Annotated in this window: 98 protein-coding genes and 7 pseudogenes (2 of these 105 only partly in view); 51 read left to right on the top strand and 54 right to left on the bottom strand. The window is 62.1% G+C overall.

Features of this window, described 5'->3' with window-relative positions; translation table 11 throughout:
- The 4 genes and pseudogenes from AC5O5I_RS15130 to AC5O5I_RS15115 all read right to left on the bottom strand — a co-directional run.
- Positions 1-1,077 carry the 5' portion of an MFS transporter gene (locus tag AC5O5I_RS15130; RefSeq protein WP_372242432.1) on the bottom strand. Its footprint begins 222 nt before the window's first position, so the window shows 1,077 of its 1,299 coding nt (coding positions 1-1,077); it begins with the start codon at positions 1,075-1,077; the stop codon falls past the left edge of the window.
- Between the two features lie 191 nt (positions 1,078-1,268).
- On the bottom strand, positions 1,269-2,855 hold the full coding sequence (locus tag AC5O5I_RS15125; RefSeq protein WP_172225912.1) for an ABC-F family ATPase: 1,587 nt from the start codon (positions 2,853-2,855) through the stop codon (positions 1,269-1,271).
- 20 nt (positions 2,856-2,875) lie between these two features.
- A pseudogene (locus tag AC5O5I_RS15120) lies at positions 2,876-3,139 on the bottom strand (site-specific integrase); the annotation flags it as partial.
- Positions 3,126-3,311, bottom strand: coding sequence for a hypothetical protein (locus tag AC5O5I_RS15115; RefSeq protein ID WP_178126837.1), 186 nt, complete (start codon positions 3,309-3,311; stop codon positions 3,126-3,128). The pseudogene AC5O5I_RS15120 and the gene AC5O5I_RS15115, both read right to left, overlap by 14 nt.
- A gap of 330 nt (positions 3,312-3,641) precedes the next feature.
- Here AC5O5I_RS15115 and AC5O5I_RS15110 point away from each other — a divergent pair, with 330 nt between their 5' ends.
- Positions 3,642-3,806, top strand: coding sequence for a hypothetical protein (locus AC5O5I_RS15110; protein ID WP_172220358.1), 165 nt, complete (start codon positions 3,642-3,644; stop codon positions 3,804-3,806).
- Between the two features lie 39 nt (positions 3,807-3,845).
- Here the strand turns inward: AC5O5I_RS15110 and AC5O5I_RS15105 are convergent, their stop codons facing one another.
- A complete protein-coding gene (locus AC5O5I_RS15105; RefSeq protein WP_172220379.1) occupies positions 3,846-4,082 on the bottom strand; it encodes a hypothetical protein in 237 nt (78 codons plus the stop codon).
- A 497-nt stretch (positions 4,083-4,579) separates the two neighbouring features.
- Here AC5O5I_RS15105 and AC5O5I_RS15100 point away from each other — a divergent pair, with 497 nt between their 5' ends.
- The gene (locus AC5O5I_RS15100) at positions 4,580-4,948 is read left to right on the top strand and encodes a hypothetical protein (RefSeq protein ID WP_494511058.1); all 369 of its coding nucleotides are present in this window, start codon (positions 4,580-4,582) and stop codon (positions 4,946-4,948) included.
- Between the two features lie 184 nt (positions 4,949-5,132).
- Positions 5,133-5,441, top strand: a complete 309-nt coding sequence (locus AC5O5I_RS15095; RefSeq protein WP_172220385.1) for a hypothetical protein — start codon at positions 5,133-5,135, stop codon at positions 5,439-5,441.
- 48 nt (positions 5,442-5,489) lie between these two features.
- Here AC5O5I_RS15095 and AC5O5I_RS15090 read toward each other — a convergent pair whose 3' ends face one another.
- The 3 genes from AC5O5I_RS15090 to AC5O5I_RS15080 all read right to left on the bottom strand — a co-directional run bounded on the left by AC5O5I_RS15090 (position 5,490) and on the right by AC5O5I_RS15080 (position 6,506).
- Positions 5,490-5,723: a hypothetical protein gene (locus tag AC5O5I_RS15090; protein WP_172220361.1), complete on the bottom strand. Its 234-nt coding sequence runs from the start codon at positions 5,721-5,723 to the stop codon at positions 5,490-5,492.
- 168 nt (positions 5,724-5,891) lie between these two features.
- Complete coding sequence (locus tag AC5O5I_RS15085; protein ID WP_172288252.1) at positions 5,892-6,092, bottom strand: hypothetical protein; 201 nt, start codon at positions 6,090-6,092, stop codon at positions 5,892-5,894.
- Positions 6,093-6,197: 105 nt separating this feature from the next.
- Positions 6,198-6,506 carry a hypothetical protein gene (locus tag AC5O5I_RS15080; protein ID WP_172220388.1) on the bottom strand — a complete coding sequence of 103 codons (309 nt, stop codon included), beginning with the start codon at positions 6,504-6,506 and terminating at the stop codon, positions 6,198-6,200.
- Between the two features lie 254 nt (positions 6,507-6,760).
- Here AC5O5I_RS15080 and AC5O5I_RS15075 point away from each other — a divergent pair, with 254 nt between their 5' ends.
- Positions 6,761-7,120: a hypothetical protein gene (locus AC5O5I_RS15075; RefSeq protein WP_172288254.1), complete on the top strand. Its 360-nt coding sequence runs from the start codon at positions 6,761-6,763 to the stop codon at positions 7,118-7,120.
- 134 nt (positions 7,121-7,254) lie between these two features.
- Here the strand turns inward: AC5O5I_RS15075 and AC5O5I_RS15070 are convergent, their stop codons facing one another.
- A complete protein-coding gene (locus AC5O5I_RS15070; RefSeq protein ID WP_172220370.1) occupies positions 7,255-7,461 on the bottom strand; it encodes a hypothetical protein in 207 nt (68 codons plus the stop codon).
- Between the two features lie 453 nt (positions 7,462-7,914).
- Between AC5O5I_RS15070 and AC5O5I_RS15065 the strand changes: the two genes are divergently transcribed.
- The 6 genes from AC5O5I_RS15065 (at position 7,915) to AC5O5I_RS15040 (ending at position 13,234) form a co-directional block, all read left to right on the top strand.
- Entirely contained in the window at positions 7,915-8,895 is a 981-nt protein-coding gene (locus AC5O5I_RS15065; protein WP_172220373.1) for a quinone oxidoreductase family protein, read from the top strand.
- Positions 8,896-8,908: 13 nt separating this feature from the next.
- Entirely contained in the window at positions 8,909-9,757 is an 849-nt protein-coding gene (locus AC5O5I_RS15060) for a TauD/TfdA dioxygenase family protein (protein WP_494511057.1), read from the top strand.
- Between the two features lie 54 nt (positions 9,758-9,811).
- Positions 9,812-10,864 carry a beta-keto acid cleavage family enzyme gene (locus AC5O5I_RS15055; RefSeq protein WP_172228098.1) on the top strand — a complete coding sequence of 351 codons (1,053 nt, stop codon included), beginning with the start codon at positions 9,812-9,814 and terminating at the stop codon, positions 10,862-10,864.
- Positions 10,865-10,984: 120 nt separating this feature from the next.
- Complete coding sequence (locus tag AC5O5I_RS15050; RefSeq protein WP_494511056.1) at positions 10,985-12,265, top strand: MFS transporter; 1,281 nt, start codon at positions 10,985-10,987, stop codon at positions 12,263-12,265.
- A 4-nt stretch (positions 12,266-12,269) separates the two neighbouring features.
- On the top strand, positions 12,270-12,923 hold the full coding sequence (locus AC5O5I_RS15045) for a DsbA family oxidoreductase (protein ID WP_494511055.1): 654 nt from the start codon (positions 12,270-12,272) through the stop codon (positions 12,921-12,923).
- Positions 12,920-13,234, top strand: a complete 315-nt coding sequence (locus AC5O5I_RS15040; RefSeq protein WP_172228092.1) for a Rieske (2Fe-2S) protein — start codon at positions 12,920-12,922, stop codon at positions 13,232-13,234. The genes AC5O5I_RS15045 and AC5O5I_RS15040 overlap by 4 nt, the downstream gene beginning before the upstream one ends.
- 48 nt (positions 13,235-13,282) lie before the next feature.
- Here AC5O5I_RS15040 and AC5O5I_RS15035 read toward each other — a convergent pair whose 3' ends face one another.
- Positions 13,283-14,311: an AraC family transcriptional regulator gene (locus AC5O5I_RS15035; protein ID WP_494511054.1), complete on the bottom strand. Its 1,029-nt coding sequence runs from the start codon at positions 14,309-14,311 to the stop codon at positions 13,283-13,285.
- A gap of 209 nt (positions 14,312-14,520) precedes the next feature.
- Between AC5O5I_RS15035 and AC5O5I_RS15030 the strand changes: the two genes are divergently transcribed.
- The 9 genes from AC5O5I_RS15030 (at position 14,521) to AC5O5I_RS14990 (ending at position 27,011) form a co-directional block, all read left to right on the top strand.
- A complete protein-coding gene (locus AC5O5I_RS15030; RefSeq protein WP_494511053.1) occupies positions 14,521-15,096 on the top strand; it encodes an RBBP9/YdeN family alpha/beta hydrolase in 576 nt (191 codons plus the stop codon).
- A gap of 77 nt (positions 15,097-15,173) precedes the next feature.
- Positions 15,174-17,129: a DUF1302 domain-containing protein gene (locus AC5O5I_RS15025; protein ID WP_494511052.1), complete on the top strand. Its 1,956-nt coding sequence runs from the start codon at positions 15,174-15,176 to the stop codon at positions 17,127-17,129.
- A 38-nt stretch (positions 17,130-17,167) separates the two neighbouring features.
- Positions 17,168-18,526, top strand: coding sequence for a DUF1329 domain-containing protein (locus tag AC5O5I_RS15020; RefSeq protein WP_172228084.1), 1,359 nt, complete (start codon positions 17,168-17,170; stop codon positions 18,524-18,526).
- Between the two features lie 21 nt (positions 18,527-18,547).
- A complete protein-coding gene (locus tag AC5O5I_RS15015; protein WP_172228082.1) occupies positions 18,548-19,543 on the top strand; it encodes a WD40/YVTN/BNR-like repeat-containing protein in 996 nt (331 codons plus the stop codon).
- A 15-nt stretch (positions 19,544-19,558) separates the two neighbouring features.
- Positions 19,559-22,054, top strand: a complete 2,496-nt coding sequence (locus AC5O5I_RS15010; RefSeq protein ID WP_494511051.1) for an efflux RND transporter permease subunit — start codon at positions 19,559-19,561, stop codon at positions 22,052-22,054.
- Entirely contained in the window at positions 22,047-23,825 is a 1,779-nt protein-coding gene (locus AC5O5I_RS15005) for an acyl-CoA dehydrogenase C-terminal domain-containing protein (RefSeq protein WP_494511050.1), read from the top strand. Before AC5O5I_RS15010 ends, AC5O5I_RS15005 begins: the two co-directional genes overlap by 8 nt.
- Positions 23,826-23,854: 29 nt before the next feature.
- Positions 23,855-25,477: a fatty acid--CoA ligase gene (locus AC5O5I_RS15000; protein WP_494512765.1), complete on the top strand. Its 1,623-nt coding sequence runs from the start codon at positions 23,855-23,857 to the stop codon at positions 25,475-25,477.
- 160 nt (positions 25,478-25,637) lie between these two features.
- Complete coding sequence (locus AC5O5I_RS14995) at positions 25,638-26,438, top strand: WaaZ-like lipopolysaccharide core biosynthesis protein (RefSeq protein WP_172225171.1); 801 nt, start codon at positions 25,638-25,640, stop codon at positions 26,436-26,438.
- Between the two features lie 72 nt (positions 26,439-26,510).
- Positions 26,511-27,011, top strand: a complete 501-nt coding sequence (locus tag AC5O5I_RS14990; protein ID WP_172225173.1) for a methylated-DNA--[protein]-cysteine S-methyltransferase — start codon at positions 26,511-26,513, stop codon at positions 27,009-27,011.
- A gap of 4 nt (positions 27,012-27,015) precedes the next feature.
- Here the strand turns inward: AC5O5I_RS14990 and AC5O5I_RS14985 are convergent, their stop codons facing one another.
- The 3 genes and pseudogenes from AC5O5I_RS14985 to AC5O5I_RS14975 form a co-directional block, all read right to left on the bottom strand.
- Entirely contained in the window at positions 27,016-27,258 is a 243-nt protein-coding gene (locus tag AC5O5I_RS14985) for a hypothetical protein (RefSeq protein WP_172285458.1), read from the bottom strand.
- Positions 27,255-27,998, bottom strand: coding sequence for a carbon-nitrogen hydrolase family protein (locus AC5O5I_RS14980; protein WP_172225178.1), 744 nt, complete (start codon positions 27,996-27,998; stop codon positions 27,255-27,257). The genes AC5O5I_RS14985 and AC5O5I_RS14980 overlap by 4 nt, the downstream gene beginning before the upstream one ends.
- A 75-nt stretch (positions 27,999-28,073) precedes the next feature.
- A pseudogene (locus AC5O5I_RS14975) lies at positions 28,074-28,344 on the bottom strand (hypothetical protein).
- 75 nt (positions 28,345-28,419) lie between these two features.
- Between AC5O5I_RS14975 and AC5O5I_RS14970 the strand changes: the two are divergent.
- Positions 28,420-29,145, top strand: coding sequence for a metallophosphoesterase (locus tag AC5O5I_RS14970; protein WP_172225181.1), 726 nt, complete (start codon positions 28,420-28,422; stop codon positions 29,143-29,145).
- On the opposite strand, the gene AC5O5I_RS14965 is transcribed toward AC5O5I_RS14970, so the two are convergent.
- Together AC5O5I_RS14965 and AC5O5I_RS14960 are read right to left on the bottom strand one after the other, a co-directional pair.
- Entirely contained in the window at positions 29,093-29,707 is a 615-nt protein-coding gene (locus tag AC5O5I_RS14965) for a LysE family translocator (protein ID WP_172225184.1), read from the bottom strand. The two genes, AC5O5I_RS14970 and AC5O5I_RS14965, sit on opposite strands and share 53 nt — an antisense overlap.
- An 83-nt stretch (positions 29,708-29,790) precedes the next feature.
- A complete protein-coding gene (locus AC5O5I_RS14960) occupies positions 29,791-30,600 on the bottom strand; it encodes a helix-turn-helix transcriptional regulator (protein ID WP_172225188.1) in 810 nt (269 codons plus the stop codon).
- A 131-nt stretch (positions 30,601-30,731) separates the two neighbouring features.
- Here AC5O5I_RS14960 and AC5O5I_RS14955 point away from each other — a divergent pair, with 131 nt between their 5' ends.
- Positions 30,732-31,355 (top strand): LysE family translocator, encoded by a 624-nt coding sequence (locus AC5O5I_RS14955; protein WP_172225193.1) that lies wholly within the window; start codon positions 30,732-30,734, stop codon positions 31,353-31,355.
- On the opposite strand, the gene AC5O5I_RS14950 is transcribed toward AC5O5I_RS14955, so the two are convergent.
- From AC5O5I_RS14950 to AC5O5I_RS14895, 12 genes are all read right to left on the bottom strand, one after another.
- A complete protein-coding gene (locus AC5O5I_RS14950) occupies positions 31,352-33,745 on the bottom strand; it encodes an autotransporter family protein (RefSeq protein ID WP_494511049.1) in 2,394 nt (797 codons plus the stop codon). The genes AC5O5I_RS14955 and AC5O5I_RS14950 overlap by 4 nt on opposite strands.
- A gap of 133 nt (positions 33,746-33,878) precedes the next feature.
- Positions 33,879-34,154 (bottom strand): peptidylprolyl isomerase, encoded by a 276-nt coding sequence (locus AC5O5I_RS14945; RefSeq protein ID WP_172225200.1) that lies wholly within the window; start codon positions 34,152-34,154, stop codon positions 33,879-33,881.
- A gap of 102 nt (positions 34,155-34,256) precedes the next feature.
- Entirely contained in the window at positions 34,257-34,736 is a 480-nt protein-coding gene (gene eco / locus AC5O5I_RS14940) for a serine protease inhibitor ecotin (RefSeq protein ID WP_494511048.1), read from the bottom strand.
- Positions 34,737-34,791: 55 nt separating this feature from the next.
- Positions 34,792-35,562, bottom strand: a complete 771-nt coding sequence (gene hbdH / locus AC5O5I_RS14935) for a 3-hydroxybutyrate dehydrogenase (RefSeq protein WP_494511047.1) — start codon at positions 35,560-35,562, stop codon at positions 34,792-34,794.
- Between the two features lie 59 nt (positions 35,563-35,621).
- Positions 35,622-36,638 (bottom strand): ABC transporter permease, encoded by a 1,017-nt coding sequence (locus tag AC5O5I_RS14930; RefSeq protein WP_494511046.1) that lies wholly within the window; start codon positions 36,636-36,638, stop codon positions 35,622-35,624.
- A complete protein-coding gene (locus tag AC5O5I_RS14925; protein WP_172225212.1) occupies positions 36,638-37,696 on the bottom strand; it encodes a microcin C ABC transporter permease YejB in 1,059 nt (352 codons plus the stop codon). Before AC5O5I_RS14925 ends, AC5O5I_RS14930 begins: the two co-directional genes overlap by 1 nt.
- The gene (locus AC5O5I_RS14920; protein WP_494511045.1) at positions 37,693-39,615 is read right to left on the bottom strand and encodes an extracellular solute-binding protein; all 1,923 of its coding nucleotides are present in this window, start codon (positions 39,613-39,615) and stop codon (positions 37,693-37,695) included. The genes AC5O5I_RS14925 and AC5O5I_RS14920 overlap by 4 nt, the downstream gene beginning before the upstream one ends.
- Before the next feature lie 17 nt (positions 39,616-39,632).
- Positions 39,633-39,914 (bottom strand): peptidylprolyl isomerase, encoded by a 282-nt coding sequence (locus AC5O5I_RS14915; protein ID WP_009686645.1) that lies wholly within the window; start codon positions 39,912-39,914, stop codon positions 39,633-39,635.
- A gap of 79 nt (positions 39,915-39,993) precedes the next feature.
- Positions 39,994-41,055 carry a 3-deoxy-7-phosphoheptulonate synthase gene (locus AC5O5I_RS14910; RefSeq protein ID WP_494511044.1) on the bottom strand — a complete coding sequence of 354 codons (1,062 nt, stop codon included), beginning with the start codon at positions 41,053-41,055 and terminating at the stop codon, positions 39,994-39,996.
- A gap of 553 nt (positions 41,056-41,608) precedes the next feature.
- Entirely contained in the window at positions 41,609-42,160 is a 552-nt protein-coding gene (locus tag AC5O5I_RS14905; protein ID WP_494511043.1) for a YbhB/YbcL family Raf kinase inhibitor-like protein, read from the bottom strand.
- Positions 42,161-42,208: 48 nt separating this feature from the next.
- Positions 42,209-42,517, bottom strand: a complete 309-nt coding sequence (locus AC5O5I_RS14900) for a hypothetical protein (RefSeq protein WP_172233302.1) — start codon at positions 42,515-42,517, stop codon at positions 42,209-42,211.
- A 111-nt stretch (positions 42,518-42,628) separates the two neighbouring features.
- Positions 42,629-43,924 (bottom strand): MFS transporter, encoded by a 1,296-nt coding sequence (locus AC5O5I_RS14895; RefSeq protein WP_494511042.1) that lies wholly within the window; start codon positions 43,922-43,924, stop codon positions 42,629-42,631.
- A gap of 523 nt (positions 43,925-44,447) precedes the next feature.
- On the opposite strand from AC5O5I_RS14895, the gene AC5O5I_RS14890 reads away from it, so the two are divergent.
- Positions 44,448-45,323 carry an AEC family transporter gene (locus AC5O5I_RS14890; protein ID WP_172228865.1) on the top strand — a complete coding sequence of 292 codons (876 nt, stop codon included), beginning with the start codon at positions 44,448-44,450 and terminating at the stop codon, positions 45,321-45,323.
- Between the two features lie 87 nt (positions 45,324-45,410).
- On the opposite strand, the gene AC5O5I_RS14885 is transcribed toward AC5O5I_RS14890, so the two are convergent.
- The 6 genes and pseudogenes from AC5O5I_RS14885 to AC5O5I_RS14860 all read right to left on the bottom strand — a co-directional run bounded on the left by AC5O5I_RS14885 (position 45,411) and on the right by AC5O5I_RS14860 (position 55,098).
- On the bottom strand, positions 45,411-46,544 hold the full coding sequence (locus tag AC5O5I_RS14885; RefSeq protein WP_172228863.1) for an HlyD family secretion protein: 1,134 nt from the start codon (positions 46,542-46,544) through the stop codon (positions 45,411-45,413).
- Positions 46,541-48,190: an MFS transporter gene (locus tag AC5O5I_RS14880; RefSeq protein WP_172285471.1), complete on the bottom strand. Its 1,650-nt coding sequence runs from the start codon at positions 48,188-48,190 to the stop codon at positions 46,541-46,543. Before AC5O5I_RS14880 ends, AC5O5I_RS14885 begins: the two co-directional genes overlap by 4 nt.
- Before the next feature lie 174 nt (positions 48,191-48,364).
- Positions 48,365-50,787: pseudogene (locus tag AC5O5I_RS14875) on the bottom strand (TonB-dependent siderophore receptor).
- A gap of 107 nt (positions 50,788-50,894) precedes the next feature.
- Positions 50,895-51,860, bottom strand: a complete 966-nt coding sequence (locus AC5O5I_RS14870; protein WP_172285473.1) for a FecR domain-containing protein — start codon at positions 51,858-51,860, stop codon at positions 50,895-50,897.
- Entirely contained in the window at positions 51,860-52,366 is a 507-nt protein-coding gene (locus AC5O5I_RS14865) for a sigma-70 family RNA polymerase sigma factor (protein WP_172285474.1), read from the bottom strand. The genes AC5O5I_RS14870 and AC5O5I_RS14865 overlap by 1 nt, the downstream gene beginning before the upstream one ends.
- Positions 52,367-52,581: 215 nt before the next feature.
- The gene (locus AC5O5I_RS14860; RefSeq protein ID WP_494511041.1) at positions 52,582-55,098 is read right to left on the bottom strand and encodes an excinuclease ABC subunit UvrA; all 2,517 of its coding nucleotides are present in this window, start codon (positions 55,096-55,098) and stop codon (positions 52,582-52,584) included.
- Between the two features lie 156 nt (positions 55,099-55,254).
- Between AC5O5I_RS14860 and AC5O5I_RS14855 the strand changes: the two genes are divergently transcribed.
- Positions 55,255-56,142: an RHS repeat-associated core domain-containing protein gene (locus AC5O5I_RS14855; protein WP_494511040.1), complete on the top strand. Its 888-nt coding sequence runs from the start codon at positions 55,255-55,257 to the stop codon at positions 56,140-56,142.
- A gap of 32 nt (positions 56,143-56,174) precedes the next feature.
- Here the strand turns inward: AC5O5I_RS14855 and tssA are convergent, their stop codons facing one another.
- The 18 genes from tssA to AC5O5I_RS14765 all read right to left on the bottom strand — a co-directional run bounded on the left by tssA (position 56,175) and on the right by AC5O5I_RS14765 (position 79,663).
- Positions 56,175-57,272 (bottom strand): type VI secretion system protein TssA, encoded by a 1,098-nt coding sequence (gene tssA, locus AC5O5I_RS14850; RefSeq protein ID WP_494511039.1) that lies wholly within the window; start codon positions 57,270-57,272, stop codon positions 56,175-56,177.
- Positions 57,273-57,370: 98 nt separating this feature from the next.
- Complete coding sequence (locus AC5O5I_RS14845) at positions 57,371-57,889, bottom strand: Hcp family type VI secretion system effector (RefSeq protein WP_016499518.1); 519 nt, start codon at positions 57,887-57,889, stop codon at positions 57,371-57,373.
- Between the two features lie 142 nt (positions 57,890-58,031).
- Positions 58,032-60,527 carry a type VI secretion system membrane subunit TssM gene (gene tssM, locus AC5O5I_RS14840; RefSeq protein WP_494511038.1) on the bottom strand — a complete coding sequence of 832 codons (2,496 nt, stop codon included), beginning with the start codon at positions 60,525-60,527 and terminating at the stop codon, positions 58,032-58,034.
- Positions 60,524-61,432, bottom strand: a complete 909-nt coding sequence (gene tagF, locus AC5O5I_RS14835) for a type VI secretion system-associated protein TagF (protein WP_494511037.1) — start codon at positions 61,430-61,432, stop codon at positions 60,524-60,526. Before tagF ends, tssM begins: the two co-directional genes overlap by 4 nt.
- A complete protein-coding gene (locus AC5O5I_RS14830) occupies positions 61,429-65,247 on the bottom strand; it encodes a type VI secretion protein IcmF/TssM N-terminal domain-containing protein (RefSeq protein ID WP_494511036.1) in 3,819 nt (1,272 codons plus the stop codon). Before AC5O5I_RS14830 ends, tagF begins: the two co-directional genes overlap by 4 nt.
- A gap of 30 nt (positions 65,248-65,277) precedes the next feature.
- Entirely contained in the window at positions 65,278-65,994 is a 717-nt protein-coding gene (icmH, locus tag AC5O5I_RS14825; protein ID WP_172288404.1) for a type IVB secretion system protein IcmH/DotU, read from the bottom strand.
- Positions 65,991-67,334, bottom strand: coding sequence for a type VI secretion system baseplate subunit TssK (tssK, locus tag AC5O5I_RS14820; RefSeq protein WP_172221667.1), 1,344 nt, complete (start codon positions 67,332-67,334; stop codon positions 65,991-65,993). Before tssK ends, icmH begins: the two co-directional genes overlap by 4 nt.
- Positions 67,331-68,053: a type VI secretion system lipoprotein TssJ gene (gene tssJ / locus AC5O5I_RS14815; RefSeq protein WP_172221670.1), complete on the bottom strand. Its 723-nt coding sequence runs from the start codon at positions 68,051-68,053 to the stop codon at positions 67,331-67,333. Before tssJ ends, tssK begins: the two co-directional genes overlap by 4 nt.
- Before the next feature lie 24 nt (positions 68,054-68,077).
- Positions 68,078-70,675 carry a type VI secretion system ATPase TssH gene (gene tssH, locus AC5O5I_RS14810; protein WP_172221673.1) on the bottom strand — a complete coding sequence of 866 codons (2,598 nt, stop codon included), beginning with the start codon at positions 70,673-70,675 and terminating at the stop codon, positions 68,078-68,080.
- The gene (gene tssG, locus AC5O5I_RS14805) at positions 70,672-71,742 is read right to left on the bottom strand and encodes a type VI secretion system baseplate subunit TssG (RefSeq protein ID WP_172221676.1); all 1,071 of its coding nucleotides are present in this window, start codon (positions 71,740-71,742) and stop codon (positions 70,672-70,674) included. Before tssG ends, tssH begins: the two co-directional genes overlap by 4 nt.
- Positions 71,706-73,526 (bottom strand): type VI secretion system baseplate subunit TssF, encoded by a 1,821-nt coding sequence (gene tssF / locus AC5O5I_RS14800; RefSeq protein WP_172221693.1) that lies wholly within the window; start codon positions 73,524-73,526, stop codon positions 71,706-71,708. Before tssF ends, tssG begins: the two co-directional genes overlap by 37 nt.
- Positions 73,526-74,008, bottom strand: coding sequence for a type VI secretion system baseplate subunit TssE (tssE, locus tag AC5O5I_RS14795; RefSeq protein ID WP_172221696.1), 483 nt, complete (start codon positions 74,006-74,008; stop codon positions 73,526-73,528). The genes tssF and tssE overlap by 1 nt, the downstream gene beginning before the upstream one ends.
- A 26-nt stretch (positions 74,009-74,034) precedes the next feature.
- Positions 74,035-75,537, bottom strand: coding sequence for a type VI secretion system contractile sheath large subunit (gene tssC, locus AC5O5I_RS14790; RefSeq protein ID WP_172221714.1), 1,503 nt, complete (start codon positions 75,535-75,537; stop codon positions 74,035-74,037).
- A 14-nt stretch (positions 75,538-75,551) separates the two neighbouring features.
- Positions 75,552-76,091, bottom strand: a complete 540-nt coding sequence (gene tssB / locus AC5O5I_RS14785; RefSeq protein WP_494511035.1) for a type VI secretion system contractile sheath small subunit — start codon at positions 76,089-76,091, stop codon at positions 75,552-75,554.
- Between the two features lie 64 nt (positions 76,092-76,155).
- On the bottom strand, positions 76,156-76,905 hold the full coding sequence (locus AC5O5I_RS14780) for a hypothetical protein (RefSeq protein ID WP_172221735.1): 750 nt from the start codon (positions 76,903-76,905) through the stop codon (positions 76,156-76,158).
- A 720-nt stretch (positions 76,906-77,625) separates the two neighbouring features.
- Positions 77,626-77,934: a hypothetical protein gene (locus tag AC5O5I_RS14775; protein ID WP_494511034.1), complete on the bottom strand. Its 309-nt coding sequence runs from the start codon at positions 77,932-77,934 to the stop codon at positions 77,626-77,628.
- A gap of 158 nt (positions 77,935-78,092) precedes the next feature.
- On the bottom strand, positions 78,093-78,644 hold the full coding sequence (locus AC5O5I_RS14770; RefSeq protein ID WP_172221741.1) for a hypothetical protein: 552 nt from the start codon (positions 78,642-78,644) through the stop codon (positions 78,093-78,095).
- 8 nt (positions 78,645-78,652) lie between these two features.
- Positions 78,653-79,663 (bottom strand): hypothetical protein, encoded by a 1,011-nt coding sequence (locus AC5O5I_RS14765; protein WP_172286850.1) that lies wholly within the window; start codon positions 79,661-79,663, stop codon positions 78,653-78,655.
- Positions 79,664-79,930: 267 nt separating this feature from the next.
- Here AC5O5I_RS14765 and AC5O5I_RS14760 point away from each other — a divergent pair, with 267 nt between their 5' ends.
- The 21 genes and pseudogenes from AC5O5I_RS14760 (at position 79,931) to AC5O5I_RS14660 (ending at position 106,392) form a co-directional block, all read left to right on the top strand.
- Positions 79,931-81,784 (top strand): type VI secretion system Vgr family protein, encoded by a 1,854-nt coding sequence (locus tag AC5O5I_RS14760; protein ID WP_172221747.1) that lies wholly within the window; start codon positions 79,931-79,933, stop codon positions 81,782-81,784.
- A 9-nt stretch (positions 81,785-81,793) separates the two neighbouring features.
- A complete protein-coding gene (locus tag AC5O5I_RS14755) occupies positions 81,794-82,378 on the top strand; it encodes a DcrB-related protein (RefSeq protein ID WP_494511033.1) in 585 nt (194 codons plus the stop codon).
- A 32-nt stretch (positions 82,379-82,410) separates the two neighbouring features.
- Positions 82,411-82,878 (top strand): DcrB-related protein, encoded by a 468-nt coding sequence (locus AC5O5I_RS14750; protein WP_172221753.1) that lies wholly within the window; start codon positions 82,411-82,413, stop codon positions 82,876-82,878.
- 5 nt (positions 82,879-82,883) lie between these two features.
- Entirely contained in the window at positions 82,884-87,101 is a 4,218-nt protein-coding gene (locus tag AC5O5I_RS14745) for an RHS repeat-associated core domain-containing protein (protein WP_494511032.1), read from the top strand.
- A complete protein-coding gene (locus AC5O5I_RS14740; protein WP_494511031.1) occupies positions 87,102-87,506 on the top strand; it encodes an immunity 22 family protein in 405 nt (134 codons plus the stop codon). It begins immediately after the preceding gene.
- 523 nt (positions 87,507-88,029) lie between these two features.
- Positions 88,030-90,201, top strand: a pseudogene (locus AC5O5I_RS14735) (RHS repeat-associated core domain-containing protein); the annotation flags it as partial.
- A 388-nt stretch (positions 90,202-90,589) separates the two neighbouring features.
- Positions 90,590-90,904, top strand: coding sequence for a DUF7716 domain-containing protein (locus tag AC5O5I_RS14730; protein WP_494511030.1), 315 nt, complete (start codon positions 90,590-90,592; stop codon positions 90,902-90,904).
- Between the two features lie 234 nt (positions 90,905-91,138).
- Positions 91,139-91,705 (top strand): hypothetical protein, encoded by a 567-nt coding sequence (locus AC5O5I_RS14725; protein WP_494511029.1) that lies wholly within the window; start codon positions 91,139-91,141, stop codon positions 91,703-91,705.
- Positions 91,706-91,870: 165 nt separating this feature from the next.
- A pseudogene (locus tag AC5O5I_RS14720) lies at positions 91,871-95,134 on the top strand (RHS repeat-associated core domain-containing protein); the annotation flags it as partial.
- Positions 95,131-95,505: an immunity protein PIM1 family protein gene (locus AC5O5I_RS14715; RefSeq protein WP_494511028.1), complete on the top strand. Its 375-nt coding sequence runs from the start codon at positions 95,131-95,133 to the stop codon at positions 95,503-95,505. The pseudogene AC5O5I_RS14720 and the gene AC5O5I_RS14715, both read left to right, overlap by 4 nt.
- Positions 95,506-95,798: 293 nt before the next feature.
- Positions 95,799-96,186: pseudogene (locus tag AC5O5I_RS14710) on the top strand (hypothetical protein); the annotation flags it as partial.
- A 158-nt stretch (positions 96,187-96,344) separates the two neighbouring features.
- The gene (locus AC5O5I_RS14705) at positions 96,345-96,818 is read left to right on the top strand and encodes an Imm26 family immunity protein (protein ID WP_494511027.1); all 474 of its coding nucleotides are present in this window, start codon (positions 96,345-96,347) and stop codon (positions 96,816-96,818) included.
- 369 nt (positions 96,819-97,187) lie between these two features.
- Positions 97,188-97,988: a hypothetical protein gene (locus AC5O5I_RS14700; RefSeq protein ID WP_494511026.1), complete on the top strand. Its 801-nt coding sequence runs from the start codon at positions 97,188-97,190 to the stop codon at positions 97,986-97,988.
- 633 nt (positions 97,989-98,621) lie between these two features.
- Positions 98,622-99,164 (top strand): hypothetical protein, encoded by a 543-nt coding sequence (locus AC5O5I_RS14695; protein WP_494511025.1) that lies wholly within the window; start codon positions 98,622-98,624, stop codon positions 99,162-99,164.
- Positions 99,165-99,586: 422 nt separating this feature from the next.
- Complete coding sequence (locus AC5O5I_RS14690) at positions 99,587-100,123, top strand: DUF8309 domain-containing protein (protein ID WP_494511024.1); 537 nt, start codon at positions 99,587-99,589, stop codon at positions 100,121-100,123.
- A gap of 350 nt (positions 100,124-100,473) precedes the next feature.
- Positions 100,474-101,067 carry a hypothetical protein gene (locus AC5O5I_RS14685; RefSeq protein ID WP_172286771.1) on the top strand — a complete coding sequence of 198 codons (594 nt, stop codon included), beginning with the start codon at positions 100,474-100,476 and terminating at the stop codon, positions 101,065-101,067.
- Between the two features lie 95 nt (positions 101,068-101,162).
- A complete protein-coding gene (locus AC5O5I_RS14680; protein ID WP_494512796.1) occupies positions 101,163-101,309 on the top strand; it encodes a hypothetical protein in 147 nt (48 codons plus the stop codon).
- Positions 101,310-101,532: 223 nt separating this feature from the next.
- Positions 101,533-102,708 (top strand): M20 aminoacylase family protein, encoded by a 1,176-nt coding sequence (locus tag AC5O5I_RS14675; protein ID WP_494511023.1) that lies wholly within the window; start codon positions 101,533-101,535, stop codon positions 102,706-102,708.
- A gap of 81 nt (positions 102,709-102,789) precedes the next feature.
- Positions 102,790-104,100: a citrate-proton symporter gene (locus AC5O5I_RS14670; RefSeq protein ID WP_172229981.1), complete on the top strand. Its 1,311-nt coding sequence runs from the start codon at positions 102,790-102,792 to the stop codon at positions 104,098-104,100.
- Positions 104,097-105,551, top strand: a complete 1,455-nt coding sequence (locus AC5O5I_RS14665) for an amidase (protein ID WP_494511022.1) — start codon at positions 104,097-104,099, stop codon at positions 105,549-105,551. The genes AC5O5I_RS14670 and AC5O5I_RS14665 overlap by 4 nt, the downstream gene beginning before the upstream one ends.
- Before the next feature lie 67 nt (positions 105,552-105,618).
- Complete coding sequence (locus AC5O5I_RS14660) at positions 105,619-106,392, top strand: IclR family transcriptional regulator (protein ID WP_172229987.1); 774 nt, start codon at positions 105,619-105,621, stop codon at positions 106,390-106,392.
- Between the two features lie 50 nt (positions 106,393-106,442).
- On the opposite strand, the gene AC5O5I_RS14655 is transcribed toward AC5O5I_RS14660, so the two are convergent.
- Complete coding sequence (locus AC5O5I_RS14655; protein ID WP_494511021.1) at positions 106,443-107,315, bottom strand: helix-turn-helix domain-containing protein; 873 nt, start codon at positions 107,313-107,315, stop codon at positions 106,443-106,445.
- 176 nt (positions 107,316-107,491) lie between these two features.
- Here AC5O5I_RS14655 and AC5O5I_RS14650 point away from each other — a divergent pair, with 176 nt between their 5' ends.
- The 4 genes and pseudogenes from AC5O5I_RS14650 to AC5O5I_RS14635 form a co-directional block, all read left to right on the top strand.
- Positions 107,492-108,319 carry an SDR family NAD(P)-dependent oxidoreductase gene (locus AC5O5I_RS14650; RefSeq protein ID WP_494511020.1) on the top strand — a complete coding sequence of 276 codons (828 nt, stop codon included), beginning with the start codon at positions 107,492-107,494 and terminating at the stop codon, positions 108,317-108,319.
- Positions 108,316-110,034 carry an FAD-dependent oxidoreductase gene (locus tag AC5O5I_RS14645; RefSeq protein ID WP_494511019.1) on the top strand — a complete coding sequence of 573 codons (1,719 nt, stop codon included), beginning with the start codon at positions 108,316-108,318 and terminating at the stop codon, positions 110,032-110,034. The genes AC5O5I_RS14650 and AC5O5I_RS14645 overlap by 4 nt, the downstream gene beginning before the upstream one ends.
- A complete protein-coding gene (locus AC5O5I_RS14640) occupies positions 110,034-110,363 on the top strand; it encodes an NIPSNAP family protein (RefSeq protein WP_172232130.1) in 330 nt (109 codons plus the stop codon). The genes AC5O5I_RS14645 and AC5O5I_RS14640 overlap by 1 nt, the downstream gene beginning before the upstream one ends.
- A gap of 75 nt (positions 110,364-110,438) precedes the next feature.
- A pseudogene (locus AC5O5I_RS14635) lies at positions 110,439-111,821 on the top strand (MFS transporter); the annotation flags it as partial.
- Here the strand turns inward: AC5O5I_RS14635 and AC5O5I_RS14630 are convergent.
- Complete coding sequence (locus AC5O5I_RS14630) at positions 111,757-112,668, bottom strand: LysR family transcriptional regulator (RefSeq protein WP_172286776.1); 912 nt, start codon at positions 112,666-112,668, stop codon at positions 111,757-111,759. The pseudogene AC5O5I_RS14635 and the gene AC5O5I_RS14630 overlap by 65 nt on opposite strands.
- Before the next feature lie 103 nt (positions 112,669-112,771).
- Entirely contained in the window at positions 112,772-113,428 is a 657-nt protein-coding gene (locus tag AC5O5I_RS14625) for an HAD family hydrolase (protein ID WP_172230565.1), read from the bottom strand.
- A 101-nt stretch (positions 113,429-113,529) separates the two neighbouring features.
- Here AC5O5I_RS14625 and lexA point away from each other — a divergent pair, with 101 nt between their 5' ends.
- The 3 genes in view from lexA to AC5O5I_RS14610 are tightly spaced (at most 6 nt apart) and all read left to right on the top strand, a layout consistent with a single transcriptional unit that may run on beyond the window.
- A complete protein-coding gene (gene lexA, locus AC5O5I_RS14620) occupies positions 113,530-114,138 on the top strand; it encodes a transcriptional repressor LexA (protein WP_494511018.1) in 609 nt (202 codons plus the stop codon).
- Positions 114,138-114,758 carry a translesion DNA synthesis-associated protein ImuA gene (imuA, locus tag AC5O5I_RS14615; RefSeq protein ID WP_172230559.1) on the top strand — a complete coding sequence of 207 codons (621 nt, stop codon included), beginning with the start codon at positions 114,138-114,140 and terminating at the stop codon, positions 114,756-114,758. The genes lexA and imuA overlap by 1 nt, the downstream gene beginning before the upstream one ends.
- 6 nt (positions 114,759-114,764) lie before the next feature.
- On the top strand, positions 114,765-115,010 hold the beginning of the coding sequence (locus tag AC5O5I_RS14610) for a Y-family DNA polymerase (RefSeq protein WP_494511017.1). The gene runs 1,173 nt beyond the window's last position; 246 of the gene's 1,419 nt are visible here — the first part of the coding sequence; the start codon lies at positions 114,765-114,767; its stop codon lies off the right edge, out of view.

Genomic DNA, 115,010 nt, shown 5'->3' with positions numbered 1-115,010 from the left:
CGCCGGGTACACCAACGACAGCCCGAAGCCGGTCAGCCCTGCGCCAACCAACGCCCAGGGCGGTGAAGGTGCCAGCCACAGCAGGCCCAGGCCGAGCACTTCGGTGGCCATGCAGGCTACTGCCACGTTATAGCCACCGAAACGGTTGACCGCGTTGACGAACAACAGCCGCGAAATGATGAAACACACGCCAAAGGCACTCAGGCACCAGGCAGCGCCTGCCCAGCCGCGCTCCAGGTAATACAGGGTGACGAAGGTGGTAAGGGTGCCGTAGCCGATCGAGGCCAGGGTCAGGCCAAGGCCGCACGGTGCAACCCGGCTGAACGCCGACCAGAAGGGCAGGCGTTCGCCGCGCACCACCACCACGTCGGGCCGTTTGCGCAACACCAGCAAGGCAACGGTCGCCAGTACCAGCAAAGCCGGCCCCAGGACGCTGAAATCCAGCCCCTCCACGGCCACCACACCCAGTGGCGCACCGATGGCGATGGCGCCATAGGAAGCGATCCCGTTCCATGAAATTACCCGCGCGGTGTGCTCGGGACCTACCTGGCTGATACCCCAGCTCAGGGTGGCGACACCGATCAGCCCCTGGGCGATGCCTAGCAGCAAACGCCCACCCAGCAGCAGTCCCAGGCTCAGCAACGGCACGCTCAGGGTCCAGGCTGACAGCAGCGTCAGCACTCCGCAGCCGGCGATCCCCAGCAGGCCGAAACGGATCGCCCGTTTTCCGCCCAGGGTATCGGCCACCTTGCCGGCAAACGGGCGGCTAAGCAGAGTTGCCAGGTATTGCAGGCCGATGGTCACCCCGGCGATTACCGCGCCAAAGCCCAACTGGTCGTGCACATAGCTGGGCAGCACTGCAATCGGCAGGCCGATGCAGAGGAAGGCAATGAAGGTATAGAAAACGATCGACAGGATCTGCAGGGTGATGGGCTGCGTGTTGCTGGCGGAGGCGGGTTGTTGCGCGGTCATGGGCTCTTTCGCGGGCGGGCGGTTGGGCGTTCCCATCATGGCCGCTGCGCAAAGGAAATGAAAGCAGGCTAACGAATTATTCGTCGGATAGTGCGATACCCTGATGCTAGTCAGTTAAAGCTGATGCGGCTGCTGCGCAGCCCATCGCCGGCAAGCCAGCTCCCACCCCGACCGCATCGAATTCGAACCATGCGCCGTACTTGTGAGAGCCTGGCTTGTCGTGGCGACGAACCGCGGCGATGGGCCGCAAAGCGGCCCCAATGCTTAACTGACTGGCATTCGGCTTTGCCCGTCAATCAGACCAGCACACCCTGGCTACGCAGGTAGTCGTCGTAGGTACCGCTGAAGTCCACCACGCCATCGGCCGACAGCTCGATGATGCGCGTGGCCAGCGACGACACGAACTCACGGTCGTGGCTGACGAACAGCAGGGTGCCCGGGTAGTTTTCCAGGGCCAGGTTCAGCGCCTCGATCGATTCCATGTCCAGGTGGTTGGTCGGCTCATCCATCACCAGCACGTTCGGCTTCTGCAGGATCAGCTTGCCGAACAGCATACGGCCTTGCTCACCACCGGAAATCACCTTCACCGACTTGAGGATCTCGTCGTTGGAGAACAGCATGCGCCCCAAGGTGCCGCGGATCACCTGCTCGCCGGAGGTCCACTGGCCCATCCAGTCGAACAGGGTCATGTCGTCTTCGAAGTCGTGAGCGTGATCTTGGGCGTAGTAGCCCAATTCGGCGCTGTCGGTCCACTTCACCGAGCCTGCATCCGGGGTCATTTCGCCGACCAGGGTGCGCAGCAGGGTGGTCTTGCCGATGCCGTTGGGGCCGATGATCGCGACGCGCTCGCCCGCTTCGACGGTAATGTCGAAGTTCTTGAACAGCACTTTTTCATCGAAGGCCTTGGCCATCTTCTCGACGACTACTGCCTGGCGGTGCAGCTTCTTGTTCTGCTCGAAGCGAATGAACGGGCTGACGCGGCTGGATGGCTTCACTTCGGCCAGCTGGATCTTGTCGATCTGCTTGGCACGCGAAGTCGCCTGCTTGGCCTTCGAGGCGTTGGCCGAGAAGCGGCTGACGAAGGTCTGCAGCTCGGCGATCTGGGCTTTCTTCTTGGCGTTGTCCGACAGCAGCTGCTCGCGCGACTGGGTCGCTGCGGTCATGTACTCGTCGTAGTTGCCCGGGAACAGGCGCAGCTCGCCGTAGTCCAGGTCGGCCATGTGGGTGCAGACGCTGTTGAGGAAGTGGCGGTCGTGGGAAATGATGATCATGGTGCTGTTACGCGCCGTGAGGATCGTTTCCAGCCAGCGGATGGTGTTGATGTCCAGGTGGTTGGTCGGTTCGTCGAGCAACAGCACGTCCGGGTCCGAGAACAGCGCCTGGGCCAACAGCACACGCAGCTTCCAGCCGGGCGCCACTTCGCTCATCGGGCCGAAGTGCTGCTCCAGCGGAATACCCAGGCCCAGCAGCAGTTCGCCAGCGCGGGATTCGGCGGTGTAGCCGTCCATTTCGGCGAATTCGGTTTCCAGCTCGGCGACGGCCATGCCGTCTTCTTCGGTCATTTCCGGCAGCGAGTAGATACGGTCACGCTCGGCCTTGACCTTCCACAGCTGGCCATGGCCCATGATCACCGTGTCGATGACGGTGAATTGCTCGTAGGCGAACTGGTCCTGGCGCAGCTTGCCCAGGCGGGTGTTCGGCTCGAGCATGACCTGGCCACCAGACGGCTCCAGGTCACCGCCGAGGATCTTCATGAAGGTCGACTTGCCGCAACCGTTGGCGCCGATCAGGCCGTAGCGGTTGCCGTTGTTGAATTTGACGGAAACGTTTTCAAACAGCGGCTTGGAGCCGAACTGCATGGTGATGTTAGCGGTGGAGATCAAGGAGCTTACCTATCAATAACTTACGTGGCTTCTTCGCAGCTTGGGACCATTTTCGGACCAATTTGGAGCTTTTCCAGCTCCTGCCAGTCGTTGGACGAGTTAATCCAGCGCGCATGAGTCGATAAGAGCATCTGCACGCTATGCCCGAGCTGTTGGGCGATAAATGCGGGGTTGAGACCAGACATTGAGCATATTGTCGCATAGGTGTGACGGCAGTTGTATGGGGAGCGACGCGTGATCCCCAATTCATTCAGCACTGGCACCCACTGTTTATGCAGATCGGCAGGCAATCAGCTCGACGGGGTTCTTTGCTAGCAGGCCTTCCCGGGTGGCTGCAGTCAGGATGGTGGACAGCCTGGTGATCGCGTTGCGCTTTACGCTGGATGATGTCCATTCGGTTTTGGCGAAGACGCGGCGCAGCAGATTGGTCTTGGAATATCGCCAGCCGTCAGGCATGCGCTGTACCTGTGGGAGCCGCGCTTGCCGGCGATGGGCAGCAACGCGGCCCCGGTTACAGATGTCCGCTATGGGGTCGATAGCGGACATTTGGCGATACAAGAAGCGCTACCAGTTTTTTGATACGACTGATGGGGAATAGAGTGGGAGCGGAGGAGTGTTGAACCCAGTGAAATCACCCTACAACGCCTTGCATCAACATTGCGTGATGTCGTAAATTTCCAGGTCCTGTCAGCCCTGCCTATGTCCAGGGCTGACGCTGAAGCCCAACAATGTGTTGGGTTTTTTCGTTTTTAGCGACAGGAACATTTCTCCAAGGCGTGCCAACTGTTGCGATTCATCAAGAAGAAGTTCTCCCGAGCGCTGCGAAAGTGGCTCGTCTACCTCACGGTTGCAGGCCTGGCGGGCAATTCCAGTCGGTTGTTCGATCACCTTTCGCTGTGGAAGCCATGGCGCTTGGCCAAGGGCGTGGCCGCCTACCTCATGGCGCCTTGATGCGTTGTTTCGCCGTGCGCCCAGGGGCTGATCGCTCGGTCAGTCTGTTCGCAGCATGGGGAACAGTTCTTCTGGATCGCGTGAACCGGCGTTCATCGTCTCGCACGCTCCAGCGGCCTGCGACCGGTTGACGAAGCCACGCTTGAGCCTTTGCTTCTGCTGGTTGTCATAGATGTCAAAACCGCCCGAGGTGGTGGCGGCGAAGAAGCGGTTGCCGATTTGAAAGGTTTCACCCTCTATCGGTACAGCTGGGACGATCACAAATCTCGGTTGCATGTTCATTGGCCTCCCCAGGCAGACGTCTAAGTATTGGCCCGCAACAGGAAGACCACAATATGACTCATCGAGACGATTCAGTGGCGTGTTGTGTCACGGCTGTGTTGCATGAGCGGCCTGTCATATGAGCGCAGCCGGCGCGGATGTTGGAATGGGAATTGCTTTTCTCCTGGGACACTGAACCCGCGGAGAACGCAAAAATGACTCAGGATGACCGCTATTACATGATTTTCGTGGTGGCAGCTGTGCTGATCCTGGATTTGGGGGCCACGTTGGTGTTCCTCAAGGCTATCGCCTGAACCCGATAGTGGGCTTGGGGGTACGCGAAACTGGGGCCATTCACCGTTAATGGCCCTGGGCATCCCGGCGGAGATATAGCAAACAAACCTATTGCCCGGCTGACTTGGGCAGTAACATGGGCGGACGAAAACAAAAAAAGGGCAAGCTGCTTGGCAACACTTTCCTACGTTCGCGATGGGGCAGCAGGAGTGTGTCGGGTGAAGAGTTCAAGATCGCTGGCAGGCGCCGTTCTGGTGTCCGGGTTTGCGTCATTGCTGTTGGCAGGTTGTGCACAAAATCGTGATGTGCGTGACGGCCATGACTATACTTCGGGCACTACCGCGCAAAGCCCACCTGCCTATCTGGGGTGCGTCAAAGGCGAACTTCAAGGCAATGTGAAAACCTATGAAGTTCAGGGTGAAAACTCGGTCAAGCTGTTCATCGAAAGTACAGACCCCAGCCAGGCAGAGGGGCTTGTCGAGCTGCGAGGTGCGGGAAGCCAGCACCAGTTCACGGCCTATCAGCGCGATGCCTGGTACGACCATGGCAGATTGCTGGATGCGGCGCTGATGTGTTCGAAAGCATGATCAACTGACCCTCCGAGGAAAAAGCCCGCCTTTTGAGAGCGGGCTTTTTTGCGTGCCTGCCGGGGTGCCGTTGGGGGCGATGGTGTGGGTGCAGGGCTTCTTTTGCATTTACCGGCCATGCCCGCAATAATCCACGCATTTGGACGGAGCACTCCGGGTGGAAGCAAGAAGCGTTGTTGCCGAAATGTTCATTGGGATCCCGACGCATTTCTGGGTATTGCCGGTTGCTGGCCTGGTCGCCTTTTACGGGCTGAAGTGGGCTGGCACGTCCAGTGATCGCGCTACCTTGCTGCGCGCTGGGACTTACATGTTGCTGGTAGCACTGGCGGTGTTGCCAAATGGGTTCTATGCAATGTTCCCCCCAGCGCCTGATCCTGACGTGCTGTTGAATCATGCGCCGCTACCCAATTATGCCGGCCGTTTCTATCTGGATGCGTTCTACGTATTTAGCGGTTGGGCGCTGAGCAAGGTGGTAAAGCTCAAGTACAGCTAAAAAGTCGGAGGCGGGTCGCCGCCAGAATTGCCCTGGCTCGAAATGGACTCAACTACTGTAATCAGTTGGGGCGCCTTCGATGTCGTCGATCCTTGCGGCGACAGCACGCAACTCTCCCGCAACGGCATCGATGGAAGTGATGTGCGCTGTGACCTCGGGGTCTGCTTGCGAGGTGCCTCTCGCCTGCATGAACTTGACGTGTCCGCTCATGCTTTGACTGAGTTGATCGAGGTGGTCGGCTGTTCTGACCAGGTCAGACTTGATGCTGTGAAGCGTTTCCATGGCGTGAACGGCTTTCCTTGATAGTTGCTTCCGGGCCTGTGAGGATCGCCGCAGGTCAGGGTCGTGTGCAACTACTTTGTAAAAGCCGTGACCCGGGTCAAGCAACAGCCGGCAGGTGGCGCCTTGCGGCTCGGAAGACGCAGGGCACGATGTCTGGGTTGGACAGGTTCATTTGTTATCGGTTACATGAAGAACGGAGCCCTGCTGATCCGTCCCTAATAACCCGCTGGATGGCGAGTTCCCCCCTTGACGTTCGCCAAGCGCCACAGCAGGTGTACGGAAGATAGCACGGTCATTTTCCCCCGTAATAATGCTGATGAGCTTTCCATTCTGATAAAAAAACCGCGTACGCTGGGCATCCTTTTGCATGCCTGTGTCTCCTGCCGAAGTCATGGGTATCGCCACTTTCTCAGCCTTCACCCGGCGCCGCCACTGGCAGAAATATCAGGTGCTGCACTACAGGCGAGGCAAAGGCTAGCCCGGCAGTTGTTCGGGGTCGAAAAACAACGAAGCGACCAGCACGGCCGTGATCACGCCCAGTGCATCGGCAAGAAACAGCAGCAAGCCGCTGGTATCACCAGGCCCAAAGTGTTTACCCAGCGCAAAGTCGATGCCATAGGGGAACGCTGCGATCAACAGCAGCATCATGGCCAGCAGGCCAGAGCAGAGCTGCCTGTAGACCCTGCCGAATGCCAGGCCGTAAGCCCAGAACAGAAAAATGCAGCAGACGGCAAGTCCGGTCGAAGCCGCATATTGGGCGAGTATTTCCAACCACCACAGCATGGGATTCTCCTGGGCGAGAAGGGCGCTGATCGTTCCCCATGAACAACCCGCCCGGCACTGTCGCTGCCTGTTGCTCATCAGAAGCAGCGCAGAGTGGATTCGTTCCTTGAGTTCAATTAAATATTTATCGGCAGGGTGCAGTTGACAGGGATGGTTGTGGTCTTGGTGTCGTCGACTTGTTGTCGTTCTGTCAACCGGGCGGGCGGGTCTGCAAGACTTTGGTTCATTGGTATATGGGCGCACGTCTGGCTAGAATGCAGCGTATCCATAACGGCCAATTGCAAATGCCTATGTTTCGTACCTTTCTCGCTTTTGCGTTAGTTGCCGGGCTCACCGGTTGCGCAACGCCTGGTAAACCCACCGCCAGCAAGCTGACGCACAAATCGCCGCAACAATACGCCGCCTGTGTACTGCCCAAGTGGCAGGCGCTGGCGCCCCAGGCCACGCAAAAGTCGATTGCCCACGGCTACCGGCTGACAGCGCCCAGTGCCGTGGCAAGCGATGATGTGCTGGACGTCATCGACTCCCACGACGGCAGCCGTGCGACGTTCTACAAAGGCAGTTTCCTGTCGGGCGACAAGCTGCGCCAGGCTGCAAGGGAATGCCTGGACTGACTCAGTAACCCGAGCCGCTCGATCCGCCCATGCTGGGCAGGCGGGCCGTGTGCTGGGTATAGCTCCACTCGGCGCAGCTCATGAACGCGGTGGTGTCCACCTTGCTCAGGGAACCGAGTGCTACCGGGCCTGCATCACCCGATATCACCCCGCTTGTTCATCTGCTCACAGCGCAACTGCGCGTCCGTCTTGCTCGAGTAGCTGGGTTTGAGCCTTTCCTTGGCGTGGTTGTCGTAAATGTCGAATCCCCCGCAGACGGTAGCGGCGTAATACCGGCCCGCCACGCGAAACGACTCCTTCTCGATGGGCACAGCCGGAACGATAACGAATCTTGGTTGCATGTTTCGTGCCTCCCCAGGCAGAGACCTAAGTATTAGTCGTGCCATGGATAAGCATCAAGCAGGCTCATCAATAATTGACGGTTCAGCGCGTTCCGTGTCGACGTACGATGTTGCACACCCAACGGTGGTCGCAACGATAGGGCGCGCGGATGAAGGCGAGGTCGGCGATACGCCTTGCACCCTGGGCCCTCAGCGCCTGGGTCAGTTGAGCGAGAGTCTCTGCTTCGATGGTCATGGTTCACCTCGTCAGATTGGCTGCGTTCAAGCATCTGGACCCGTACAAACACTGCAGGGCTCAGTTCTGTTCCGGCTAATCACAAGGTCATAACGGCCGCTGTCATCAAATGCTAATCCGCTGTCGTCCGATGCGAAGCACCCCGCTTGCCAAGGGCATAAAGTCCAGTCACCCAGCACTGACGCCTGGCGTCCAGATCGATGATTGGAGAGACAAGCATGTCCAAAGTCGTACGTTTCCATCAGACCGGTGGCCCCGAGGTACTGCGCTACGAGGACGCCGAGGTCGGCGACCCGGGTCCGGGGCAAGTGCGCTTGCGCCAGGTAGCGGTGGGCCTGAACTACGCCGATACCTACTTCCGCAACGGCACCTACCCGATTCCGCTGCCCAATGGCATTGGCGTGGAAGCCTCGGGCGTGGTCGAGGCGCTGGGTGCGGGCGTGACGCAAGTCGAGGTGGGTGACCGGGTGACCTACACCGGGTTCCTGAATACCCTGGGTGCCTACTGCACCGAGCGCCTGGTGCCCGCCGCTGCGCTGATCAAGCTGCCGGAAACCATCGCCTTCGAGACGGCCGCCGCCATGACCATGCGCGGCCTTACGGCAGCCTACCTGCTGCGCCGGCTGTATGACTTCAAACCCGGTGACAGCGTACTGCTGCATGCTGCCGCTGGCGGCGTAGGCCTGATCGTCGCGCAGTGGGCGCGGTTGCTGGGGCTGAACGTGATCGGCACCGTCTCTACCGAGGCCAAGGCCGAGGTGGCGCGCGCCCATGGTTGCAACCACGTCATCGACTACAGCTTCGAAGACGTGGCCAGTCGCGTGCGCGAACTGACCGATGGGGCAGGGGTCAACGTGGTGTTCGACAGTGTCGGCAGGAACACCTTCAGCGGCTCGCTGGATTCGCTCAAGCGCCGCGGCCTTATGGTCTGCGTTGGCACCGCGTCGGGCAGCATCGCGCCGTTCGACCCGCAGTTGCTGGCGATCAAGGGCTCGCTGCAGCTGACCCGGCCGGCCCTGGCCGATTTCATCGCCGACCCGGCAGAAAAGGCCGACCTGGCGGGCGAGTTGTTCGACCATGTCAGCAGCGGCCGCATTCGTATCGAAATCAACCAGCACTACGCCTTGCAGGATGCGGTTCAGGCGCACCGCGACCTTGAAGCCCGCAGGACCACCGGCTCGTCGATCTTCGTCATCTGAAGAGGGCAACTGCATGCACATCGAACAACTGACCTGCGCGATCGGGGCCGAGGTGAGGGGTGTCAACCTGGCCGACGCGATCCATGACGACGACCTGTTCGCCCAGCTACGCCAGCAGTTGCTCCAGCACCGTGTGCTGTTCCTGCGCGACCAGCACTTCAGTCGCGCCGAGCATGTGGCCTTCGCCCGTCGCTTCGGCGAACTGGAGGATCACCCGGTTGCCGGCAGCGACCCTGAACACCCGGGCCTGGTGCGGATCTACAAGCGCCCGGATCAGCCCAACGACCGCTATGAAAATGCCTGGCATACCGACGCCACCTGGCGCGATTCACCGCCCATGGGCTGCGTTCTTCGCTGTATCGAATGCCCACCGGTGGGTGGCGACACCTTGTGGGCGAACATGGTCCTGGCCTTTGCCAACCTGCCCGCCGATGTGAAAGCCAGGATCGAAGGCCTGCGGGCCCGCCACAGCATCGAAGCCAGCTTCGGCGCCGCCATGCCGATGGAAAAGCGCCTGGCGCTCAGGGCGCAGTTTCCGGATGCCGAGCACCCGGTAGTACGCACCCACCCGGATACCGGTGAGCAGGTGCTGTTCGTCAACGCCTTCACCACCCATTTCAGCAACTACCACACCCCGCAGCGGGTGCGCTTTGGCCAGGATGCCAACCCCGGCGCCAGCGACCTGCTGCGCTACCTGCTCAGCCAGGCTTACCTGCCCGAGTACCAGGTGCGCTGGCGCTGGAAGCCCAACAGCGTAGCCATCTGGGACAACCGCAGTACCCAGCACTACGCGGTCATGGACTACCCGCCGTGCCACCGCAAGATGGAGCGCGCCGGCATCCAGGGCAGCCCCACGTTTTAAGCCTGCTGCCGCCATTGGCGGCAACCGCACAATAACAATAGCGAGGACTACAGCATGCAATTCTTCGACGATTCGTTGCACCCGGAAAACATGGAAAAGGTGGTAATCACCGTGGCCCCCTATGGCCCGGAGTGGATGCCCGAAGATTTCCCTGAAGACATTCCGCTGACCATGGACGAGCAGGTGCAGAAGGCCGTCGACTGCTTCGAGGCAGGCGCTACCGTGCTGCACCTGCACGTGCGTGAGCTGGATGGCAAAGGCTCCAAACGGCTGTCCAAATTCAATGAGCTGATCGCCGGGGTGCGCGAAGCGGTGCCGGACATGATCATCCAGGTCGGCGGCTCGATTTCCTTCGCCCCGGAAGGCGAAGGCGAGGCCGCCAAATGGCTGTCGGACGACACCCGGCACATGCTCGCCGAACTGACGCCGCGGCCCGATCAGGTGACCGTGGCCATCAACACCACGCAGATGAACATCATGGAGTTGCTGTACCCGCAGTACCTCGAAGGCACCTCGCTGGCCAGCCCGGCGATCCACGCCGCCTACAGCGAGATGACCGTACCGGCCGGCCCGGCCTGGGTCCGCGAGCATTTGCGCCGCCTGCAGGCCAGCAACATCCAGCCGCACTTTCAGCTGACCGGCATGCATGCCCTGGAAACGCTTGAGCGCATCGTCCGTCGCGGCGACTACATGGGCCCGCTGAACCTGACCTGGATCGGTATTGGTGGCGGCTTCGATGGCCCCAACCCGTTCAACTTCTTCAACTTCATCCACCGTGCGCCAGACGGCTGCACCCTGACTGCCGAATCGCTGCTGAAGAACGTCCTGCCGTTCAACACCATGGCCTTGGCCATGGGCTTGCACCCGCGCTGCGGCAACGAAGACACCATCATCGACCAACACGGCAAGCGCTTCACCTCGGTGCAGCAGATCCAGCAGACCGTGCGCGTGGCCCACGAACTGGGCCGTGAGATTGCCAACGGCAAAGAGGCCCGCGCCATTTACCGTATCGGGCAGCAGTACCACAGCGTCGAGCAGACCCTCGAACGCAACGGCATGGCACCCAACCGCCAGCCCGGTGAGAAAGGCGTGCCGCAGCGTACCTGACGAAGCACGCCCTGGCGCTTCGCGGGCACGCCCGCGAAGAAGCCCCAAGCGCAACATCAGTTCTGGCTGTTACCTATAACAACAAAAGCGACATTCAAGTCCCACTCCCAAGGAGGCAACATGGCCACCTACCTCGCCAGTGCCGAAGATTGCGCTACCGAAACCGCCCACAGCGTGCCCCGACGTTATGCCTGGGTGGTTTTCGCGCTGACCTTCGGCCTGTTGATCTCCGACTACATGTCGCGTCAGGTACTCAACGCGGTGTTCCCGCTGCTCAAAGCCGAATGGGCGCTGACCGACGGCCAGCTCGGCCTGCTCAGCGGCATTGTTGCGCTGATGGTCGGCCTCTTGACCTTCCCGCTGTCGCTGCTCGCCGACCGGTTCGGCCGGGTGCGCAGCCTGGTGCTGATGGCCGTGCTGTGGAGCCTGGCGACCCTCGGGTGCGCCCTGGCAGAAAACTACCCGCAGATGTTCATCGCACGCTTCCTGGTCGGCGTCGGCGAGGCAGCCTACGGCAGTGTCGGCATTGCCGTGGTAGTAGCGGTGTTTCCTCGCGACATGCGCTCGACGTTGGCCGGTGCCTTTATGGCCGGCGGGATGTTCGGCTCGGTGCTGGGCATGGCCTTGGGCGGCGCATTGGCGCAGCATCTGGGCTGGCGTTGGGCGTTCGCCGGCATGGCCCTGTTCGGGCTGGTGCTGGCCATGCTGTATCCACTGATCGTCAAGGAAGCACGCATTGCGCCTGGCTGTGCGCAACGCCAGCAAGGCAAGCCCAGCCACCCGCTGCGAAGCTTGTACGGCAGCCGCTCGGTCATTGCCGCCTACGTCGGCAGCGGCCTGCAGCTGTTCGTCGGTGGGACACTGATCGTCTGGATGCCCAGTTACCTGAACCGCTATTACGCCATGGGCACCGACCGGGCGGGGGCTATCGCCGCAGTCATCGTGCTGTGCAGTGGCATCGGCATGATTCTCTGCGCCATGCTTTGCGACCGCCTCGGGCGCCAGCGCCCGGACCGCAAGATCAGCCTGGCGATTGCCTACTGCCTGGGCAGCTGCGTGCTGCTGAGCATCGCCTTCGCGCTGCCAGTCGGCACTGCGCAACTGCTGTTGATCTGCCTGGGCATGATGATCGCCGCCGGCACCAACGGCCCTTCCAGCGCCATGGTCGCCAACCTGACCCATGCCGCAGTGCATGGCACGGCATTCGCCACCCTGACCCTGGCCAACAACCTGCTGGGCCTGGCCACCGGGCCATTGATCACTGGCCGGCTGTCGGACCACATCGGCCTGCAGGCTGCGCTCCAGCTGGTGCCGCTGGCAAGCATCGCTGCGGCGGCGGTGTTCTTTGCCGCCAAACGTCACTACCACCGCGACATGGAACGTCTGCAACTCAGGAGTTGAACACGTGAAACAGCTGTTGTCTGTCGAGGTATTTTTCGATTTCGTCTGCCCCTGGTGCCTGATTGGCCAACGACACCTGCAAGCGGCCTTGCTGCTGCTGCAGCGCAGCTACCCCGGGCAACAGGTGCAGTTGCACTGGCGGGGCGTGCAGTTGCTGCCGGGGCTGCCCGCCAAGGGGCTGCCTTTCACTACCTTCTACCGGCAGCGCCTGGGCAGCGAGCAAGCGGTACGCGAGCGCCAGGCCCAGGTGCGTGAAGCGGCCCGAGTGGTCGGTGAGGATATCGATTTTTCGCGTATCAAGCGCATGCCCAACACCGGCAATGCCCACCGCCTGGTGCAACGGGCCGCCAGCGTGCTCAGCCCAAGGCAGCTGGAAGACTTGCTGGCACGCCTGTTCATTGCCTACTTCCACCAGGGTCGCGACCTGGGCGACAGCGCCACCTTGCTGGCTATCGCCCAAGGCTGCGGGCTGGAAGCCGCGCAGATCATCGACTGTGTGCGTGACGATGGCAGCCCGTTTCTCGCCGGGGCAGGGCGTGCCGGCAGCGCGGTGCCATGCTACCGCTTCAACCAGAGGCCATTGATTGCCGGGCTGCAGCCGGCCGAGGCGCTGTTTGCAGGCATGTCCGCAGCGTTGCATGAGGCGCAGCAGGCATGAGCCGACGCATCCGACTGCTCCCCACGCAGGTACCGGCGCGCGGTGCGCGCGTGTTACTCGCCTGCGAGGGCCGCAGCATCGCCTTGTTCAATGTGGCCGACTCACTCTACGCCATCGCCGACAGTTGTCCGCACCAGGGCGCGTCCTTGTGCGGCGGGCGCCTGGAAGGCCGGGTGATCCAGTGTTGCGCGCATGGGCTGCGGTTTGACCTGGCCAGTGGGTACCTGGTCAATTCCACGGCGCTCAGGGTTGTCAGTTACCCCGTGGAGCGCGAGGGTGACGAGGTGTTCATCTGCGTCGACAGCGAATAGTCCGCAAAGCCGATGGCGCCAGATTCCCCTGGCGCCAGCAAGCCCGCTTCAAACGCCCGGTGGCCTTGACGCAAGTGGGTCACTGTTCTGCATGCGCCAACTGGCTGGCGGCATGCCGAACTGGGCGATGAACCAGCGGGTGAACGAACTGGGCATCGAATAGCCGAGCATGTCGGCGATGCGCCCCAGCGAATAGTTGGGGTTTTCCAGGTAGCGCATCACCAGGTCGCGGCGCACGCTGTTGATCAGGTCCTTGAAGGTCAACCCGCTTTCTTCAAGCCGCCGCTGCAGGGTGCGCACGTTCATGCCCTGGGTCTGCGCCACTTGCTCGAGCGTGGCCCGCCCCATGGGCAGCAACAGGTAGATGGTCTTGCGCAGTTCCAGCTCCAGCGACGCTGGGCTGCCGGCCGGCAGGGTGTCCAGGTAGCGCCGTGCCAGGCGCGCCATGGCTTCGTTGGCCTGCGGGCTGGTGCTGTCAAGGTCGGCGGCGGGGCAGACGATACCGTTGAATTCGCTGCCAAACACCAGTGTGCAGCCAAAGATGCGTCGGTGAATGGCCAGGTCGGCAGGGGCGGCATGGGTGAAATTGGCGCTGATCGGGTGCCACTGGCCGCCCAGCAGGGCCGCGCACAGACGCATCATCACGCCAATCGCCAGCTCGGTTGCCTGGCGGCTACAAGGCGCTCGCTCGTTGATCACCTCTTCGCGGATGACCACGGTCTTGCCGGCTTCCTCGATGTGAATGGCCAGGGCGTCATTGAGCAGGTGGCGGTACTGCACGATGACCTGCAGGGCGTCGCGCAGATTACGTTGGTGACTGAGCAGCAGGCTGATTTCACCGAAGTCCGACAGCTGGCGCAACTCGGCCATGCGCAAGCCGAAACTTTCACACTGGCTGGCTTTGGCAGAGGCCTCCAGCAAGCTGATGACGCTAGCGACCGGAATGCGCCGGTCGGGGTCGTCAAGCAACGCTGCACCAAGGCCAACCTGTGCCAGCAGCGCATTCGGGTTGAGCCCCAGGTGGCGGGATACCTCCAGGTAGTTGGTCAAGCTGGCAGCACGGACTAAAGCGGGCATTTTTATTGTTTTCCATGCGGTTTTTTTTGTAGTTGGCTGGGCCGACATGCAGTTCGCTTTTTTATAGCGTGCGTGTCATGAATTGAAAAGCAAAGTGCTGTCGGGGCCTTGTCATCAAATGAAAAGTGCCTGACGCCCAATGTGAAGCACTCGGGGGAGGGGCTGTTTACTGTGAACCTCAAGCGACATACCCGCACACGAGGTTCACCGTGGAAAAACTGCAAACCACTGCCACCGTGCTGATCGTTCCAGGCTTGCGTGACCATGTCGCCGAGCATTGGCAAACCCTGCTCGCCAGCCGCCTGGCCAAGGTGCGTAGCGTGCCGCCGCTGCAGGTTGACGGGCTTTGCTGCAACGCCCGGGTCGAAGCGATCCAGCGCGAGCTGGAACAGATTGATGGCCCGGTGCTGCTGGTGGCCCACAGTGCCGGCGTGTTGATGGTCGCGCATTGGGCGGCGCGCTACCGACGCCCCATCAAGGGCGCCTTGCTGGCAGCGCCACCAGACCTCGACGCTGATTGGCCAGCGCATTACCCCAGCCCGTCCAGCCTGGCAGAAAAGGGCTGGTCACCGTTGCCGCCAATGCCGCTGCCGTTCCCCAGCATCGTTGCGGCCAGCAGCAATGACCCCCTGGCCTCCTACGCCGCCGCCGCCGTACTGGCCGGTCGGTGGGGTAGTGAGCTGGTCAACCTGGGCGCCGTGGGCCACCTCAACCCGGCCTCCGGTTTCGGCCCTTGGCCGTTGGCCGAAGCGCTGATCCGCCGAATGGACAGTGCCCACCTGTAATAGTGCATGGACGCCCCAACCACGCCCGCGCAAGACGGGCTGGTTAAAAAACAATAACAATACGTGGAGCCATCGTAATGCCTGAACACCGCATTCACCGCGCCGTGAAGCCACAGCGCTGCCTGTTCGCCTGCGCCATCGGCTTGCTTGCGCTACCCGCCGCGCAGGCTTTCGAAGTCGATACTGGCAATGAAAGCTGGGCAGTGCGCTTCGACAATACCGTCAAATACAACTACGGCGTGCGTACCGAAAGTGCCGATAAGCGCATGCTGGGCACGCCCAACAGCAACGACGGCGACTACAACTTTCGCAAGGCCGGCAGCACTATCAGCAACCGGGTCGATCTGCTGACCGAACTGGACGTGGTGTACCACGGCAATACCGGGCTGCGCGTCAGCACCGCCAGCTGGTACGACAAGGCCTATGACAACGCCGGTTCCAACAGCAACCCGTTCGTCAATGGCAACGGCGACCAGTCGGGCATCAACCCCAGTCTCAACGGCCTGCCGGGTACCGGCGTGCCACTTGGCAGCCCGCACCTGAGCAATTATGCCCAACGCTACTACAGTGGCCCGTCGGGCGAAGTGCTGGATGCCTTCGTATTCATCAGCCGTGACGTGGGTGAGGCTTCGCAGGTCAGCGCCAAACTCGGCCAGCACAATCTGTTCTGGGGGGAAACGCTGCTCAACCCGGTGCACTCGCTGAGCTATGGTCAGTCCGGTCTGGACCTGGCCAAGCTGGCCGCCTCGCCGGGCACCGAGGCCAAGGAACTGTTCGTACCGCGTAACCAGCTGTCGACCTCCTTTCTGGTCAACGCTGAACTGAGCGTGGCTGCGCAGTACTTCTTCGACTGGGACGCCGCTCGCCTGCCTGAGGCTGGTACCTACTATGGTGGCGCGGATGTGGTAGGCGAGGGTGCGCAGAGCTTCCTGCTGGGGCACACCGGGACACCGGGGCTTATTCCGGTGCGCGGGGCGTTGACCACCCTTCGCCGTGGCCACGACCTGACGCCGGGCAAGCGCGGCGATTGGGGCGTCATGGCCAAATGGGCACCGGACTGGCTGGGTGGCACCCTTGGTTTCTACTACCGCAAGACCTCGGAAATCCTGCCCCAGGCCTGGCTCGACGCGCGCGGCATGAGCGTTGCCAACGGCCCGTTCGGCAACCCGCCGGGCAGCCGCCAAGGCGCGGTAGGCAACCTGTACAACTCGCTGCAGAGCCCGACCTACCAGTTCGCCTATGCCGACAACATCGATATCTATGGCCTGAGCCTTTCCAGGGATGTCGGCGGTATCAGCGTCGGCAGTGACCTGAACATCCGCCACAACATGCCGTTGGCGAGTATCCCGGCAATCGTCAGCGCGCCTGGCCAGGGCGGCCTGGGCGGCGGTTTCGGCCTGCTGCCCGCGCGCTTGCCCAGCAGCGGTGTGGTCTACGACGTGCCCAGGGATGGCGACAGCCTGAGTGCTACCGGCGACACGCTGCACTTCACCGTCAACGGCCTGATGACCATTGGCGACACACCGCTGTTCGACGCGGCAACCCTGCTGGGCGAGCTGTTCTACAGCAACCTGCTCAAGCTCGATAGCCACAATCAGGCTTTGTACAAGGGCAAGAGCAGCTATCGCGGCCTGGACAAGGCTACACGGGACAACTGGGGTATCGCCGTCAACTTCACCCCCACCTGGTATCAGGTGCTGCCGGGCATGGACCTGAGCCTGCCGCTGTCGATCAACGTGGGCATCGACGGTGTGTCGCCGGTGCAAGGCGGTGGCGCCGAGAACACTGGCAACTATGCGCTGGGCCTGAGCGCGGCCATCTACAACCAGTACTTCGTCGACCTCAAGTACGTCGACAGCTTCGGTCAGGCCAAGGCTTGCAAGGACGGCCAGACCGACGGCAGCACCCCCAACGCCCTGGATAGCGAACAGGATTACACCTGCTACGGCGGCGGCTACGCCTCCTTCTCCGGCGGTGGTGCCACCACCGAGGACCGCGGGGCCCTGTACCTGACCGTCAAGACGACCTTCTGAGTCATGTTTCCTAACGCCCATACAGGAAGACAACCATCATGAACTTCGTACCAACCCTGCTGGCCTCGTGCCTGTCACTGGCCGCCCTGAGCACTGCCCAGGCCGCTGTGTCCCCCGACCAGGCCGCACGCCTGGGCACCAGCCTGACCGCCATCGGCGCGGAAAAAGCCGGTAACGCCGATGGCTCGATCCCGGCCTACCAGGGCGGCCTGCTGACCCCGCCCGCCGGCTACCAGAGCGGCGCCAGCATGCGTCCCGACCCGTTTGCCAGCGACAAGCCGCTGCTGGTCATCGATGGCAACAACGCCGCGCAGTACAAGGACCAGCTCACCGCCACCACCCTGGAGCTGCTCAAGCGCTACCCCAGCTACCGTGTGGATGTGTTCCCGACCCACCGTAGCGTGGCGTTGCCCCAGGCGGTGCTCGACAACACCCGTAAAAACGCCACCGGTGCCCACAGCCAGGAAGGCGGTAGTGCAGTCGACAATGTGCTACCCGGCATCCCGTTCCCTATCCCGCAGAACGGTGCCGAAGCGATGTGGAACTTCCTGCTGCGCTACCAAGGCGTAAGCATGACTGCCAAATACGACTCATGGAACGTCGATGCTGCCGGCAAGCCCACGTTGTCGACCACCGGCCAGGCCAACATCAGTTACCCGATATACGAAGACATGAACAAGCCGATTGGCGCCAAGGACACCTACTACCAGATGAAACTGGTGTACACCGGGCCCGCGCGCCGTGCCGGCGAAGCCATGATGTTGCGTGATGCCGCCAACCCGCTGGTGCAGCCGCGCAGTGCCTGGCAGTACCTGCCGGGCCAGCGCCGGGTCAAGCTGGCACCCAACCTGGCATACGACACGCCCAACCCGGGCACTTCGGGCTCGGGTACCTACGATGACGTGTTCGTCTTCAACGGGGCGCTGGACCGCTACGACTGGACCCTGGTCGGCAAGCAGGAAATGTATGTGCCGTACAACACCTACCAGCTCACCTACAACACCGACGTCAGGCAACTGACCACGCCCAACCATCTGGCGCCGCAGTTCGTACGCTGGGAGAAGCACCGCGTGTGGGTTGTGGAGGGCAAGCTGAAGGACGGCGCACGGCACATCTACCACAAGCGCCGCTTCTACCTCGACGAAGACAGCTGGATCGCTTTGGCTTCGGACCAGTACGACGCCCGTGGCCAGCTGTACCGCGGGTCGTTCGCCTTCCTCACGCAGAGCTACGACAAGCAGACCCCGGATGCCACCCCGTTCATGATCCATGACCTGATCGGTGGCACCTATAACCTCAATGGCGTGGTCGGCGCCTATGGCGGCATCCGCTACATCGACCCGCTGTCGAAGACCCAATGGTCGCCCGAGTCGCTGGCCGGCAATGGCATTCGCTGAACCATGGAGCAGAGGTGGCCAATGTCTGTCTTCAAACGCTGCAGCGCACTGATGCTGGCCATGGCTGCGCTGCACGGCGCAGCCATGGCGGCGCCCTTTGCCGACGTGCTGGATGTGCCCGCCATGCCCAGCGCGCTGGTCGCCAGCAGCGCCTTGCGCGATGTGACCCTGGCCGGGCAGCGCCTGGTCGCGGTGGGCCCGCGCGGGCACATCCTGTACTCCGATGACCACGGCGCTCACTGGCAACAGGCCGAGGTGCCGGTCAGCGCTGACCTCAACGCCGTGAGTTTCGCTACGCCCGAACTGGGGTGGGCGGTCGGCCACGAGGGTGTGGTGCTGCACAGCCGCGATGGTGGTGGGCACTGGCAGCGGCAGCTGGACGGCCGCGCGCTGGCCGAACAGCTGCCGGCTGCGAGTGCCGACAATGCCTTGCTCGACGTGTGGTTCAGCGATGCCCGCAATGGTTACGCGGTGGGCGTGTTCAACCTGCTATTGCGCACCACTGACGGTGGCGCGCACTGGCAGCCGTGGCTGGACCACAGCGACAACCCGCAAGGTCTGCACCTGACCAGCCTGGCGGCGGTGGGTGACGACCTGTACATCACTGGCGAACAGGGCTTGCTGCTGAAATGGGACGGCAAGCGCTTCAGCCGCATTGCCACACCCTACGCCGGCACGCTGTTCGGCGCTGTCGGCAAGCGCGGCGTATTGCTGGTCTATGGCCTGCGTGGTCACGCCTATCGCAGCACGGATGGCGGCCGGCAATGGCAGCCGGTCTCCACCGGCGTGAACAGCAGCCTTACCGCTGCCGGCATCGACCGTGACGGGCAGCTGTGGCTGGCCAGCCAGGCCGGCGAGCTATTGCTTAGCCAGGATGACGGCGCCAGTTTCAGCCCGGTGCCGCAAAGCGCCCGCAGCCCGGTGACCGCGCTCACCACCGATGCAGGCAACGGCCTGGTGCTGGTGGGCGAGCGGGGCGTACGCAACCAGGCCGGTAATCCCCCGTCGCACCCATAACAAGAGAAGACCCTGATGGCCGCTACCCGCCAAGATACCCTGCCGGTAATTCGCAACCTCGCTGACTTCGACCCGCGTTCGGGCAACGGCCTGGAGCGCCTGGTGTTCAATCACCGCCTGGCGTTCCTGCTGTGCATGCTGCTGGCTACCCTGGTGCTGGGCTTCATGGCCCTGACCCGTCTGGAGCTGCGGCCCGGTTTCGACAAGATGCTGCCGCAGAGCCACCCGTATATCCACAACTACCTGGAAAACCGCGCCTCGTTGCGCGGCCTGGGCAACGCGGTGCGGGTGGTGGTGGAGAACACCCAAGGCGATATTTTCGATCCGGGCTACCTACAGACCCTGCGCCACATCAACGACGAGCTGTTTCTCAGCCAGGGCGTGGACCGCGCCTGGGTCAAGTCGCTGTGGAGCCCCGCCGTGCGCTGGACCGAAGTCACCGAAGAAGGCTTCCAGGGTGGCCCGGTCATGCCCGACAGTTACCAGGGTGCGAGGGCAGACATCGAGCAACTGCGCCAGAACATCGAACGCGCCAACATTGTCGGCAGCCTGGTCGCGCGTGACTTCAGGTCGAGCATGCTGATCGTGCCGCTGCTCGACCAGGACTCGGCCACTGGCAAGGGGCTGGACTACCACGCCTTCGCGCAGAAGCTCGAGCAGTTGCGCGCCCGTTACGAGGCCAGCGGCCAGTATCGTATCCATGTCATCGGCTTTGCCAAGCTGATGGGCGACCTGATCGACGGCTTGATCGAGGTGATGGCGTTCTTCGCCCTGGCGGTGCTCACCAGCCTGCTGATCATCTACTGCTATACCCGCTGCCTGCGCAGCACCTTGCTGGTGGTGCTGTGCTCGCTGACTGCGGTGGTGTGGCAGCTGGGCATCGTCGCCTGGCTGGGCTATGCCATCGACCCGTATTCGATCCTGGTGCCGTTCCTGATCTTTGCCATCGGTGTGTCCCATGCGGCGCAGAAGATGAATGGCATTCTTCAGGACATCGGCCGCGGCACCCACCGCCAGGTCGCAGCGCGCTACACCTTTCGCCGCCTGTTCCTGGCCGGGGTAACCGCGCTGCTGGCCGATGCCGTGGGCTTTGCCGTGCTGATGCTGATCGACATCCCGGTCATCCAGGACCTGGCGATTACTGCCAGTATTGGTGTGGCGGTGCTGATCTTCACGTCGTTGTTGCTGATGCCGGTGGCACTGTCCTATGTCGGTGTGGGCAGCACGGCTGCCGAGCGAGCTTTGGCTATCGATGCGCGCTGGGCCCTGCGCGGGGAAGGGCGCTTGCACAGTGGCGGCGCACCTCGGCGAGTCAATCCATGGGCGCTGCTTGAGCGCTTCACCGAGCGCAAATGGGCCAGCGCCGCTCTGCTGGTTGCCCTGGCGCTGGCGGCGCTGGGCACCTGGGGCAGCCTGCAACTGAAAATTGGCGACCTCGACAGCGGCGCCCCCGAGCTGCGGGCAAACTCACGCTACAACCTCGACAACGCCTTCATTACCGAACACTACGCGCTGTCCAGCGACACCTTCGCGGTCATGGTAAAGACCGCTGCAGAAGGCTGCCTGCAATACCGCACCCTGCTGCTCGCCGACCGCCTGGCGTGGGAGCTGCAACAGCTGCCGGGTGTACAGACCACCGTGTCGCTGGCCAATGCCGTGCGCCAGATCACCGCTGGTACCTACGAAGGCAACCCCCGCCTGAACAGCCTGCAACGCAACCAGGACGTGCTCAACTACGCGGCCCAGCAGGCCTCGGTCAACGCCCCGGAACTGTTCAACAACGACTGCTCGCTGATGCCGGTGATCGCCTACCTCAAGGATCACCGCGCCGACACCCTGGCGCAGGTGGCCGCAGCGGCCGAACGCTTTGCCGCCGCCAACAGCGGTGACGGGCAACAGTTCCTGCTGGCCGCCGGCAGTGCCGGTATCGAAGCCGCCACCAACGAGGTGGTCCGCGAGGCCAACCATCGCATGCTGTTGCTGGTGTACCTGGCGGTCACACTGTTCTGCCTGCTCACCTTCCGCAGTTGGCGCGCCACGTTGGTGGCGATATTGCCGCTCATGTTGACCTCGGTGCTGTGCGAGGCGCTGATGGTGGCCATGGGCATTGGCGTCAAGGTCGCCACCCTGCCAGTGATCGCACTGGGGGTGGGGATTGGCGTTGACTACGCGCTGTACCTGCTGAGCGTGCAACTGCACTACCAGCGCGCCGGCTTGAGCCTGGCCCAGGCCTACCAGAAGGCCTTGGCTTTCACCGGCCGGGTGGTGGGACTGGTCGGCATTACCCTGGCGGTGGGCGTGGTCGGCTGGGCCTGGTCGCCGATCAAGTTCCAGGCCGACATGGGCCTGCTGCTGACCTTCATGTTCCTGTGGAACATGCTCGGCGCGCTGGTGCTGATACCGGCGCTGTCGCACTTCCTCCTGCGCGGCCAGGGTGCCCCGGCGCCTGCCGAAGCCCAGGCCGCAACGCTTTCGCCAACCCCAAAAACCGAGTGTTCGCCTCATGTCTGATTACCTTCCGCCGCTGCGCGACATGGCTTTCCTGTTCAACGAAGTGTTCGACATCCCGGCCTGGTGGGCGCAAACGCCTGCGCTGGTCGAGCAGGTCGATGCTGACACCGCCCGGGCCGTGCTGGAACAGGCAGGCAAGCTGATTGCACAAAGGGTGGCGCCGCTCAACCGCAGCGGCGATGAGCAAGGCTGCCGCTGGGAAGCCGGCCAGGTTCATACCCCCGACGGCTTCGTCGACGCCTACCGGGCATTTGCCGATGACGGCTGGGTGGGCGTAGCCGGGGCTGCGGAGTACGGCGGCATGGGGATGCCGAAGGTTATCGCTGCGCAGCTCGAAGAAATGCTCAACGCGGCCAACTTGTCGTTCGGCCTCTATCCGATGCTCACTGCCGGCGCTTGTCTGGCGCTGCTCAATCACGCCAGCGAGCCCTTGAAGGCCCTGTATCTGCCACCTATGTACCAAGGCCGCTGGGCTGGCTCGATGTGCCTCACCGAGCCCCATGCCGGCACCGACCTTGGTCTGCTCCGCACCCGCGCCGAGCCAGGCACCGATGGCAGCTACTGCATCAGCGGTACCAAGATGTTCATCACCGGCGGCGAGCAGGACCTGACCGAGAACATCATTCACCTGGTACTGGCGCGGCTGCCGGATGCGCCGGCAGGGCCGAAGGGCATCTCGCTGTTCCTGGTGCCCAAGGTGCTGGTCGACACAGAGGGCGCTCTGGGTGAGGCCAATGCAGTGAGCTGCGGTTCGATCGAGCACAAGATGGGCATCAAGGCCTCGGCCACCTGCGTGATGAACTTCGACGGCGCCGTCGGTTACCTGGTGGGCGAGCCGAACAAGGGCCTCAATGCCATGTTCACCATGATGAACTACGAGCGCCTGGGCGTGGGTATTCAGGGCCTGGCGTTGGGCGAGCGATCTTACCAGGGCGCCCTTGCCTATGCCCGCGACCGCCTGCAGGGCCGGGCTGCGACGGGGGCCGAGGCGCCGGCGCAAAGCGCCGACCCGATCATCGTCCACGCGGATGTGCGGCGCATGTTGCTGACCATGAAAGCACTGAACGAAGGCGGGCGGGCGTTTTCCACCTACGTCGCGTTGCAGCTTGACCTGGCCAGGTACAGTGAAGACCCAGGCACTCGCGCTCGGGCCGAGGCCAAGGTCGCGTTGCTCACGCCGGTGGCCAAGGCCTTCATGACCGACATGGGGCTGGAAACCACCGTGCACGGCCAGCAGGTACTCGGTGGCCACGGCTATATCCGCGAATGGGGTCAGGAGCAATTGATTCGCGACTGCCGTATCACCCAGATCTACGAAGGCACCAATGGCATCCAGGCGCTCGACCTGGTAGGGCGCAAACTGTTCGGTGAGGGTGGCAAGGCGTATCGCAGCCTGTCTGACGAAATCGTCGCCTATGCCGAAGCGTTGCCTGCGCAATACGCCGAATTCAGCGCCCCCTTGCTCGCCGCTGTGCGCAATCTCGATGACCTTACGGCCTGGTTGCTGGACCGGGGCCAGGGCAACCCGCAGGAGCTTGGCGCGGCGGCGGTTGAATACCTGCAGGTGTTTGGCTACACCTTCTACGCGTACCTGTGGGCGCGCATGGCCGTGGTCTGCCAGGACCAGGCTGCAGCCGAGCCGTTCCACCAGAGCAAGCTGGGTACCGCTCGTTTCTACTTCGCGCGCCTGTTGCCCCGCATTCACTCGCTCAGTGCCAGTGTCAGGGCCGGCAGCGATAGCCTGTACCTGCTCGAGGGCTGGCAACTGTGAAGCCCTCAAGCACGATTACCACGCGCATCATGCCGGCGGCCGAGCATGCCTATGCCTACCCGCTGCTGATCAAGCGCCTGCTGCTGTCTGGCGTGCGTTACCAGCCCAACCAGGAAATCGTCTACGCCGACAGGTTGCGCTACACCTACACCACGCTGCTGCTACGTATCCAGCAGCTGGCCAACGTGCTGACTGCCGCCGGGGTCAGGCCAGGCGACACGGTGGCTTTGCTCGACTGGGACAGCCATCGGGCGCTGGAGTGCTTCTTTGCCGTACCCATGCTGGGTGCGGTGCTGCACACGGTGAATGTGCGGCTGTCCACCGAGCAGCTGCGCTACACCATGAACCATGCCGAGGACCGGTGGGTGCTGGTGCATGACGACTTTCTGCCGTTGATGCAGCAGCTGCACGCAGATTTGCCTGCCGTACAGGGCTTCATCCGCCTCAGTGACGGGGCTCCCGCGCCACTGGGTGTAGCGCTGCTGGGCGAGTACGAAGACCTGCTGGCGGGCGCCGAACCGGTGTTTGAATTTGCTGACTTTGACGAACACTCGCTGGCCACGCTGTTCTATACCAGCGGTACCACCGGCAACCCCAAAGGGGTGTACTTCAGCCATCGACAACTGGTGCTGCATACCTTGGTCGAACAGGGCACCCTGGCCGCATGCGGCGAGCAGCCGCTGCTGCGCAGCGGTGATGTGTACATGCCCATTACGCCGATGTTCCACGTGCATGCCTGGGGCGTGCCCTATGTGGCCACTGCACTGGGCATCAAGCAGGTTTATCCCGGGCGCTACGAACCTGACCGTCTGGTACGCCTTTACCGTGAAGAGGGGGTGACCTTTTCGCATTGCGTGCCCACCGTGCTGCAAATGATGCTCGACAGCGAGCAAGGGCGCTGCACCGACCTGACTGGCTGGAAAATGCTGCTGGGCGGCAGTGCCCTGACCCTGGGCCTGGCGCAGCGCGCCAGCGAGCGTGGCATCCGCGTGCATTGCGGTTACGGCATGTCGGAAAGCTGCCCGCTGCTGAGCATCACCCACCTGAACGCCGACCTCCTGGCATCGCCGATGGCGCAGCAGTTGCCAATGCGCATCGAAGCCGGCGTGCCAATCGCCATGGTGGACCTGCGCATCGTCGACAGCGAGGGCGCGCCGGTGCCCCACGACGGCGAAAGCCTGGGCGAGATCGTGGTGCGTGCGCCGTGGCTGACCCAAGGCTACCTGCATGAACCGGAGCAGGGTGCAGCGTTGTGGCTGGGGGGCTGGATGCACACCGGTGACCTGGCCTGCATCGACGCGGCGGGCGTGGTGCGCATTCGCGACCGTATCAAGGATGTGATCAAGACCGGCGGCGAGTGGGTCAGCTCGGTCGCGCTGGAGAACTTCATCAGCCAGCACCCGTCCGTCGCGTCGGTAGCGGTGATCGGTATTGCTGACCCAAAGTGGGGGGAACAACCCCTGGCCCTGGTGGTCTGCTATGACGGTGAGCTACTGGATCAACCAGCGCTGGCCCGCCACCTGCAGCCGTATGTCGACAGCGGGCAGTTGAACAAGTGGGCGATACCGCGACAGCTGCGTTGCGTGAGTGAAATCCCGAGGACCAGTGTCGGCAAGATCGACAAGAAGCGCATCCGCCTGGCTGAGCTGTAGGTTGCGACCCGGCGTCAGGGCTATCCGGCCCCGGCGCCTGGCAAGCGCGGGACGCGTCCGTTGACTACTGTTCTCTTGGGTAAAGTTAAGTAAAAGCGGCCACGGCGTAATACAGGGATCAGTATCGTGGTTTGAACTGTCCAGCCCAAAGAAGCCATTGATGAACACACTTCCGTCGCAGCCAAGCGCTGAACGCGGGGCGTTCTCCAGTTTCGAGGCGTGTCGCAATACCCAGCATGGCCCCGTGGTGATCCTCGCTTCGGGCGCATCCGCCAGGCATTTTCCGTTGGGCGAGTTCGCGCACCTGCCCATCATCGCCATGAACGGGTCGGTTGCCATGACCGCCGAACATGGCATCCGGCCGTTCTTCTACGTGTGTACCGACAAGAGCTTCCGCCTGCAACAGCCGGCCCTGTTCGCCATCGCGCTGCGCGACAGCCAGCGCCTGGCACTGTGGCCGGAACAGTATTCAGGTGCCGAGGTAGCGCCCGACGCCGAGCGTTATGCCTTGCACAAGGCCGATACGCCGGGCCTGCTCGATGGCCTGCGCGGCCACGGCGGCAGTTGTGTGTGCAACCGTGCCCTGTGGAGCAAGCGCACGCGCTCGATCGCCTTCAGCAAAGACCTGGCGCATGGCTTCTTCGATGCACGCACCGTGGCGTATGTGGCCCTGCAACTGGCCTACCACCTGGGCTTCGAAGAGGTCTTGCTGGTAGGCGTGGACCTGGACCAGGCGGTAGGCCGTTTCTATGAACAAGGCCAGGGCCCATGCTCACCGTGCGGGCTCGACCAGCATTGGGACAGCCGCATCCTGCCATCGCTGACGCTGATGGCCCGCGAGGTGGTCAACGAGCACTTCCACGTCTACAACCTGTCGGCGACCTCGCGGATACCGACCGAGCTGATACCCAAGGTCAACCTCAGTCAGGCAAGGCAGATTGCCGGCTGCGCGATTACCTGAGCAAGAAAGCGAGTGCGTGAAGGGCTGTGGATGCGTACAGTTCGCTGATCGCAACTTGCCAGGAGCCTGCTGATGTCCAGCGCCTTCACCTTCATGCCATCGCCCGTCGGCACGCTGACCCTGGTAGCCCGCGGCGACTGCCTGGCCGCCGTGCTGTGGGAACAGGAGCGGGAAAACCGCGTGCGCCTGGGGGCCTTGCACCGTAACGACCAGTCGCCGGTACTGCGGGAAGCCGCCCGCCAGCTGGGCGAGTATTTCGCCGGCAAGCGCCAGCGGTTCGAACTGGCGCTGGATTTTGCCGGTACCGAGTTCCAGCGCCAGGTGTGGGCCGCGCTGCTGGCGATACCCTTTGGCGAGACCCGCAGTTATGGCGACATCGCCCGGCAGATCGGCAACCCCAGCGCGGTACGCGCGGTGGGCGCCGCCAATGGCCGCAACCCCATCTCGATCATCGCACCTTGCCACCGGGTAATCGGCGCTTCGGGCAGCCTGACCGGGTTTGCCGGCGGGCTGGCGGCCAAGCAGTACCTGTTGGCGCTGGAGGGTCGGCAGACCTTGGCCCTGGACCTGTAATGCGTCAGCAGAACCAGCTGGCGACCAGGCAGGCCAATACCGTCAGCGCCGAGCCTGCCAGCAGGGTGTAATGCCGGTGGGCTCGCCTGGCATGTGGCCGGACTTCACGCAGGTATTCGCCGGGCGTCGGGGCATCGGGCCGGTGGCGCAGGCCTTCGGCCACATCGGCCAGCTGGCCGTGAATGATCAAGCCGACCACGTAGTAGGTGCAGGCGTAGCTCAGCAACACCAGAAACAGATAAATCATGCGGGGTGCGGGTCCAACGGCAACGTCACGGCGCTGGCATTGGCGGTGTCCAGCAGCACCAGTCCTTCGCTGCGCTCATCCAGGCTGGCCAGCAAGCGCCCTTGGCTGTCCCAGGCGGCAGAACCACCGGCGCCGATGAATGTGTCGGCAGGGCCCACGCAGTTGGCCATCAGCACCGGCATGCCGAGCTCGCGCGCCACCTCGGGGTAATGCGCGTAGCCTTCGCGGATGCCCTTGGCGGTTTTGGCCACGCTGACCAGATACAGGTCGGCGCCGTGTTCGTGCGCTGCCGCGGCGTGCGCCATGAACATCGATTCGTAGCAGATGGCGGGTGCCAGGCGGTGCTCGCCCACTTCCAGCAGCACGTTTTGGTCGCCGGGGGTGAACCAGGGCAGCTCGTCTTCATGCAGGCGCCGCTTGGCATAGGCTTGGCGCGGCGCCCCGGGGCGGAAGATCGGCATGCCGATGCGGATGCCGTCCGGCGTCGGCAGCGGCAGGCCAACGGCAACGCTGATGCCGAGGCGGTCGCAGGCTGCCTGCAGCGGGTCGAGCCGTGCCGAACTGATCGGCAAGGCAGTCTGGCGCGCCAGGCTTGGCTCATAGCCAGTCAGCGACAGCTCAGGGAACACCACCACTTCGGCGCCAAGGGCCGCAGCCTGTTCGATGCAGGCCAGGTGGCGCTGCAGGTTACCCGGCACATCGCCCTTGATCGAGGCCAGTTGCACGGCGCATAGCTTCATGAAAAACCCTTCCCTGGTACAGGTTGAACGCCGAGCATACTACCGGCATCAACGCCTGTACCAGTGAAGGGTTTTTCAGGAAGCCGGGGGCGCGGCGAAGCGCTGGCGGAACCAGTCGTCGTGCATGGCCTTTTCGGCGTGCAGGCGCTCGCTGCTGCTGGCGGCCCGGCCGGGGCGGCTGAGGTACATCTTGTCGCTGACCCGTTGCCGGGCTTGCTGGTCGGCTTTGCCGGCGGAATTTTTCCGGATGATCGAAACGCACCTCCACCTGCGCGGCTGGGGTGCCTTGTGCCATGCTGTTCAGTGAAAGCGCCATGAGCACGGCACATAAAAGGGCGGTACGTATGAAGCACCTGCGCAATGAGTGGCGTGTAGGTCCATTTTACCCCTGGCGTGGCGCGACCAGCAGAGGACGATTGTAATGGGACGGTTTCGGCGTCTGATGGCCAACCTGCGCGGGCGGGACTTGGCAGTCGGCGATATCCATGGTCACTTCCAGCGGCTGAAACACTGCCTGGATGCGGTAGGGTTCGATCCGGCCGTGGATCGCCTGTTCAGCGTAGGTGATCTGGTCGACCGTGGGCCGGACAGCGAGGCGGCGCTGGAATGGCTGGCGCAGCCCTGGTTCCATGCCGTGCAAGGTAACCATGAGGCCCTGGCGATTACCCGCGTGCGCGGCGGGCGACTCGACCTGGACATGTACCGCGCCGCTGGGGGCAGCTGGTTTCTTGACTTGCCGCGGGCCGAACAGTTGCCTTTCGTGCAGCGTTTCGAGCAACTGCCGATTGCGATAGAGGTTGAAAGTGCAGCAGGCCTGGTAGGCCTGTTGCATGCCGACAGCCCATTTGCCGAATGGGCAGAATTGCGGAGCTGGCTGGAACTGGATGACAACCCCGAAGTACGTGAAGTGTGCCAGTGGTCGCGGCGGCGACTGAAGTTTGGCGACACCCGGCCGGTGAACGGCCTGCGTGCCTTGCTGGTCGGCCACACACCGGTGCTGGAGGCCAAGCAGTTGGGTAATGTCTGGCATCTGGACACGGGTGGCTGGGCCAGCGGCCATTTCACCTTGATGGACATGCGCACGCTGAAACTGGTCAGCCCCAGGCCAGGTGAAACAGCAACGCCGCAGCCAGCAGCACCAGCATGAGCCCTGAGGCCCGTTCCAGCCACCCCAGGCTGCGGGCGAAACGCCGCAGTACCCGTGGGTTGCCGATGGCCAAGGCAACCAGCAGGTCCCATAGCAGCACGATGCTGAACATCCACAGCGCGTAGGCTGCTTTCCAGCCGGCGCTGGCGCTGACCACCATGCTGGCCAGGCTGGCATAGAACAGCGCGTTCTTGGGGTTGAGCAGGCCGGACAGCAAACCCATGCCCAAGCCATGCCACCAGCCTTGCACAGCCTGCTTGCCCGTTGCCGCGCTCATGCTGGTTTGCCCGGCATGGCGCAGGAACAGCACACCGATGTACAGCAGGTAGCTGGCACCGGCCAACTGCAGAACCATGAACAGAAAGGTGCCTTCCTGAAGCACCGAAAGGCCGGTAAAGGCCATGACGATGAACGCGCCGTTGGCCAGGGCAATACCCAGGCACGCGCCGCTGGCGATGCGCCAGCCGCTGTTGATCGATGAGCGCGCGACCAGGAAGAAATCCGGGCCGGGCGAGAGCAGGGCGAGGAAGTGGGCGAGGGCGATGATCAGGAATTGTTGCATGGCGGCGGCTCTTGCGGAAAAGCCGCAGTCTGCCCAGCTGCGCACAAGCCGTATTGAACAATATTGCATGCTCCTACAGGCTTTCAGTCAGCCCGATACTGCCCCGGCGTCATGCCCACATGGGCCTTGAATACCCGCTGGAAATGGCTCTGGTCGGCAAATCCCAGCTGATAGGCCACCTCCGCCAGCGCCTGCCCCTCACCGAGCATCTGCCGCCCCCGGTTGACCCGGGCATTGAGCAGGTAGGCATGCGGAGTAAACCCGGTGGCCGCCCGAAATGCTCGGATCAGCTGATAGCGCCCGAGTTCTGCCTCCCTGGCCAGCAGTTCAAGGCTCAAGTGCGCAGGGTCCATGCCTTCGACGCGTGCGAGCAACCCGTTCAACGCGCTCGCCCCCAGCCCCGGCGCCGCCAGCAGCGGTGCATGTGCGCGACAGTCCAGGTCACCCAGAAAAGCAATCAGCGCTGCATCCTTCTCAGCGTTGCTGGCACCGGAAAACAGCACCCGGTTCATCTCGCAGAATTGTCGATACACCGCTGGCTCCCGGCAGATACGTGCCGGGGCTGACGTGTCGGCGACGTCGAGCCCGGACTCACGGCGCAGCTGCGTCAGCCAGTGGGCATCCACATGCAGCATCTGGTAGCTCCAGGCATGCCCGGGCGCGGGGTTGCAGGCATGTACGCGGTGGGCAGGTACCAGCACCAGCGTACCGGGCGTCAGGCGTTCCTGGCCGTTACCGGCACCGGTGAAATGGCTATGACCGGCATCCACCGCACCGATCGAAAACGTCGGGTGGCTGTGGGCCTTGTAGCAGGCACGGCTGTGGCAGGCGCGGCGGCTTTCGACGTGCGGCAGGGCCGGGTCGCGCCACAGGGCGGCTTGGGAAGGGGGCATCAGGCTGTCCTCGATAGCGCCGGAAGATTAACAGCTGCGGCGTACCCGTACAGTTTTTATCGCTGGCTGTAGCTTGACCGCAAGGCCCTCGACACGCCGAAATAGACGGCTGTTGTCAAAGGAAAACAAGAATGGACCTTTCAAGCCTGCTGCTCTTCATCCCCGCCTGCTTTGCCCTGAACATGGCTCCGGGGCCGAACAACCTGCTGTCACTGCACAACGCCAGCCGCTACGGCCTGCGCACGGCCTGCGTGGCCGGTGGCGGACGTATTGTCGCCTTCAGCGGCATGATCGCCCTGGCGGCCATGGGCCTGGCGGTGGTACTGCATACCAGCGAATACCTGTTCCTGGCCATCAAGGTGGTGGGTGCGGCGTACCTGTTCTACATCGCCTGGCAACTGTGGCGTGCGCCGGTGGGCGAGGCCGTGGTCGCCGCTGATCACCCGCGCGGCACCTGGCGCCTGGCACGCCAGGAGTTCTGGGTCGCGGCCGGCAACCCCAAGGCCATCCTGATCTTCACCGCCTTCCTGCCGCAATTCGTCTCGGTTGGCAGCGCTACCCCGGTAAGCGAGCAGTTCCTGTGGCTGGGTGTGCTGTTCCTGCTGCTGGAGTGGGCCGCGATCGCGATCTACGGGGGGCTTGGCGCCTACATGCAACGCTGGTTCAGCCAGCCTGGCCCGCGTCGGTTGTTCAATCGGGTCAGCGCCTCCCTGCTGGGCTGCGCTGGCCTCGGCTTGCTGGCTGCACGGCGCTAGAACTGCCAGCGGACCCCCAGGTTGACGCCGCTGGCTTCCTGCTGGCGGCTGTCCAGGTTGGCGCTGTACTGCACGCCGCCATGCAGGCTCAGCGCTTCGCTGACCTGCGCCACCACGCCGCTTTCCAGTTGCACGGAGGTATAGCGGTAGTCGGTCTTGATCTTGTCGGCGCCATCGAAGGTCAGGGTGTCACGGCCACCATCACCGTGCCACAGGTTGACCTGCGCATAGGGCTGCAGCCGCCGCCCGCTGCTACCGGTAAATGCACCCTGCAGGCGCACGCCAAGGCGGCCGGTCAGCTCGACCTGAGCGTCATGGCTGATGTGCGAGACGCTGTCGCTGGCGCTGTCGAGCGAGACCTTCTGTGCGATCAGCTGGGCTTGTGGCTCCAGCGTCCAGCGTTCGGACAAGGCGATGGGGTAGCCGGATTCCAGCGAAGCGGTCCAGGCATGGCCATCGATGTTCAGCTTGTCACCGCGGTGCGAGCGCGCCCGGCCATCGAGGCGGGAGTACTGCAATACCGCATCCAGGTACGCGCCTTGCGGGTCGACCAGCGTCCAGTAGGCGCCCACGCTGTCGCCATCGAGTTTCAGGTCACCGACGCTGCGGTCGTGCATGGCCAGTGCGAAACCTTTGATGTCGGCATCCAGCCGGCTATGGCTGACGTAGAAACCCACGTGTTGGCGGTATCCGTTATCGCCAACCTTGGCATACACGTCCTGGCCGACCTTGAAACCGTACAGGTCACCATCCACGCTCGGGCTGACCGTGCCGCTCCATTGCTGGCGCAGGCTGCCACCGTAGGCCTGGCCCCAGCTGGCGGGCAGGGCGCCTTCGCCCTGCAGCAGCAGCTGATCGCCCTGGCGCTGGTGGAAAGTGCCCAACGCCTGGCGGGCGATGATTGCGGCGCCCCTTGGCGCAGCGGCATACACCGGAACTTCAGGCCGATACAGTGGCAGGCTCTCACCTTGAACCGCTGCGGGCAGCTCGATCTGGCCGGGCGCAGGCGCCGCGACAGGCGGGGTAGGAATCGGTTGCGCAGGCTGGGTCGGGTCTTCTGGTTGCGGGGCGGGAGCGGGTGCTGCGACCAAGGTCGAGCGCAGGTAGAAGCTCTCAGCATCCCTGAACAAACGATAGTCATATGCGCCGGCTGATAGCCTCTGCGTCTGCACGAATGCTGTTGGCGTGCTGGTGGCACCGTCCCGTGCTTCGACGACCAGGATCCCCTTTTGCGGAGTTGCCGCGCCTGTGCCACCAAAATTGTCGACAAGCAACTGGGTGGAGCCGTTGATGGCGCCACCGCTCACCACCAGCCGGTCAGAGGCCGCGCCATCACCGGCCAGCACGCTGTTCAAGCGCAGGGTGCCATTGTTGCCGCTGTAGTTGCCCTCGATAGTCAGGCGGCCTTGGGCATCGTTGCCACGACTGAGGTCGATGATGCCAGCGTTTTCAACCGTCGCCTTGTTGCCGCTCTGGGCGCTGGCGATACTGCCTGTGCTGCTGAACAGTCGGCTGCTCGCATCGATCTGCAAGGTGCCGGTGCCGGTGGCAGGTATTACCCGAGGTTCGCTGGCGCCCAGGTCACCCAGTTTCAAGGTGTCGTCGAGGGCCAGCTGGCTGCCCTGGCTGAGCTTGATGGTTTCCCAGTTGATGTACAGCGCGCCTTTACCGACCTGGCTGTTTACAAAGGTCAATATGTCCGTGCCAGTACCACCGTCGAGGGTGACAGACGAGGCTACCAGGTCAATGGCACTGACCGTGGCAGTGTCGTCGTCATTGCCCATGTCGACTCGCCCACCCATGTCGACCCGCCCGATGGTGCCACCCAGCCACTTGAAGACATCGTTGCCCGCGCTTGCCAATACGTTGCCTTGCACGCTGCCGCCACTGATGGTGATGGTGTCCACGCCACCGCTGGTGCTGATGTTGCCGCCGATGGTGCCGCCCAGGATGACGATGGTGTCGTTGCCAAAGCCGCTGACCACATTGCCGACCACGGTGGTACTGCCCCCGGGCGCTTCGGACATTTCCAGGAAGTTGTCTGCAAGCTTCAGGTCTATCCGACCAATGCTGCCGCCTTGGAACCTGGCAGTGTCGCCATCTTCGAAAGCGCCCCTGATGGTGCCGCCGGTCATGAGGAATGTGTCCATGTCGCCGCCCTGGTTCAACGACCCCAGGGTGCCGCCCTTCATTCTGAACGCGTCCCGACCATTGCCTTGCTGCAACGACAGAACCGTGCCGCCGCTGATGCTGGCCGCATCGTCGTCGGCGGTCTGCACGATCGCGCCCAGGCTGTCGCCCGGTACGACCGTCAAGGATTGGGACTGGGCCAGCAAAGGCAGTGTCAGTAGAGGAAGTGCTACAGGCAGCAGCAGGCGAGGGCAGCGCATAGGCAGGTCTCCGGGTCCATTAGAGGGTCCACTACCTGAAGCGACGCCATCGGGGAGGCTTCGGCCCTGCCTGACTTGTATGGAATACGCGGAGAAGGGACAACTGGCAAAAATGCTAGGTGGCCCTGGGCTATCAGTCGCGGTAGAACGTTTGCACCAGGTGATAGCCGAACTTGCTCTTGATTGGCCCGTGCACTACACGCAAGGGCTTCTTGAAGATGATCTGGTCGATGGCGCCAACCATCTGGCCAGGACGAACCTCGCCCAGGTCGCCGCCACGCTTGCCCGAAGGGCAGATGGAAAACTTTTTCGCCAGCACATCGAACGCCTCGCCGTTGGCGATGCGCTGCTTGAGCTTTTCGGCTTCGTCAGCGGTCTTGACCAGGATGTGGCGGGCTTGGGCTTTCATGGGATACCTGTGCATCGGGGTGCAAAAAAGGGGCGCATTATGCCTGATCTGATCAGCCCGAGGCCATCCATGGCGGGGGCGATCCCTGTGAACGGGTGGCGCTTACTCGACGGTGGCCTTTTGCACGTCCTGTGACGCCGACCACACGCGGTAGCGCACCTCCACATCCTTTGGCACATACACAACCACAGGCAGCTTGCTGTTGTAGCGCAGCATGAAGCCTTCACCCACCACCGGCACGAAGGCTTCGGTCTGCTTGCCGTCCGGGCAGGCCATCAGCGTGCTGAGCGGGCCGCTGACCTTGTCCAGGCGGTAGTAGTTGTAGCCCCAGCCTTCCAGGGTACGTTGCTCCAGGCTGCCGCCCAGGCGCTGCTGATTGCAGTCCACCTTCAACGTCTTGCCCGCAAGAATTTCCACTTGGTAGGCCGACTCGTCGGCCTGCGCCGGCAGGTGGATGACCTGCCGGGTGAAGCCTTTTTCTGCCTCGGGGTAGGGCGCGACGTCCTTCAGGCTGGCTGCCATCGCCGGAGCGGCGGCAGCCAGGGTCAGGGCCAGAAGCGCGGTGATCGGGGTTGGGCGCATAGGGCCTCCTTGCAGATAAACGAATGCAAGGCCGCTGCCAGGCCCAGGCCACCCATCATTGGGCCAACCAGCCACCATCGACGTTCCAGGCAGCACCGCGGACCTGGCTGCCGGCCTCGCTACAGAGGAATAGTACCAGCTCACCCAAGTGCTCGGGAGTGACGAAAGCCAGCGAAGGCTGCTTTTCTGCCAGCAGATCGTGCTGCGCTTGCAGCGGATCGCCGCCATTGGCAGCACGATCGTCGATCTGCTTCTGCACCAGCGGGGTCAGTACCCAGCCCGGGCAGATGGCGTTGCAGGTGACATGGCTGGTTGCGGTTTCCAGGCCCACCACCTTGGTCAGGCCGATTACGCCATGCTTGGCTGCCACATAAGCCGCCTTGCCGGTCGAGCCTACCAAGCCATGCACCGAGGCAATATTGATGATGCGGCCCCAGTTGCGTGTGCGCATGCCCGGCAAGGCCAGGCGTGTGCCATGGAACACCGCGGACAGGTTGAGGGCGATGATCTTGTCCCAGCTTTCCAGCGGGAACTGCTCGACCGGCGCCACATGCTGGATGCCGGCGTTGTTGACCAGGATGTCGACGCCGCCGAACTCGCGTTCGGCCAGCGCGAACAACGCCTCGATCTGGGCCACGTCCGACAAATCCGCCGGGTGATGCAGCACCTTGACCCCGTGCCGGGCGATTTCGGCCAGTGCCGGGGCCGGGTCGCCAAAGCCGTTGAGCAGGATGTTTGCGCCCGCCCGGGACAGCACCTGTGCAATCCCCAGGCCGATGCCGCTGGTGGAGCCGGTAATGAGTGCAGTCTTGCCTTGAAGTGCCATGCAAACGCTCCTTTGGTTCAAGCTTTCAGTCAGGCACCACGCGGGCCTGTGCCGCCCACTCAACCTCGTGGGTCGAATGCCTCGCGCAGTGCATCGCCAATGAACACCAGCAGCGACAGGATCACCGCCAGCGCGAAGAACGCGGTAAAGCCCAGCCACGGGGCCTCCAGATGCTCCTTGCCCTGGGTCACCAGCTCACCGAGCGAAGCACTGCCAGCCGGCATGCCGAAGCCGAGAAAGTCCAGCGCGGTGAGTGTGGTAATTGCCCCGGTCAACATGAATGGCACATAGGTCAGCGTGGCATTCATGGCATTGGGCAAAATGTGCCGCACCATCACCTGGTTGTCGCTCAAACCCAGCGCGCGGGCAGCCTTCACATACTCCAGGTTGCGCCCGCGCAGGAACTCGGCACGCACCACATCGACCAGGGTCAACCAGGAAAACAGCGCCATGATCCCCAGCAGCCACCAGAAGTCCGGCTCGACAAAACCGCTGAGGATGATCAGCAGATACAGTACCGGCAACCCCGACCACACCTCCAGCAGGCGCTGGCCCAGCAAGTCGACCCAGCCGCCGTGGTAGCCCTGCAGCGCACCGGCGGTCACGCCGATCAGCACGCTGACCGCGGTCAGGGCAAAGGCGAACAGCAACGATACCCGCGTACCATACAGCACCCGCGCCAGCACATCGCGGCCCTGGTCATCGGTGCCCAGCCAGTTGCTCGTGCTGGGCGGGCTGGGGGTGGGTACCTGCAGGTCATAGTTGGGGGTGTCGGCACTGAACGGGATGGGCGCGAACAGCATCCAGCCGCCCTGGTCTGCGATCAACTGGCGCACATAGGCGCTGCGGTAGTCGGGCTGGAACGGCAGCTGCCCGCCAAACTGCTGCTCGGTGTAGCGCTTGAACGCTGGCACGTACAGCTGGCCCTTGTAACCCATTAGCAGTGGTTTGTCGTTGGCCACCAGCTCGGCGCCCAGGCACAACAGCAGCAAGCCGGCAAACAACCACAGTGAAACCCAGCCCAGGCGGTTGCGGCGAAAGCGTTGCAGGCGACGGCGCGATACCGGCGAAAGCATCAGTGCGCCCTCGTGTCGAAGTCGATGCGCGGGTCCAGCAGGGTGTATGAGAGGTCACCGATCAGTCGGATCAGCAGGCCGGCCAGGGTGAAGATGAACAGCGTGCCGAACACCACCGGGTAATCCCGGGACACGGCGGCGTCGTAGCTCATGCGGCCCAGGCCATCGAGCGAGAAGATCACCTCGATCAGCAACGAGCCGGCAAAGAACACCGTGATCAGCGCCTGCGGCAGCCCGGCCACCACCAGCAGCATGGCGTTGCGCAGCACGTGGCCATACAGCACCCGGCGCTCGCTGAGGCCCTTGGCCCGGGCGGTAACCACGTACTGCCGGGCAATCTCGTCGAGGAAGGCGTTTTTGGTCAGCAGCGTCAGGGTGGCGAAACCGCCGATCACCAACGCCCCGACCGGCAGCACCAGGTGCCAGAAGTAATCGGCCAGCTTGCCCAGCAGGCTGAGCTGGTCGAAGTTGTCGGAAACCAGGCCGCGCACCGGGAACCAGTTCAGCGACGTGCCGCCGGCGAACAGCACGATCAGCAGCAGGGCGAACAGGAACGAGGGCAGGGCGTAGCCGACCACGATCAATGCGCTGCTCCAGGCATCGAAACGGCTGCCGTGGCGTACCGCCTTGCGGATGCCCAGCGGGATCGACACCAGATAGGTGATCAGCGTGGCCCAGAAGCCCAGGGACAGGGTTACCGGCAATTTGTCGAGGATCAGGTCGGTGACCTTGGCGCCGCGGAAGAAGCTGTTGCCGAAGTCCAGCCGGGCATACTGGCCGAGCATCAGCCACAGGCGCTCTGGCGCGGATTTGTCGAAACCGTACTGGCGCTTGATTTCTTCGAGCAGTTTCGGGTCCAGGCCACGGGTGGCCCTGGACTCGCTGTGCACCCTCTCGACCCGCGCCCCGGGTGCGCCGCCACCAAGGCCCTGCAGGCGCGCCACCGCTTGCTCCACCGGGCCACCGGGCGCCGCCTGGACGATGGCGAAGTTGACCAGCAGGATGGCCAACAGCGTCGGGATGATCAGCAACAGGCGACGCAGCAGGTACGAGGTCATGGCGAGGGCTTCCGGCGTTCGGCCATTTGCGCGTTGGTCAGCGCGGTGGGGCTGACCTCCCACCAGGTGTCCAGACCTTCGTCATAGGTGGCTTGCACCTTGGGCAGGCCGAAGCGGTTCCACCAGGCAGTGGAGCTGCCTGGGGGATAGTAGTTGGGGATCCAGTAATAATTCCATTGCAGCACCCGGTCCAGGGCACGGGCGTGGTGCAGCATGTCGGCCTGGGTATCGGCACGCACCAGGCCGTCGACCAGGCGGTCCACGGCTGGGTCCTGCAGCACCATCAGGTTGTTCGAGCCAGGGTCGTGGGCCGCCGCCGAGCCAAAGTAGTTGTACAGTTCGGCACCCGGCGACAGGGTCACCGGGTAGCCCGTGACGATCATGTCGTAGTCGCGGGCCATCAGGCGATTGACGTACTGGGCCGCGTCGACGTTGCGGATGTTCAGGGTTACGCCGATCTGTGCCAGGTTGCGCTTCCATGGCAGCAGCAGGCGCTCCAGCCCCGCCTGGCCGTTGAGGAAGGTGAACGTCAGCGGCGTGCCCTTGTTGTTCACCAGGCGGTCACCTTCCGGGTGCCAGCCGGCTTGCTCAAGCAAGTCCAGCGCCTGTAGCTGCTGTTTGCGGATGATGCCTGAACCATCGGTGACCGGTGCGCTGAACACAGTGGTAAACACCTCGTCGGGCACCTGCCCGCGTAGCGGCTCGAGCAGCTTCAGCTCGCCGGCGTCCGGCAGCTGGCGGGCCGCCAGCGGGGTGTTGGAGAACACGCTCTGCTGGCGGATATACAGGTTGCGCATCATCTGCCGGTTGCTCCACTCGTAGTCCCACAGCAGGCCCAGCGCCTGGCGCACGCGCTGGTCCTTGAACTGCGGCTGGTCGAGGTTGAACACGAAGCCCTGGGCCACCTGCGGCTTGGCCGGGCCCAGGTGGGCACGCTGCAGCCGGCCATCATCCAGCTGGGCCCCGTTGTAACCTGACGTGTAGGCAGTGGCAGAAAACTCGCGGTTGTAGTCGTAACCGCCGCCTTTCAGCACCTGGCGCGCGACTTCGGTGTCGCCGAAGTACTCGATGCGCAGCTTGTCGAAATTGTAGCGGCCGCGGCTGGTGGGCAGGTCGCGCGCCCACCAGGCCGGGTCGCGTTCGAAGGTGATGCTGCGGCCGTTGTCGATCCGCCCGATGCGGTACGGCCCGCTGCCGACGGGTTTGTCGAAGCCGGCACCGTTGGCGAAATCGCGCTGCTGCCAGTCGTGTTCGGGCAGCACCGGCAGGCTGGCGAGGTCCAGCGCCAGGGTGCGGCCGTGGTCGGGCTTGAAGTCGAAGCGCACGCTGCGCGGGCCTTCCACAGTAACGCCGGTAACGTCGGCGAACTGGGTGCGGTATTTGAGGCTGCCCTTGCTCATCAGCAAGTCGAAGGTGAAGCGCACGTCTTCGGCTCGCACCGGCTTGCCATCGGCGAAGGTGGCCCGCGGGTCGATTTCAAAACGCAGCCAGGCGTCATCCGGGCCGCGCTCCATGCGCCGGGCGATCAGGCCGTAAACGGTATAGGGTTCATCGAACGAGCGCACGGCCAGCGGGGCATAGAGCAGGCCGTCGACTTCGCTGACGCCGATACCTTTGTCGATGTACGGCAGAATGTGGTCGAACTGGCCGATTTCGATGGCCGAGCGGCGTAGGATGCCGCCTTTGGGGGCGTTGGGGTTTACGTAGTCGAAGTGCTGGAAGCTGCTGGTGTAGCGGGGGGCTTCGCCGTAGACGGTGAGGGCGTGGGTGGGTGCAGCCTGGCTATGGAACGAAAAACAAAGCAGGAACAGGTAGCACAGGACCTGTGGGAGCGGGTTCACCCGCGAAAGCGCCAGATCAGGCAACGACGTTGCGTGAACGGACGCATTCGCGGGTGAACCCGCTCCCACAGGGGACATGAGCCGCTTCTGGCTACTTAGTCCTGGCGGCTGGTCACTTCCAGCAGGTGGTAGCCGAACTGGGTCTTCACCGGGCCTTGCACGGTGTTGACCGGGGCGCTGAAGACCACGGTGTCGAACTCCTTGACCATCTGGCCTGGGCCGAACGAACCCAGGTCACCGCCCTGGCGGCTGGACGGGCAGGTGGAATTGGCTTTGGCGATTTCAGCGAAATCGGCACCCGCTTCGATCTGGGCTTTGAGTTCGTTGCACTTGTCTTCGCTGGCAACGAGGATGTGGCGGGCGGTTGCACGGGCCATGGGTACTGCTCCTTGGGGTAAAAAAGCCAAGCCTAGCGCACTTGTCCGGGGTATGTCTCGCCAGGCTTGCAACCTTCGTTTACAGTTTTTGTGCCGCCTCGCGCAGCAGGGTTTCGGTGGAGGCCCAGCCCAGGCAGCCGTCGGTGATCGACACGCCGTATTTCAGCGCGCCCTTGCCCAGCGCCTGGCAGCCATCGAACAGGTGCCCCTCGATCATCACACCGACCAGCGAACGGTCACCGGCCAGGCGCTGCGCCAGCACATCGTTGAACACGGCTGGCTGGCGCGCCGGGTCCTTGGCGCTGTTGGCATGGCTGCAATCGACCATGATCCGCGGCTGCAGGCCGGCCTTGGCCAGTGCCTGGCGGGCCATGGCGATGCTGTCGGCATCGTAGTTCGGGCCCTTGTGGCCCCCGCGCAGCACCAAATGGGTGTCCGGGTTGCCCAGGGTCTCGATGATTGCCGGATGGCCCTGCGCATCCATGCCGAAGTGGCGGTGCGGATGGGCGGCGCTGCGCATGGCATCGCTGGCGATGGCGATGCCGCCGTCGGTACCGTTCTTGAAGCCGACCGGCAGTTCCAGGCCACTGACCATTTCGCGGTGAATTTGCGATTCGGTGGTACGCGCACCAATTGCGGCCCAGGCCAGCAGGTCATCGAAGTAACCGGCGGCCATCGGTTGCAGGAGCTCGGTAGCGACCGGCAGACCGCGCTCGATCATGTTCAGCATCAGCCCGCGGGACAGGGCGATGCCGGCGTGCATGTCGTCGCTGCCATCCAGGTGCGGGTCGTAGGCCAGGCCTTTCCAGCCCACCGTGGTGCGCGGCTTTTCGACGTAGGCGCGCATCACCAACAGCAGCTTGTCGTCGACTTCACGGCTGAGGGCGGCCAGGCGATCGGCGTATTCCAGGGCCGAGCGCGGGTCGTGGATCGAGCAGGGGCCGACGATCACCAGCAGGCGCTCATCGCGGCCTTCGAGGATGTCGCGGATGGCCTGGCGATGGGCATGGACTTGCTGGGTGAGCTCGCTGGACAGCGGCATCTGCTGCTTGAGCAGATGCGGGCTGGGCAGGCGCAGGCTGACAGTGCTGTTGGCGGCTTGTGGCTGGGTCAGGGGCAGGGCGAGGCTGGAGGCTTGCATGGCGTTTTTCCCTGGGCGGACGGCGGGTTCTGGCCCGCGCTGTCGGCCCTATCGAGGTGTTCGACAAATCGTTGAATGCGGATTGACTGCTGCGTTGCCACCTGTGGAATTCCGAACGGAGGCGGCAGGCTGGCCCGAACGGGATTGGCTAAATCGCCAGGCGGAGGTGCTTGCGTAGTAATAAGTGGCGTAGTTCATGAATCTGTCCTCAATCTGAATCGGTAATGTGCAAAGGCCTGAAAAGCAAAACCCCCGGTCGGGGAGCCGACCGGGGGTTGAGTATTCTCATGTTCGGCGGCCCCTCGAAGGTGGGCGCCGTGTGGGTATCGGCGCCTAGTGGCTAAACCAATACCCAAAGTAATAGCTGGCAGGTGCCACGCAGCCGGCAACGGCCAGCACAGGGCGCAGGCTGCGACCGGTGTGGTTGGCGTGGTTGCGGGTGTGTTTCGGCATGTTGCTCTCCAGTGAATGAGCCCGAGCTTACTTCAGTTCGGCCGGGGCATTCAATGGATAAATGCTATGGTGGCGATCATTTGTTTTTGTACTGAATGGTTCAATGGCCGTAACGCCCAACCAGGCTTTGAGCCCCCAGCGCATGGCCTTGCAACAACTGCAGCAGGCCGCTGCGGTCCAGGCCTTCGGGCAGCGTGCCTATTGGTAGATCAGTAGCGATCAGGGTCAGTGCGTAATGGTGCGGGTTGTCGCCGGCGGGAGGGCAAGGACCTCGGTAGCTGAGCGTGCCGCGCGAGTTGCGGCCCACCGTGACGTGCTGCCCGGTCAGCGCGGCAGCGCCTTCCTTCAGGCCATCCTGGGCGGGGTCGATGTTGTAGGCGATCCAGTGAACCACGCCAATGCCTTTGCCGCCGTCCGGGTCGAACATGATCAGCGCCAGCGACTGGGTACCTTCGGGCAGGTTTTCCCAGCTGAGTTGCGGGGTGACTTGTTCGCCAGCGCCGCAGGCCGGGTCTGGCCCGACCTGCTGCAAGGCAATCACGCCCCCATCGGTGAACGAAGCAGAGCTGATCGACAGGGCGCCCTGGTTATTACCGGTTGCCATGGCGCTGCAAGGTATGAGGGCAGCAAGCAGCCAGTGTTTGAGGTTCATGGCGAGTCCTTGGCAGGGCGATGGGGCGCAGTGTAGTCCAGGCCAGCCTCAGCGGCTGTCCTGGTCTTCGGCAGTGCCACCGCTGTACCCGGCACCGGAGCCTGTGGCTTCACCGGTGCTGTTGGAGCCGCCACTGGCGCCGTCGGCGGCATCGGTGTTGCTGCCGGTGTCGCTGCTGTCATTGCTCTTGCCGCTGCCAGGGCTGTTAACGCTGCTGTCTTCACCGGCCGTCTTGCCGCCGGACTGGTCGGTTTGCGGGCGGCTGTCGGTGTTGGTGTCGGTGGCGGCGAAGCTGGTGCCAGTGATGGAGGCCAGGCCGAGGGCCAGGCACAGGGAGAGCGGGCGAATGCGGATCATGGCGTGTCTCCTTTGCGGATGATCTGTCATTCGTTGGGCTGGGGACGGGGGCAGGGGTGCCTTCCGGGCGACGAGTGGTAAATGCAGGGGCTGCGCTGCAGCCCCTTGGCTTCACTCGGTTTCGCTACGCGGTGCGTGCACAGGCTCGGAGGCTTCCAGCGGCGGGTGTTCCTGGGCCGCATGCATCAGGTCCTCGGTGACCCGCAACTCGGCGCCAGTCGGCGAGAAGGTAGTCGAAGCGGTGAACGGTGCAGGGTGCTCAGCCGCCGGGCGCTTGCCGCGGCGCCACATGAAGAAGCACACCATGGCCAGGTTGACCACGGCAAACGCCCAGAACAGCCCGGCCTCGCCAAATTCGGTCATCACCGGCGAAATTGCCATTGGCGCCATGGCCGAGCCCAGCGAGTTGATCAGCAGCAAGCCCTGGATCATCGGCACCAGCGCATCGGAGGGCGCGCGGTCGGCCGCATGGCTGACGGCCACCGGGTACAGGGTGAATACACCGCCACCCAGTAGGAACAGCATGGCCGGCAGCACGATCGAGTCCGACGGCAGGAATACCGTCACCAGCGACAGCACGACGCACAACCCGGCAAGGGCGAGCAGCACGTCCAGGCGGTCCTTGCGGTCCGACCAGCGCCCGACCGGGTATTGCAGCAGCATGGCGCCGAGGATCACCCAGGCCATCATGTTGCCCACTTCACCGACATCCAGGCCGATGCGCTGCAAGTACAGCGGCAGCAGGGCATAGATGCCGGCAATGGCCACACCCGAGCCAAAGCAACCGACCAGCCCCGAGGGCGCCACACCCAGCAATTGGCGGGGCTTGAGCGGTTCGACCTGGTCCAGCAGCGGCGACACCCGCGGCAGGATCACGATCGGCAGCACCGACAAGGCGGCGAGCACGCCAGCCAGCATGAACGGTGCGGTGTCACCCAGGTGGGTGATTTCGCCCAGGCCGGCCTGGGCGATCACCCCGGCGCCGTAGAAGGCGATCATGTACAGCGCCAGCAGGCGGCCGCGGATCTTCGCGTCACCGGCCAGCAACAGCCAGCTTTCGATGACCAGGAATACGCCGACCGCAGCCCAGCCGTTGATCAGGCGCAGCACCGACCACCAGGTGACGTCGTAGAACAGCCCCTGCAGCAGGATGGTCACGGCGATCAGCGAGGCAAAGCTTGTGTAGGCGCGGATATGGCCGATGCGCAGGATCAGTCGGTCGTTGAAGATAGCGCCCAGGGTCAGGCCGATGAAGTAGGTCGACGAGACGATACCGATGGTGGTGGCCGATTCACCGGCAGCGCCCAGGCGCAGGGTGGTCAGCGAAGACATGAAGCCGTTGCCCAGGGCAATGATGAACAGCCCGAGCAGGGGCGCCAGCGCCATGGCCAGCAAACGCGGAGACATACGTACCTCTAGTTGGATGAGCGGGATGAGCGCCTTTTCGGACGCGCACACCGGCTCGACCCGGCAGGGGCGAGGGGGTTGCACGGATGCGACCTGGGCAAGACTCAACCGCTGGGCCTATGGGAATTGGGCCGGGCGGGGAGGGTTGAGCCTATTTCACATGTACGGGCATGTGTTCAGGCACGGACTCTGTCATTGCTGCGGGTTGCCACCGTTCAAGGCGACGGGCGAAAAGGAAGCGCGATTCTACGGACTTGGAAGGTTTTGCCCAAGGGGCAACAGCGTGCGACGAGACGCCGCAGTCCAAGGGCGACATGAAAGTGTCTTGGGCAGACATTTTCAATGACTGCCCTGGATTTTGGTAGGAGCAGCCTTGCGCGGCGAAAGGGCCGGTAAGCTTTGAGTTTGTTTGTGGCTGAAATGGCCTCTTCGCAGCACAAGGCTGCCCCTACAAGAGACGGGGTCGCCTGGGCAAATGCGCAGACTGCTGCATAATGCTGCATCCACACCAAGGAAGGCCTCCATGTTCGCGTCGCTGTTCGCAGTCCTGGCCCCGGTTTTCATCGTCGCCGCCATTGGCTTTGCCTGGGCCCGCAAAGGCCTGGACTACCCCACCGACTTCATCGCCCGGGTGGTGATGACCATCGGCACCCCGTCGCTGGTGCTGTCCACCCTCAGCCGCACCGAGCTGAACCCGAATGCCTTTACCAGCATGGCCGTCGCCTGCTTGCTGTGCACCCTGGGCATGGCCTTGGCTGCGTTGCTGGTGTGCCGCGCTTCTGGCATGCATTGGCGGGTACTGCTGCCGGCGTTCATGTTCCCCAACACCGGCAACATGGGCCTGCCGATCAGCCTGTACGCCTTCGGTGAACACGGCTTGGCACTGGCCGTGGCGTTTTTCCTCACCCTGTCGATCGTGCAGTTCACGATCGGCATGGCCATCTCCGGCACGGCGGCTTCGCTCAAGGCGCTGCTGCGCAACCCGATCGTCATCAGCCTGGCGGGCGCCATGCCCATCATCTTTCTCGATTTCGAACTGCCGCGCTGGCTGGCCAATACCGCAGACCTGCTGGGCGGCATGACCATCCCGCTGATGCTGTTGACCCTGGGGGTATCGCTGGCCAGCATTCGCCTGCGTCACGTAGGCAGCGGCCTGTTGCTCGGCGGTTTGCGCATTGGCCTGGGGGCTGCGATGGGTTGGGCAGTGGGGGCAGCGCTGGGCATGGACAACCTTGAGCGAGCAGTGCTGGTGGTGCAGTCGGCAATGCCGGTGGCGGTGTTCAACTACCTGATGGCGGTGCGAGCCAACCGCGAGCCGGAGCAGGTGGCGAACCTGGTGATGTGCTCGACGGTGCTGTCATTTGCCTGGTTGCCGGTGGTGCTGGCCTGGTGGATGTAAGCCTGTTCCGGCCTAAGCACAGCCCCAGAAAACTCTACAGTACCGGTGGGAGCGGGTTCCCCCGTGAAGCGGCCGGTAGCCACACCATCAATCGCGGCTGCGCGTGTCGATACTGACCACCACCGACATCCCGGGTCGCAGCCGCCTGGCCTGGGCCTGGTCGGCATCCACGGTGATGCGTACCGGTATGCGCTGGGCAATCTTGACGAAATTGCCGGTGGCATTGTCCGCCTGCAACAAGGCGAACTCCGAGCCGGTGGCCGGCGAAATCTGCTGCACGTGCCCGTGCAGCTTCAGGTGGTTCAAGGCATCCACGGTAAAGGTCACCGGCTGGCCGATGCGCACCTCGGCCATCTGGGTTTCCTTCATGTTGGCGATCACCCACAGGGTGTCGGGCACCAGCGCCATCAGCTGCGCACCCGAGTTCACATAAGCCCCAAGGCGCGTGCCGATCTGCCCCAGCTGGCCGTCGCGCGGGGCGGTGACGCGGGTATTGTCGAGGTCGATGCGGGCCAGCTCGACAGCCGCCTTGGCGTTCTCGACTGCCGCCTCCAGCGCGGCCCGGTTGACGACCACGGTTTCCCGGTCTTGCCGGGCGATTTCCAGCGCCGCTCTGGCCTGGGCCAGGCTGGCGACGGCAGCGGCTGCGCTGGCCCGGGCCAGGTCCAGCTCGCGGCGGGACACCGAGCCGTCGTTGACCAGTGCCTGGTTGCGGCCCAGGTCGGCTTTGGCCTTGGCAGCCTGCGCGGTGGCGTCGTCGATGGCAGCCCGGCGCTGGGCAATGGTGGCATCGGCGCTGTTGCGCTGCTGCAGGTTGTTGGCCAGGGCCGCCTGTTGTTGCTGCAGTTGGGCAACGGCCTGGGCCAGGCGCTGCTTGTAGATGCGGTCGTCCAGCTGCACCAGCAGGTCGCCAGCCTTGACGAACTGGAAGTCGTGTACTGGTACATCGGTAATGTAGCCGCTCAGTTGTGGCCCGATGATGGTCACCTGGCCGCGCACCAGGGCGTTCTCGGTGCTTTCGATGGCGCTGCTGAACGGTGGCAGGCGCCAGGCGTACAGCACCAGCAGGATGCCGGCCAGGGCCACGCCGGCGAAACTGATCGATGACAGGATCCGCATCCGCCGCGAACGTACCGGGCTGGTTGGCTCGCTGGGCGGTGTGGCGCCTTCCGGGGTTTCGGCGATGGCGGTGGTGGTCGTGGTGCGGGTGTCGTCGGTCATCGGGTGGTCGCGCCGGGGGTCGAGTCGGTGGAGGTGGCCTTGCGTTTTGCGTACCAGAGCCAGGTGCTGCGGATGCAGATCCAGATCATGGTCAGGATTGCGATGCTGCCGATCAGCACGAATACATCGTTGTAGGCCATGATATTGGCTTCGCGGGTGGCGGCACTGGCCAGCAGGCGCATGCCGGCTTCGCTGCGCAGCGCCGGGTCGGCGATCACGCCACCGTAACCGCCGCCGCCGCTTTGCACACGCGCATTCACCAGCGGCTCCAGGTAGCTGAGGCGATCCATCAGGTGGCTGGAATGAAACTTCTCCCGCCAGGTCTGGAAGGTGCCCAGCAGCGCCGCGCCGATCAGCCCACCCAGGTTGTTGCAAATGCCGAACAGCACCGAAAAACTCACCAGGTTGCGGGGGTTGGCGCGCACATGGCTGATACCCAGGGCCATCGACGGGCCAAGGAAGAAGGTGCTGCCGAAAGCCAGCAGGAACTGGCTGAAGTACATCTGCGCCGGGCGGGTCAGGTTGCTGGAGCTGCTGTCCATGAAGGCGCCGGCAGCCATGGCCAGCAGCGAGACGAACAGCGGAATCACCAGGTGGTTGGGGTTGATGGTGAGGGCACTGCTGGCCAGCCCGGCCACCGCGCCCAGCAGCATGATCCCGTACAGCGCGCGCAGCTGCTCGCTGCCCATGTTCAATACCTGCAGGAAGCCGACCGCACCCGTGGACTGCTCCGAGGTGACCATGCGGATCAGCACCACGCACAGCGCCAGGCGGATGATGGCCCCGCTGCCCAGCCAGTGGGTCATCAGCAACGGGTTCTGGCGGTTGTGTTCGATGGCCAGGCCGCTGAAGATCAGGGCGATCGATGCCGCCAGCGCAACGCCGATCCACGGCGCCTCCAGCCACCAGTCGATGCGCCCCAGCGACAGCGCAGCGCAGAGCAGGGCAGTGCCACCGGCCATCAGGGTGAACGTCAGGAAGTCCAGCGGCTCGAAGGTTTTGAAGCGGTCGCCGGGCGGCAGCTTGAGCATCATCACGCAACCCAGCGCAGCCAGTGCCAGGCCCAGTTCGAACAGGTACAGCCCACGCCATTCGGCGATTTGCAGCAGGTCTTCGGAAAAGATCCGCGCCAGCGGCAGCGCCAGCTGCGAGGCGCCCAGGCCCAGGACCATCGCCTTGAGCCGCCATTGCGCCGGGAACGCCTGGATCATGTAGTACAGCCCCAGCGAGCTGAGCGCGGCGCCGACCATGCCGTGCGCTGCGCGAACGGCGATGGCCGAGTTCAGGTCGTTGACCAGCAGGTGGGCGAAGGTAACCAGCGCATACAGCACCAGGAACACTTCGGTGAAGGCGCGCAGGCCGAACTGCTGGCGGAACTTGACCAGCAGCAGGTTGATGGACACGTTGGTCATCACGTAGGCGGCTGGCAACCAGGCCATTTCCGCCGTGGTCGCGCCCAGGGCGCCCTGCAGGAACACCAGATTGGCGGTGACCAGCGCGTTGCCCAGGCCACCGGTGATTGCCACCAGCAGGCCGACAACGCCGTAGGCCAGGCGTTTGGCCGGCGAGTGCAGAGGCGTGGAGGGGGAGCCCGGCAGGCTGGGTTTTTCGTGGGGGAGCCACTGGCGGGGGGCGTATTTGTCCATGGGGCAGACTGTACTTTAGCGGCGGTTGGGGCTGCTAGGTGGTTGCCACAGAATTTGCATCGCCTATGAGATCGAGCGCCGCGCGGGCGGCGCTCGATCTCACAGGCGCTGCATGTCCGGAGCCATGCCCATCCCAGGCGCTGCATCTCCCAAGCCATACCCATCCCGGGCCCCTCAAAAATCCACACTGGCCGACAACCGCAAAACCCGCGGCGTACCCTGTGTCAGGTAATTGTTAGAGGTAGAAGCCGAAGCCCAGTACGCCTTGTTGGCCACGTTCTCGACATTGGCCCGCAACGTCACCAGCTTGTCATCCACCTTGAAACGATAGCGCCCACCCAGGTCCACCCGCGTCCACGCCGGAATGCTCAAACTGTTCGCCGCATTGACATACTGCCCACCCGTGCGCAGCAGGCGCGCACTCAGCGCCGCGCCCTGGATCCCAGGCACATCCCAGTCAGCCCCCAGGTTGAACTGGAAGCGCGGCACCCCGGCGGCGCGGTTGCCGTCGTTGCTGCCATAGGCAGTGTTCTTTTGCTCGGTATGCATGAACACCGCACCCGTCAGCAGGCGCAGGCCGTCCACTGGCTCACCGAACAGGTTCAGCTCCACACCCTTGTTGACCTGCTCGCCGTCCATGCTGAAGGTGTCCAGCGCGGCCCCGGCGCGCGGTAGGTGACGCTGTTGGGCTGCTCGATCCGGTACACGCCCAGGCTGGCGCCGAAGCTGTTCCAGTCCAGCTTGACCCCGGCCTCTACCTGCTTGCTGCGCTTGGGCGGGAACACTTCGTTGGCGTTGCTTACACTGGACGGTGCGGTCGGGCCCTGGGCCAGGCCTTCGATGCGGTTGGCGTAGAACGACACATGCTCCCAGGGCTTGATCACCACGCCGTACACCGGCGTGGTGATCGACTCGTCGTACGGCGTATTGCGCACGCCCGTAGCGGTCGCCCAGCTGTCGACGCTGATCGACTGCCTGCGTACACCCACGGTCAACAGCACCCGGTCATCGAAGAAGCCCAGGGTATCGGACAGCGCGACGCTCTTGTTGCGGTTCTTGCCGACGATGCGCGGGTCATGCAGGTCGCTGCCGAAATAGGTATCGGACGGGCGCGGCACCTTCACCGGGTTGTACAGGTTGCTGTCGTAGCGCTTGGCAGCCGCCAGCGCCTCGTAGGCCGAGCGCTGTTCACCCCACATCCCCGACAGCCCTAAATTGAAGCGGTGGCTGACCGGTCCGGTGGCAAAGCGGCCATTCAGGCCGGCGACCGCACTCTTGTTGTCCTCGTCGTGCGGCGAATAGAGGAAGCCGCCCCGTGCGGTGCCATTTTCGTCGCTGACGTACAGCGAAGAATATTCGCCATTCTCGCGGGTGTGCTTGGCGCCAGCGCCGGCGTACAGCATCCAGTTGTCGTTGAGATCGTACTCGGCGTTGACCATGCCGTAAGTGTCCTCCAGCTGCGACCAGGTCCAGTCCTGCGAATAGTTGTCACGCGCCGACGGGGCATGGGGCACTTTGGTGCCGGTAGGGTAGATCACCGCGCGGCCCTCGTTGATGCGCTGTTTCTGGTAGCCCAGGTCGGTGGACAGGCGCAGGCGCTCGCCGCGGTAGTCCAGGGCCACGGCGACCAGGGTGGAATGCTGGGCCTCATCGTCGACACCGCTGCCGCCGTCATGCTGGGCCAGGTTGATGCGTGCGCCGAAGCGGTTGTCTTCACCAAAGCGCTTGCCCAGGTCCAGGTGGCCGCCGACATTGTCACCGCTGGCGTAGTCGAGGGTGACATGCCGGGTTGGCGTGTCTTCGGCGCGCTTTGGCACCAGGTTGATTGCCCCGCCAATACCGCTACCTTGGGGCGCGACGCCATTGAGGAAGGCGCTGGAGCCCTTGAACAGTTCGACCCGCTCCAGCGCCTCGGTGGTCACGATCTGCCTTGGCAGCACCCCGTACAGGCCGTTGTAGCTGATGTCATCGGTGTTCAGCGGCAGGCCGCGGATGGTGAACACCTGCGAAAAGTTGCCAAACCCTGCCGACTGGCGCACCGACGCATCATTGAGCAGCACATCGCCCAGGGTGCGCGCCTGCTGGTCGGCGATGGTTTTGGCGGTGTAGCTGGTGACGCTGAACGGCACGTCGCTGATTGCCTGGTCGCCGAGCATGCCCAGCCGAGCACTGCGGGCCACCTGGCCGCCTTGCCAGGTATCGCTGTTGGCGGGCAGTTCGCTGTTGATGGTGGTCGCGCCCAGTTCCAGGGCATTGCCCAGCTCGACCGCAGGGGCCAGGGTGTAACCGCCGCTGTCGGTGCTGATCAGGCTGTAGCCGCTACCGGCCAGCAGGCGGGCGAAGCCTTCCGGGACGCTGTAGTTGCCCTCCAGGCCCTGGCTTTGCACACCGTTGAGCAGGGCCGGGTCGAAGGACAGCGGCACCCCGGCGCTGGCGGCGAAGCGCGCCAGCACGTCGGCCAGCGGGCCGGCTGCCAGGTGATAGGTGTGTGGCGTGTTGCTGGCATCGACGGCCATCGCCATCGGCGCCACGGTGGCCATGGCGATGGCAAGGCTCAGGGCCTTGAGGCGGAAGCGGTACGGCTGGCGGGGCATCATGCGTGGGTCCTGTGGGTGCAGAATAGGAATGTTCTGCACTCATCACCGGACGACGCAGGAAAAGGTATCACGCAAATTTCACGCAGTCGTATACGGACCGCGTCGGTTCAGGCGCGCGGCTCCACGGTTACCCAGTAGCGCGTCAGCCCCTGGATCGCCACCGGCAGTGTGTCGCCCAGCAGCCGCAGGCTGGCATCGGTATCGGCCAGCGGGAAGGCGCCGGATACTTTCAGCTCGGCCACGGCCGGGTGGCAGCGCAGCACGCCGGGGCGGTAGCGGCTCAGCTCCTGCAGCAGCTCGCCCAGGCGCATGCCCCGGGCCAGCAGCATGCCGTGCTCCCAGGCCAGGTCGCCGGGCTCCAGCGGGGCGGCGGGCTGCACCCGGCTGGCATTGAAGGCGCTGCGCTCGCCTGCCTTCAGCACCAGGCCGCTGCCAGCGTGCGCGGGTCGGGCATCGACTGCGCCTTCAAGCACGGCCACCTGGGTAAGCGCCCCATCCAGGCGGACACTGAAGCGCGTGCCCAGCGCAATCGCCTGGCCATGCAGGGTGCGCACCAGCAGCGGACGTGCCTGGGTGGCAGGGTCCTTGGCACTGGTGACCAGTATTTCACCCGCCAGCAGGTTGATGCGGCGTTGCTGCGCGTCGAAGCTGATGTCGATGGCCGTGTCGGTGTTCAGCAGCACCTGGCTGCCGTCGGCCAGCGTCAGTGGGCGCTGCTCGCCGACCGCTGTGCGCGCATCGGCGGTCCATTGCTGCCACGGTGTTTCGCGCCAGGCCAGCCAGGCCGCCGGGGCAGCCAGTAGCCACAGGCCCAGGCGGTGCAAGGCCTGGCGGCGGCTGACGGCACCATTGCGGCTGAGCCGGCGCAGGGTTTCGCCGGTTACCGGCGTGGGCAGGCGGCGGAAATCGCCGAGGATGGCCTCGGCACGCTGCCAGGCCAGGGCGTGCTGGGCGCTACGCTGGCACCAGGCCTGCACCGCGCGATGGTCGTCCTCGCTGGCCGTGCCTGATTGCAGCTGCACTAGCCAGTCGGCGGCCTCGCCAAGAATCAGCGGGTCGATGCGCTGCACCATCAGTCGATGCTCAGGCAGGCGAGAAAGGCCGTGCGCATGTCGCGCTTGATGGTGATCAGTGAAACCTGCAGCTGTTCGGCGATTTGCGCGTAGGTCAGCCCGTCCAGTTGCGACAGCAGAAACACCTGGCGCACCCGGGCCGGCATCTCGCGCAGCATGGCGTCGATGCGGTACAGGGTTTCCAGGATCAGCCAGCGCGTCTCCGGCGAGGGCACCTCGGGTTCGGGCAAATGGGCAATGGCCTCCAGGTAGGCCCGCTCCACATCCTGGCGGCGCCAGCGGTCAACCACCAGGCCTTTGGCGATATGGGTGAGCAAGGCTCGCGGCTCGTGGCCGAAGTAGCTGTGGCCCTGGCGGCTGAGCAGGCGCACGAAGGTGTCATGGGCCAGGTCGGCGGCATCACAGCCATTGCCCAGCTTGCGCCCCAGCCAGGCCTGCAACCAACCATGGTGCTCGGTGTACAGCGACTGGACCTGCAGGTTGAGGGTGGAGTTGGCGGGGGGCATGGGCGGGTGAGTGGTTCCGTATCAGGGTGCAACTAAGAATTGATCGCATTCTAAGCGGCACACCACTAGGCTGGCAATCCGTTAGCGGTGTGGTGCATGCACCGGCCTCTTCGCGGGTAAACCCGCTCCCACAGGGATCGCGCACCCTTTTTGAATTTTGCGCAAGGGCGGCGGTGCGGCGATCCGGTTTATCCGCCAAGAGGCCGGCACAGGCGCTATAAAGCCTTGGCCAGAAACTCCGCCGTGCGGCTTTCAGGGCACCCAGCCACCACCTGCGGCGTACCACTGACCACCACCTTGCCCCCGGCATCCCCGGCCCCTGGCCCGATATCGATCACCCAGTCACTCTGCGCCACCACCCGCATGTCATGCTCCACCACCACCACGCTGTGGCCGCCCTCGACCAGGCGGTTCAGCTGCACCAGCAGCCGGTCGATGTCTTGCGGGTGCAGGCCATTGGTAGGCTCGTCCAGCACATACAGCGTCGCCCCGCGGGCAACGCGTTGCAGTTCGGTGGCCAGCTTGATGCGCTGCGCCTCGCCACCGGACAGTTCGGTGGCCGGCTGGCCCAGGCGCAGGTAACCCAGGCCGATATCCTGCAGCACCTGCAGGCAGCGTCGCGCCGCTGGCTGCGCGGCAAACACCTTCAGCGCCTGGTCGACGTTCAGCTGCAGCACCTGCGCGATATTCATGCCTTGCCAGCTCACCGCCAAGGTCTCGGGGTTGTAGCGGGCACCGTGGCAGGTCGGGCAAGGTGCATACACGCTGGGCATGAACAGCAGCTCGACGCTGACAAAGCCTTCGCCCTCGCAGTTGGCGCAACGGCCCTTGGCAACGTTGAAGGAAAACCGCCCGGCATCGAAACCGTGCGCCTTGGCCTGCTCGGTGGCGGCGAACAGTTTGCGTACGTGATCGAACAAGCCGGTGTAGGTGGCCAGGTTGGAACGGGGCGTGCGGCCGATCGGCTTCTGGTCGACCTGAACCAGGCGTTTGATGCTGTCGATGCCCGCGCTCACCTGGCCGCTGCTGGCCTGTTCAGGTTCGTCTTCCAGGCTTTGCTCATCGGCTTCGCTACGCTGCTCGGCATGGCCCAGGTGAGCACCCACCAGCTCCAGCAGGGCCTGGCTGACCAGGCTGGACTTGCCCGAGCCGGAAATCCCGGTTACGGCCGTGAAGCAGCCCAGTGGGAATTCGGCGCTGAGGTTATCGAGGTTGTTGCGGGTGATGCCTTCCAGCTTCAGCCAGTCGCGAGCCGGCCGTGGTGCGCGGGCAGCCTGGGCGGGGGGGCTGAACAGGTAGGCGCGGGTGCACGACTGCTGCACCTGCGCCAGCCCGGCGGGCGGCCCACTGTAGAGGATGGTGCCACCATGCTCGCCGGCAGCCGGGCCGACATCCACCAGCCAGTCGGCACGGCGCATGGTGTCCAGGTCGTGCTCCACCACATAGACCGAGTTGCCAGCGTGCTTCAAGCGCTGCAGGGCCTCGAACAGGGCCTCGCTGTCAGCCGGATGCAAGCCGGCCGAGGGCTCGTCGAGCACGTAGATCACGCCGAACAATTGCGAATTCAGCTGCGTTGCCAGGCGCAACCGTTGCAGCTCACCGGAGGACAAGGTCGGGGTGCTGCGTTCCAACGCCAGGTAACCGAGGCCGAGGTCGAGCAGGGTATCGATGCGTTCGAGCAGTTCCTTGGCGATGCGCTGGGCGGCCAGGCGCTTCTCGAGGGTCAGGTCGTCCTGCTGCCGCGTCAGGTAATCCGCCGCTGCCACTTCGCGGAACACCTCGGCCAGTGCCTGTAATGACAGGTGTGACAGCTCGGCGATGTCGCGGCCGGCGAAGGTCACCGCCAGCGCCTCGCGCTTGAGGCGCTTGCCTGCGCACAGCGGGCAGGGGCTGGGGCGCATGTACTGGGCGACGCGCTTGCGCATCTGCGCGCTCTGCGAATGCATGAAGGTGTGCAGCACGTAGCGCCGGGCGCCCATGAAGGTGCCCTGGTAGCTGGGCTCCTGCTTGCGCTTGAGGGCGGTGCGGGTTTGCGCCGGGGTCAGGCCGGCATACACCGGGGCAGTGGGGGTGTCTTCGGTGAACAGGATCCAGTCACGCTGCGCCTGGGGCAGGTCGCGCCAGGGGATGTCGACGTCGTAGCCCAGGGTTACCAGGATGTCGCGCTGGTTCTGGCCCTGCCAGGCCATTGGCCACGCCGCCACCGCGCGCTCGCGGATGGTCAGCGACGGGTCGGGAACCATGGTTGCTTCCGTGACCTCGTAGACCCGGCCCATGCCATGGCATTCGGGGCAGGCGCCCTGCGGCGTGTTCGGCGAAAAATCCTCGGCATACAGCATCGCTTGCCCGGCCGGATAATGGCCGGCGCGCGAGTAGAGCATGCGGATAGAACTGGACAAGGTGGTCACGCTGCCCACCGAGGAGCGGGCACTCGGCGTACCGCGTTGCTGCTGCAGGGCCACCGCCGGCGGCAGGCCCTCGATGGCGTCCACGTCCGGCACGCCTACCTGATCGATCAGGCGCCTGGCATAGGGCGCCACCGACTCGAAGTAACGGCGCTGGGCTTCGGCATACAAGGTGGAGAAGGCCAGCGAAGACTTGCCCGAGCCAGACACGCCTGTAAACACCACCAGAGCGTCGCGGGGGATATCGACATCAACGTTCTTGAGGTTGTGCTCGCGGGCACCGTGTACGCGAACGAAGCCGTTCGGGGTGGTTTGGCGTGGGGGCATGACGCAGTCCTTGGCTGTGGCTTGTCAGTGCGCCCACGGTAACAGCATTACCGCTGTCATGCCTGCAGCGTTGTCACCTCATGGAACTGAGAGTTACCGAGTCTTTGGCGGATGATTAGTGTGGCCTTGAGAACACTATTATCCAGGGGCTGAATCATGGAAATCTCGGAACTGGTTTCGGAACTATCTTCGGAACTATCTTCGGAACTATCTTCGGAACTGCAGGCGTTAGACAAACAAGCTTCCACTGCGCCGGGCAACAACTTCGAAGCCCGAACCTATTCACCTTATGGTTTTCATTTGCCCCGGTCAGCCCCGTTACTGGCGTTCGCCGGTGAATTATGCGGGGCACTGCCGCGCCGCTACCTGCTTGGCAACGGTAAACGGGCCTACGACACAGGGCTGATGCGTTTTCACAGTCCCGATGCAGTAAGCCCTTTTGGCCGCGGAGGTCTCAATGCATATGCTTATTGTCAAGGCGATCCGGTCAACAATGTGGACTGTGATGGTCATTCACCCACACGTATAGCCGGGCAAGGCACCGGGTTGGTCTGGGGAACGGTGGGCATGCTGTCTTCGCTCAACAAAGCTTCAAGAACAATTGTCAAACGCTCGGTTGCCAAGGCCAATGGGCAGCCTGTACCCAAGGAGTTCGACGCCGCGAGCCGCACCAACAATGCAATGATTTTCACCGGTGGCCTTGTCAGTACCCTGACCAAAGCCCCAGGTGTGGCGATGGCTTTCTCTTATCCAACTGTCGGATTGGCAAGTGAAGCATTCAGCGTATTAGGGATGGGAGCAGCCTCGTTCGCCGGTGTGGGAAAAATGAGGCAGCTGGTTACCGATATCAAAGCCACCCTGATAGAAGCCAGGATAAACAGAATTCCATTGGGCAAACTGGCAATAGAATCGCTGAAGGAAGCCTCTGGATGGAATCGGCTCCTGGGCCAGGAGTCGGCCATTCTCGAGCCTTTGCCGGAAAAAGTGCTTATGGTGCGCTGGACCACGGGTCGTGCCTTGGCCGTGGGTCGAGGCTCAAGGTAGCAGGATTTGCCTCGACTGTTCGCTCGGCCGGTTCAAGACCTTGGTTCGCGGGTGCCCAGTACATCGCGAATGTTGTCGACCACGTTGCTGTCCTTGATCACATCGCTCAGCCAGCCTTCCAGCGGCATGTTGCCCCACTTGATGGCGCGCTCGATCAGGTACGGCACCGGGCTTTGCGGTTCGCTCTGCTTGAAGAACCGGGCCACGCCCGCGAGCATGTTGAACGCTTCGTCACGGGTCAGCGGGGTGGTGCGCATGGGCGCAGGGGCGGTCGGCTGGGAGGGCGAGGCCATCGGTTCCCCGGCTTCGCTGGGCGGGGCGACGTCGGGTTCGGGCGCAGTGCCCGCCACCTCTACAGGGTGCAGTTCAACGCCCCGGTCCTTGAGCAGCTTTTCCGCCAGATGGTTGGCGCGCGAGAGCATGTCGGCCAGGCTGGCAAAGCTCGGCGCGTCGTGGTCGAACAGCCGGTCGATGCACGCCTGCAGCTGGTTGCAGGCGCGCAGGCTGGCGGCGATCTGCAAGGCTTTGGCGCGCAGGTGTTCGGTATCGCTGAGGGCCACCGAGCGCTGAAAGATTTCGGCGTTGATCTTGCCTTCGTTGAGTGCGGTCTGCATCGCCTTGGGGTTCTGCAGCGCGAGGTTTTCCACGTGACGTGATTCGTCATAACGCAGCACGCCAAAATGCTCGCCCTGGGTAATGGGCAAGCCAGCGGCGATGTCGGTAAGGGTGGTTTTCAGCCAGGACAGGCGAGCCGCGCGCTCGTCCATACCGTGTTCCATGTCGGGATACAGGCTGTCCCAGAATGTTTCCATCACCTGTCGGGTCAGTTCGAGGCCAAAGGTGATGCCGTCGAAATGCTCGCGCTGGGCCAGCCCTTCGCTGAGCCAGGCGACCAGCATCAGGTCCTTGCTGTGCTGCGTCAGGCCTTGGGCGGCCAGGCTGATGACCTGTTCCCAGTCGGCGGTCTTCAAATCGGTTTGCCAGTCGCCCTGGGTGAGGTAGTCAGGGTCGGCACGGCGCGCCTCCTTGATCTGGTCGAAAAGGGCGGAGAAGCTCAAATCTTCGCCGCTGCCGCCGTCGATCGGTGCGGCCAGTGTGGCCAGCGAAAGGTCGTTGAGGATTTCAGGCATAGGACACTCTGATCAGGGGAAGAAAGCAGCGTGCCAGGCGACGCGCCGGCACGCTGCGCAACATGGGCCGCGCGCGCGGCCCATGGGCAAGCAGCTGATTAGGCGAATACTTTGTTCGCGGTACGGTCCCAGCCACCGACAATGTTGCCGCCGGCCTGGCCGTCGGTGCGGTTCTGCTGGGTGTAAGTGGTTTTGATACGGGCGAAGTTGAAGCTGATTTCTTCGATCGGCAGGTCGCTCACGGCCTTGTCTTCACCGCCCTGGTTGCCGCCGGCGACGAACTTGACCGACGACACCACGACTTCTTCCATGTCGATGGTCAGGTAGGTGACCTTGTCACCACCGGCGCGGTTCACGTTCAGTTTCAGCTTGGCAATGTGCTTGCCAGTGCAGCAGTGTTCGAACAGCTTGGCCGAAGCCTTGTCGACCGCCTTGCGGATCTTGAAGTCGCTCAGGGCAACCCGCTCGGAGGATGCACCGCCCGAGGAACTTGCGGTGGCCGAGGTGGCCTGGGTGGCGCCGTACTCGTAGCCCAGCACTTCGATCCAGTCCTTGTGCTTGTCATCCAGTACTTCGCCCGGGATGCCGTCGATTTGGATATACGCGTCAAATGCCATTGTGAAACTCTCCATTAACAACAGTGAAGGGTCGCTCATGCGTCCCTTGGTTTTGACCTCACCCGATACACCGGCAGAGGTAGCTTGCCGCCACCCGGGCCTCATCCTGTGAGGCCGGGCAGCTGGTTCTTGCTGCGCGGCCTCAGTTGAGCCCGCGCACTTCGATTTCCACCCGGCGGTTGGGCTCCAGGCACTTGATCAGTTGCGCTCGCGGTTGCTGCAGGTTGCAGTTCACCAGCGGTTTGCGGCTGCCTTCGCCTTGCGCGACCACCAGTTCGGCGGGCACGCCCTTGCCCACCAGGTAGGTGCGAATGGTTTGGGCCCGTTGCCTGGAAACCTGCAGGTTGCCTTGGCTGTCACCGAGCTGGTCGGCGTGACCGGAGATGATGATCTTGCCGATGTCCGGGGTGTTGAGCAGCTTGCTGGCGATCGCACTCAGCTGGTTCTGGCCCTCGTTCTTCAGGCTCTGGAAATCAGCGCGCCCGAAGGCGAACAGCGTGTCCGATTCCAGCGTGATGGTTTCGATCGAGCGCAGCGACTGGGCTCGCAGGCTGTCGATGTAGTTGCGTGAACTGGAAATCAGGAAGGCGTTGTCGAGAATGCGCGGCACATCCGGCTCACGGATCTGCTCGCTGTAGAAGCTGATCTGGCGGCTGGCGTACAGGTAGTCCTGGTTGCCACCGGCCTGGTCGCCGGCCGCAGCCAGGCTGTTGCCGGTCTGGCGGGCGATGGCCGGGTACCAGTAATCCGGCAGACGTGCCTTGAGCACCGCCGGGTCGGCCTTCTCGCGTTGGGCTGGCGAGAGCATCAGGTAAGTGTCCAGGGTCGCCTTGCCGAAGTCGGCGATCGACTGCGCGCGGTTGTCATGCGGCAGGGCCTCGGCCTCCACACTGTCGACGCCACTGACCGGGTGCAGCTCGCGGGTGTTGCGCTGGTACACCTTGAGCGTGGTCAGCAGGTACAAGGTGCGCGTCAGGTTGTCGGCCGTCGGCTTGAGCATGACGTTCTGCAAAGTTGCGAAATAGCGGTTGCGCAGCACCGGCTCCAGCGCATGGCCCTGGTACAGGCCCAGGCGCATGCCGAGCGGTACGCCCTGCTCATGGTGCTGCTGATAATAATGCGCGGTCCAGAAACGCAAACGGTCAAGGCTGCGCCAGGCGGTGTACTGGTCGCTGATTGCCCGGTCTTGCGCCTTGGCCTCGGCCAGTTCGCCGCTGATGCTGGCCAGGACGGCGCGGTTGTTCAGGTACGACCAGCCCCAGAGGCTGCACAGCACAAGGCCAGCCAGGCCCGCAGCGCCCACCCAGGCAGCCTTGCGCCGGCGTTCGCGGCGGTTGCTGGTGTACAGCGCCACCAGGTGCTGGTCAGGGATGATCACTTTGCGGAACAGGCTGTTGATGAACAGGGGGGCAGGCTGGCTGCCCGGGCGTGCAGCGTCGTTGCCATACTCCAGGGCAAAGCGCTCGGCTACATGCTGGCCGTGGCTGCCCCACTGGGCCTCGTCGGCCTCCAGCGCGGCGGTGAAGTAAAAGCCCCGCAGCATTTCGGCATTCTGGTAGGGGTTGGCACGCAGCAGGCTGTCGACGAACTGCTGCAGGCGTGGCTTGAGCGCTGCCAGCTCCAGCGGGAAGCGGTACGCGGCGTCGTTCTGCCGGGTAACCTGGATATCCTGCTGCACCAGTTGCTGGCTGGCCACTTGCTGCCAGTAGCCGCTCAGTTCGTCCATCGCTGCGCCGAAGCGCCGGCCCCAGTCGGCCTGCTCATAGCCTTTGTGCGAGAAGGTCTTGCCCATCACTTCGCCACGGGCGGCATCATCGAGCTGGCGGTAGAACGGGGTGAAGCCGGGGATCAGGTCGCATTTGGTGAACACCAGGTAAATCGGCAGGCGCACTTCGAGCAGCGTGCAACTTTCCTGTATGCGTTCGCGCAAGCGTTTGGCCAGTCGCTCCTGATCCTCGGCGGAGCCATGCAGGATATCGGCAATGCTGACGCTGACGATCAGGCCGTTCAGCGGCCTGCGCTGGCGATGCTGGCGCAGCAGCTGCAGAAAGCCCCGCCATTTGCCGGCCTCTTCGGGGCTGTTCATGTAGCGCCCCGCGGTGTCGAGCAATACGGCTTCGGAGCTGAAGAACCAGTCGCAGTTGCGGGTGCCGCCCAGCCCGGCGACGCGCGCGCCCTCACGCTCGGCGTAAGGGAAACTCAGGCCCGACTGCAGGATCATGGTGCTTTTGCCCGCCGCCGGCTGGCCAATCACCAGGTACCAGGGCAGGGCGTACAACGCATCCTTGGCCGCAGTGCCGCGCGGCTTGTTGCTGTGCAGGCGCTCGATACTGTGCAGCAGGCGCTCGCGCAGCAGGCTGATTTCCTCGCGGTCTGCGGGCGTTGCGTTGAGCACGGCCTGGTCGGCGTCGTCGCGCAGCAGGCCTTCGAGGTTGTGGTGCTGGCCGGCGCCGCGGTACAGCAGCAGCACATAGCCCGCCGACAGCAGCAGGAACAGACCGATGCCTGCCAGCAGGCTGGGCAGCGAGGCAAAGCCCAGGGCGCGGCCGATCGCCCAGACCAGGAAGATCGCCAGGAAGAACGCCACCCCCAGCAGGTAGGGTTGATAACGCAGGCAGTAGTACTTGATCTTGTTCATACGGGCGTCGTATCCAGCGCATCGACGAACTGGTCGATGACGTGTTCAAGAGGTCGGTCGTAGGCGTGTTGGTGCGCGGCGCCAGGCAGTGGGCCGAGCAACCCCAGGTGCTGACGCGCCTCGGCGCAGCCGCTGAGCAGGCGATAGGCGCTGCTGGCATGTCGCGCCGGGAAGCAGTACAACCGGGGGTGCATGAAGTCGTCGGCCAGCAAGCTGATCGCCGGCACGCCGGGCTGGCCGCTCATGCGTGTCAGCCAGGTCAGCCACAGGTCCGCCGTGGGGTTTTTCAAGCCGCGTTCGGCCGGCAGCGGCAATTCGATGCCGCCGTCGAAGTCACTGTGCAGCGCGGCGTGGCTGGCCTGCAGCCGCGCCAGTGCGGTAGCACTGTCAAAGCTTGGCCAGGAGCCGTGCAAGGCACGTGCGACGTCGGCAAAGCTGAAATCGTGGAGGAACTTGGCATGCACCCGGCGGAACAGGTCCAGGTCCTGCGCCTGCAGCGGGCGCAGGGCCTGGATCTGCGCGAACAGGCGGGTGCAATCGGCACCTTGCACCGCCTGGTGCAGCAATGGCTTGATCTGCGCGCTGAACAGTTCGCCAAGGGTGAACGGGTTCACCAGCGCAGTACCTTCCCCGCCCTTGAGCAGCTGGAAGATGAAGAACGGGTAGCGCCGCTGGCTGGCATCCTGCGAGCTGAGCAGGCCACCCAACAGCCAGTTGCCATTGCGGGCGCGGTAATTGAAGGCGCACATCGGCAGCCCGTCGAACAACGCCTGCCAGTCGTCGCGGTCGCGCATGGCCGCCAGCGAGGACTGCAGCCAGGCATCGAACTCGCACACTTCCTCTGCCGCGCCATGCAGGCTGACGAAGTCGGCGCTCGACGGTAGCTTGCCGAAGCAGCCGATCATTGCGCGCCCCTGCCGTTGAGGGCGCTGAGGGCCTTGACCTCACCCAGGTCGGTCAGCTTGACCCCGCCGAAGTTGCGCACCACCAGGCTGACCCGGCCATTGGCGGTGTTCCAGCTGAAGCGCTGCTGAATGCCGTCGACGTCTTCGACGCGGGCACTTTCGTTCATGCGCAGCAGGCCCCAGCGCCCTGGGAAGTCGAACACGGTGACCCGCGTGCCGCTCAGGGTTACTACATCCAGACGCGCGCCGGGGGCGTTGCTGGCGCCTGGCCAGGCAAAGCGGTTCCAGCTGCTGCGGCCGTTGCGGTAATGCTGTTCCTGGCCATCGAGGGTGAACACGATGTCGGTGAAGCTGGCCGAGGGTTCCAGCATGATCTCGAAACCGTTGTCGCGGTCCGACAGGCTGGCGATGACCTGGCCCACCGAACTGGCCTTGTCGATGCTGTTGAGCATGCCTGGGTTGACCAGCGCCGGCCCCTGGCCGTCGCCCACCCCCAGGCCTTCGCCGCCGGCCAGGTTGCCGATTTCGTTGCGCTTGAAGGCCGGCAGCAGGCCGCTTTCGGGGTCGACGAAACGCTGCAGGTCCTTCACCGACGCTTCGTTGCGGCTGCCCCCGGCGATCGGGTAGCGGTGCGCCATGACCTGTTCCCAGGGCTTGGCGATCTGCTGCGCCCAGGCTTTGGCAATCTGTTGGCCGGCAGGGTCGCGCAGGGTTGCCCAGGCGTACTGGATGGGCAGGCTGAACAGGCCCTGCAGGGAGCGTGACAAGCCGTCCTGGCTGGTGTCGACACTGCTCTCTACATAATTGCGCACGCGGGTGACTTCGCTCGGCTGGCCTTCCAGGGTTTCGCTGATCAGCTGCTTGCTGCTCTTGCCGACATCCTGCGAGCGCTGGATGTTGTTCATGCGTACCTTGAGGTTGCGCAGGGCCGCCAGATAGCGGTCCATGATGGTGCTGTCGGCGCCTTCGGCGTTGTTTTCCGCGAACACCCGTGCCACCGGCTCGAAACGCCTGGCCAGGCTGCCGTCATCAACGGCCGGCAGGCTCGGCGCGACGCTGGCCGGCAGATTGTCCTGGGCATCGAACAGCCCGCTGACCTTGCTCCAGAAGCCGTCTTCGCGGGCGGCGCCAGGCGTCGGCAGCGCATGCTTGGCCGGCAGGTCCCACTGGGTGTTGTCGTTGACGGCTGCCAGCAGGTGCTTCACCGGCGAGTTCTGCACGTCGCTCAGCAGGCCAAGTTGCTGGGTTGCCGACGCCAGGTCGGCAAAATGGCGCACGCCGACGCTGCTGATCATCTTGTACCAGGCCTGGGTATAGTCGCGTTTGTAGCGGGTCATGAACTCGCGAATGAAGTTGGCTTTCTGCACGATGGCATCGCCGCCTTCGCCGTCCAGCACCCAGTCCGATTCATTGCGCAGGTTGCCCGACAGCAGCTTGATCAGCTCTGGCTTGACGAAGGTATCCCAACCCTGGCGGCTATAGATAGCCGGCACGCCGGCAGAGCCATACAGCAGTGCCCGGCCGGGTTGCGGCACCAGGTCGTTGAGGGTCAGCGCCGGGAACTGGCGGCTCGACTCGAGTTGCAGGCGCAGGTATTCGCGGTCCACCAGCGAGCTGGAAAGCATGAACGACTTGAGGTTTGCCCGGGTTTCGCTGATCAGCTGGTCGTTGCGTGGCAGCGCTGGCGCTTGCCCCTGTTCCAGCAACTGCACGTACAGCGGCACGTTTTCTTCGATCACGCCAGCGTCAGCCGCAATGGTTTCACCTGCAGCGTCTTTACCCGCAGCGCCGGCCCAGGCCTTGGGCAGGCTGGCGGCGACGAAGGCACTGTCTGGATGCTGCTGTGGTTGGGTCAACAGCAGGTACAGCTTCAGGGTGTTGTAGGCCTCGATGATGGACGCTACCTGTTGCTCGTCCAGGCGCCCGAGCATTTCTTCGGACAGCGACAGGCCACCGGTGGTGGCGGACAGTTCGGCGGCGTCGCTGGCGGTAGCCAGGTTGACCTTGGCCGCGTAAGCCCCGGCACGGGTGTTGCCCAGCGCAGCCTGCGCCTTGGCGGCGACAGCAGGTGCCAATGGTTTGCCGTTGCGTTTTTTCCGTTGCGGCGCTGGGGTGAATTCCAGCGCCTGGTTGATACCGCTGGCGAAGGTGTTGAATGCTCGCATCTGCACTTGCAGGCTGCGCGCGACCGGCTCCAGCGCCTGGCTGCGCAACTGCGCCAGATAGGCTGTGCGGGTCACTTCATGGATTGCATCGCCATGATAAAGGCCCGCACCCAGTCGCAGCGGAACGCCTTGCAGGCGATGCGCTTCTACCATGGCCATCTGCTCGCGCAGCACTTCCAGGCCCTTGCCGGCGGCCAGCAACTGCGCCCGGTCGTCAGCCTGCTCAAGCTGCGCCAACTGCCCACGCAGGCTATCCAGCCACTGGCGGTTGTTGGCGAACGACAGCGCCTGCCAGCCGATGAACAGCACCCCGGTTGCCGCTGCCACGGCCAGCAGCAACGGGCTGAAGGCGCTCTGGCGGCCCAGCCGCGACTGATACAGGGTGAGGTCACGGTCAGGGAAGATCACCCGGCGGAAGGTGTCGGTGATGAAATAGCTGCGGTTGCCCACTGCTTTGGCGCAGTGCCCGGCGGTGTCGTCCTGGGCGGGCTGAAGGGCGAACTCCTCGGCGACCGCGTCTTCGTACACCTGCCCCAGCTGCTGTTCGGTCTGCAGCGCGCTGGTGAAGTACAGCCCGCGCAGCAGCAACGGGGTGCCGCCGCGGTGGCCGCGGGTGAAGGGTTCGAGGAACTGTTCGAGCACATCGCCCAGTGCGGCGAAGTACTGCGGGAAATTCAGCAGCGTGCTGTCGGCGTCGGCGCCGAGGGCGATCGTCTGTGCGTCGACATGCCGGCGGATGTGCCGTTGCAGGTTGTGCAAGCGGTTCTGCAATGCGCCATGCAGGCCGTTGTTGCGAATTTCCGACAGGCCAAAGGTCATGCCCAGCGGCTGCTGGCGTTCGTGCAGGTCCAGGCCCTCGAAGGCCTGGTTGAAGCCTGGCAGCTGGTCGGTCTTGCTCAGCATCAGGTAGACCGGTGGGTTGGCTTCAAGGCACTCGGCGTACTCTTCCACCCGCGCTACCAACTGGGCGGCAAGCGCATTGCGCTCATCGCTGTTGGCTGCCAGCAGTTCGGGCAGGCTGACCACCAGCACCAGGCCATTGATCGCCGCCTTGCCGCGCTGCTTGCGCAACATGCGCAGAAAGGCCGAGAACTCGCTGGCCGACTGGTCGTCGCGCAGGTAGCGGCCGGCCGTGTCGATCATCACCGCGTCCGGGCTGAAATACCAATCGCAGTGCTGGGTGCCGCTGGCGCTGTCGTTGCCCGTGGCGATGCTGGCCGAAAGGCCCGAATGGGTCAGCAACGAAGTCTTGCCGGCGGCCGACATGCCCACTACCAGGTACCACGGCAGGTCGGACAGCGCCGCCTTGCCGCCACCGCCGGCGGAGCGGTCGGTACGCAGCATGGCGATGGCGTGCTTGAGGCGCTCGCGCAGTACTTGCTGGTCGCGGAACTCACCGGTGGCATTCCACGAGCGATCGACTTCGAGCTGCAGCAGGTTCTCCAGATTGTGCTCGGCGCGGATGCGCTGGTATTGGCGCAGCACGATGACCAGCAGGAAGCAGGCGCTGATGATTGCCAGCGCCTCCGGCAGGTGGTGACGCAGCCACGGCAGCAAGGGGGCGGCAAGCCAGCAGATCAACAGGCTCGCCAGCCACAGCAGTGGCAGCAGAACCCAGAAACTTTTCAATAGGCGGAGTAATGTTTTCATGTCTTCCTGACTCGGCTACCTGAACGGGGCTCAGGCACTGAACAGCTGGCGAATTTGTTCTGAAAGGGCGGCGACGTCCTTGTCCAGCAACCAGTCCAGCGTCAGGTAGACAGCGACGCAGACCAGCGCGATCAACGCCAGGTACACCCACAGCGGCACTTCATGGCGCAGCATCTGCGACACCTGGTCGGGCAGGGCCCAGTCCGGTGACAGCGCACTGGGCGCCTTGCGGTAGCGGGCGATGTCCTGGCCGAGGCTGTTGGCCAGGTAGCGCAGCTGGTCCTTCTGACCGAGGCTGAACTTGCCTTCGAAGCCCAGGGCCAAGCACAGGTGATAGACCTCGAGCACGTCGATGTTCTGCTTGACGTCGGCGCGCAGCGCGTCGACCTTCTCGAAAAAGCCTTCACCGGCCAGGTGCACGCCGAAGTAGCGGAACTGCAGCGGCTGCAGCTCGAAGTGCCGGCGCAGTTCGTTGTCCCCGGCGCGCAACACGCTTTCGTCGAGGAAGGCGCACAGCGCGTACTGGGTATCCTTGACCTGCTCGACGCTGTAGTTGGCCGCACGGGCATCGCGTTCCAGGTTGGCGAAGAAACGCTCGACGCTGCCTTCGAAGGCCTGCACCGACGTGACCTGGCGGCCACGGCGCACGATCAGCGCCATGCTGACGAAGTCCTGGACCAGTGCCTTGAGTGTCGGTTTTTCCTGGGCGGCCACAGCGGCGCCCTGTTGCAATACGGCTTCGGTCATTTGAGCACCGCCATCAGTTCAAGCTTCAGGTTGGTAAGGGCGCCGGGCGCATAGAAGCAGATGGTCTGGGCGTTCATCATCCGCTCGTAGACATGGCCATGCGGCTCGATCGCGAAGTACTGGTTGTCCAGGCGCACCGGGATCGCGTTGGGCAGCCGCGTGGCATGGTTCAGGGTGACCCCGGGCATGGCGCTGTTGACCACCACTTCGATGTCCTCCGGGGAGCCGATCTTGACCGCCCGCGGCACCAGTTCAAGCAGGCTGGCACCGGGCATGTCGGCGTGCACCGAAACATAAAAGTCGGCTTCGGCCAGGCGCGGGTCGCGCAGCTGGCCCTGCCAGTACGACGGTTTGGTCTGGGTCAGGTTGATCACCACGCACTGGTTGGGCACGACGTTGTCGAGCATCACCCGGATCATCTCGTCCAGCCTGGCCAGCGAAGCCGCCGGGTCATGGTGGTCGTACTCGGGGATATCGCCGAGCTGGGTGTCCAGGGTGAAGGTCAGCAGGCCCCCGGCGAGGTCGGCCAGGAACAGGTACAGGCGCTCTGGGTTCAGGCGCGGGTGGGCAAGCAGATGGGCCAGCTGTGGGTGGGCGCGGTTCACCGTGTTCAGCAACCAGAACAGCGTGACATCGCTGGAGCCGAACTCGGCGATCTGGTCGGCACGCTCGCGACGCCGGCCGGACAGCGCCTTGCTCTTGGCCTGAAGGGCACCGAGCAGGCGCTTGCCGATGCCGGCCAGGGTCTCATGGTTGCCCAGGTGCAGGGTCGGATGGACAAAATGCGGGTCGAGGTTGAAGCCGCCCATGCTGTTGCGCGTCAGCTTGACCAGCGGGCAGTGGCTGTAGCCGTCCAGGCTGTCGCCGTCGACCAGCAGCACCACGTTCAGGCGCAGGCTGGTGATTTCGTTTTCCAGCTCGCCTTCGTTGAGGTCGGGCAGGGTGTCGAACTGTTTGCGAAAGCGCCGTGCCGCCTTGTGTTCCTGGCCGTCCTCGACGTAGTTGCGGCCAAACGGCTCGGCCAGCTTCAGCGCGGCATGGACTTTCAGGTCGTTGGCCTTGAGCAGGTCCTTCAGGTCGCGCGCGGCGGGCAGCGGGTCGTGCTGCGGTGCGTCGTAGAGGCTGCCGTCGGGAAACACCAGCTTCAGCCGCTTGAGCTGCAACGTACCGTTGGCCAGGGCATCCTCGTCCACCTGCAGCGCCTGCACGCCCCAGTTGAACGGCGTTGCGCGCAGCGAAGCCTCGGCCAGCTGGTGCTGGTGAAACTCATCCTGATACTGGAAATGCTGGGGCAGCAGGAACATGCCTTCCGACCACATGACCCGGCTCTGCTTACTCATTTGGTGCCATCCACGAGAGAGTTGAAGGTTGAATCCATGGCGTTGCGTGCCGACTGGCCGGCGGCATCGCTGGCCTTGTCGAGCACCGCGTCCTGCACCTTGTCGGTGAGGCCTGGCGGGGCCTGCTCGGCGTTTTGCGCGGCGACCAGCGGGTCCGCAGCAGGCGCTGTGTTCAGCACGTCGACGCCACGCATGGCGCTGATTTCGGTGTTGTCCACCAGCACCCGCAGGCCATCGGAGGAGAACCAGATACCGTCCTTGCGCAGCGAGTTGGCGTCGAACGCGACTTTCCAGCGTGCCCCCTGTTCATCGCGGAAAAACGCCGCCATGCCGACGTAGCGCGCGTTCTTCGGCAGCGGCCACTGGTCGATCTGGCCGATGCCTGGCAGCAGGGTGATTTCGCGAGCCTCGACCAAGGTGTTGCCCAAGGCTTTTTCCGGGCTGGCCCACAGGGTCTCGGCGTCGGCCGCGGCGAAGCGCTCGAGGTCGGTCAGCTGGTACACGCGCATCACCACCGACAGCGGCTGACCGTTGGCGTCGGGGTTGAGGTGGTTGCCGCCGTCGGACGTCAGGATGACCTTCTCGCTGTCGGCCAGCATGTCGGCTGCCCAGCTGTCTTCCATACGCTTGCCGATGCGGTCGGTGACCCCGCAGCCGGCCAGCGCCAGCAGCAGGGCTGCGGCGGTCAGGCGTTTGAGGGCGGTGTGCTGGTGATGCATGACGGCTTAATCTCCGAAAACGGTTCAGGCCAGGCGATAGGCGAAATCGCCATCGCTACCCAGTTCGATCACCAGGCGCTCGATTGGCGAGCCCTGGGCCATGCGCTCGAGCACGCGCTGGGCAAGCTCAGGCATCAAGGTCTGGGACAGGATGTTGTCGATGTTGCGCGCACCGCTGTCGACCTCGGTGCAGCGAGCCGCGATGGCGTTGACCAGCGCTTCGTCGTAGCTGAGTTCGGCCTGGTGGTTGCGGGCGAAACGCCTGGCAATGCGCTCGAGCTTGAGCGCGACGATGCGCGCCAGGATCTGGTCCTGCACCGGGTAGAACGGCACGATGCTCAGGCGGCCGAGGAAGGCAGGCTTGAACACCTGATTGAGCTCGTCGCGCAGGCCTTCGACGATGGCCGCGGGCGTTGGTCGCTCGGCGGCATTCAGGCAGGTCTGCATGATGCGCTCGGTGCCGGTGTTGGAGGTGAGGATGATCACGGTATTGCGGAAGTTGATCTCGCGCCCTTCGCCATCGTCCAGCACACCCTTGTCGAACACCTGGAAGAACAGTTCGAGCACATCGGGGTGGGCTTTTTCTACCTCGTCGAGCAGCACCACGCTGTACGGCTTGCGGCGCACGGCTTCGGTCAGCACACCGCCTTCGCCGTAGCCGACGTAGCCCGGTGGCGAGCCCTTCAGGCTCGATACGGTGTGCGCTTCCTGGTATTCGGACATATTGATGGTGATCAGGTTGCGCTCGCCGCCATACAGGGTATCGGCCAGGGCCAGGGCGGTTTCGGTCTTGCCGACGCCACTGGGCCCGAGCAACAGGAACACGCCGATCGGCTTGTTCGGGTCTTCCATGCGCGCGCGGGAAATCTTGATGCGTTTGCCTATTTCGTGCAGGGCGTGGTCCTGGCCCAGCACGCGCTCGCCGAGCAGGGCCGGCAGGCGCTGCACGGTGTCGATCTCGTCACGCAGCATCTTGCCCAGGGGGATGCCGGTCCAGCCGCTGATGACCTGGGCGATGGCGCCACTGTCGACCAGCGCGTGCACCAGTGGTTGGTCGCCTTGCACGCGGGCCAGCTCGGCACGCAGGGCATTGAGCTGGTGGGCGTCGGCGTCGTTTTCGGCATCCAGGGCCTTGAGCTGTTCGACCAGTTCCAGCTCCTGCTGCCATTGGCTGCTCAGCTGTTGCTCGCGCTGCTGCTCGGCCTGCAGGGCAGCCTGCAGCTCGCCCAGACGGCGGGCATGGTCGTGGCCCTTGCCGGCTTCGTGGCCAAGCACGGCGATTTCCGCCTGCAGGTTGTCGATCTGTCGGCGACAGTCTTCCAGCGCCCCAGGCTGCGATGACTGCGCCAGGGCAATGCGCGCACAGGCGGTGTCGAGCACGCTGACCGCCTTGTCGGGCAGCTGGCGGCCGGTGATGTAGCGGCTGGACAGGCGCACCGCCTGCACCAGCGCTTCGTCCATTACCGCTACCTTGTGATGCTCGCGCATTTTCCCGAGCAGGCCACGCAGCATGTGAATGGCCTTGTCTTCGTCGGGCTCTTCGACCTTGACCACCTGGAAGCGGCGGGCGAGGGCGGCGTCCTTCTCGAAGTACTTCTTGTATTCGGCCCAGGTGGTGGCGGCAATGGTGCGCAGCTCGCCACGGGCGAGGGCGGGCTTGAGCAGGTTCGCGGCATCGTTCTGCCCGGCCTGGCCGCCGGAGCCGATCAGGGTGTGCGCTTCGTCGATGAACAGGATGATCGGGTGCAGGCTGCGCTTGACCTCCTCGATCACTGCCTTGAGGCGGTTCTCGAACTCGCCCTTGACCCCGGCGCCTGCCTGCAGCAGGCCCAGGTCCAGGGTATGCACGGCCACGTCCTTGAGCACTGCCGGCACATCGCCTTGGGCGATGCGCAGGGCCAGGCCTTCGACCACTGCGGTTTTGCCGACCCCGGCTTCACCGGTGAGGATGGGGTTGTTCTGGCGGCGGCGAGTGAGAATATCGACCATCTGCCGAACTTCGAACTCGCGGCCCAGCACCGGGTCGATACGGCCTTCACGGGCGCTTTGGGTGAGGTTGATGGTGTACTGGTCCAGCGCCGGGGTCTTGCCGCCGGCCTTGGCACTGCTGGCTGCCGGTGCTGCCGGGCTGGCCAGCGGGCTGGCTTGCCGGGATTCGGTGCTGCCTTCTACCAGGCCAGTGAGGTTCAGGCGCAGGTCGTCGGCGTTGATTTTCTCCAGCTCCGGCGCCGAGGCGATCAGCACGCGCCGCAGTTCAGCGTCGTCGAGCAGGGCCAGCAACAGGTAACCGCTGCGCACCTGGCCGACACCGTATTCGATCGACGCCAACAGCCAGGCCTGCTCGATCATGCGGGTGATATGTGGCGACAGCGCCGGGGTGCGGGTATTGCCTTTCTTGAACGTGCCCAAAGCCGTGACCAGCTGCGCCTGCAGGCGTTCGGCGACCACATCGTAGTGGCGCATGATCGGCGCCAGGTCGCTGTCGCCGGCGTCGAGCAGCTGCAGCAGCAGGTGCTCCACTTCGACGTCGTAATGGTGCTCCGACAGGCACAGGGCCGCCGCGCTTTCAGTGGCCGTGCGGCTGGTTTCGTTGAGCTTGGCGAACAGAGACTTCAGGTTCACAAGGCGACCCCATCGTAAGGTATTTGGAAGACGGCGCAACGCGAAGGCTCCGCGTCACGACCGGGGCGTTTGAGCCAGCCCAGCCAGCCCAGCGCAACATTGCCGCTGCGGCCCAGCTGGGCGCGCGGCACTGCCTCACGCTGCAGGCGCGGGGCGATTTCGAAGTCCAGCTGGGCGCCGATATAGAAGCGCACCAGCTCGACCAGCTTGCGGTAGCACGCGGTGCCCGGCTGAAAGCGCCGGTAATCGGCCAGGCTCAACGGGCCCAGCTCGATACGAATGCTCGACTGGTAGTCCCAGACCCGGTTGCCGGCCACGGCGCTGTGGCCGAGCTGGGCGTTCTTGCGCCCGAGCTGGGTGCACTGTTCGGGCTGCAGGTGCAGCCAGCGCCCGGCAAACTGGCACACCGTGACCGGCAGCGCGAAATAGAAGCCGAGCATGCGCTCAAGGTTCAGCGCGTTGCGCGGCTTCTGGCTGAGCAGGCCGGCAAAATAGCTGAACAGCTCGCGGCGCAGCGCCGTCGGCTGCTGCTCGAACTTGAGCTGCTGCGCGCGCGGGCCCAGGCCGACCAGGTTGAGCAGGTAGCCATCGAACGCCGAAGCGCCATTGCGTTCGTGTTCGATATGAAATTTGTACTTCTGCCAGGCCTCGTAGAACAGCGTGGTCATGCGGTGCGAGAAAATGTCGAGAAACGCATGGGCCGCATCGTCGCGGTACTGCACATGGCGCTCGAGCAGCAGCTCGGTGTACGGCCGCGGCAGTACGCCCGATGGTCCGACCAGGCCCATGAACGTGACCTGCAGCTCGGACAGCGGCAGGCCGGCCGGCGACACTTTGCCTTCACGCTCGAAGTGCAAGTCGCTGACCTCGCTGGCGGGGAACGCCAGCGACAGCTGGGTGCGAAAGCGCAGCGGGTCTTCATGCGGCCGGGTTGCCAGGTCCATGCGCCCGGTACGGCTGTAGTGCAGGCGGAGCAGACGCACCAATTGAAAGAATTCGAATCGGTGCGGCTCGGCTCGGGCCTGATCGATCAGACCAGGGGCTGATCGCCAGTGCGGGCTGGCCATTGGGCGACTCTCTTTTCTCGTTGTTGGGTGCGCAGGGTCAGTTGGGTAAAGCTGTTCATCGAGCAGTACTGGCCGAAGAAATGGTCCAGCACCGTGCCGAACAGAAACACGCCGCTGCCGGTGAACTGGCTCTCGTCCAGGGTCAGGGTAATGCCGACACCGCGCACGAAGTTCGGCCGCGGGTGGCCGATACGGGCAACCACCGGCTCGCTGTCGATGGCCTTGATGCCATTGATCTGCTTGCGGATGGCCGACACGTTGCGGTAGTTGTAAAGCGACAGCAGTTCGAGCAGCACCTCGCGGCCCTGGCTGACCAGCGACAGGTGGTTGAGCGAAAGGTGGGCGATAAGCCGCCAGATCAGCCCTTTGCCCAGTGGCACCCGCACGGTGGCGGTAGGCTTGCGCAGGCAGCGGATGTCCTTGATCACCGAGTTGGCCGGGATGTTGAAGTCGCCGCGCTCGCCACCGAACGGCAGCATCAGCGGTACATCGCGGTTGCTGCAGGTCAGCCCGATGCTGAGGGTGTCATTGCTGGCGTCGATCAGTTCGAGGTTGCGGTCGACCACGCGGATGCTCATGGCCGTGGCATCGCCCTGGCTGCGTCGCCGGGCCGTCCAGAAACTGCTGCGCGGGTCCTGTTCGCCACGTGGCTCGAAGAACGGCTGGCAGGTGTCGACCTGATCGACGCCGCCCAGCTTGCGCACCCGCCTTACGCGGTCGATCGATACCACTTCGGCGGCATTGTGCAGCCGTGTGTCCGGGGTGACCGGGTACTCGTGGCGGGTGTGCGTCAGCTTGATCGGCTCGGCCTGCTGGCGGAACAGGTTGATGATCGGGGTGCAGTTGAGCTTGAAGTTGTTGCGCCCGATGTTCTGGGTCAGCCGGGTCAGGCGATCGCTGAGGTCGTAATCGGAGAAATAGAAATTCAGCTCCACCTGCTCGACGGCCTTGCCCTGCAGGATGCGGGCAAAGCCGCTGAGGTCGAAGAACATGAACTTGTCGGGGAAAGTGAAGTACTCGTGCAGCAGGCGGTAACCCAGGAACGAGCGTTCGGAGTAGTCCACCAGGCCTTCGTCGCGGGCATAGCCCACGGGCTTCAGGGCATCGGCCGCAAGGGCCACTTCGCGGGTGCGGCCCTGGTCCTGGAAGCTCAGGGTAACCTTGGCCAGGTTGTTGAACAGCAGCTCGTACAGCTGCAGCATCAGCGTCGCTTCGCCGTCGAGGAAAAACCTCAGGCAGTCCATTTCCATCTGCCCGAACAGGGCATCGCCGGTAGCCCCCAGGCGGATCCGCAGGTGCGCCACCAGGTCGGCGCTGTGGCCATTGAATGCCGACCGTTCCATCTCGCTGAACGAGGCTTGCTGCACGGCGATAGGCCACAGCGCTACCGGGTAGCAGGTGCGGAACTTGCAGACCACGCCTTCCACGGCATTGGCATGCATCTCGGTATGCCGTGCAACGCGGTAGGCTTCGGTGACCTTCTCGTGCTTGCCCAGGCTCAGCTCGGCGATCGACATCGACGGGGTAGGGCGCAGGTAGTGGGGGTACAGCACCTCGAGGAAAGACTCGACGATTTCCGGAAACTCGTCATCGAGCTTTTTGTGCACCCGCGCAGACAGGAACGAGAACGCCTCGATCAGGCGCTCGGTGTGCGGGTCCTCGCAGTTGTCGCCCTCTATCAGCAGCCGCGAGGCGATCTTGGGGTACTGCGCAGCAAACTCCTGGCCGAGGAAGCGCAGGTGCGACAGTTCCCTTTCGTAGTAGGGCAGCAGTTCGTCGAGCATCAGTTGAGGTTCTGCACTTTGTATTCCTGGGTGTTGACCTGCAGCACAGCGTCGAACGACACCTGGCGGCTGATGTCCTGCAGGCGCAGCACGGCGTCTACCCGGAAGGTCAACATGCGATGGCCGTTCTGCTGGGCCAGCAGCTGCACACGGACCCGGCGAAAGCGCCGGTCGCCGGTGCTGATCGCCCGTTCCAGCTGTTGCTGGATCAGGCGACGATCATGCGGGTCGAGCACGCTGCGGCTGATGAAGTCGGGCATGCCGTATTCAAGGATGGAGCCACCAAGCTGGCTGAAGCCGGCGAGCTCGGCGGCGACCAGGGACTGGCGGGTATTCACCAGCACCTCGAGGTCGCGGACGATGCTGGCCTTGTACTCGGCCAGCGAGCAGGTGCGTTGCACCGCCGGCTCGGCCGACTGAAAGGGTCGGTCGTCCAGCAGCCGGTCGAGCAGCGAGGGCAGCAGGCGGGCCTGGTTACTCATGTGTCATCCCTGTACACACCGGGCCGTCAGCCGCGCGCGCCTTGTGGCAGTTCGGCGACCAGCCGCAGCGAAGCGGTCAGTTCGTCCAGCTGGTAGTGCGGGCGCAGGTAGGTCACGGCCTTGTACACGCCTGGCTTGCCTGGCACCTCGAACACCTCGGCGCGGGCCTCGCGCAGCGGGAATTTGGCCTTGGCCTCCTGGCTGGCGGTGTCGTCGAGCAGCACGTAGCTGGCCAGCCACTGGTTGAGGAACCGTTCCACGTCCATGCGCGAGGCGAAGCTGCCGATCTTGTCGCGCATGATCGCTTTCATGTAATGGGCGATGCGCGAGGTGGCGAAAATGTACTGCAGCTGCGCAGACAGGCGGGCGTTGGCGTTGGCGATGTCGGTGTTGTACTGCTTCTGCTTTTGCGCCGACTGGGTGCCGAAGAACGCGGCGTAGTCGGTGCCCTTGCAGTGCACCAGGGGGATGAAGCCCAGGTCCGACAGCTCTTTTTCGCGGCGGTCGGTGATGGCGATCTCGGTCGGGCACTTGAGGGCGATCTCGCCATCGTCGGTCTTGAAGGTATGGGTCGGCAGGCCTTCGACCAGGCCACCGCCTTCCACACCGCGAATCGCCACGCACCAGCCGTAGCGGGCAAAGGCATCGGTGACCCGGGTGCCAAGGGCGTAGGCGGCGTTCATCCACAGGTATTTGTCGTGGTCGCGGCCGTCGACGCTTTCGACGAAGTTGAATTCCTCCACCGGCGTGGTATCGGGGCCATAGGGCAGGCGCCCGAGCACGTGTGGCAGGGTAAGGCCGACGTAGCGCGAGTCTTCCGAGGCGCGGAACGACTTCCACTTGGCGTATTCGACGGTATCGAAGATGTTTGCCAGGTCACGCGGGCCGGACATTTCGGTAAATGAATCCCAGCCGAACAGTTCGGGGGAGGCCGCCGAGATGAACGGCGCGTGGGCCGCAGCTGCCACGTGCGAGACTTCTTCGAGCAGGTACAGGTCTTCGGGGTTGCGGTTGAACTCGTAGTCGCCGATCAGCATGCCGAACGGCGCACCACCGAAGGTGCCGTACTCTTCTTCGTAGACCTTCTTGAACAGCGCGCTCTGGTCGAATTCGCTGGCGGCCTTGAGGTCGCGTACCAGGTCCTTCTTCGAGGCGTTGAGCAGGTGGATCTTCAGCGTGGTGCTGGTTTCGGTCTGGTCGACCTGGTATTTCAGGCCGCGCCAGGACGCTTCCAGCTGCTGGAACTCACGGGCGTGCATGATCTCGTTCATCTGCTCGGAGAGCATCGCGTCGATTTCGGCGATACGCGAATCGAGCACGGCGATCAGGTCTTTGCTCGGGGTCATCTCGCCCTCGAGCACCTGGTTCACCAGTTCGCCGATCAGGTCGCGGGTGCGGTTGCGCTCGGTGTCGGAGCGGGCCACGCGGCTTTGCGAAATGATGCTGTCGAGCAGCGAGGGCTGTGGCGCGAAGTTTTCCACTTCGACCAGGTCGCCGGCCTGTTGCGGTGCGGTTTGCTTGTCGGTCATGTTCGGGCTCCTGCTCAGGGGCGATCGCTGCTGGATGGGTCGTTCTCTTCGGCTTCACGGCCGAATTCCTTGCCCAGGGTCTTGAGCTTTTCGGTGTTCTGCAGCACATCCATCAGCAGCTCTTCGAGCTTGTCGTTGCCGCCCATCTTGTTGCGCAGGTCGGCCAGCTTGTTGCGCACTTCCAGCAGCTTGCGCAGCGGCTCGACTTGCTTGACCACGTTCTGCGGCTCGAAGTCTTCGAGGCTGTTGAAGTTCAGCTCCACGCCCAGCTGGGTGCCGTTACGGGCCAGGGTGTTGTCGACGCGGTAGGTGAGCCGCGGCTTGATGCCCTTGAGCACGCCGTTGAAGTTGTCGCGGTCGATGAACACGAACTTGCGGTCCTTGAGCTTGGGCAGCGGTTCCAGCGGGTTGCCGGAAAAGTCGCCCAGTACGCCGACGACGAAGGGCAGTTCCTTTTTCTCGATGGCATCGCCGATGTCCACGTCGTAGGTGATATGAACCCGAGGCGCGCGAACGCGGTCGAGTTTGTGCTGGGTGCTTTCCTTCTTCGCCATCGTGTTCTCCATTGCGAGCAGTTCGCTGCGAATCATTGCGCGGGCCGTTGCCAGGCCCTTCGCGTTACAGGCCTTCGATCGTCAGCAGCAGGCGCTGACGGATTTCGTCGTTCATTTCCAGAATGTTGTCGCGGCCGACCAGCTCTTCGAAGCTGGTGTTGCCGGCAATTTGCGTGCTGCTGCGGATAACCGAATCGTCGGGTAGTGCCGATCGCACCGGCGAGCTGATAACGCAGAACGGCAGGTCGCCCAGGCCCTTGAGGCGCTCGAAGCTGAGGCTGAAACGCAGCCCTTCGAACAGCCGGCCAAGGCCTGGCGACTTGCTCAGGCAGTAGAACAGCACCAGGTAATGCACCACGAAGCGGTACAGCTCGGCGCTGCTGCGGTTGGGGTCATTGATGACCGCGCGAAAACGCGCCAGCTCGAAGCCCTGGAAGCCCACCACCCAACGCACCGGGCTGGTGATCCGGATGACCTGCCCACTGGGGGCCAGGACCTTGTCGTATTCCAGCGGGAACAGTTCGGGTGTGGTGCTGATGAGGTTGAGCGGCACTTCCAGCTCACTGACCAGCTGGAACGGTGCGGCCGAGCCGATGCGTTCGTAGAGTTCGATCAGCGACTGGAAGTGGCCCTGGGTTTCACGCCCGCTGCTGCGCTGGGCGCCTTGCAGGTATTCGCCAAACAGGTTTTGCGGACGAATCAGCGGCGCCGCGGTGGCGAGGTAATCAGCCGCCTGCGCTTTCAGCGCATCGGCGATCGCCCGCGTCTGGCTACGCAGCTTGATCAGTGCTTCGACATCGAATGTCTGGGTCATCGGTGCATCGTCCATGTGCCTGCTTGATCGTCCTGAAACGCCAGTGGCGAGGACCTGAAAATCGCGCCTTTCGGCTGCGGAAAATTGGGTGCTGGCACATGAATATCGTGTTGCCAGCAATGCCGAGTAGGGCACCCCGCTGCGGAAGAAGTTCCGGCAAGGGAGGCGATTTTTTCCCCGTTTTGTGCAGAGACGCAATAATGGCGCCGTGACATTGGCTGTGTGTTGGGGGCGCAGAAAACGGGGCCTCGCCCCTAAAACGTGGGCGTGCAGGGCTAAAAAAAATGCTGAAAATCGCGGGTAAAAATTTTTTATAAAAAGTGAAGCAGGTCTCACTTTTGGGCTTGGGCGCAATCGTATGGGCACTGGCAAGGTTGCCGTATGATGATGGCAGTACGGGCAGGGGCTGGGCATCGAGAGCGTGCATCACGCATGATGATTGCCAGCTACGGCAGTAACGGCTAGCGCTCACCGCTCTCCAGGCAGGTATAAATCACTGCCAGTCAGTCAAGGCGAATGGGGCTGCTGCGCAGCCCATCGCCGGCAAGCCAGCTCCCACCCAGACTGCATCGAATTCATGTGGGAGCCTGGCTGCCGGCGATGGGCCGCAAAGCGGCCCCAATTGCCTTTTCGCTGCGCGGCCAGATCGGTCGCCTTTCGCACATAACCGAAAGAAATCGTGGGTATTCTGGCGTACCTGATGTGATCAGTTTGACGTAATCAGGGCTTGCTCATTTTAGCTTGGAGCATCTGAAAGGCTTTCGAGCTTCGGCCGTCGATGAGTTCGATGTAAAACGAGGCATAGAGCGCTTCAAGGTCGCGGCATGCGCCCAGCCGGGTCTCGGTGAAGTAGCGATGGCCAGGGATATCGCGCGCCTCCATGGGGGTGGTAATTTCTTTATTCGCAGCACGCGTGAGCAAGCCATCCAGATCCTGAAGCAACAGGGCTGCAGCGCGCTCTTGCTGTTGATAGTGCTCAAGCGAGTCGCGCAATGCCATGGCTGCGAGTTTCAGTGCATCTGGATTCATCGTTGGATTCCTGGTTGTCTATCGAACCGAGAAGCCTTGAGTGTTGATCATTCGCCCCGGTTAGGGGCCAAGTGCCGAAGCGCTTCGCCTGCTCGCTATAGGCTATCTGGGCGCGGTTTTCAGTTTATGCGGCATCAGTCGTAGGCCGGAGGTCTTTTTTAGCGGCCATCGACCTGAACGCAAATATCCTTGCCATCGATCACCTTGCATGGCCAGTTATCGTTGATGTAATGATCCGGCTTGAAACATACCCGCTCATCGTTGACCCAGAATAAATGCCAGGCTGAGCCTGAGATCAGCAATTTTGAACAGGGCGTGTAACCTCTGGCCAGTAATGCGCCGGAGGTCAGGATCATTACGGCAGGTACGATATAGAAAAGTGTTTTCAGCGACAGTGCGAACATCAATGTCTGGAAGCGGTGCAGGCGCGAGCCGAGGGGTGGGTCAAACTTCTTGCCTGTCAGTGCGCACGTAGCTGTTCCCACTAGCAGAATGGCAAGCGCTGGCGGCGCCATAAGCAGGCCAAAAGCCAAGTAGGGGGTTTCTACTACGGGCGCTGCCCGGTAAAGCCTGCCGTACAGGGGCAGCAGGTAGTGCGCATAGGCGTACACCGAGAAACCACCGACCAGCAGTAGCATGATGATGAATACGATAGCCAGCAGTCTGAATTTGACCGGTGTGAGTTCCAGTGATGGCAGAGTCGGGTGCATGTTCGTCATTAAAATTTAGGTAGATTGAATGTGGGCAGAGACGGAATTGAAGGCAATCTGGGCGCACTCGGCCAAGCGGGTAGATCGATCCCGTCCGGGCGTAGCTTGCGGATAACCCATGACTTGGCCTCATCATAAAGCTGGTCTGCAATGTTGCCAGCAATGTTGGCGGTGGTTTCTTTCAGGTAGTTTTGCAGGTCCGCCGCCTTGATTTCGGTAAGTGTCTGGTGGAGTGATTCCAGATGGTCAGTTGCATAGCGCAACCCGGCTTTTACCGAATTTTTTATACCGAAGTGGCTATCAAGAGCGTTCAAGCCAAGGCCTACCGCAAAGACGAAGAGTGCGCCTGCAATCACCGGCGCAGCGGCGGCGGTAAAGAATGTTCCCGCCAGCACAGCCGCTGCGTAGCCGACTGCTGTAGCAATGCCGGCCTTGATCAGTTCAACGCCGACGCCACCAAATAGATCGCTCATGATGTGTTCATCAGCAAACACCCATTCCGCGACTTCGATAGCGACTGCCACATAGCAGGACAACTTGAATCCTTTGATGGAGGAACCACGAACACCATATTTACCGATACCCATGCTGATCAGCTTGGCGTTCTGGATGCCGTAGCGAGGCGCATCCAGCGTTTTGCGCAGGCCAGGGTAACCGGAGAGGACCACGTATTGCTTGCCGTTGCGCACGATGTAGCGCACTTTCGTGCCCAAGCCATTCATGTCGCGAATGAAACCAATGATATTTTTCGCATCCCACGCTGCCATTGCGCCGGGCACGCCCCAGGTGGTATTGACGAAAGTGTGGGGCAGGCCGTTGTAAGTAGACCTTATGCCTTGCCAGGTGCCAGTCAACCTATCGGCCTGTGTTCGGGTACACACCTGAAGTGGTTGCGTAGCACCCTGTGCTTTCTGGGCGAACTGGCCCTGAAAGTCTTCCACCGACATGATCACCATTTCCCGGTGATTCTGGTCCATGTCTCGGTCCAGTTGGCTGAGTTGGGCTTCACTCACGCTCATGGCAACGCTCCCTGATATTCGCTGTGTACGGCCTGGTAGCCAGGCGCAAGGAGCCTACACCCCAGACGTCAGCCAGATCAAACGGGGGGACATATTCCGATGTAATTAATCCAGGAAGCGTCTAATGGGAAATCGCCATCAGTTACCATTGGCGGAAGTGGCCTCTGCTCTTGATTCAGGGCTCTCTGGCTTATCGCCATCATTTGACAGCCCACGCCAAGCACGTTTTCATTGTTGGATTTCCAGCTTGATGCAGGATGCATTGATATGATTACGGATGCCCTTGAGTCGATGCTCACACAGCATCAACGCCTGTTCACCTTTGACTCACCTCTGCCCCCTGAGCAAGAGCTGCAACTCCTTAGCTTCAGTGGTCGCGAGGCCATTTCCGAGCTGTTCAGTTTCCAGGTAAACCTGATTTCCCAGGACGCCCGCATCGAGCTCAAGAAGCTGATCGGCAAGAAAGTCACGGTGGGCATCGCGCTCGCCGATGGCAGTACGCGCTACCTCAGCGCGCATGTTTCCGACTTCGTGCACACCGGTGCCGACGGTGGCATTGCCAACTACACCGCCGAGCTGGTGCCATGGATCTGGATTCTTAGCCGCCGCCGCGATTCACGTATCTTCCAGGACAAGACCACCGAGCAGATCGTCAAGGAAGTCTTCGCTTACTACCTGACGTTGGCCGAGCATGAGTTCCGTCTTAGCCAGCCCCTCAAGCCCATCAGCTACTGCACGCAGTATCAGGAATCGGACTTGAATTTCGTGCTGCGCCTGCTTGAACAGGAGGGGCTGTTCTTCACGTTCGAGCATTCTCAGGAAGGCCATCGCATGATCATCAGCGATGACAGCAGCATGCTGCCGCAGCTGGAGCGTCAGCCGCTGATCAGATACCACAGCGCCTCGGTAACCGAGACCGCTGACTCGATCACGGCGTGGTCCTCGGCGCGACGCATGCAGCCAACGCGCCTGGCCCTCAAGACGTTCGACTACAAGCAGCCTGGTAACCCGCATCTGGTGCAGCTGAACTCTGTCAACCAGCAGGGTGAGGTCGGCCAGTACGAGGTCTTCGAATACGAGGGTCTTTACGGCTACGCAGACTCCGATGAAGGTGTGCGCAAGGCACAGCGCAGGCTCGAGGCGATGGAAGTGGACGGCAAGACGTTCCATGGCCAGAGCAACTGCCGCGCGATGGAGGCCGGCCAGTACTTCGAGCTGAGCCAGCATTACGATCACGACAACGACGCCCCCGACGATCGCCAGTTTCTGCTGCTTTCCGTTACCCATTGGGGCCAGAACAACTACGCCAGCGACGGTGAAGCGGGCTATCGCAACAGCTTCAGCTGTATTCGTCGTAAAATCCCGTTCCGCCCCGCAGCGCATACACCGAAGGCTGGCATCAGCGGACCGCAGACAGCCATTGTGGTCGGCCCGCCCGGCGAAGAGATCTACACCGATGACCTGGGCAGGGTGAAGTTGCAGTTCCACTGGGACCGCAATGGGGAGTACAACGACCAGAGTTCCTGCTGGGTCCGCGTGGCCCAGTCAGGTGCCAGCGGCGGCTTCGGCAGTATCCAGATCCCGCGCGTCGGTGACGAAGTGGTGGTGGTGTTCCTCGACGGCAACCCCGATCGCCCGTTGATCATGGGCAGCCTCTACAACAGCAGCAACACGCCACCGTGGGCGCTGCCGGCCAACAAGACCCAAAGCGGTTTCCTGACGCGCTCGATGAAGGGCGACGGCGGTACAGCCAACTTCTTCCGCTTCGAAGACAAGGCCGGCGCCGAGCAGATCATCATGCACGCCGAGCGCAACATGGACACCGAGATCGAGCTGGATGAAACCCATGATGTGGGTAACAACCGCACGATTACGGTGGGTGGCACGCACACCGAAACCGTGAAGAAGGACACGGTAGTGCAAGTGACCGATGGCTCTTACACCTTGCAGGTCGACAACCAGTTCATCCAGATTGCCGCGAAGCAGCACATCATCCTGCAGGTGGGGGAAAGCAGCATCACCTTGACCCCGGAAGGCATCGAGATCAAGGGCAAGGCCATCGTCACCACCAGTACCGACACTACCCAGATCACCGGCGCCGCAGTGCGAATCAACGACTGAGGCGGGTTCATGCAAAAGACCTCGATCTACGACCGCCTCTCGGCCAAGCGCGAAGCGCAAGAGGAAGCTGCGCGGCTGGCAAGGCTCGCTGAACCCGCCAACATGCCCGAGCCTGCGCCCGAACCGCAACCACTGGCCACCGCGTTGCTGGACGTGGCCAGTGGCTTTACCTTCGCCGGTTTCCACCTGCAGTTTCCGGCCGGCTTTCGCTTCCGCGATATCCAGACCACCCTCGAGCATGAAGGCGAAGCGGTCAGCCTTCGCATCCGCCGTCGTGACGTCCGCCCCAGGCAGACGCTGGAGGCGTTGTTCGACGAGGCAATCAAGGCCCTGCGCGAATTGACCCCGCAGCTGCGCCTGATACGTCAGCGTGATTCCCACCTGGCTGGCCACCCGGCCAAGGTGCTGGACTTTCACTTCACTGCTGGCCATGAGCCTCGGCACGGTCGCCTGGTCGGCGCGTTGGTACCCGTAGCCGGCAGCGATTTGCAGCAATGGCTGGACATTTCCAGCGTGATAGACCCGAGCAAGCCAGGCCTGAGCCAATGGCTGGCAGATTTCGACCGCATGCTCGATGGCTTCGCGCCGAGCTGAACCCGTTCTTCTTTATCAGGAATTTCCATCGCATGGATTACGAGTTGCAGGAAGGCAGCATTGCGCTGCCGGCAGGTTTCGAGGACCGTACGGTCAACATGTTCGTCCTGGGTGCCAGTGTGCCCGCGCCCTTGAGCATTACCGTCTCGCGCGACACCTTGCTGCCGGACGAAGCGTTGCCGGCCTACGTTGATCGCCAGGTCAAAATGCTCACCTCCAAGCTGCGCGGCTACACCCGCATGGGCAACAAGGCTGTCGCGCTTGCGGCCAGCGCGCCTATCGCTGGCATCCAGATCGACGCCTACTACATGAACCAGGGCCGTCCGCTCTATCAGCGCCAGGCCGCCTTTATCATCAGCCCCGGGCGGGCGCTGATCTTCTCCACCACTGCACAGGCCGACTTCAGTGCCCAGCAGAACCAGGACTGGGACAACCTGCTGGCCAGCTTCACCCCGCGCCACCCGGTCGTGACCAGCCCCGAGCCCGGCGAACAGGAGTAACCCTCATGTTCGAAGCGGCCAGGTTCGGCGACGAGATATCGCACACCAGCGCCCTGGGGGGCTTCCTGATCGGAGCTGCCTTGGGCATCGCGCTGGTGGCCACGGTGGCCATCGCCACCTTCACTTGCGGGTTCGGCGTGGCCTTGCTGGCCGGCCTCGCAGCCGGTATCGGGGGCAGCTTGCTGACCGCTGCCGGAGAGGCGATAGGCAGTATGTTCTCGTCCCCCTCAGGGACCATAACCACTGCCTCACCCAACGTGTTCATCAACAGCCGCAAGGCTGCCCGCGTCGAAAAAAGCATCGGTGCCTGCGACAAGCACCCCGGGCCGGTGCAGATTGCCGAAGGCTCGACCAACGTCTTCATCAACAGCGTGGCCGCTGCGCGCAAGGGCGACAAGCTGACCTGCGGTGCGACCATCTCCGCAGGCTCTGACAACGTCATCATTGGCGGTGGTACCTACCGCTACCTGCCGGTGGACGATGAGATCCCGGAATGGCTGCGCACCACCGTGGATGTGCTGATGGCCATCGCCGGCGCTGCGGGCGGTATCGCCCAGCTGATCAAGGCCGGTACCCAGGCCGGCATGAAAGCTGTCATGCCCTGCGCCCTGAAGTTCACCGCAGGATTCGTCGCCGGTGAAGTCGCCAGCCGCTACGTGGTCGAACCGGTGGCGCGCAAGGCCATCGGTGGGCTGGTCGGCAATCCGGTCGACCTCACCACTGGCCGCAAACTGATCCCCGATGAAATCGACTTCAGCCTGCCGGGCCTGATGCCTATCGAGTGGTCGCGCTTCTATGCCAGCGACCTTACCGTCGACAGCGTACTCGGCCGCGGCTGGGTGCTGCCGTGGGAACAGAGCGTGCGCCGCCAGGGCTCGTTCATCTACCTTACCGATAACCAGGGCCGCGAAATCCCGTTCGTGGCCCTGCAACCGGGCGAACGCATCTACAACCCCCACGAGCAGGTGTACCTGGTGTGCACCGAGGGTGGCCACTACCTCCTGCAAACCCTCGACAACCTGTTCTTCTACTTCGGCGAAGTGCCGGACACCAACACCGAAGTGCCGCTGCAACGCATCGAGAACGCCCTCGGCCACTTCCTGCATTTCACCCGCACCCCCGACGGCACCCTGACCGACATCAGCGCCACCGGCGGCACCCGCGTGCACCTTCACTACGACAACCCGCTGGGCCGCCTGACCGATATCAAGCGCGTGGTCAACAACCAGGCGGTCGAAACGCTCACCCAGTACCGCTACGACGAACACGGCCAGCTGACTGCGGTAATCAACCGCAACGGCGACACCGTGCGCAGTTTCAGCTACGCCGAAGGCCTGATGGTGACCCACAGCAACGCCCTGGGGCTGGGCTGTCACTACCGCTGGGAAACGCTGGGCGATAAACCACGGGTGGTCGAGCACTGGACCAGCGACGGCGAACACTTCCATTTCCGCTACGACCTGGACGCCCGCACCAGCTGGGCCACCGACGTGCTCGGCCGCGAGCTGGAAGTGCAGTACAACGCCGACCACCGCGTGGTCGCCAGCCGTGACTACGGCGGCGAGCGGTACGCCATCGCGCTGGACGAGCAGGGCAACATGGTCGGCCTGAGCTTGCCAGACGGCAACCGCCTGGCCTTCAAGTACGACGAGTACGCCCGCCTGCTGGAAGAAACCGACCCGCTGGGCCGCAAGATCCAGTACGAATACCACCACCTGACCACGCTGGTGACCCAGGTCACCTACCCGGATGGCAGCACCTGGCAAGCGCGTTACGACGACAAGGGCAACCTGCTCGCCGAAATCGATGCCCTCGGCCAGATGACCGAATACCTCAACAGCGATGACGGCCTGCCGCACACCATCATCGATGCCACCTACAAGTCCAAGTACCTGTGGTGGAACACCCGGGCGCAGGTCGAGCGCTACCAGGATTGCTCGGGCAAGAGCACGTGGTACCGCTACGACGAGCGTCAGCACCTGGTAGCGGTGACCGATGCGCTGAACCAGACCACGACCCTGGAGCGCAAGCCCGACGGTGAAGTGCTGCGCATCAACCACCCGGACGGCACGGCGGAAACCTTCACCTACAACGTCTACGGCCAGGTACTCAGCCACACCGACGGCAAGGGCCAGACCACCCGCCTGCTGCGCACCGCCCGCGGCCTGCCCGGCAGCCGCCAGGATGCCAAGGGCCAGCGGGTGCGCTACGAATACGACAAGGCCATCCGCCTGACCGCACTGGTCAACGAGAACAACGCCACCTACAGCTTTGCCTACGACGTGTCGGACCGGCTGACGGAAGAGGTGCGGGTGGACAACCTGACCCGGCGCTTCAGCTACAACGTTGGCGGGCATCTGACGCGGCTGGAGGAGATTGGTTACGGCGAAAATGCCGAGCGGCCGCAGCGGCATACGCTGTTCGAGCGTGATGCCATTGGCCGGCTGCTCAGCAAGCTGAACAGCGATGCACAGCAGCTGTTCAGCTATGACGACGGTGACCGTTTGCTGAGCATCCAGCGACAGCCTAGCGGGATCGGCAAGCAGCTCGGGGTTACCGAAGAAAAGCTGGAATACACCTACGACCTGCTGGGCCGGCTGACGCAGGAAATCACACCCGATGGGGCGTTGGGCTACGAGTACGACCCGCTGAGCAACCTGACCACGCTGACGCTACCGGATGGGCGCAAGGTCAACCACCTGTATTACGGCAGCGGCCACCTGCACCAGCTGAACCTGGATGGCCAGGTGATCAGCGACATGGAGCGCGATGACCTGCACCGCGAGGTGTACCGGACCCAGGGCAAGCTCACCAGTTGCTTTGGTTATGACGCCATGGGTCGCAAGGCCTGGCAGTTTGCCTCGACCTTGCCCGCCGACAAGCTGTCGCAAGTGCACAACACCGGGGTGAATACCGCGCTGCTGGTGGAACATGCCTATAACCCGATTCATCGGCGGTATCAGTACGACCCGGCGGGTGAACTGGTGCGCACGCTCGACAAGCTGCGTGGCGAGATCAAGTACGAATACGAAGCCAACGGCCAGTTGCGTAGCCGAGATACCGGCTCGCTGGTGGGTAGCGAAGAGTTTCGTTATGACGCAGCGGCGAACCGGCTGGACTTCAATGCGCGGCAGTTCGACAAGGTCAAGGACAACCGGATCAAGCGGTGGCGGGACCAGGAGTATCGCTATGACCCTTGGGGCAACCTGATCGAAAAGCGCTCGGGGACCGGCAAGCTGCAGCACTTCAGCTATGACTGCGAAAACCGGCTGGTGCGGGCGGAGACGCTGGTCAATGGCAAGCTGGAAAGTCGGGGTGAGTATCGCTATGACAGCTTAGGGCGGCGGGTAGCCAAGCAGGCTGAGATCAATGGCCAGGTCGAGCAGAAGCGCTTTCTGTGGCAAGGGCTGAGGATGCTGCGCGAGGAGACGCCGGGGCAGAGCATTCTCTACCTGTATGAGCCAGGTACCTATGCGCCATTAGCTAGGGTTGATCAGGTCGAAGGGGAAGGTCAGAAGCTCTACTACTTCCATACGGATCAGATTGGTACGCCGTTGGAGATGACGGATAGCGATGGCAAGATCGTTTGGCAGGCGACGTATCGTTCTTGGGGTGCAGTAGAGAGCCTCCCTGTGAATGAGATCGAACAGGAACTGCGCTTCCAAGGCCAATACGCAGATTCTGAAACTGGCTTGCACTACAATACATTCCGGTACTACGACGCCGAAATTGGCCGATTTATAACGCAGGATCCAATTGGCATTAGGGGTGGGGCTAACCTATATTTCTATGTGCTGGCGCCGACTTCATGGGTCGATCCTTTGGGTTGGGTGCCTTGGGAAAAAAATGGATTTGATGGATGGTTCAACAACGCATCGGTTCAAGATGTTGTTGACAACAAGAAAGCCGTAGAGGCAGCCCTTCGCTATCCGGGAGGAAAGCATGAAATGTTCCCGGTTTCTATAGCTTCGAAGGCAAAAGAACTCGGATTTACCGCTCAAGAACTTAAGGAAATGACAGTGCCGACCAAAGATATTACTTTTGTTGGCGTTACTGACAAACACGGTAATCCTGTGCCGGACGGTCCTCATCATGGGAGTAGGGCTGGTAGGTTGTTCCACAATGATCTAATTAAGGATTTGAATTCCGCGCAAAGCAAATCGCAAGCGCTGAGCGTGATTGATTCGCATCACAGTAAACATATGAAATTGGGAGCTTGTTAGATGGATGATATTGATCGTTACGAGAAGGTGCATGTGTGGATAGGTACAAACTTTTCCTCGGATGAAGATTACCTTAAATATTTCGAGTTGGAATATACGGAAGATTTGGATGATCCGGCCTACAAGGTATGTGGCTTTTGCCAGGACATTGGTGCAAGATGGTATGACGAGGATTTTATAGGGATCATTCCTAGAAAGTCATGTGAGGTGAGTTTGGATGAAATACTCAAAGATGCTGCGGTCGATCGGGCCTGTCTTGCAGATGTTAAGGCAGAGTGCCTCAGGCTTGGAGTCACCAAGGCAAATGCAATCTTTTGGTATTCTGACGGAGCGACGCCTATCTCAACCCCGTTGAAATCAAATTATAATGGTTTAAAGTATGTGGGTTTGTATGAGGGGGAGTGAGCGTTTGGATGCTGTAATGAGCTCGAGCGCATCGTTCTAGTCTTCGCTAAAACTGCTAGGCGCTTTGCAAACCCGTTTGGGGTCGAGATGCGATTTCTAGCATGGTCAGTATAATTGGCTTTGTTTCTGAAGGGCAAAGCCATTATTTTACCCGCGCTGCTTTGTGGGTGGAACGGGATTGGCACGTTCTTTATGCTACACTATAGAAGTGGATGGTTGGTACTTAGTAATTAGGGTGAGTGATAAGTTTTGAGTGGGAAGTGTTTGATTTCATGGAGGTGTTCACCCCAAAAAGCGATGTTATTGTCATGGATTTATCGGAAGTGAGATAGGTTGGGTCTAAAGTTAAAGCTGCAGATTTGATGTCTGTTTGTGTTGCGCCATAACTGCTGGTCTTGGGTTTTGTTCTTTAATAATGTAGATGCGGCGGTGGCTGCCAACGTTGTATTAATAACTTCCGATGTGCCGTTTATTAAGTGGGATGGCTGTTCTGATTTCGAAATACCACTGCATTCGGTAATGCCTGCTCGAAGAAACCGACCCGCTGGGCCGCAAGATCCAGTACGAATACCACCACCTGACCACGCTGGTGACCCAGATCACCTACCCGGATGGCAGCACCTGGTAAGCGCGTTACGACGACAAGGGCAACCTGCTCGCCGAAATCGATGCCCTCGGCCAGATGACCGAATACCTCAACAGCGATGACGGCCTGCCGCACACCATCATCGATGCCACCTACAAGGCCAAGTACCTGTGGTGGAACACCCGGGCGCAGGTCGAGCGCTACCAGGATTGCTCGGGCAAGAGCACGTGGTACCGCTACGACGAGCGTCAGCACCTGGTAGCGGTGACCGATGCGCTGAACCAGACCACGACCCTGGAGCGCAAGCCCGACGGTGAAGTGCTGCGCATCCACCACCCGGACGGCACGGCGGAAACCTTCACCTACAACGTCTACGGCCAGGTACTCAGCCACACCGACGGCAAGGGCCAGACCACCCGCCTGCTGCGCACCGCCCGCGGCCTGCCCGGCAGCCGCCAGGATGCCAAGGGCCAGCGGGTGCGCTACGAATACGACAAGGCCATCCGCCTGACCGCACTGGTCAACGAGAACAACGCCACCTACAGCTTTGCCTACGACGTGTCGGACCGGCTGACGGAAGAGGTGCGGGTGGACAACCTGACCCGGCGCTTCAGCTACAACGTTGGCGGGCATCTGACGCGGCTGGAGGAGATTGGTTACGGCGAAAATGCCGAGCGGCCTCAGCGGCATACGCTGTTCGAGCGTGATGCTATTGGCCGCTTGCTCAGCAAGCTGAACAGCGACGCACAGCAGCTGTTCAGCTATGACGACGGTGACCGGTTGCTGAGCATCCAGCGACAGCCTAGCGGGATCGGCAAGCAGCTCGGGGTTACCGAAGAAAAGCTGGAATACACCTACGACCTGCTGGGCCGGCTGACGCAGGAAATCACACCCGATGGGGCGTTGGGCTACGAGTACGACCCGCTCAGCAACCTGACCACGCTGACGCTACCGGATGGGCGCAAGGTCAACCACCTGTATTACGGCAGCGGCCACCTGCACCAGCTGAACCTGGATGGCCAGGTGATCAGCGACATGGAGCGCGATGACCTGCACCGCGAGGTGTACCGGACCCAGGGCAAGCTCACCAGTTGCTTTGGCTATGACGCCATGGGGCGCAAGGCCTGGCAGTTTGCCTCGACCTTGCCCGCCGACAAGCTGTCGCAAGTGCACAACACCGGGGTGAATACCGCGCTGCTGGTGGAGCATGCCTTTAACCCGATTCATCGGCGGTATCAGTACGACCCGGCGGGTGAACTGGTGCGCACGCTCGACAAGCTGCGTGGCGAGATCCAGTACGAATACGAAGCCAACGGCCAGTTGCGTAGCCGTGATACCGGTTCGCTGGTGGGTAGCGAAGAGTTTCGTTATGACGCAGCGGCGAACCGGCTGGACTTCAATGCGCGGCAGTTCGACAAGGTCAAGGACAACCGGATCAAGCGGTGGCGGGACCAGGAGTATCGCTATGACCCTTGGGGCAACCTGATCGAAAAGCGCTCGGGGACCGGCAAGCTGCAGCACTTCAGCTATGACTGCGAGAACCGGCTGGTGCGGGCGGAGACGGTGGTCAATGGCACGCTGGAGAGCACCGGGCAGTATCGGTATGACAGCCTCGGGCGGCGGGTGGCCAAGCAGGCTGAGATCAATGGTCAAGTCGAGCAGAAGCGCTTCCTGTGGCAAGGGCTGAGGATGCTGCGCGAGGAGACGCCGGGGCAGAGCATTCTCTACCTCTATGAGCCGGGTAGCTATGCGCCGTTGGCCCGGGTTGATCAGGTCGAAGGGGAAGGGCAGAAGCTTTACTACTTCCATACGGATCAGATTGGTACGCCGTTGGAGATGACGGATAGCGATGGCAAGATCGTTTGGCAGGCGACCTATCGCTCGTGGGGGGCGCTAGAGCGGCTAGACACTAGTAACGTCGAACAAAGTCTGCGCTTCCAGGGTCAGTACTTCGATGATGAAACAGGTCTACACTACAATACATTTAGATATTACGACCCTGAAGCGGGCCGTTTTCTCACTCAAGATCCAATTGGATTGACAGGTGGGCTAAATTTATATTTCTATGCGCTTAATCCAGTGAATTGGATAGATCCACTGGGCTGGTCTGGTTTCGATGGTAGTGGTCGCCCGTTATCTAGCTCACAGTATAGCGTCTGGACGAGCGTGGAGATGCCGCAAGAAATTCATGGTTCGAGCAGAGGGGTCCATTTTAAATATGCTAATGAAGAGCTATACAAAAGGACTGTACAATACCCTGAGCTAAAAGCTGCTTTGCCTTCTGAAGTGGTAGAGCATATTCAGCCTGGTCCGAGAGGAGGATTCAGCGATAGGAGTCCGCCGAATCATTCTTGGCATCACAATGCTCAGTCCCCTAAAGATATTGAGCTTATCCCAAGGGCTCAGCATCAGGCGAAAGGGCCAGTGCAGACCAGTTTGCACCCGAATCAAAAGGGTGGATTTACGAAATTACAAAGTACGTCGTGTTGAGGTAATTATGAGAACTTATAGCATACGAGAAGTCTTAGAAAATCTGGATAAGATGCCAGACTCTTGGTTTTACCTTCCAAACTCAGGATGGACTTTAGATACAAAGGGAGCATTTTCGCTAGATAGTCGTGACTTCCCTGCGGATTCCACTGATTATCTTCCTCCTCAGGTGGCGAGTGAAGGGTGGATCGAAACGCTGGATACCCCTATGATACAAGATGTAATTGAATATACAGATCGACAATTGCCCTCAGCTACAGTTGAAGATTATTTTGAAGCCTTTAAGTATTATTTTGAAAACGATGCTTTTATGGAGTTTTAATTTAGGGGTGTTTTTAGTTGGTGTTGTGTGGGTATTGAGGTGCGGCTCTGGCGCACCTCTTATTAGGTTTTTGGCGATATGAAAGGTTCAGTATTGCAACATATGTGCATAACTGCTTATAGGTACTCGCTTTTTTCAGTGCCATCTGGGTGCGCGATTATAGGACTTTTCCATGTGTGCTGATAGGATAGACTAAGATCGAGTAATTGGCATGTTGCTGGGTAGAAGGTCTTGTTGGAGCAGCTTTTGATTAGAAATTTTATATTGTCTATTTCAGAAGGTTATCCCGAGAGCTATTGGCTTAAGGTAAAAATTTTGACGGGTGAGGATTCTGGTATTTTTAAAGAAGGTTTGATAGTGGGTAGGAGCGTAAAAGTTTGCTTTGAAGGCTCAAAAAGAGTTAGTGCTTCGAAGTTATTGAGCTATGATTTTTTCTTTAGTGATGGACCTAATTTAATCTCGCCGCGTCTCCATGAGTTAATGAGTCGGGAAGGGGTTTCTGGCGTTCAGTTTGTGGATGCCGATTTAGTCCTGGGTGGAGTTTCTCATGCCGGCTACAAGGTTTTTAACATTATAGGTAAGTCGCCTGCTCTTAATTTAAAGGAATCCATTAGCGAGCCTTTGCTTAGCTATATGCCAGATGGCCCAAGGTGGTTTAGTAAGATCGTTTTAGATGGCGAGGCTGAGCTTTCTAGTGACATTGTAAGGGCCGAGGAGGAAACTACTACGATTGTAGTGACTGCTCGCGTGAAATCTATTTTCGAAAGTAACTCAATTCGTGGTCTTCAATTTACGGATTAGAGATCTCTGAGACGAACTCATTTGAGGTCTTTTTGGGTAGGGCTTTGTGAGGTAAGGCTTATCCTGTGAGGCTTGGATGGATATGATCTTTAATAACTAACTGTTGAGTTGGCTCACTAAAGATGCTAGTAGAGCCAATAGTTTTCTCCAGCACATAATCGGGGGCGTATCTACAAGCCCCACGAGCAGGTGTACCTGGTATGCACCGAGGGTGGCCACTACCTCCTGCAAACCCTCGACAACCTGTTCTTCTACTTCGGCGAAGTGCCGGACACCAACACCGAAGTGCCGCTGCAACGCATCGAGAACGCCCTCGGCCACTTCCTGCATTTCACCCGCACCCCCGACGGCACCCTGACCGACATCAGCGCCACCGGCGGCACCCGCGTGCACCTTCACTACGACAACCCGCTGGGCCGCCTGACTGATATCAAGCGCGTGGTCAACAACCAGGCGGTCGAAACGCTCACCCAGTACCGCTACGACGAACACGGCCAGCTGACCGCGGTAATCAACCGCAACGGCGACACCGTGCGCAGTTTCAGCTACGCCGAAGGCCTGATGGTGACCCACAGCAACGCCCTGGGGCTGGGCTGTCACTACCGCTGGGAAACGCTGGGCGATAAACCACGGGTGGTCGAGCACTGGACCAGCGACGGCGAACACTTCCACTTCCGCTACGACCTGGACGCCCGCACCAGCTGGGCCACCGACGTGCTCGGCCGCGAGCTGGAAGTGCAGTACAACGCCGACCACCGCGTGGTCGCCAGCCGTGACTACGGCGGCGAGCGGTACGCCATCGCGCTGGACGAGCAGGGCAACATGGTCGGCCTGAGCTTGCCAGACGGCAACCGCCTGGCCTTCAAGTACGACGAGTACGCCCGCCTGCTGGAAGAAACCGACCCGCTGGGCCGCAAGATCCAGTACGAATACCACCACCTGACCACGCTGGTGACCCAGGTCACCTACCCGGATGGCAGCACTTGGCAAGCGCGTTACGACGACAAGGGCAACCTGCTCGCCGAAATCGATGCCCTCGGCCAGATGACCGAATACCTCAACAGCGATGACGGCCTGCCGCACACCATCATCGATGCCACCTACAAGTCCAAGTACCTGTGGTGGAACACCCGGGCGCAGGTCGAGCGCTACCAGGATTGCTCGGGCAAGAGCACGTGGTACCGCTACGACGAGCGTCAGCACCTGGTGGCGGTGACCGACGCGCTGAACCAGACCACGACCCTGGAGCGCAAGCCCGACGGTGAAGTGCTGCGCATCCACCACCCGGACGGCACGGCGGAAACCTTCACCTACAACGTCTACGGCCAGGTACTCAGCCACACCGACGGTAAGGGCCAGACCACCCGCCTGCTGCGCACCGCCAGCGGCCTGCCCGGCAGCCGCCAGGATGCCAAGGGCCAGCGGGTGCGCTACGAATACGACAAGGCCATCCGCCTGACCGCGCTGGTCAACGAGAACAACGCCACCTACAGCTTTGCCTACGACGTGTCGGACCGGCTGACGGAAGAGGTGCGGGTGGACAACCTGACCCGGCGCTTCAGCTACAACGTCGGCGGGCATCTGACGCGGCTGGAGGAGATTGGTTACGGCGAAAATGCCGAGAGGCCGCAGCGGCATACGCTGTTCGAGCGTGATGCCATTGGCCGGCTGCTCAGCAAGCTGAACAGCGATGCACAGCAGCTGTTCAGCTATGACGACGCTGACCGGTTGCTGAGCATCCAGCGACAGCCCAGTGGCATCGGCAAGCAACTTGGAGTGACCGAAGAAAAGCTGGAGTACGCCTACGACCTGCTGGGCCGGCTGACCCAGGAAATCACTCCAGATGGGACGCTCAGCTACGAATACGACCCGCTCAGCAACCTGACCACGCTGACCCTGCCGGATGGGCGCAAGGTCAACCACCTGTATTACGGCAGCGGTCACCTGCACCAGCTGAACCTGGATGGCCAGGTGATCAGCGACATGGAGCGCGATGACCTGCACCGCGAGGTGTACCGGACCCAGGGCAAGCTCACCAGTTGCTTTGGCTATGACGCCATGGGTCGCAAGGCCTGGCAGTTTGCCTCGACCTTGCCCGCCGACAAGCTGTCGCAAGTGCACAACACCGGGGTGAATACCGCGCTGCTGGTGGAACATGCCTATAACCCGATTCATCGGCGGTATCAGTACGACCCGGCGGGTGAACTGGTGCGCACGCTCGACAAGCTGCGTGGCGAGATCAAGTACGAATACGAAGCCAACGGCCAGTTGCGTAGCCGAGATACCGGCTCGCTGGTGGGTAGCGAAGAGTTTCGTTATGACGCAGCGGCGAACCGGCTGGACTTCAATGCGCGGCAGTTCGACAAGGTCAAGGACAACCGGATCAAGCGGTGGCGGGACCAGGAGTATCGCTATGACCCTTGGGGCAACCTGATCGAAAAGCGCTCGGGGACCGGCAAGCTGCAGCACTTCAGCTATGACTGCGAGAACCGGCTGGTGCGGGCGGAGACGGTGGTCAATGGCACGCTGGAGAGCACCGGGCAGTATCGGTATGACAGCCTCGGGCGGCGGGTGGCCAAGCAGGCTGAGATCAATGGTCAAGTCGAGCAGAAGCGCTTCCTGTGGCAAGGGCTGAGGATGCTGCGCGAGGAGACGCCGGGGCAGAGCATTCTCTACCTCTATGAGCCGGGTAGCTATGCGCCGTTGGCCCGGGTTGATCAGGTCGAAGGGGAAGGGCAGAAGCTTTACTACTTCCATACGGATCAGATTGGTACGCCGTTGGAGTTGACGGATAGCGATGGTCAGATCGTTTGGCAGGCGACCTATCGCTCGTGGGGGACTGTAGAGCAGCTAGCCGTTAGTGAGGTCGAACAAAACCTAAGATTCCAAGGCCAATACTTTGATGCTGAAACAGGGCTGCACTACAATACCTTCCGTTATTACGATCCTGAACTTGGACGCTTTTTTACTCAGGACCCAATAGGTCTGGATGGAGGATTCAATCTTTATCGTTATGTGTCCAGCCCCTTCACAGCAATTGACCCTTGGGGTTGGTGCGAGAAGAAAGGGATGGGGGTGAGTAAATCTGGTCATCATGTGCCGTCGGTGCGAAAGTCAAAAGGTAGACCCTTCGCGGTGTCTAGATCTGATAAAACGCGGCCAACGCTGTTTCCAAAAGGTGACAACCCAGAGCACGAGCATTGGCTTCTGCATGAGGCAGAGAGAGGACCAATTGGACCGCGGCAAGGTGACTTTAAAGGTACGGATGATCAACTTTTTGCGGCGTATCGTGAGGCTTACAAGGATCTGGATCATATCAAGGTTGATGTGGTCTCCCCCAATGGAACTCATGTTCTGGGTGAGAGTGTAACGCCACGCGCAGCTGTGGATTTGATAGAGAATTGGCTAAAAGAGAGTGGGTTAAGATGAAAATTGATTCTTTGAGTGGTTTAAATAGTAGAATTCAACAGGATGGCTTTTTTGAGTCTGTCGTAGGCGGTGTAAATGATTGGGATGAAGCGTTAGATAAGCGCGACGAGGAAAGCTTCGACTCCGCATGGTCCGAAGCGTTTGAGAAGTTAAAAGTTATTGCATACCCGTCGGCGGACGACGAAAAGGTTGTGCGTGACATTCGTGAGTCAGTGTTTAAAAAAATATATGCATTAACTCACAGCTCAGATGTTGCGGGATATATTTCGGATGATATGGGATTGGTGGCTGATTCCATATCTAAATCATACCATATTGAGTGGGTTGAAAAATTGTTTTGGCTTTATTGCGCGGGAAAATTCCCTAATTGATATGCTAATTGAGAAAATAATTGCTGTTTGTTCATAAAGATGAGGTGAGGTATTGTTGGCGTAGTTTGCTTTAGTGCGTTTCGCCTCGCAATTCATTGCCTCTCTTTGTATTGGGGTAGAAGCGGTTTTAAATAGAGCTGAACTCAAGTGTTCAGTGTTTTGTATGCTGCTGTCTGGCTGTTGCTCCGTTTTGTTATGTGTTCTATAATAATTTCAATTTTTCAAATCATGTCGATTTCGCTGCGGGAGTTAATCGGGCGAAGTTACGGATCCCGACAGGCTAAATGAGCTTGGTTATCAATCCGCAGAGTATAGAAATTACGACCTATGACCGACATAAGACGGGCGATACCATCTCCCTTTACCGCTATGCAGAACTCGGTCGGCTGACCGCGGTGGCCCACAGCAACGGCTCGGGTCTGGCTGCCTTTATCGCTTGAAACCTAAGACGATAAACCACGGGTGGTCGAGCACTGGACCAGCGACGGCGAACACTTCCACTTCCGCTACGACCTGGACGCCCGCACCAGCTGGGCCACCGACGTGCTCGGCCGCGAGCTGGAAGTGCAGTACAACGCCGATCACCGCGTGTTCGCCAGCGGTGACTACGGCGGCGAGCTTTCCGCCATCGCGCTGGACGAAAACGGCAACATGGTCGGCCTGAGCTTGCGAGACGGCAATACGAACAAAAACTGACGTTGTAGGTGAGGAGATTTCACGCAGGAATTGTGGTAATAAAACAATTCGTATAATGCGCAAACACTACAAGATCACCTGCGCGCCAAGCGAATTTTGAAAGCAATTTCAATAAAAACAATTGCATTTAAAAGGGTTTGTGAATGCTTTCTATCAAGATTCATGACTGGGGCAAAAATGTTAGAACAGCCTTAAAAAAAATCAGGGTCGGAGATATTTTTTGCTTTGCATTGGGCGAGAAAAAATATGGTATTGGGCGCATCATGACACAGAATAGTCTTGGTCATGTAGCAGAAATATTTGATCAAATACTTAGTTCGCCCGTAGTAAATTCAATTTCTTTTGCTCGACTGGGTGATCCTGTTATTCTCGATTCATATTCGCTTTTTGATCGTAAGGCAGAAGGTGATTGGAGGGTGGTTGCTCACCAAGAAGATTATCAATCTCCAGTTGATGATTCTGTAAGGTTTGTATACGGCGTCGCGGACAATGTAAGGCTTGTTGATATTTTTGATAACGAGACCCCTTGCTCGGGGAAGGGACATGTTTATCCTCTGTATTCGCCTATGGGGGATGAGGAAGTGAGGGAGCACTTCAAGCTGTTAGCGGGATTGTAGACCAAAATAGTAAGTGACGCTCTTTAATAACATGTAGGTTCTACGACAATCGGCTGGGCCGCTTGACCGATATCAAGCGCGTGATCAACAGCCAAGCGGTGCCCTATAACATGGATTGACCTCGTCGGTCGCGCCGCATGCCCTATGCGGGAAGTGAACGGGGCGGAGATATCTGGCAAAGGGCAAAGGATGGGGCGCGAGGTTATGATCAACTCTCTGAGGCCATGGTTGACGGAGCGGAACCAAACTACGATGGGCAATCAGCGGAGTTCCGTTGGGAAAATATTATTGTGTTGAAGCATCCGCATAGTGCCTCTAAATTAAACAGCGCTTTAGATAACTTATTTGACAACATATAGGTAAGTTGATATGGGTTCGGCCAATGCGATGGCGGTTTACGGTGTTGAAAAAATCACTCCGGCACGCGCGTATGAAATAGGAATGCTTTTTTTTCAAACCATAGAATTTCCTGTTACGGCCTCAGGGTACTATAGGTATCGAAGCGACAAGTCGGAAGAAGATGTTGAGTTTGTTGAGGCTTCTTTGGTTGATCTAAAAGCCAGGATTGAGTCAAAAAACGCAACATCTTTCAGGCTTTACTGCGAAAGCAGGAATGGCATTCTTTGGGATGCATCTTTTGGATACTCGACTAACGAATTTGGAGGATTTTATCACATTGATGCGCAGTGCCTGCCTCCGAATTTTGGTGAGCAGCAGTTCGTGGACTTTATTGAAAGCATTTATCCGTCGGACTCGTTAGACTATGCAATATTCTACACTGTGGGTGATGTTGCTGAGGGGCTTTATTACGCAGAAGGTGAAAATCTGGTCAATATTTACAGTTATGAAAATCCTGTTTTATTTAACAGGGAGACCGGTGGTAGGTACAAAGGGGCAGAGCGATATAAGAAGCATGCTCTGAGAATGGTCTATCCTATCAACGTCATCAATCATGGGCACCTAGAATTACCAGTGGCGTCAATCAGTTTGCGAGAGTGGATCCTAAGTGATAGTCGGTACGGCGTTCTGAAGCCGATATCAGATAGTAGATGGATCTGGAAGGTTGAGTCTAAGGATCTGGAAGAAGTTAATAACACGCTTGGTGTAGAAGGTGTTTTGATTTCATGGAAACATGCACGATCTTCAAAAAAAGCTAAGTTATTACCATGAATTATAAGTGCTGAGATGAGTCGGGTTTAAAGAAAGGTGTGGAGAGTTAATGCATGCTTATATTGTCGACTAATTACTGCGTTTGATGACTTGGCTCTTTAAAATTTTAGCTGCAGAAGTGGCGGCCAACGTTGTCTCAGTCATTTCCGACTTGCTCTTCATTAAGTGCAATGGCTGCTCTTATCTTGCAATACCATTACATCCGGTCATGTCAGCCAAAAGCCGCCTCGGCCGCGAGACCCAGTAGAGTATTTTAGCCTACGACGTGTCTGATCGACTGAGCGAAGAGATGCGGATGCAGAACCTGACCCGGCTCTTCAGCTACAATGTCGGCGTCCACCTCCTTCGACACGCGCTCGCAGGTACACAACACCGGCATCAATACTTCGCTGCTGTAGGTTAACTCCCTGCGCGCATTTCTTTGGCGCATCATGCTGGCGTACACACGAGTGCTTATAAGCAGAAATTATATGATCGCCAGCATCATAAATAGAATGGTTGTTTATGAGGTAAATAAAATCTAATCGGAGCTTTCACATGGGGTTTTCTTGAAAAGTGGAGGAGTGAAATTTGTATAGCCTAAAGGATCTCGAGAAAAAATTTTCCGAAATCGATTCAAAAAGAGACTATTACATGGGTGCGTACTTGTCGGAGGCCCAATCTAGGTCGCGCGACACGATAATTAGCAAAGGTCCGCTTTACAATTCTCGGCCGTATGAATCGGAGCGGGCTGGCTTTAAGCGAGGTAAGCGGCTAAAAAAAATCCCTGCCAGTATAAAAAATACTCATGTTTATCATCTTGATGAATGTGCCAGAATTTTATTTGTCGAAATCTATGGTCAGTCTGAAAATATAATAAACAAGGAGTTTTACAGGTACAGCGACGAATGCGTTGAGCGCACTTACTTCATTAGCACTGGAAAGCTGAGAAACGTATCCGTTTCGTTGCTTGAGGGCGATACAGTTCTGAGAGACCTGAATTGGGGGGATTATGGGTGCAGTGATTCTAGCTACATTTATGATGGCCATTTGCTAGATAAAGTTATTGTGCAGCAAAAAGAACATTTAGCGTCTTGTTTTAATAATTTTGAGACGCGCTTTGAGTACGGTGATGAAGGGTTATTGCGTATTATAAATGTTTTCTCAAATGGGTACGAAGAGAAGCGCTTTCCTTAATTTGTATTGACTCTCCATATTTGATATTGCAGGGTGCATGTTTTGTTTGTGAAGGTTGGATGTAGAGGCTGTTGTGCTTATGTTATGAAAGGTGATTAAGGTAATGCTCAAAATTAAATTTTTCCTTTTTGGTCGCTCGTTATATTCCTTTCTCTCGTCACTTCAAACAGTCCGCAGGAGATCCTTTCGGAAGGCGTTGAGTATTGGCTAGCCGAGCAAACGGGGTTAGGGAATTTCGCTCAAGATGAGTTGTATTACCGCTATTCATGCACGGCGCATTTTGATGTGGCGCCTGAACCATTTAAACAAAATATTGTGGGTTCGAATAACCCACATAAAGTTCGCTATCTCGCGGCAGCCGATGAGTATAGAGCTCCGAGTGGTAATGCTAAAGCTAGCGGGACAGTTAAAGGAATCACAACATGCTGAAATCTTTAAGGTGGCAAGAAGGCCTGGTTTTAAGTATCAATGTAGAAGCGGGTGTGCATACTATCGCTCAGATGAGAAATAATCACCTTTTGGAGGTTTTTAATGTCTTCAGGGAAGATGACAACTGGAAAGATATCGATTTGAATAGCGTTGATTTGTTGTTCACTATTTTTGTATCAATAAAAAACATGAAACAAATTTTCTCATGTGTAGTCTCAAGTGATTCTGTGGTGCCGAATGCGCGTCCTGCGGAGAAGCTCATGCTTTCAGCAATATTTGGCAGCCCTGGAGATACCGGTGCGAAACTTATAGAGTTATCGGAGAATTATTCGAATATCGGTGCGCGTATGATTAAGGATTTTCTATCTCCAGATGTCGACTTGGCGTTAATTCATCGCTATGAGCTTTGTGGGATGGTGGGTGATTCCGGAAAAATTATTTTGCGAATCAAAAACTATCGAGAAACTGGTGTTAACTGGGATCCATCAAAAGAGTTTTTGTTTCCCGGTATACGGCGGCCAACAAGTTAGAGTTCTGAAATGAACCGGGTCTACGATGACGTTAAAATATTTTGGAATCAGCTGAAGGCTGGCTTACAGGCCACGCTCCATAAACCAATACCGGAAGATGCTTATTTGAGCGGTTATCATGTCAATAAAGTTATCAAAGTCTGAGTCGGCGGTTGATGTAAATGGTGTTGCAGTACCTCAAGGGCAGATATCCACTGGTTTAACCGATGCATTCAAACAGTTTTTCTATGACACATAATTGTGGCGTGCCTGAAGATCAATTAAATGCGTATCGTTGGCTTATTGAGGCATTTGATGCTTTTGTGTCTGGTCTAAAACATGAATCCGACATTTTCTCTTAGGAGGTAGTTGTGGTTCCTGATAAATTTAAATTTTTGCTCGAAAGCTTACAGTCTAAACTTGAAATGAATCCTCCTGAAGTTGTGGGTGCGCAGCGGGGCCAAGGTGAGGATGTGAAGTGGTCGAAGGGTCCTGGTTTTTCAATAGTGCCTTTTGGATTAGAGTTGGCAGGGGTCACTCCGTATCCTATTCTGGACAATGAGCCGAAAAGCAAAAGGAATTGCTTTAAGTTTTATTGTTCTGGGGTAGGAGGCTTTTATAGGTCAGATATATACGGTGTGAGCTCGACAATAATAGAGGCTGAAATATATCAGAACGAAGGTCAATTTAGGTCGTCAGTTCGATTTGATGATAGTGGAGATGCAGTTCGCGCTTCTGGTGTGATCTTTGAAAGCGGCGTCCCTTATATCTCGTGTCGCTTGGAAGATGATGGTGAATTCTGGTGTTATGAGTATAGGTATGAAGGTCGGCGGGTGTCTTCAATGATTGCATATGCCCCTAATAGCATGGCTGGTACGGAGATATTCGTCGAGCGAGTTGGTGACCATTTGGTTGGCCTGTATTTTTTTAATGATCATTCGAAATTTTATATTTACAGGGTTTAGCTGATGGGGCGTGAAGTTCGCGGCATCGTGGTGGCATGTATTGCATATGCGTCAGACTTCAGCCCTGCCTAGCCTCTATGCGAGGTTTTTTGTGATTGGTCTTTACCCCCGACGGCACACTGACCCACATCAAGTGCGTGGTCGACAGCCAGGTCGTCGAAACGCTCACCCAGTACCGCTACGATGAACATGGCCAGCTGCCCGCGGTAATCAACCGCAACGGCGACACCTTCGCAGCATAGAGAACGTCCTCGGCCACTTCCTGCATTTCACCCGCACGCCTGACTGCACTACCAACCGCCTTGCCCGCCGGTCGCCCTCTTTCGGTTCCACCGTGTGAAACCAGTTTCGGTTGTACTCCAACACGCCTCGCGCTTATCTGTCTCCCAGCACGACCTGCCTCACCCGTCGTGACCTCAAGCGAACAACAAGAACGGGAAACCACCCGCGCAAGGAGACTCCAACATGTCCCGACATCAGCACATCCTGGCCTGGCTGAACGACGTGGCCAGCGACCTTCACGCTATCCGCCACGATATCCACGCTCACCCGGAACTGGGCTTTGAAGAAAACCGCACCTCGGCGCTGGTCGCCCAATTGCTCGAGGCGTGGGGCTACGAGGTGCACACCGGCATCGGCAAGACCGGCGTGGTCGGCGTGCTGCGCAATGGCAGCAGCCCACGCCGCCTGGGCCTGCGCGCCGACATGGACGCGCTGCCTATTCACGAAGCCACCGGCGCGGCCTACAGCAGCCAGCACCAGGGGTGCATGCACGCCTGCGGCCACGATGGGCACACCACCATGCTGCTGGGGGCGGCGCGCTACCTGGCGGCGACCCGGCAGTTCGATGGCACCCTGACGCTGATCTTCCAGCCGGCAGAAGAGGGGCAGGGCGGTGCCGAGGCGATGCTCGCCGATGGCCTGCTGCAGCGCTTCCCCTGCGATGCGCTGTTCGGCATGCACAACATGCCAGGCTTGCCAGCCGGGCACCTGGGCTTTCGCGAGGGGCCGATGATGGCTTCGCAGGACTTGCTAACGGTCACCCTCGAAGGGGTCGGCGGGCACGGCTCGATGCCGCACCTGACCGTGGACCCGCTGGTGGCCGCCGCCAGTGTGGTGATGGCGCTGCAAACGGTGGTGGCGCGCAATATCGATGCGCAGGAAGCGGCGGTGGTCACCGTCGGCGCCTTGCAGGCTGGCGAAGCGGCCAACGTGATCCCGCAACAGGCGGTGCTGCGCCTGAGCCTGCGTGCGCTCGATGCCCAGGTACGGGCGCTGACCCTGGAGCGGGTGCGGGCGATCATCGTCAGCCAGGCCGAAAGCTTTGGCTGCCGCGCCACCCTTGAACACCGCCCGGCCTACCCGGTGCTGGTCAACCATGCCGCAGAAAACGCCTTCGCCACCCAGGTAGGGGTGGAGTTGCTGGGCGCCGACGCAGTGGACGGCAACACCCGCAAGCTGATGGGCAGCGAGGACTTTGCCTGGATGCTGCAACGCTGCCCCGGCGCCTACCTGTTCATTGGCAACGGCGTGGCGCGGCCGATGGTGCACAACCCCGCCTACGACTTCAACGACGACATTCTGCTGACCGGCGCCGCCTACTGGGGCGCGCTGGCAGAGCGCTGGCTCGCGCCCGCCTGACCTGCCTTTTTCACGACTGCCGCTGGAACCCGGGCGCGACCGCGTCTGGGCGATCACCCAATCATCCTGTGGAGTGTTCCTATGCAGACTTCGAGCACCGGCGTGTCGCGTACCCGGCAAGTGGTAGCAGCCGTTATCGGCAACGCCCTGGAGTGGTATGACTTTATCGTGTATGGCTTTCTGGCCAGCATCATCGCCCGGCAGTTTTTCCCGTCCGACGACGAGTACGCCTCGCTGCTGATGGCCCTGGCCACCTTCGGCGTCGGTTTCTTCATGCGCCCGGTCGGCGGCGTGCTGCTGGGCATGTATTCTGACCGCAAGGGCCGCAAGGCGGCGATGCAGCTGATCATCCGGCTGATGACGGTGTCGATCGCCATGATTGCCTTTGCCCCCGACTACCTGGCCATCGGCATGGCCGCGCCGCTGCTGATCGTGGTGGCGCGCATGCTGCAGGGCTTTGCCACCGGTGGCGAGTACGCCAGCGCCACGGCCTTCCTGGTGGAAAGCGCGCCGGCCCACCGCAAGGGCTTGTATGGCTCGTGGCAGCTGGTGGGGCAATGCCTGGCGGTGTTTGCCGGGGCGTCGATGGTGGCGCTGGTCACGCACCTGTGCTCACCTGCTGCGCTGGACAGCTGGGGCTGGCGGATCCCGTTCGTGCTGGGCCTGCTGATCGGCCCGGTGGGGCTGTGGATTCGCAAGCACATGGAGGAACCCGAGGAATTCATCCAGGCGCGCCGCCAGGCCAAGGGCCAGTCGCCCGGCTTGTTGCAGGTGCTGCGTGAGCACCGGCGCAGCCTGCTGGTGTCGATGGGCCTGGCTTGTGGTGCGACTGTGTCGTTCTATGTGGTGCTGGTGAACATGCCGACCTTTGCCCACCAGAGCCTGGGGTTGCCGCTGGACCAGGTGCTGCTGGTGCAGATGCTGGCAGTAGCGCTGATGACCGTAGTCATTCCCCTGGCCGGGGCGTTGTCGGACCGGCTGGGGCGGCGCCCGGTGCTGATGGCCTTTACCCTGGCGTTCTTCGTCATGGTCTACCCGCTGTACGTCTGGGTGGCCGCTGCGCCGTCCATCGAACGCCTGCTGGTGATGCAACTGATGCTGTGTACCGCCATCGGCGGTTTCTTCGGCCCGGCACCCACCGCCCTGGCCGAGCAGTTCCCGGTCGAGGTGCGCTCCACCGGCGTGTCGGTCGCCTATAACGTTGCGGTGATGGTGTTTGGTGGCTTTGCGCCGTTGATCGTCACGTGGCTGACCAAGGTGCTTGGCACCCCGGTGGCGCCTTCGTTCTACGTGCTGTTCGCCTGCCTGCTGACGCTGCTGGGCACCTACTGCCTGAAAGAAGCACCACGGGCGAGCAAGCCTGCCGCCCTCAACTTTGGAGTAAAACCGTGAAGCCGCTAGCCATCGACCCCATTGTTGTCCTCGATGCCGAGGCGTTGTCGCAGGCCATCCATGCCCGTCAGGTGTCGTGCCGCGAGGTGATGCAGGCCTACCTGGGGCACATCGAACGTTTCAACCCGCAGGTCAACGCCCTGGTGTCGCTGCGCCCGGCCGAAGGGCTGCTGGTGGAAGCCGATGAGCGGGACCGCGAACTGGCCCGTGGCCACTCGCGCGGCTGGATGCATGGCATGCCGCAGGCAATCAAGGACCTGGCCGCCACCGCTGGGCTGCGCACCACCCTGGGTTCGCCGCTGTTTGCCGAGCACGTGCCCGAGCAGGATGCAATCAGTGTGGCGCGGGTGCGGGCCAGCGGGGCAGTGATCGTTGGCAAGAGCAATGTGCCTGAGTTCGGCCTTGGCTCGCAGACCTATAACAGGCTGTTCGGCACCACCACCAATGCCTATGACCACGTCCGGGTGGCCGGTGGCAGCAGCGGTGGGGCAGCCGCGGCGCTGGCCATGCGCTTGCTGCCGGTGGCCGACGGCAGCGACATGATGGGCTCGCTGCGCAACCCGGCGGCGTTCAACAACGTGTTCGGCCTGCGCCCTTCGCAGGGCCGCGTGCCCCATGGCCCGGCGCCCGAGCTGTTCGTTCAGCAACTGGCCACCGAGGGGCCGATGGGCCGCAGCGTGGTTGATGTGGCGCGATTGCTGTCGATTCAGGCCGGCAGTGATGCGCGGGTGCCGCTGTCGCTGAGTGACGGCCGGCGCGATTTTGCTGCGCAGTTGCAGCGCGATTTCCGTGGCGTGCGGATCGGTTGGCTGGGCGACTACAACGGCTACCTGCCGATGGACGACGGGGTGATGGCCCTGTGCGAGGCGGCCCTCGCCGACTTCGCTGAACTGGGCTGCCGGGTCGAGGCCTGCCAGCCGGCCTTCGACCTGACCCGTTTGTGGCAATGCTGGCTGACCCACCGCCACTTCCTGGTGCACGGCAACCTGGCGGCGGCCTATGTCGACCCGGCCAGCCGTGCCTTGCTCAAGCCCGAGGCCCAGTGGGAAGTGGAGGGCGGCCTGCAGCTGACGGCGGCGGCGGTTTACCAGGCCTCGCTGCACCGCAGCGACTGGTACCGCGCGCTGGCCAGCCTGTTCGAGCGTTACGATTTCCTGCTGTTGCCATCGGCGCAAGTGTTCCCTTTCGATGCACGGCAGCCGTGGCCGACGGTGGTCGGGGGGCGGCCGATGGACACTTACCACCGCTGGATGGAGGTGGTGATCGGGCCGACCCTGGCCGGCTTGCCGAGCATCAGCGTACCGGTCGGTTTCAACCCTGCCGGGTTGCCCATGGGCCTGCAGATCATAGGCCCGGCCCAGGCCGACCATGCAGTGCTGCAGCTGGCGTACGCCCACGAGCAGCTCACCCGTTGGGTACAGCGCTGCCCGCCCCGGTGCCTGCAAGCCTGAGCAAAGCGCTGGGCAGGCGCGGATCTTGCTGGCTATGCTGACCATCCAGTACAGGGAGGTCATTCACATGGGTATTAGCGCAGACAGTGGCGGCGTGCGTTCGGTGGAGCGGGCGCTGGCCATCGTCGACCTGCTGGGGGAACACCAGGCCCTGGGCCTGGAAGAACTGCACTACCTGACCACGCTGCCCAAGGCCACGGTGTCGCGCATGCTCGCCACCTTGCAGGAGCAGGGTTGGGTGTACCGCGGCCTGAGTGACCGGCGTTACCGCCTGAGTGCGCGACGGCTGTTCGGTGACCGCCAGCTGCGCTTCAAGCGGCGCCTGGTGGAAAGCGCTGCGCCCATGCTGCTGGAGCTCAGCGAACGCACCGGGCTGGTGGCCGACCTTTCATGTTTCGACGGCGAGCGGCTGGAAGTCATGGAAAGTGCCATTCCACAGGTATTGCGCAAGCGCTATCCCCACACCTGCCAGATCGTCGGCCACCATGCCAGCCTGTTCCATTCAGCGATGGGGCGGGCGTGCCTGGGGGAGCTGGCGGTCGATGAGGTGCAGCGCCTGGCGGCCCATGAGCGGCTGCGCGACGACACGGTGCTGCGCGATCTGCAGGAGGATGCGCACAAGGGCTTTGGCCAGCGCACCGAAGGCCACTGGGAGTACCCGGTGCGCTTGCCGTTCCTGATCCGCGCCATTGCCCTGCCGGTGCACGCCGAAGGGCGGCTGGCCGGGAGCATCGCCTTGCACTGGCCGCTCGACCAGGCACCGGTGGAACGGGTGTTGAACCTGCACCTGAACAGCCTGGCAAGCACGGTGGGTGAGGTGCAGCGGGCCTTGGTGGTCTAGCGGCCCTTGCGCGGGTGAACCCGCTTCCACAGGGCCGGTACCGGGCAAGACTATTGACCTTCGCGAAACCCGCTAGGGCTGACTCCCGCCTGCTTGCGGAAAAACCGGCTGAAATACCCCACATCGGCAAACCCCAGTTCGTGGGCGATCTCCTTCACGCTCAGGCTCGAATGCCCGAGCATGCGCTTGGCCTCCAGCACCAGGCGGGCATTGATCACATTCATCGGCGTCATGCCCAGATGCTCCTGGCACAGCCGCCCCAGGGTCGCCAGGGTCATGCCCAGTGCCGCGGCATAGCCCCCCAGTGGCCAATGGGCGCGGTAGTGCATGTCGACCAGCTCGCGAAAGCTGGTCAGCTGCTGGCTGCGCCTTGACGCCGGGCGGTGCTCGCCCTGGGGCACTTGGGGTTCATGGCGCAGCACCTGGATCAACAGCGTCAACAACAATGCCATGCTGCTGGCCACATGCTCGCGGGCGCGGTTGTGGTATTCCTCGCGCAGGGCACGGCACAGTGGCAGCAACGGGTCTTCGTCGTCGGCCCACAGCGGCAGGGGCACCACCTGCGGTTTGCGCACTTGCGCCAGCAGGTGCGGGGCCAGCACCTGGGTGATGCTTTCCAGCGGGTGCTGCGCGGCAGTGATCACCTGGCCCTCGACCTGGCCGGCCCAATGAAAGCCATGCACCACCTGCGCCGGTATGTACACCACGCAGGGCGCCTGCACCTGCAGCCGTTGGCTGTCGAACAGCACCTCCCCGCCACCGCTCTGCAGGTACAGCAACTGCAGCAAGCCTTCGTGACGGTGCGCAGCGATTTCCCAGTTGTGCGCGCCGGAGCGCTGGGAGATCCGCTCCACATGCAGGGCTTCGTGCCACACCGGCTGTGCGGTTTCACCGTACAGGGCGTAGTTGGGGATCTTGTTCATGACGTTGTAATTGTTCTGATCGGTACCTGGCTACTGTGCCACAGCTGCACGCAGGCATCAGCGGGCAAGGGAAAATTGACCGGAATGTGGGGCGGGTTGCAGGTTTTGTCCATTCTGCCGGTGTGCCTGCCGGCCCTAGGCTGTGGCCCAGATCAAGCGACATTCTGGAGAGCAGCATGCACAACAACAATATTCCTTCTCGCTGGTTGGGCCTGGACTCAGCCGTTTGCGTGGTCACCGGTGCTGCCGGTGGCATTGGCGCGGCGCTGGCCGGCGCGCTGGTAGAGCAGCAGGCCCATGTGGTGTTGCTGGACCGCGACCTGGACAAATGCCGCGAACTGGCGGCCACCCTCGGCGAGCGCAGTGTCGGTGAGGTCAGCGCGCTGGGCTGCGACATCGCCGACCCGGCCAGTGTGGAGCGGGCTGCGGCCCAGGTGCAGGCCTTGCACGGGCGCTGCGATGTACTGATCAACAATGCCAGCGTACTGCGCCCCGGCGCGCTGGACGAGCTGACCCTGGAGCAATGGAACCAGGTGCTGGCGGTCAACCTCAGTGGCTACCTGCTGTGTGCCCAGGCGTTCGGCCGTTCGATGCTGGCGCGCGGCGAGGGGCGCATCGTGCACGTGGCCTCGATTGCCGCCCACTACCCGCAACCCGACAGCGGCGCCTACAGCGTGGCCAAGGCCGGGGTCAGCATGCTGTCGCGTCAGCTTGCGGTGGAGTGGGGGCCACGGGGCGTGCGCAGCAACGCGGTGTGCCCGGGGTTGATCCGCACGCCGTTGTCGGCGGCGTTCTATGCCGACCCGCAGGTCGAGCGCCAGCGCTGCGCGATGACCGCCAACCGGCGCATCGGCGAGCCGCAGGACATCGCCGACGCCGTGCTGTTCCTGGCCAGCCGGCGTGCCGACTACATCAACGGTGCCGAGCTGACCGTGGATGGCGGCCTGGAGAGCATGCCCATGGCACTGATCCCGCGCCCAGGCTTCGAGGGGGCAGGCCGATGAATACGCGCAGCTGTGATGTACTGGTGGTCGGCGCGGGCGCGGGCGGCCTGGCGACGGCGATCACCGCGAAAAAGCTCGGCCTGGATGTGATCGTGATCGAAAAGGACGACTGCTTTGGCGGCACCACGGCGTTTTCCGGCGGCGTGCTGTGGGTGCCCGGTACCGCGCACGGGACCAACGACAGCCACGCAGCGGCCATGACCTACCTGCGCAACGAAACCGGTGGCTGTTACGACGCAGCCGGGGTCGAGGCATTTTTGCGCTACGCGCCGCAGATGGTGGAATTTTTCGAGCGCGAGACAGCGGTGAAGTTCGTGCCCACGCTGTACCCCGACTATCACCCGCACATCGAAGGTGGCGTCGACGTTGGCCGCTCGATCCTGGCCGCACCTTACGATATTCGCGGCCTGGGGCCAGACATGGCACGCCTGCGCCCGCCGCTGAAAACCATCACCTTCATCGGTATGATGTTCAATTCGTCGAATGCCGACCTCAAGCATTTCTTCAATGTGACCCGTTCGCTGACCTCCTTCGTGTATGTGGCCAAGCGCCTGATGACCCACCTGAAGGAGCTGGCCCTGTACCGTCGCGGTACCCAGGTCACCAGCGGCAATGCCCTGGCGGCCCGGCTGGTACGTTCGGCACTGGACCTGGGCATTCCGATCCTGACCGGTACCCCGGCGCGCCGGTTGCTGCGCGAAGGCGGTCGGGTGGTGGGCGCAGAAGTCGGCCAAGGCGACAGCGAGCTGACCATCCAGGCCCGGCGCGGTGTGGTGCTGGCGTGTGGCGGCTTCTCCCATGACCTGCAGCGGCTACGCCAGGCCTACCCGCATGTGCGCCGCGGCGGCGAGCATTTTTCCCCGGTGCCGGCGGGCAACACCGGTGATGGTGCGCGCATGGCGGAAGCCTTGGGTGCCAAGGTCGATATCCGCCTGCAAGCGGCAGCGGCGTGGATGCCGGTGTCCAAGGTGCCGATGGGGGGCGGGCGGCATATCGCCTTCCCGCATTTGCTCGACCGCTACAAGCCGGGTGTGATTGGCGTGTTGCGTTCGGGGCGGCGCTTTACCAACGAGTCGAACTCCTACCATGACGTTGGTGCGGCCATGATCGAGGCCTGTGCCGGGCAGGCTGAAACGGCCATGTGGCTGGTGTGCGACCGTCGCACCCTGGGCAAATACGGCCTGGGCTTTGCCAAGCCCGCTCCCATGCCGCTGGGGCCGTTGCTGCGCAACGGTTACCTGCTCAAGGGCAACACCCTGGCCGAGCTGGCAGGCAAGGCCGGTATCGATGCGCAAGGGCTGGCGCAGACCGTGCGCGAGTACAACCTTGGCGCGGTGCAGGGCGAAGACCGCCAGTTCGGCCGCGGCAGCACCAGCTTCAACCGCTACCTGGCTGACCCGCAACAGCGGCCCAACCCCTGTGTGGCCCCGGTGGGCGAGGGGCCGTACTTTGCCGTGAAAGTGATCATGGGCGACCTGGGCACCTTCGACGGGCTACGTACCAGCGTGGTCGGCGAGGTGTTGGCGGCAGACGGGCAGGCCATCGACGGCCTGTATGCGGTCGGCAACGACCGCGCCAGCATCATGGGCGGCAACTACCCCGGTGCGGGCATCACCCTGGGCCCGATCATGACCTTCGGCTACATCACCGGGCGGCACCTGGCGGGTGTCGAGCAGGGGCTTGCGGCAGTGGGCACTGCGCAGGAGGTGGCGTGATGGACAAGGCCGTCGTCGATCACCGCATCTACACCATCCGCCCGCGCTGCATGGCGGCTTTTCTCGACGCCTTCGACCAGCTGGCGATGCCGATCCTGCTGCGCCACCTGGGGGCGCCGCTGGCCTTCTACACCAGCAGCATCGGGCCGCTGAACCAGGTGGTGCACTTGTGGGGTTATGCCAGCCTCGATGACTTCGAGAAGCGCAGTGCCGCGCGTGACGCCGACCCGGACTTCGCGGCCTATCTGCATGCCACCCGTGACCTGGTGGTGGCGCAGGAGACGCGGATCCTACGGCCGGTTCGGTTACCCAGCCTCGCCCGGCAGTAATCCTGCCTGTGCCGGCAATCGGGCCGCAACGCGGCCCCGATACACCTCCATAAAAACAACAACAGGTGCTACCAGATGAACAACACGCTAGACGTGCGCCAACTGATCGACCAGCAACCCATTGGCAGCTACCAGAAATGGGTGGTGTTCCTGGGCTTTCTGATCATTGCCCTGGATGGGCTGGACGTCGCCATCATCGGCTTTATTGCCCCACAGCTGAAAAGCGACTGGGGCCTGGGCGCGCAGAGCCTGGGCCCGGTATTGAGTGCTGCGCTGATCGGCCTGGCCCTCGGCGCCCTGATTGCCGGCCCCCTGGCCGACCGCTACGGGCGCAAGGCGGTATTGCTGTGCAGCGTGCTGCTGTTCGGCGTCTGGACCCTGGCCTCGGCCTTTTCACCCGACCTTGAAACATTGGTTGCGCTGCGCTTTCTGACCGGGCTGGGCCTGGGCGCCGCCATGCCCAATGCCAGCACCCTGGTCAGCGAGTACGCCCCGGCAAGCAGCCGCTCGCTACTGATCACTCTGGCCTTCTGCGGGTTCTCCCTTGGCGCTGCGGCCGGTGGTTTCGTCAGCGCCTGGATGATCCCCAACCTGGGCTGGCGCAGCGTGCTGGTGCTGGCGGGGGTGTTGCCGCTGCTGACCTTGCCATTGCTGTGCTGGCGCTTGCCGGAATCGGTCACCTTTCTGGTCAGCAAAGGTGCGGATCGTCAGCGGATCCTGGCCATTGTCCGCCGGCTGTCACCCGCGCACGCCAACGCCGACTGCACCTTCGTCATGCCGGTCACCCCAAGGGCCAGGGGTGGGGCGATCGGCACCATCCTCTCGCCACGCTACCGCTTTGGCACCTGCATGCTCTGGGCCGGTTACATACTGGCGTTGTTCCTGGTCTACCTGTTCAGCGGCTGGTTGCCGACGCTGGTCAAGGAGGGCGGGGGTTTTTCGGTATCCGAAGCGGCCATTGTCACTGCCTGTTTCCAGATAGGCGGGCCGTTGGGTGCGATTTCGGTGGGGTGGGCCATGGACCGCTGCAACCCGCAGCGGGTGCTGATGCTGACCTTCCTGTTCAGTGGCGCGGTCATCTTTGCCATCGGCCAAGTGGCCGGAGACTTTGCCTGGTTGTGCGCGATTGCCAGCGCCGTGGGCTTTGGCCTGAATGGCGCGAGCGTTGGCATGAATGCACTGGCGGCAGCGTTCTACCCCACCGAAGCGCGGGCCACAGGGGCCAGCTGGATGAGTGGGATCGGCCGCATTGGCGCGGTGCTCAGCGCCTTTGCCGGGGCCCAGATGCTGGCGCTGGGCTGGAGCTTTGCGCAGGTTTTCGCAGCGTTGTTGATCCCTGCCGGGCTGGCGGCAGTGGCGGTGTGGCTGCAAGGGCGATGTGCCGCCCAGCGGCTCAGCGCTCCCGGCTGTACATCCGGCATTCCGCCAGCAGAGCCAGCAGGTTCGGCTCACGCTCCCGCGCCTTCAGAAACACCACACCGATATGCTGCTGCAGGCGATACTGCGGCTGCAAGGCAATCAACCTGACGCGGTTTTCGTAAACCGCGGCGATGCGCCCGGGCAGCAAGGCGAAGCCCACGCCCGAGCTGACCATGCTGAGCAAGGTGAAGATGTCGTTCACCTGCATGGCCACCTTCGGTTCGAAGCCGGCTTGCTGGAACACTCGCGCGCCATCGCGGTGGGTGGCGAAGCCTTGGGTGAGGGTGATGAAGGTGGAGTCGGCCAGGTCGGCCAGGTCCACCTCGGGCTGCCCGGCGAAGGGCGAGTCGGTGGGGACGGCGAGGAAGATGTCGTCGGAGAACAGCGGCAGCTGCTCGCAGGCCGGGTCGCTGACGCTCTCGTCGAGCGAGACCAGGATGGCTTCCAGCTCGTGGTTTTTCAGGCGCTGGAGCAAGTCGGTGTTCGAGCCCAGGGTCAGGTCGATATTCAGTTCGCTGCGGCGCAGTTTCAGGCCCATGACCAGCTTGGGCACGGTTTTCACCGTCAGCGAATAGAGCGCGCCCAGGCGGAAGCGTTCGGCGTAGAAACCGGCGGCCTCACGGGTCTGGCGCACCATCTGTTCGGCGTCCTGGATCAGCTGGCGGGCTTTCTTCTCCAGCACGTAGGCACTTTCCAGCGGGATCAGCTGGCGGCCCTCGTGCTTGAACAGCGGGCAGCGCAGCGCGTTTTCCAGCGAGTGGATGGCGCGGTGCACGCTGACCGCGCTGGTAGACAGCTCGGCGGCGGCGCGGCCGAGGTTGCCGGTGCGCATGAAGGCGAGGAAGGTTTCCAGCTTTTTGAGGGTGAGTTCTTCGTCGATCAGCATGGGGTGGCCTGGCAGCGCGGTGGTTGGGGTGGGTAGGGCTTCAGGGTTGTGTGTGGGCGCTCGATCTCACAGGCGCTGAAAACCCGCAGTCATACACCTCGAATCACCCCCGCCCTTCGATCAACGCCCACAAGGCCGGGTCCTCAAAATCGTCAATCACCAACCCAGCCCCCGCCGCCAGCAACCGCTCCGGGCTCTGCGTCGTCGCCACCCCAACCGTAAAGATCCCCGCAGCACTGGCCGCCGTAACCCCCGGCAACGAATCTTCGAACGCCAGCGCCTGACCAGCCTCAGCACCCAGCCGCTGCAGCCCGGTAAGGTAGGGCAGCGGGTCCGGCTTGGGCCGTGCCAGTTCCTCGGCCACCAGCACATGCTCGAATCGCTGCCCCAGCCCCATGGCGCTCAGCATGTGTTCGGCGTTCAGCCGCGGCGCGTTGGTCACCACGCACATGCCCAGGCCATGATCCTGGGCATAGCCCAGCAGACGCAACAGGCCCGGCATCGGCTCGAGCGCAGGCGACATGTCGCGGAACAGCGCCTCCTTGCGGTCGGCCAGTACCTGGCACTGTTCGGCACTGGCACCGCTGAACAGCTCGGCGAACAGCTCGCCGTTGGCCCGGCCGCTGACCTGCGCGTCGAACTGCGCCTGGCTCAGCTCGCGGCCGTCGTGTTCGTGCAGCAGTTGGCGAAAGGCCTGCAGGTGCAAGGTGTCAGTGTCGGTAAGGGTTCCGTCGAGGTCGAACAGCAGGGCGGTCAGCATGGGATATCCAGATCAAGAAAACACAAGCCAGGGGATCATAACCAATGCTGACGACGAAGGGGGCTGTTCAGTGAGCCACGAAAAGAGTACAAATGTGCTCCATGGACAATCTTACCCCCAAACGCCGCGCCATTTTCAACTTCATTCGCGAGCGTATCGCCGACCACGGCCAGCCACCGAGCCTGGCCGATATCGCCGAGCGCTTCGGTTTTGCCTCGCGCAGCGTCGCGCGCAAGCACATCACCGCGCTGTGCCAGGCCGGTTATATCGATGTCACGCCCAATCAGGCGCGGGGCATTCGCTTGGCCGAACCCTTGCGCAAGCCAGAAATCCTCGAATTACCGGTGCTCGGCCAGGTGGCCGCAGGCGCCCCGATCGGCCCGGACCTGGATATTCACGAGCAGTTGCTGCTCGACCCCAGCCTGTTCCGCCGTACCCCCGACTACCTGTTGAAAGTCCGCGGCGATTCGATGGTGGACGACGGCATCTTCGACGGTGACCTGGTCGGCATTCGCCAGCAGGGCGATGCCCGTGATGGCCAGATCGTGGTTGCGCGCCTGGACGGCGAAGTGACCATCAAGCGCCTGCAACGCCTGGGCAATGCCTACCGGCTGCTGCCGCGCAACCCCGCCTATGCACCGATCGATGTGCAGCCGGAACAGGACTTCTTCATCGAAGGCGTGTTCTGCGGCCTGCTGAGGCGTGACTGATGGGCGCGGTGGTCGACCTCGACAGGCTGCTCGATCAGCGCCGGGTATGGCGTGGCCGGCAGGCCCAGGTTCGGCCACTGGGGTTGCAGCCAACCGGCCATGCGGCCCTTGATGAACGCCTGCCGGAAGGTGGCTGGCCGGCGGCTGCGCTTAGCGAATTGCTGCTGGCCAGCCCGGGCTGCGGTGAGTTGCAACTGCTGTGGCCGACCCTGGCCCGGCTGAGTACTGAAGCCAGCCGGGTGGTGCTGGTGGCCCCGCCTTTCATTCCTTACGCCCCGGCCTGGCAGGCGGCGGGGGTGGACCTGCGCTGGCTGGTGCAGGTAAATGCCGAGCCGGCCGATGCCTTGTGGGCCGCCGAACAGTGCCTGCGTTCGGGCAGTTGCGCGGCGGTGCTGTGCTGGCCCGAACGTGCCGATGACCGTGCCTTGCGGCGCCTGCAGGTGGCTGCTGAAACCGGCCAGGCGCTGGCGTTCGCCTGCAGGCCGCAACAGGCGGCGCACAACCCTTCGCCCGCAGCACTGCGCATTGCCGTCGACACCCGGCCGGCGCAATGGCGTGTATTGAAAAGCCGTGGTGGCATGCCACCAGCGCTGCCCATCGCCTGCCCGGGCCGGGGCTGATGCAACATGCTCTGGGCCTGCATCCTGCTTCCGCAGCTGGCGCTCGACACCGTCCTGCGTGAGCGTGACGACCCTGATACGCCGCTGGTGCTGGTTGGCGGGCCCACCCAGCGACGCGTGTTGCAGGCGGTCAACCTGGCGGCTGCTGCGCTCGGCCTGCGTGCCGGGCAAACCCTGACAGCGGCGCGCGCCCTGGCCGATGGCTTTACCTGTGTCGAAGCCGACCCCAGACGCATCGATCAGGTACAGCAG

This window comes from Pseudomonas sp. 9_2_1, from assembly GCF_059295275.1.
The sequence above is the reverse complement of the archived record's forward strand: the minus strand, read 5'-3'. Positions and strand labels throughout refer to the sequence as shown.

Coding starts and splice junctions, on each gene's coding strand:
- AC5O5I_RS15115 (WP_178126837.1), bottom strand. CDS start 3,311: ATGCCTGACGGCTGGCGATATTCCAAGACCAATCTGCTGCGCCGCGTC.
- AC5O5I_RS14915 (WP_009686645.1), bottom strand. CDS start 39,914: ATGGCCCGTGCAACCGCCCGCCACATCCTCGTTGCCAGCGAAGACAAG.
- AC5O5I_RS14960 (WP_172225188.1), bottom strand. CDS start 30,600: ATGCCCCCTTCCCAAGCCGCCCTGTGGCGCGACCCGGCCCTGCCGCAC.
- AC5O5I_RS15060 (WP_494511057.1), top strand. CDS start 8,909: ATGCACATCGAACAACTGACCTGCGCGATCGGGGCCGAGGTGAGGGGT.
- AC5O5I_RS15095 (WP_172220385.1), top strand. CDS start 5,133: ATGTTCATTGGGATCCCGACGCATTTCTGGGTATTGCCGGTTGCTGGC.
- tssJ (WP_172221670.1), bottom strand. CDS start 68,053: ATGCATCACCAGCACACCGCCCTCAAACGCCTGACCGCCGCAGCCCTG.
- AC5O5I_RS15015 (WP_172228082.1), top strand. CDS start 18,548: ATGTCTGTCTTCAAACGCTGCAGCGCACTGATGCTGGCCATGGCTGCG.
- AC5O5I_RS15020 (WP_172228084.1), top strand. CDS start 17,168: ATGAACTTCGTACCAACCCTGCTGGCCTCGTGCCTGTCACTGGCCGCC.
- AC5O5I_RS14880 (WP_172285471.1), bottom strand. CDS start 48,190: ATGGACAAATACGCCCCCCGCCAGTGGCTCCCCCACGAAAAACCCAGC.
- AC5O5I_RS14925 (WP_172225212.1), bottom strand. CDS start 37,696: ATGACCTCGTACCTGCTGCGTCGCCTGTTGCTGATCATCCCGACGCTG.
- AC5O5I_RS14905 (WP_494511043.1), bottom strand. CDS start 42,160: ATGAACCTCAAACACTGGCTGCTTGCTGCCCTCATACCTTGCAGCGCC.
- AC5O5I_RS14895 (WP_494511042.1), bottom strand. CDS start 43,924: ATGTCTCCGCGTTTGCTGGCCATGGCGCTGGCGCCCCTGCTCGGGCTG.
- AC5O5I_RS14830 (WP_494511036.1), bottom strand. CDS start 65,247: ATGAAAACATTACTCCGCCTATTGAAAAGTTTCTGGGTTCTGCTGCCA.
- AC5O5I_RS14675 (WP_494511023.1), top strand. CDS start 101,533: ATGTCCCGACATCAGCACATCCTGGCCTGGCTGAACGACGTGGCCAGC.
- tssB (WP_494511035.1), bottom strand. CDS start 76,091: ATGGCGAAGAAGGAAAGCACCCAGCACAAACTCGACCGCGTTCGCGCG.
- AC5O5I_RS14740 (WP_494511031.1), top strand. CDS start 87,102: ATGGATGATATTGATCGTTACGAGAAGGTGCATGTGTGGATAGGTACA.
- AC5O5I_RS14705 (WP_494511027.1), top strand. CDS start 96,345: ATGCTTTCTATCAAGATTCATGACTGGGGCAAAAATGTTAGAACAGCC.
- AC5O5I_RS14750 (WP_172221753.1), top strand. CDS start 82,411: ATGGATTACGAGTTGCAGGAAGGCAGCATTGCGCTGCCGGCAGGTTTC.
- AC5O5I_RS14645 (WP_494511019.1), top strand. CDS start 108,316: ATGAATACGCGCAGCTGTGATGTACTGGTGGTCGGCGCGGGCGCGGGC.
- AC5O5I_RS14760 (WP_172221747.1), top strand. CDS start 79,931: ATGATTACGGATGCCCTTGAGTCGATGCTCACACAGCATCAACGCCTG.
- AC5O5I_RS15035 (WP_494511054.1), bottom strand. CDS start 14,311: ATGCCCGCTTTAGTCCGTGCTGCCAGCTTGACCAACTACCTGGAGGTA.
- AC5O5I_RS15070 (WP_172220370.1), bottom strand. CDS start 7,461: ATGCAACCAAGATTCGTTATCGTTCCGGCTGTGCCCATCGAGAAGGAG.
- AC5O5I_RS15105 (WP_172220379.1), bottom strand. CDS start 4,082: ATGCAACCGAGATTTGTGATCGTCCCAGCTGTACCGATAGAGGGTGAA.
- AC5O5I_RS15025 (WP_494511052.1), top strand. CDS start 15,174: ATGCCTGAACACCGCATTCACCGCGCCGTGAAGCCACAGCGCTGCCTG.
- AC5O5I_RS14625 (WP_172230565.1), bottom strand. CDS start 113,428: ATGCTGACCGCCCTGCTGTTCGACCTCGACGGAACCCTTACCGACACT.
- AC5O5I_RS14730 (WP_494511030.1), top strand. CDS start 90,590: ATGAGAACTTATAGCATACGAGAAGTCTTAGAAAATCTGGATAAGATG.
- tssG (WP_172221676.1), bottom strand. CDS start 71,742: ATGGCCAGCCCGCACTGGCGATCAGCCCCTGGTCTGATCGATCAGGCC.
- tssE (WP_172221696.1), bottom strand. CDS start 74,008: ATGAGTAACCAGGCCCGCCTGCTGCCCTCGCTGCTCGACCGGCTGCTG.
- AC5O5I_RS15055 (WP_172228098.1), top strand. CDS start 9,812: ATGCAATTCTTCGACGATTCGTTGCACCCGGAAAACATGGAAAAGGTG.
- AC5O5I_RS14695 (WP_494511025.1), top strand. CDS start 98,622: ATGGGTGCGTACTTGTCGGAGGCCCAATCTAGGTCGCGCGACACGATA.
- AC5O5I_RS14865 (WP_172285474.1), bottom strand. CDS start 52,366: ATGCCCCCCGCCAACTCCACCCTCAACCTGCAGGTCCAGTCGCTGTAC.
- eco (WP_494511048.1), bottom strand. CDS start 34,736: ATGCGCCCAACCCCGATCACCGCGCTTCTGGCCCTGACCCTGGCTGCC.
- AC5O5I_RS14690 (WP_494511024.1), top strand. CDS start 99,587: ATGCTGAAATCTTTAAGGTGGCAAGAAGGCCTGGTTTTAAGTATCAAT.
- AC5O5I_RS14930 (WP_494511046.1), bottom strand. CDS start 36,638: ATGCTTTCGCCGGTATCGCGCCGTCGCCTGCAACGCTTTCGCCGCAAC.
- AC5O5I_RS14995 (WP_172225171.1), top strand. CDS start 25,638: ATGAACACACTTCCGTCGCAGCCAAGCGCTGAACGCGGGGCGTTCTCC.
- AC5O5I_RS14765 (WP_172286850.1), bottom strand. CDS start 79,663: ATGAGCGTGAGTGAAGCCCAACTCAGCCAACTGGACCGAGACATGGAC.
- AC5O5I_RS14885 (WP_172228863.1), bottom strand. CDS start 46,544: ATGACCGACGACACCCGCACCACGACCACCACCGCCATCGCCGAAACC.
- AC5O5I_RS14860 (WP_494511041.1), bottom strand. CDS start 55,098: ATGCCCCCACGCCAAACCACCCCGAACGGCTTCGTTCGCGTACACGGT.
- AC5O5I_RS15085 (WP_172288252.1), bottom strand. CDS start 6,092: ATGCAAAAGGATGCCCAGCGTACGCGGTTTTTTTATCAGAATGGAAAG.
- AC5O5I_RS15080 (WP_172220388.1), bottom strand. CDS start 6,506: ATGCTGTGGTGGTTGGAAATACTCGCCCAATATGCGGCTTCGACCGGA.
- AC5O5I_RS14920 (WP_494511045.1), bottom strand. CDS start 39,615: ATGTCCCCTGTGGGAGCGGGTTCACCCGCGAATGCGTCCGTTCACGCA.
- AC5O5I_RS14655 (WP_494511021.1), bottom strand. CDS start 107,315: ATGAACAAGATCCCCAACTACGCCCTGTACGGTGAAACCGCACAGCCG.
- AC5O5I_RS14855 (WP_494511040.1), top strand. CDS start 55,255: ATGGAAATCTCGGAACTGGTTTCGGAACTATCTTCGGAACTATCTTCG.
- AC5O5I_RS15050 (WP_494511056.1), top strand. CDS start 10,985: ATGGCCACCTACCTCGCCAGTGCCGAAGATTGCGCTACCGAAACCGCC.
- AC5O5I_RS14945 (WP_172225200.1), bottom strand. CDS start 34,154: ATGAAAGCCCAAGCCCGCCACATCCTGGTCAAGACCGCTGACGAAGCC.
- AC5O5I_RS14970 (WP_172225181.1), top strand. CDS start 28,420: ATGGGACGGTTTCGGCGTCTGATGGCCAACCTGCGCGGGCGGGACTTG.
- lexA (WP_494511018.1), top strand. CDS start 113,530: ATGGACAATCTTACCCCCAAACGCCGCGCCATTTTCAACTTCATTCGC.
- AC5O5I_RS15090 (WP_172220361.1), bottom strand. CDS start 5,723: ATGGAAACGCTTCACAGCATCAAGTCTGACCTGGTCAGAACAGCCGAC.
- AC5O5I_RS14640 (WP_172232130.1), top strand. CDS start 110,034: ATGGACAAGGCCGTCGTCGATCACCGCATCTACACCATCCGCCCGCGC.
- AC5O5I_RS14700 (WP_494511026.1), top strand. CDS start 97,188: ATGGGTTCGGCCAATGCGATGGCGGTTTACGGTGTTGAAAAAATCACT.
- AC5O5I_RS14770 (WP_172221741.1), bottom strand. CDS start 78,644: ATGCACCCGACTCTGCCATCACTGGAACTCACACCGGTCAAATTCAGA.
- tagF (WP_494511037.1), bottom strand. CDS start 61,432: ATGATCGGCTGCTTCGGCAAGCTACCGTCGAGCGCCGACTTCGTCAGC.
- imuA (WP_172230559.1), top strand. CDS start 114,138: ATGGGCGCGGTGGTCGACCTCGACAGGCTGCTCGATCAGCGCCGGGTA.
- AC5O5I_RS15005 (WP_494511050.1), top strand. CDS start 22,047: ATGTCTGATTACCTTCCGCCGCTGCGCGACATGGCTTTCCTGTTCAAC.
- AC5O5I_RS15065 (WP_172220373.1), top strand. CDS start 7,915: ATGTCCAAAGTCGTACGTTTCCATCAGACCGGTGGCCCCGAGGTACTG.
- AC5O5I_RS14650 (WP_494511020.1), top strand. CDS start 107,492: ATGCACAACAACAATATTCCTTCTCGCTGGTTGGGCCTGGACTCAGCC.
- tssA (WP_494511039.1), bottom strand. CDS start 57,272: ATGCCTGAAATCCTCAACGACCTTTCGCTGGCCACACTGGCCGCACCG.
- AC5O5I_RS15075 (WP_172288254.1), top strand. CDS start 6,761: ATGCAGCGTATCCATAACGGCCAATTGCAAATGCCTATGTTTCGTACC.
- AC5O5I_RS14985 (WP_172285458.1), bottom strand. CDS start 27,258: ATGATTTATCTGTTTCTGGTGTTGCTGAGCTACGCCTGCACCTACTAC.
- AC5O5I_RS14775 (WP_494511034.1), bottom strand. CDS start 77,934: ATGAATCCAGATGCACTGAAACTCGCAGCCATGGCATTGCGCGACTCG.
- AC5O5I_RS14900 (WP_172233302.1), bottom strand. CDS start 42,517: ATGATCCGCATTCGCCCGCTCTCCCTGTGCCTGGCCCTCGGCCTGGCC.
- AC5O5I_RS15000 (WP_494512765.1), top strand. CDS start 23,855: ATGCCGGCGGCCGAGCATGCCTATGCCTACCCGCTGCTGATCAAGCGC.
- AC5O5I_RS14955 (WP_172225193.1), top strand. CDS start 30,732: ATGGACCTTTCAAGCCTGCTGCTCTTCATCCCCGCCTGCTTTGCCCTG.
- tssK (WP_172221667.1), bottom strand. CDS start 67,334: ATGAGTAAGCAGAGCCGGGTCATGTGGTCGGAAGGCATGTTCCTGCTG.
- AC5O5I_RS14845 (WP_016499518.1), bottom strand. CDS start 57,889: ATGGCATTTGACGCGTATATCCAAATCGACGGCATCCCGGGCGAAGTA.
- AC5O5I_RS14910 (WP_494511044.1), bottom strand. CDS start 41,055: ATGCAAGCCTCCAGCCTCGCCCTGCCCCTGACCCAGCCACAAGCCGCC.
- AC5O5I_RS14755 (WP_494511033.1), top strand. CDS start 81,794: ATGCAAAAGACCTCGATCTACGACCGCCTCTCGGCCAAGCGCGAAGCG.
- AC5O5I_RS14715 (WP_494511028.1), top strand. CDS start 95,131: ATGAAAATTGATTCTTTGAGTGGTTTAAATAGTAGAATTCAACAGGAT.
- AC5O5I_RS14990 (WP_172225173.1), top strand. CDS start 26,511: ATGTCCAGCGCCTTCACCTTCATGCCATCGCCCGTCGGCACGCTGACC.
- AC5O5I_RS14630 (WP_172286776.1), bottom strand. CDS start 112,668: ATGCTGATCGACGAAGAACTCACCCTCAAAAAGCTGGAAACCTTCCTC.
- AC5O5I_RS14670 (WP_172229981.1), top strand. CDS start 102,790: ATGCAGACTTCGAGCACCGGCGTGTCGCGTACCCGGCAAGTGGTAGCA.
- AC5O5I_RS14745 (WP_494511032.1), top strand. CDS start 82,884: ATGTTCGAAGCGGCCAGGTTCGGCGACGAGATATCGCACACCAGCGCC.
- AC5O5I_RS14890 (WP_172228865.1), top strand. CDS start 44,448: ATGTTCGCGTCGCTGTTCGCAGTCCTGGCCCCGGTTTTCATCGTCGCC.
- AC5O5I_RS14780 (WP_172221735.1), bottom strand. CDS start 76,905: ATGACCCAGACATTCGATGTCGAAGCACTGATCAAGCTGCGTAGCCAG.
- icmH (WP_172288404.1), bottom strand. CDS start 65,994: ATGACCGAAGCCGTATTGCAACAGGGCGCCGCTGTGGCCGCCCAGGAA.
- tssM (WP_494511038.1), bottom strand. CDS start 60,527: ATGAACAAGATCAAGTACTACTGCCTGCGTTATCAACCCTACCTGCTG.
- AC5O5I_RS14950 (WP_494511049.1), bottom strand. CDS start 33,745: ATGCGCTGCCCTCGCCTGCTGCTGCCTGTAGCACTTCCTCTACTGACA.
- AC5O5I_RS15010 (WP_494511051.1), top strand. CDS start 19,559: ATGGCCGCTACCCGCCAAGATACCCTGCCGGTAATTCGCAACCTCGCT.
- AC5O5I_RS14965 (WP_172225184.1), bottom strand. CDS start 29,707: ATGCAACAATTCCTGATCATCGCCCTCGCCCACTTCCTCGCCCTGCTC.
- tssC (WP_172221714.1), bottom strand. CDS start 75,537: ATGACCGACAAGCAAACCGCACCGCAACAGGCCGGCGACCTGGTCGAA.
- hbdH (WP_494511047.1), bottom strand. CDS start 35,562: ATGGCACTTCAAGGCAAGACTGCACTCATTACCGGCTCCACCAGCGGC.
- AC5O5I_RS14870 (WP_172285473.1), bottom strand. CDS start 51,860: ATGGTGCAGCGCATCGACCCGCTGATTCTTGGCGAGGCCGCCGACTGG.
- AC5O5I_RS14660 (WP_172229987.1), top strand. CDS start 105,619: ATGGGTATTAGCGCAGACAGTGGCGGCGTGCGTTCGGTGGAGCGGGCG.
- tssF (WP_172221693.1), bottom strand. CDS start 73,526: ATGCTCGACGAACTGCTGCCCTACTACGAAAGGGAACTGTCGCACCTG.
- AC5O5I_RS15040 (WP_172228092.1), top strand. CDS start 12,920: ATGAGCCGACGCATCCGACTGCTCCCCACGCAGGTACCGGCGCGCGGT.
- AC5O5I_RS14980 (WP_172225178.1), bottom strand. CDS start 27,998: ATGAAGCTATGCGCCGTGCAACTGGCCTCGATCAAGGGCGATGTGCCG.